Genomic DNA, 114,477 nt, shown 5'->3' on the forward strand with positions numbered 1-114,477 from the left:
CCGACCACACCACCAACCAAACACTCCGTCGCCGCCTCCCGCGAAAGTCTTCAATCACACCCTCTCTTCCCCCCCCCCCCCCCTGGGGCAGCGGCCCCACGAAAGAGCAATTTTGCTCTTTCGTCGGGGTGGGGGTCTTGGCTCCTACCTCTGTTATTCGCGGGAGCGCTGGACCGACGTTAGTTGGCGCTGCACCCCCACCCCGGACCTGCGGTCCGACCCTCCCCACAAGGGGGATGGTAAGCGGAGCTACTCCGCCGGCTCGACATTGGCGTACGCCGCTTCCTCAAGCTCCCGCTTCAGCCTCGCTTCCTCATGCGTCTTCGGCGTGACGAAGCGGCCGAGCAGGAGGTAGGCGACCGGGGTCAGGAACAGCGTCGAGACGGTGGCGAGACCCAGCCCGCCGACAATGACCCAGCCGAGCGCGATGCGCGCTTCGGCACCGGCGCCGGCGGCCAGCACCAGCGGGACCCCGCCGAGAATGGTGCAGATCATCGTCATCATCACCGGCCGCAGGCGGATGATCGAGGCCTGCTCGATCGCCTCGCGCACGCCGAGGCCGCGGTCGCGCAGCTGGTTGGCGAATTCGACGATGAGGATGCCGTTCTTGGCCATGACGCCGACCAGAAGCACGAGGCCAATCTGGCTGTAGGCATTGAGGCTGGTGCCTGACAAAAGCAGCGCAAAGATTGCGCAGGCAAGGCCGAGGGGGACCGTCGCCATGATGATGACGGCGCTGACGAAGCTTTCGAACTGGGCGGCGAGCACCAGGAGGATGATGACCAGCGCGAAGCCGAAAATGGTGATCATGGCGCTGTTGGTCTCGCCGAGCGTCGCGGCTTCGGCCAGCGGCAGGACGCGGCTGCCCGGCGGCAGCAGCGGGGCGGCGATCTGCTCGGCAACGCCGAGCGCGTCACCCAGTGCGAAATTGCCGTTCAGGTTCGAGGTGATCGCCACCGAAGGCTGCTGCTGTTCGCGGGTCAGCGACGGCGGCACGGCGCGCTCGGTCAGCGTGGCGATGGTCGACATTGGCACGAAGCGGCCGTCGGCGGTCTTCAGGAAGATGTTTTCCAGATCGGTCGGATCATTGATCGGGTTGGTGGTCGAGACCAGCTTCACGCCATAGCTGCGGTCGGCGATGTAGACATCGACGACATCGTTGCCGTCGAGCATCGCCTGCAAGGTGTTGGCGAGACCCGATATGTCGATGCCGAGATCGGAGGCGCGCTCGCGGTCGATCGCCACCGCCAGCTGCGGCTGCGTCGGGTCGATGGAAAGCCGCGGCGTCTGGAAGCGCGGATCGGCCTGCATCCGGGCGATGATCTTCACCGCCGCGTCGCCGAGCGCCTTGCGGTCGTTGCCGACCAGCGCGAATTGCAGGCCGTTGCCGGCGCCGCGAATGCCGAGGCTATTGGCCTGCACCGGGAAGGTGCGCACGGATGGCACCTGCCGGGTCAGCTGGCTTATCTGCGCCATGATCTCCTGCTGGCTGCGCGTGCGCTCGTCCCACGGCGCCAGCGTCATCACCATGAAGCCGGAATTGTAGGCGCCGTTCTGGCCGGCGTTTTCGAAGGTCGAGACGATCTCGCCGGAATCGCGCAGCGGCTGGATCAGCCGCTCGATCTTCTGCATCTGCTGCGTGGTGTAATCGAGGCTGACGCCTTGCGGCGCGTTGATGCGCAACAGCACGACGGCGCGGTCCTCGCTCGGCGTCAGTTCCTGGCGGATGGTGCCGAACAGGCTGAAGGCGACGCCCGCAAACAGCACCGCAACCAGCAGCACGATCCACGGCGCGCCGAGGCAGGCATGCAGGGCGCGCTTGTAGGCCGCGTTCAGCGCGCCACCGACGCGCGCGCCAATGCCGTGACCGCCTTCATGGTGGAGCGATGCGCCGGTCAACATGCGCGAGGCCAGCATCGGGCACAGCGTCAGCGCCACCACGCAGGAGAGCAGCACCGACATGGCGAGGACGAAGCCGAATTCCCGAAACAGGCCGCCGGTCTGTCCCGGCAGGAAGGAGATTGGCACGAAAACGGCAACGAGCGTCAGCGTCGTGGCGATGACGGCGAAGAACACTTCGTGGGCGCCGAGCACGGCGGCGGCACGAGGCCCCATGCCTTCGTTGCGCCGTCGCACGATGTTTTCCAGAACGACGATGGCGTCGTCGACGACAAGGCCGGTCGCCAGCACCAGCGCCAGAAGCGTCAGGATGTTGATGGAGAAGCCGGCGAGATAGATGGCGGCGATGGTGCCAATCATGGCGACCGGCATTGACAGACCAGGGATCAGCGTCGCGCGCCAGTCGAGCAGGAAGATGTAGATGACGATCAGCACCATGGAGATCGACAGGCCGAGCGCGATCTCGACCTCGTGCACGGCGCCGTTGACGAAGACTGCGTCGTCGCTGGTGATCTTGATCGACATGCCCTTGGGCAGGTTTTCCTGCAGCTTGGCGACGGCTGCCTTCACTCCGGTGGAAATATCCAGCGTGTTCGATTCCGCCTGGCGGATGATGCCAAGGCCAATGCCGGTCTTGCCGTCGGAGCGCAACGAGGTCTGGCCGATGTCGGGACCGAGCGTGACGGTGGCGACGTCGCGGATGCGCGTCGTGCCGCCGATGATGATGTTTTCGAATTCTTCCGGCGTCGTCACATCGGCCGTGGTGCGGACGATGAGATCCTGGTTGGTGGTGGTGATCGAACCGGCTGGTGAATCGAAAGCGACCGAGGCAAGCGCTGCCCTCAGATCGGCGACAGTGAAGCCGAGGCTGGCGAGCTTGTTCTGGTCGACATCGATGCGGAAGATCTTGTCGCGGTCGCCATAGACCTGAACGTCGGCGACGCCGGGCACGGCAGCCAGTTCGTCCTCGATCTGGTCCTGGACAATCACCGTCATGTCCTGCACCGACATGGTGTCGGAGGTGACGGCCAGTCGCATCACGGCATCGGAATTGGCATCGGCCTTGACGATGCGCGGCGGATCGGCGGTGTCCGGTATCATGTTGGCGACACGGCCGACCGCGTCGCGCACGTCGGAAGCGGCGACGTTCAAATCGACGCCGTCGTTGAACTCGATGGTGACGCGGCTCTGGCCGAAGGACGAGGTCGACGAGATCGACTTGACGCCGGATACGCGCGCGACCGCACCCTCGATGGTGTCGGTCAGTTCACGGTCGACGGTTTCGGCGGCGGCACCCTCGAAAGCCGTCGACACGGTGACCACGGCGCGGTCGACATCGGGGAGTTCGCGGATTTCGACGCCGTAGAAAGCGGCAAGGCCGGCCACTGCGATCAGCGTGTTCAGCACGAAGGCCATGACCGGCCTGCGGATGAAGAGAGCGGTAAAGCCGGTTTCGTTGGCGGTGCTGACAGGCGCGGTCATGAGCCTTCGGCCGCGTCCGCGGCCCGCTGATCCTGGCCGGCGATGCGGACCGCGCCGCCTTCGCTGACGCTCTGGGTGCCCTCGGTCACAACCATGTCGCCATCCTCGATCTCGGCGTCGATCAGCACCGTCTCGGTGTTGCGCTGGATGATGCGCACGGGAACGCGCCTGGCCTTGCCGTCCTCGATCTGCCAGACATAGGCGCCGTCGGAACCCCACAGGATTGCCAGCGGGCTGACGGCCGGATAGGTGTCGCCGGGGAAGCGCATGGTGATGCCGAACGACATGCCGGCGCGCAGCGAATCCGCCGGATTGGCGATTGCAGCCTTGACCAGCAGGGTGCGGCTCTTTTCGTCGATGTGGTTGTCGATGGCCGACACAGTGCCGGTATAGGCCTTGCTCGGATTGGCGATCGGCGTCGCCGACAGTTGCGCGCCGACCTTGACGGCGGCGGCGAAGCGCTCGGGCACCAGGAAATCGACCAGGATGGAGGAGCGGTCGTCAAGCGTGGCGATCGCCGACTGGCTGGTGACGTAATTGCCGGCCGATATCGGCAGGATGCCGACCGTGCCGGCGATAGGGGCGACGATCGAACGACGCTGCAAGGCGAGTTCGGCATCCTGCAGCGCCAGTTTGGCGCCGGCCAGCACCACTTGGGCATCGGCGACGGCGACCGGGGTCGCGGCGTTGGAGGCCCTCAATGATTTCACCCGCTCGAGCTTGTCCTGGGCATCCTGCAAGGCAAGCTTGGCACGATCTTGCGAGATCACCTCGGTCTCGGAATCGAGAACAGCGATGATCTGCCCCTTGTCGACGCGGGTGCCGGATTGGACGAGAAATTCAACGAGGCGCCCAGAGCTGTATGGGTTGACCGTCACCGAGGCGTTGGCGCGGCCGGTGCCGATCGCCTGCAGGCGATCGTTGATGGTGGCGGTGGTCGCCGGCAAGGCGACGACATTTGCCGGGCGGCCGGCAGCGTTGCGGCCGCCTGCCTGTTTTGTCGTGTCGACCGCACCGGTTGTGGCGGGCGCCGAAGGATAGGTCCAGTCGATGCCCCAGCGTGCTAGAACCTCCGGCGCGCCCGGGAAGAATCGCGCCCAGGCGAGGACAGCCGCGACCAGGATCACAAGCGCAAAAACGATCTGTTTCCAGGCGACCATCGACACTCCGGTTGGCAAAACGTCTACCGGTTTCGCCAAGCAAAAAAACGCGCAGCGACGCACCCAGTATGTGCGAAGCCGCCACAATATCATGGCTTTATGGCAATTCTGCCGCTTCCATGCACATTAAATCTGCGTAATTTTGCGCACCTGCGGCGGGGATTGAGCGTGTCAGCGCAGGCTTTCGAGGTCGCGGATGCGCCTGGCGCTGTCGGCCTCGAGCTGCCTGGTGACGGCGCCGATCAGCGTCTCGGCGACAACGAACAGAGCGGCCGAAGAGTCCCACGCCGAAGGCACGGCGGTGCGTCCGGCAATGACATGGCGGGCGAAGCGGGCGATCGGCGATAGCCACTGGTCGGTGAACAGCACGATCTGAACGCCGCGCTGATGCGCGGTCTGGGCAAAGCGGACCAGACTGTCCTGATAGCGCCTGATGTCGAAGATCACCAGCACGTCGCGCTTGCCCATGTCGATCAGCCGGTCGCGCCAGATGCTCTCCTGGCCGGCAAGGTGATAGACATCGGGCTGGATGATGGCGAGATGGGCGGCCATGTAGCGTGCCAACGGATCGGTGAAGCGGCCGCCGATCAGGAATGTCTTGCCGCGCCGTTCGGCGAGCCTTTCGGCGATGTCGGCAAGCTGTCTGTCGGAGAGATGCCTGAAGGTCTCGCGCATATTGTCCAGCGTCGCCTCCAGCATTGGCGATACTGCACCGCTTGGGGAGGCCGGGTTGAGCGTGCGCGATGCCGGCGATTGCAATTGCGCCGCCAGTTCGTCCTGCAGCGCCGACTGGAATTCGGGATAGTTCTGGAACCCCAGCCTGGAGACAAAGCGCAGGATGGTCGGCGACGATACGCCGGCGGCGGTCGAGAACTCGGCGACCGTCTTCAGCCCGATCAGCGGATAGTTCGCAATCAGTGTCTGCGCGGCGCGGCGCTCGCCGGCCGGCATCGTGCCGATGCGGTCCGAAATCAGTTCGGCAATGCTGGAAATCATCGTTTTCCCCACCCCTGAGCCCGTCCAGACCGCTTCCCCGAAATCGCATTTGACAAAGCCGGACAAACTGTATGAAATCATCCACAGGGACGCAATGAGGCAAAATACGTAACATAAGATACAGCGCTCCCCAGGGGACGGCAGACTATGGAGAGAGCACGGCCCGCCAGCCTTGCATCGTCTGATACCGTAGGGGTGACGAACCCCGGCGGGTCCAGCCCTTTCGTGCTGACCTGCGACCACGCTTCCAACTTCCTGCCGTCCGAATTCGGCACGCTTGGCCTGCCGGCCGAGGACCTCTCCCGCCACATCGCCTGGGACCCCGGCGCGCTGCCGGTGGCGCGCCGCATCGCGACCGCCCTCGATGCGACGCTCATCGAAACCCGCATCTCGCGCCTGATAATCGACTGCAACCGTCCGCTCGACGCACCGGACCTGGTGCCGCCGGTCAGCGAGACGACGGCCATTCCGGGCAATGCCGGCCTGTCGGACAGTGAGCGCGCCGAGCGCATCGCTTTGTCGTGGCGGCCGTTCCACGACACGATCGCATCGATCATCGACGACCGGCAGGCGCGTGGGCAGGAGACCCGGCTGGTGTCGGTGCATTCCTTCACCCCGGTCTACAAGGGCAAGAACCGGCCCTGGCATATCGGCATCATCCACGATGACGACCGCCGGCTGGCGTCGCCGCTCATAGCGGCGCTGCAGCGGCTCTCCGGCGTCACTGTCGGCATCAACGAGCCCTATTCGCCGGCCGACCGCGTCTATTTCACTTTGGAGCGCCATGCACGCTCGCGCGGCCTTGCCTGCGCAATGATCGAAATCCGCAACGACGAGATCTCCGGCGAGACCGGGCAGCGGAAATGGGCGGATCTGCTCACAGGCATTTTTTCTGACCTGGAACCCGAGGAGGCCAAGGGTTCCCGGCGACACGCAGTGGGAAAGTCAGTTCAATCGGCCAGCTAGAAAAACAGGGGACGAAAATGGCAGGACCGGACAAATCAGACGCTGAAAGATCGGAGGATGTAAAAACCCTCCATAGCATGGGCTATGCCCAGGAGTTGGCTCGCCGCATGAGCGGCTTCTCGAACTTCGCTATTTCCTTTTCGATCATTTGCATTCTGGCGGGCGGCATCACGTCCTTCCCGCTGGCCATGGCGACCGGCAGCGGCTTCGAGGCGACTGTCGGCTGGGTCATCGGCGGCGTCTTTGCACTTGTCGTTGCCGCGTCCCTTGGCCAGATCGGCTCGGCCTACCCAACGGCCGGCGGTCTCTACCACTGGTCGTCAATTCTCGGCGGGCGCGGCTGGGGCTGGGCCACGGCCTGGATCAACCTGCTCGGCCTGGTCTTCGTCGTCGCCTCGGTCAATGTCGGCGTTTATGCGCTGTTCAAGGACCTTGTCTGGTCCGGCGTGTTCGGTCACGACGTATCCGCGTGGGGCTATCAGGAGCAGGTGATCGGCGTTGTGATCATCACGGTCGCGCAGGCGCTGATCAACCATTTCGGTATCAGGCTCACCACCATGCTGACGGATTTCTCGGGCTACCTCATTCTGGTCGTCGCCGTCGTGTTGACCGCGATGTTCCTGATCTGGGGCGCAAGCTGGGATTTCTCGCGGCTCACCACCTTCGTCAACAACACCGGTGATCCAGGCGCAGGCTACGTTCCGACCGCACGGACGGCACTCGTCGCCTTCCTGATCGGCCTGCTCTACCCACTCTACACCATCACTGGCTTCGACGCTTCGGCCCACACGTCCGAAGAGACCCACAATGCCCGCGTGGCGGTGCCGCGCGGCATGATCCATTCGGTCCTGTGGTCGCTGGTGTTCGGCTTCGTCATGGCCGTTTCGTTCGTACTGGCCAGCCCCGATCTGGCAGCGACGGCCAAGGATGGCGCCAATGCCTGGTTCAATCTCTTCAACAACCTGCCGGCACCATTCCTGCTGAAGAGCATCATTGCCATCGCGATCGTGCTGGCGAACTTCATCTGCGCTCTTGCCGGACTGACGTCGACCTCGCGCATGATCTTTGCCTTCGCGCGTGACGGCGGCCTGCCCGGTTCGTCGGTGTGGAAAACCGTCAGCCCGACATGGCGCACGCCGGTGGCGGCGATCTGGCTCGGAGCGGTGCTCGCGGTCGCAGCGACATTGTACTCGCCGGCTTTTGCCGCACTGGCGGCCGGCTGTGCATTGTTCCTCTACGTGTCCTACGCCATGCCCGTGGCCGCCGGCCTGCTTGCCGAGGGCAAGAGCTGGACCGAATTCGGCCCGTTCCGCCTCGGCATCTGGTCCAAGCCGTTCGCCGTCATCACGGTGCTTGGCGTTCTGGTGCTGATGTATGCCGGCATCCAGCCGCCCTTCGACATCCTGATCAACTATGCCATCGGCCTGATCGTTCTGCTCGTGGTGCTGTGGTTCGGCATCGAATCGCGCCGCTTCAAGGGCCCGCCGATCGGCGCCGACATTGCTCGCCGCGCTTCCGAGATCGCGGCCGCGGAAGCAGCCGTCGGCCAGACGGCAGGCTAACAGCAAAGACTAGATGCTCCGGCCGGTGCAAGCCGACCGGGGCAGGGCCGGCCAGCTAAGAACGCAAAGGGGACTACAATGGCAGCACCGGGTTATTCAGACACAGACAAGGCGGAAGACGTAAAGCACCTCCATTCCATGGGCTACGCCCAGGAACTTGAGCGGCGGCTAAGCCGCTTCTCCAACTTCGCCGTTTCCTTCTCCATCATCTGCATCCTGTCGGGCGGCATCAATTCGCTGGCGCAGGCAACGTCGGGCGCCGGTGGCATCGGCATCGGCATCGGCTGGCTGGTCGGCTGCTTCGTCTCGCTGACCTTCGCGGTCGCCATGTCGCAGATCAGCTCGGCCTATCCGACGGCCGGCGGCCTCTATCACTGGGGTTCGATCCTCGGCAATCGCGGCACTGGCTGGGTGACGGCCTGGCTCAACCTGCTCGGCCTGATCACCGTGCTCGGCGCCATCAATGTCGGCACCTGGACGTTCTTCATCGGCGCCTTCGGGCCGACGCTCGGCATCGAGGGTACGCTGACCAATCAGATGATCTTCCTGGTCATCATCACCGGCGCCCAAGCGCTGATCAACCATCTCGGCATCAAGCTGACTGCGAAGTTGACCGACTTTTCGGGTTACCTGATCTTCTTCGGCTCGATCCTGATTGCTGTCGTCTGCCTGTTCTCCGCCGAGACCTGGGATTTCAGCCGGCTCTTCACCTTCCACAACTACTCGGGTGAGGCCGGCGCCAGCGTCTGGCCGTCCGTCTCGAACGCCTGGGTGTTCGCTCTCGGCCTTCTGCTGCCGATCTACACCATCACCGGCTACGATGCTTCGGCACACACTTCCGAGGAAACCATCAAGGCGGCCTCATCGGTGCCGCGTGCGATGGTGATGTCGGTTATCTGGTCGGCGGTCTTCGGCTATTTGTTCCTGGCCGCCTTCGTACTGATGATCCCCAACATGGACGACGCCGCCAAGCAGGGTTGGAACGTGTTCTTCTGGGCCTTCGACCAGCGCGTCAGTCCCGGCCTCAAGGAGTTCGTCTACCTCGTCGTGTTCATCGCCCAGCTGTTGTGCGGCCTCGCAACCGTCACCTCGGCTTCGCGCATGATCTTTGCCTTCTCGCGTGACGGCGGCCTGCCGGGCTCGTCTGCACTGGCCAAGGTCAGCCCGACCTATCGCACGCCGGTGGCGGCGATCTGGACGGCGTCGGTCCTGTCGGTGCTGTTCGTCTGGGGTTCGACGCTGGTTTCGGTCGCCGGCACCTCGGCCTACACCATCGTCGTGTCCTGCACCGTCATCTTCCTGTTCCTGTCCTTCACCGTGCCGATCGTGCTCGGCATGGTGGCCTGGGGAACGCCGAAGTGGGACAAGATGGGACCGTGGAACCTGGGCCGTGGCATCTTCATGCTGTTCGGCGTTCTCTCGATCGTGTCGATGATCCTGATCTTCATCATCGGCATCCAGCCGCCGAACGACTGGGCGCTGTACATCACCGTCGGCTTCTTCATCCTGACGGCGATTGTCTGGTTCGCCTTCGAGCGCAATCGCTTCCAGGGCCCGCCGCTGGGGGACATCATCGCGGCACGTCAGGCAGCGATCAAGGCCGCCGAACAGGCGGTCGGCGAAACCGGCCACTGACGTCACCATCATGGCCATGGCCGGCGTGCAGCCGGCTATGGTTTCGTCCTCAACGACCAAGCACTGGAGTGCCAAAGGAAATGGCCGGAAATTTCTCGTTCGATCAGTTGAAGAAAGCGGTCTCCAGTGGCGAGATCGACACGGTGCTGGCCTGCATCGTCGACATGCAGGGGCGGCTCGCGGGAAAGCGTTTCCTGGCGCAGTACTTTGTGGATTCTGCTCATGACGAGACGCATGGCTGCAACTATCTGCTCGCCGCCGACATCGATATGGAGCCGGTGCCGGGCTACAAGGCGGCAAGCTGGTCGAAGGGCTATGGCGACTTCGTCATGAAGCCGGACCTTGCGACGCTGCGGCGGATTCCGTGGCTGGAAAAGACCGCGCTGGTGATCTGCGACGTGCTCGACCACCACACCCATGACGACCTTCCGCATTCGCCGCGCGCGATGCTGAAAAAGCAGGTCAAGCGGCTCACCGAACGCGGCTATATCGGCTACTTCGCCTCCGAGCTCGAATTCTACCTGTTCAACGAGACCTACGATTCCGCCCGCAAGAAGCACTGGCAGGGGCTCGACACCGCGTCGCCTTATATCGGCGACTACCAGATCGGCATCACCACCAAGGAAGAAGGCGTCATGCGCCGGCTTCGCAACGAGATGGAAGCGGCGGGCATCCCGATCGAAAACTCCAAGGGCGAATGGGGCCCGGGCCAGGAAGAGATCAATGTGCGCTATGCCGAGGCGCTCGACATGGCGGACCGCCACGTCATCCTGAAGAACGGCGCCAAGGAGATTGCCGAGTCCGAAGGCAAGTCGATTTCCTTCATGTCGAAATACAATTACGGGCTCGCGGGCAACTCCAGCCACATCCACAATTCGCTGTGGAGCGCCGATGGCAAGACGCCATTGTTCTTCGACAAGAAGGCGGACTGGACTTTGTCCACGCTTGGCCAGCAATGGGCGGCTGGGCAGCTCAAATACGCCAGGGAGTTTACCTGGTTCCTGGCGCCCTACATCAACTCCTACAAGCGCTTCCAGGCCGGCACCTTCGCACCGACCAAGATCATGTGGAGCGAGGACAACCGCACCGCCGGCTTCCGCCTGTGCGGTGAGGGCACCAAGGGCATCCGCATGGAATGCCGCATCGGCGGCGCCGACCTAAACCCCTATCTCGCTTTCGCGGCGCTGATCGCCGCCGGCCTTGCCGGCATCGACGAGAAGCTCGAACTGCAGAAGCCGTTCGTCGGCGATGCCTACCAGGCCTCGCGCCTGCCGGAGATCCCGAAAACGCTGCGTGACGCCACCGAGACGCTGGCCAAGTCGAAGATGCTGAAGCAGGCGCTCGGCGACGATGTGCTCGAACATTATGTCCACACCGCAAAGTGGGAGCAGTTCGAATACGACCGCCGCATTACGGATTGGGAACTGCACAGAGGGTTCGAGCGGTACTAAAACTTTATACAGCTTTAATGTTGACAATGTGGTGAAGTTAGTACCATATGGCCTGTAAACTGCAGTGCGCTACATTGAGGAGTTTGCAATGTCCAAATATGCGCCGCTCAAGGACTTTCTCATTGCCCAGAATGTCGATCGCGTTCCGATGTCGTTCGCCGAAATCGAGAGAGTGCTCAATCTGCCGCTGCCCGCATCGAAGCAATACCCTGCATGGTGGAGCAACAATCCGAGCAACAATCCCATGACAAGGGAGTGGCTTGAGGCTGGGTTCGAGACCGAATCCGTCAATATAGGGAGTGGGAAACTGGTATTTCGCCGCGTTCGCAAAGAGCCCATTTCGGCGCCGCCCAGTGGTAGCGTGCCTGCCGCGCCAAAGGAGGCGCGCGCGGATCGCCACCCCGGTTTTGGTTTCATGAAGGGCCTAATAACGATCGAAGCCGGATTTGATATCACCAAACCTTTCGATGACGAGCCATGGGACCGGGGCTATCTGGGCGGTGAGGCTGACGCGCGTGACGGCAAACTTGCGGTGCGTAAATGAGCGAAGGGCCAAACCTGCTTCTGGATACATGTGCGGTGATCTTTGTCGCCAACGATAGTCTGATCGATCCGCACGCAAGCCGGGAGATTTCGGAAGCGGCCTATGACGGCCGTCTGTATCTTTCACCGATGTCGGCATGGGAGATCGGAATCGGCGTAGCCAAGGGTCGGCTCAATCTGCCATTGGCACCACTCGACTTCGTGGAGCGATTCATCGAGCGAATGTCGGCAAAGCTCAGCGCTATCTCACCAGCCATTCTGATTGCGTCATCCAACCTGCCCGGTCCGCCTCATGGTGATCCCATCGATCGGATACTGATGGCAAGTGCGAGAGCGTTGGACATGGTTCTGGTGACGCGTGACGAGCCCATCCTTCGCTATGGCCGCAATGGCCATCTGCGCACCCTAGCCTGCTAACTTGGAGTATCCTTTGGAAACCGTAAAACTCAAATCGCCCATCGATGGTTCGATTTACGCCGAGCGGCCGATCGCGACCGACCAGGCGATCAATGCCGCGGTCGAGCGCGCCAAGGCGGCGCAGGAGAAGTGGGCGCTGACACCGATCGTCGAGCGCGGCAAATTTATGCTGGCGATGCTCGAAGCGCTGGTCGCGATGACCGACGAGATCGTGCCGGAGATCGCCTGGCAAATGGGGCGACCGGTGCGCTATGGCGGCGAGTTCGGCGGCGTCAGGGAACGCACCAATTACATGGTCGAGATCGCTGAAGCCGCGCTGAAATCCGTGCCGGCATCCAACCCGAAGGACGGCTTCCGACGCTATGTGAAGAAGGATCCGCTCGGCGTCGTCATGGTGATCGCGCCGTGGAACTATCCCTATCTGACCGCCGTCAACACCATCGTGCCGGCACTGATGGCCGGCAATACCGTTATCCTCAAACATGCGGCGCAGACGCTGCTGGTCGGCGAACGGTTCCAGCAGGCGTTCGACAAGGTTGGGCTGCCCAAGGGCGTGTTCCAGAATGTCGTGCTGAACCATGCCCAGACCGAGAAGCTGCTCGGCTCGGGCAAGATCGACCATGTCAATTTCACCGGTTCGGTCGGCGGCGGCCGCGCCATCGAGAAGGCGGCGGCCGGCACCTTCATGACGCTCGGGCTCGAACTCGGCGGCAAGGATCCGGCCTATGTGCTGCCCGACGCCAAGCTCGACCATGCGGTGGCCAATCTGGTCGACGGCGCCTTCTACAATTCCGGCCAGTGCTGCTGCGGCATTGAGCGCGTCTATGTGCATGAGAAGGTCTACGACCAGTTCGTCGAAGGTTTCATCGCCGAGACGAAGAATTATGCCGTCGGCAATCCGCTAGAACAGGCGACGACAATGGGGCCGATGGCGCAGGCGCGCTTTGCCGACCTGATCCGCGAGCAGAAGGCCGAGGCGCTGCGCAAGGGTGCAATCGCACACATCAATATGAAGGTGGCTAACGACAAGGCCGGCTCGCCCTATCTGGCGCCGGAAGTGCTGACCGGCGTCGACCACCAGATGAGCGTCATGCGCGAGGAAAGTTTTGGCCCGATCGTCGGCATCATGAAGGTGCGCAACGACGAGGAGGCGATCGCGCTGATGAACGACAGCCCCTACGGGCTGACCGCTTCGATCTGGACCGACGATATCGAGCATGCGGTGGCGATCGGCGACCGCGTCGAGACCGGCACCGTGTTCATGAACCGCTGCGACTACCTCGATCCGGCGCTGGTCTGGACCGGCGTCAAGGACACCGGCAAAGGCGTCGCCCTTTCGGCGCTCGGCTACGACAATCTGACCCGGCCGAAATCCTTCCATCTGCGCGAAGCCATCTGATTTTTTGAAAGACAAGACATGTCCAAGCTGATCTCCAAATGGAACTACCCGACCACCGTCCGCTTCGGTGCCGGGCGCATCAAGGAACTGCCTGAGGTGCTCGCGGCCACCGGCATTAAGCGGCCGCTTTTCGTCACCGATCCGGGGTTGGCGAAACTGCCGGTCGTCGCTTCGACGCTGAAAATCCTCGACGACGCCAAGGTATCCTATGGCGTGTTCTCCGAGGTGAAGCCGAACCCGGTCGATTCCAACCTCACCGCCGGGATCGCCGTGTTCAAGAAGGGCAAGCATGACGGCGTCATCGCCTTCGGCGGCGGTTCAGCGCTCGATCTCGGCAAGCTGATCGCGTTCCAGGCTGGCCAGACGCGGCCGATCTGGGACTTTGAGGATGTCGGCGACTGGTGGACGCGCGCCAATTCGGATGCCATCGCGCCGATCATAGCCGTGCCGACCACTGCCGGCACAGGCTCGGAAGTCGGGCGTGCCGGCGTCATCACCAATGAGGCGACGCACACCAAGAAGGTGATCTTCCATCCGAAGCTTTTGCCGGCAATCGTCATTGCCGATCCGGAACTGTCGGTCGGCATGCCCGGCTTCATCACCGCCGGCACCGGCATGGATGCGCTGGCGCACTGCCTCGAAGCCTATTGCGCGCCGGGCTATCACCCGATGGCCGACGGCATTGCGGTGGAAGGTGTGCGCCTGGTGTTCGAGAACCTGCCCAAGGCCTACGCCAACGGCAAGGACCTTGTCGCGCGCGCCCACATGATGAGTGCGGCCGCCATGGGTGCTGCCGCCTTCCAGAAGGGTCTTGGCGCCATCCACTCGCTGTCGCATCCGATCGGCGCGCTCTACGACACCCATCACGGCATGACGAATGCGGTGTTCATGCCCTATGTCTTGGCCTTCAATCGCGACTCCATCGAGGAGCGGATTGCCCGGCTCGCTGCCTATTGCGGCATCAAGGGTGGCTTCGACGGCTTTGCCAAAGCGATCATCAAGCTGCGCAAGGAATTGAAGGTGCCGCATGCGCTGCCCGATCTGATCAAGGGGCTCTACATGGACAAGAAGCGCAAAGGGCTGATCGCCGACATGGCGGTGGTCGATCCGACCGCCGGCGGCAACCCGGTCAGGCTGACCAAAAAGGCGGCGCTGACGCTGCTCGAGAACACTATCGCCGGCACTGTCTGAGGCGGTTTCTGCGCCGGACGTGATCTAAAAACGAAGGGAAAGGAAGGGCAAGGGGGCAAAAAGCAAGGCTATAAACCATTAGCCGGGAAATTAAGTGCAGGCTAATTGCTACAGCCTGTTAAAAAGAGTTAACTTTTCGTGCCGCCGGGCGCCTGTTTCAAAAAGCTTTCATCTGGCTGTCACACGAAATCGATACCGCATCGCAGGCGTCCAGGACGCCAGTTCAACGGAGAGAACACATGTTCAAGTTTACAGGGAAAGTGCTTTCCCTTTCGGCCGTCGCCCTCATGGCGACTTCTGCTATCTCGTCGGCCCAGTCCATGGACGAACTGGTTGCCGCTGCGAAGAAGGAAGGCCAGCTCACCACCATCGCGCTGCCGCATGACTGGTGCGGCTACGGCGCCGTCATCGACGGCTTCAAGGCGAAGTATCCTGAGATCACCATCAACGAACTCAACCCCGATGCCGGCTCCGGCGACGAGGTAGAGGCGATCAAGGCCAACAAGGACAACAAGGGCCCGCAGGCGCCCGACGTCATCGACGTCGGCCTGTCCTTCGGTCCGACCGCCAAGGCGGATGGGCTGCTGATGCCCTACAAGGTGTCGACGTGGGACTCGATCCCGGACAGCGCCAAGGATGCCGATGGTTACTGGACCGGCGACTACTATGGCGTGCTATCCTTCCTGGTGAACAAGGACCTCGTCAAGGAAGCGCCTGCTGACTGGGCTGACCTGCTGAAGCCGGAATTCGCCAACACCGTGGCGCTTGCCGGCGACCCGCGCGCCTCGAACCAGGCCATCCAGGCCGTCTACGCGGCCGGCATTTCCGGTGGTGCGGCTGCCGGCGAAGCTGCTGGCACTGCTGGTCTCGACTTCTTCAAGAAACTTAACGCCGCCGGCAATTTCGTGCCGGTCATCGGCAAACCGGCGACCCTGGCACAAGGCCAGACGCCGATCCTGGTGACCTGGGATTACAATGCACTTGCCGGTCGCGACACGCTGAAGGGCAATCCGCCCGTCGACGTCGTCGTGCCCAAGACCGGTGTCGTTGCCGGCGTCTATGTGCAGGCGATCAGTGCTTTCGCACCGCATCCGAACGCTGCCAAGCTCTGGCTGGAGTATCTCTACTCCGACGAAGGCCAGATCGGCTGGCTGAAGGGCTATTGCCACCCGATCCGCTTCAACGATCTTGCCAAGAACGGCAAGCTCCCGGCGGACGTGATGGCCAAGCTGCCGCCGGCCGAGGCTTACGCTGCCGCGGTGTTCCCGACGCTGGACGAGCAGGGCAAGGCAAAGGAAGCCGTCACCAAGAACTGGGATGCCGTCGTCGGCGCCAACGTCAAGTAAGGCTTGAAACCAACCGGGCGGCCTCGCGGCCGCCCGGTGTTCCTCGGAGACGGTAGCCGGCGCATGACAGATATCTCGCTTTCCGATCACGCAGTTGCCGGGAAGACCGCGCCCCCCAGCGAGGCGCGTGCAATGCGACTGCCGACGCAATGGCTCGGCGTTGCGCCATTCTTCATCTTCGCCATCATGTTCCTGATCCTACCCACGCTCTATCTGATGCTGGGTGCATTCCAGAACGATGCCGGCGAATTCACGTTCGAAAACATAGCAGCACTGGCGCAGCCATCGATTGTCGCCGCCTACTGGATCTCGCTCAAGGTCAGCCTTTCCTCGTCGCTGATCGGCGCCTTCGCAGGTCTCGGCATCGCCATCGCCATCGTGCGCGGCGGCCTGCCGGAGTGGATACGTTCGGCGACGCTGACATTCTCCGGCGTGGCTTCCAATTTCGCCGGCGTACCGCTGGCCTTCGCCTTCATCGCCACGCTCGGACGCCTCGGTCTCGCCACGGTGCTGCTCAACACCGTGTTCGGCCTCAACATTTATGCGCACGGCTTCAACATCCTATCGTTCTGGGGCCTGACGCTGACCTATGTCTATTTCCAGATTCCCCTAATGGTGGTCATCATCACGCCGGCGATCGACGGCTTGAAGAAGGAGTGGGGCGAGGCTGCGGCGACGCTTGGCGCCACCCAGACGCAATACTGGCGCATGGTGGTCATCCCGGTGATCTGGCCGAGTTTCCTCGGCACGGTCATCCTGCTCTTCGCCAATGCCTTCGGCGCCATCGCCACCGCCTATGCGCTGACCGGCTCTTCACTCAACATCGTGCCGATCCTGCTCTATGCGCAGATACGCGGTGACGTGCTGCACAATGCCCATCTCGGCTATGCGATCGCCTTCGGCATGATCGTCATCACCGGGCTGGCCAATGTCTTCTACATTTGGTTCCGGACGCGCTCGGAGAGGTGGCTGAAATGAAGTCCGGAAAATTCTGGGCCTGGGTCGTCTTCGGGCTGGGCGCGGCCTATTTCTTCATTCCGCTGATCGCGACGGTGGAATTTTCCTTGCGCATGCGGCGCGGCGCTTATTCCTTCGACGCCTATCAGATCGTGCTTGGCGACCCTCGTTTTCAGGCGACCTTTGGCTACTCAGTGCTTGCCGCCATCTTCACCATCATTCTGGGCGTGTTGATCGTGGTGCCCGCCGCCTACTGGATTCGACTGCGCCTGCCGCAACTGCGGCCGATCGTAGAGTTCATCACGCTGCTGCCGCTGGTCATTCCCGCCATCGTCATCGTCTTCGGCTATATCAGGATGTACGGTTCGAATTCGCCGCTGCCGTTCCTGGCCACCGACATGGGCACAAATGCCTTGCTGGTCATCGGCTATGCAATGCTGGCGCTGCCCTACATGTATCGCGCGGTCGATACCGGACTGCGCACCATCGACGTCAGGACGCTGACCGAAGCGGCGCAGATCCTTGGCGCCGGTTGGGGCACGATCATTGGTCGTGTGATCCTGCCCAATGTGCTGATCGCCGTGCTGTCGGGCGCCTTCCTTACCTTCGCCATCGTCATTGGCGAATTCACCATGGCCAGCTTGCTCAACCGGCCCGCCTTCGGCCCCTATCTGCAAAACGTTGGCGCCAACCGCGCCTATGAGCCGGCGGCGCTTGCCATCATCGCCTTCGCCATCACCTGGGGCTGTATGTCGCTGATCCAGATCCTGTCCCGTTTCGCGCCGAGATCGGCGAACCGCCCGAACTGATCGACAAAGTACTGATCGAAAGAAAAAGCCATGGCCGAACCATTCCTCTCCATCCAGCATGTGCGAAAATCCTTCGGCGCCACCACCGTGGTCGAAGATTTCAATCTTGATGTCGAGCCGGGCGAGTTCGTTTCCTTCCTTGGGCCATCGGGTTGCGGCAAGACCACCGTGCTGCGCATGGTCGCCGGTTTCGAAGAGCCGTCGGCGGGCAAGATCGTCGTCGCAGGCAAGGACATCACGAGGCTAAAGCCCAACCAGCGCAATGTCGGCATGGTGTTCCAAGCCTATGCGCTGTTCCCCAACCTGACGGTGGCGCAAAACATCGGCTTTGGCCTGAAGGTCGCCGGCATGCCCAAGGCGGACATCGACAGACGCGTGGCCGAGATGCTCGACATCATCAAGCTGCCGCAGATGGCCGACCGCTATCCCTACCAGCTTTCCGGCGGCCAGCAGCAGCGCATCGCGCTGGCGCGTGCCATCGCGCCGAAGCCGAAGCTGCTTTTGCTCGACGAGCCGCTGTCGGCGCTCGACGCCAAGGTACGTGTGTCGTTGCGCGAGGAAATCCGCTCGATCCAGAAGAAGCTCGGCATCACCACCATCTTCGTCACCCATGACCAGGAAGAGGCGCTGTCGATCTCCGACCGCATCGCGGTGATGTATGGCGGCAAGGCCGAGCAGGTCGGCACGCCGTTCGAGATCTACAACCGGCCGGCGACCAAGTTCGTCGCCAACTTCGTCGGCACGCTGAACGTGCTCGAAGGCAAGGTCACTGACGCCGCGGCCGGCACGGTGCAAGTCAACACGCAGGAAGTCTCGCTCAAGGGCAAGCTCAACGGCTCGAAGTCGGGCGACACGCTGTCGCTGGCGCTGCGTCCCGAGGCGATCTCGCTCGGACGCCAGCCCGGTCGCGATTCAAGCCTGTCGGGCGAAATCTCCGAAGTGCACTTCCTCGGCTCGGTCATTCGCGTTCGCGTCGGCATCGGCGGCAACACGGTGTCGCTCGACACCTTCAACAGCCCGGCCACACCACCGCCGGCTGTTGGCGAGAAGGCGGAGATATCGTTTTCATCGAGCGACATGCTGGTGCTGCACTAGTAAAAGCAGCATCCCAAGGGAACCGAGACGGTCGAATCAGGCCAGCGCGATGAACGGCCGTATCCTGCCAAGGTCGGGCGTTTGCTGGACAATCAACAGCATCTTGCCATCCAGCCACTGCCCATGATGCCGCTTCGCCGCTACGATGGGCCATGGCGCTATTCGAACTTACCCTCATCCTGCTTCTGGCTGCCGTCGCGCTGACGGCGCTGTCGCGGCGGCTGGAAATTCCCTATCCGTCCCTGCTGGCTCTGGCCGGCGTCGCGATTGCCTTCGTACCCGGTGCGCCGACGATCGAGATCGATCCGGAGCTGGCGCTTGCCCTGTTCATCGCGCCGGTGCTTCTCGACGCCGCCTATGACACGTCGCTGCGCGACCTCAAGCGCTACCGGCTGTCGCTCGCGTTGCTCGCGCTAGGCGCCGTGGTCTTCACCACCGTGGTGGTTGCCTTGGTCGGCTGGAAGATGGCCGGCCTGCCGATCGCGGCGGCAATCGCGCTTGGCGCCATCGTCGCGCCACCGGATGCGGTGGCCGCATCCGCCGTGCTCAGCCAGTTCAAGGTACCGCACCGCATCACCGCCATCCTGCAGGGCGAGAGCCTGCTCAACGATGCCACGGCGCTGCTGATCTACCGGCTGGCGGTTTCGGCGGCGCTTGGCACGATCATGCTCAGCAACGCCGTTCCGGTGATCCTGCTGGCAACGATCGGCAGTGTGATCGCGGGCTATCTGTTTGGCCGCGTCTCGCTGCTGGCGCTCGGCCGCATCGAGGATGCGGCGAGCAGCACGGTGGTGCAGTTTGCCGGAACCTTCGCCGTGTGGATCATCGCCGACAGGCTCGGCCTTTCCGCCATCATCACCATCGTCGTCTATGCCATGACCATTGCGCGCAGGGCGCCGCGCCAGTCGTCGGCGAGACGCCGCGTCAGCACCTATTCGGTCTGGGAGTCGGCGGTGTTCGTGCTCAACGTGCTGGCTTTCGTGCTGATGGGCCTGCAGGCACGCACGATCGTTGGCAGGCTGGCCGGCGACGGGCAAGGCGAAGCATTCCTTTTCGCCGCAACGGTGCTGGTCGTCGTTATCGTCGCGCGCCTTGTCTGGGTGGCGAGTTACGTCGCGATCATCCGGTGGCTTGCCCGCTTCGGCAGCCAAGAGGCAAGGCGGGAATTGCCGACGTTCGGCGGCGCCGTCATTGTCGGCTGGTGCGGCATGCGTGGGTTGGTGACGCTGGTGGTGGCCATTGCGCTGCCGGCCGATTTTCCCGGCCGCGACCCGATAGTGCTTGCCGCCTTCGCGGTGGTGCTGGGCACGCTGGTGCTGCAAGGCATGACGCTGAAGCCGCTGCTGCGCTGGATCAACTTCGACCCCGATAGAACCGTCGACAATGAGGTGGCGCAGGCGCGCGTCGCCATCATGCAGGCAGCACTGGACGTGCTGAGCCGCAAGACATCTGCGGCCGCCGCCGTCGTGCGCGAACAGTATGAAGCGCAGCGCCTGATTGCGGAAAACCCGGAGGACGCTCAGGCCGCGACCGAATACGACCGGCTGCGCCTCTATGCCATCAACCGCCAGCGCGACACGCTCGAGGAGTTGCGCAGCAACGGCACGATCGGCGACGAAGCCTACCACCGGCTGGAGGAAGAGATCGACTGGGCCGAACTGGCGGCATCGCCGGCGGGCCGGTTCCAGCCGCTGACCACATCATAGACGCTGGCCCAGTTCCGCCGTCGTGCCGGTACATTGCAACCCGTCTGCCGAACCGCTACTGCCAAAGCGAAATTGAGCCGGATAAGCAATGAAGCTGGTCAGCTACAACATCCAGTACGGGTTCGGCGGCGATGGCCGTTACGATCTTTCGCGCTGCACCAAGCTGGTCGACGGCGCCGATATCATCGCGCTGCAGGAGGTCGAGCGGCATTGGCAGCGCACCAATGAGGACGACCAGCCGGAGGTCCTGTCCAAGCTGCTGCCTAGCTATTACTGGGTCTATGGCCCGGCCTTCGACATGGACGCCAGTGAGCAGCGCGACGGCCGGGTCGTCAACCGCCGCCGCCAGTTCGGCACCATGCTGCTGTCGAAGCTGCCGATCGCCTGGTCGCGGCTGCACGCGCTGCCCATGCGCCGCACGCTGCGGCCGCTCAACACGCGCAACGCCGCGCTCGAATGCATGATCCGCACGCCGGCCGGACCGGTAAGGGTCCTGTCGCTGCATCTCGCCCATATCGCGGCGGAGGAGCGTCTGGAGCAGATCGACTATCTCTTGGCCGAGCATCGCCGCGCGCCGTCCGAGGGCGGCCCGTGGAGCGGCGCGGACGATGAGCCTTCGCGCAACTGGACCAGTGGCGAGGCCGAGCCGGAAAACCCGACAGCTGCGATCTGGATGGGCGATTTCAACATGGAGCCGGGCAGCGCCGAATACAGCCGCATCGTCGGCAGCACGCCCTATCATCGCGGGGCAGCTTATCTCGACGGCTTTGTTGATGCCGCTGCCGTCGCTAGCGAGCCGGCTGCCGATTTCCACACCCATGTGAAAACGATCGACGGGAAAGTGGCAAAACGCCGGCTCGACCATTGCTTCGTCGGCGGTATGTTCGCGGACCGTGTGCGCTCGGTCAGTGCCGATATAGGCGAGATCGCTTCAGACCATTTTCCGGTCCGGATCGATATCGATCTCGAAACGCCTTTGAGCTCAGGAGATCGGTGAGCCCTCAATGACGCTTTTCGTCTTTTTCGCGGTGCTTGCCGCCGCCGCCATGCACGCGATCTGGAACGCGCTGGTCAAGGTGCATCTCGATCGCTTCCTGTCGATCACGCTGATGACGCTGGGCATGGGTTTTGCCGCACTGTTCGTGCTGCCCTTCGTCGAGTTTCCAAAGGCCGCGGTATGGCCCTTTATAATCGCCTCGGTGCTCTTTCACATGGGCTACCGGACCTTCCTCATCGGCGCCTACAAGGCCGGCGATTTCGCCCAGACCTATCCGCTGGCGCGCGGCACGGCGCCGCTTTTGACCGCGCTCGGCGGCGTTGTCGTGGTGCAGGAGATGCCGGCGCCGTTCGCCATCCTCGGCATCCTGCTGCTGTCGGCCGGCACGCTGGTGATGTCGTTTCGCGGCGGCGCGCATCTGGAGCGGATCAATGTGCGGGCGGTCGGCTTTGCGCTCGGCACTTCGATCTTCATATCCAGCTATACGCTCTCCGACGGCAGCGGCGCGCGGCTGGCCGCAACGGCAACGAGCTATGCCGCATGGCTGTTCATCTGCGATGCCACGTGGGCGCTGGTGCTGTGCCTCATCTTTCGCGGGCCCAAGGCGCTGCCCGTGCTGGCGCGTGACTGGAAAGCAGGCCTGTTCACCGGCGTGCTCAGCGGCGCGGCCTACTGGATCGTCATGTGGGCGATGACCAAGGCGCCGATCGCCTCGGTGGCGTCGTTGCGGGAGACGTCGATCCTGTTTGCCATGATGATCTCGGTTTTCGCGCTCGGCGAGAAAATGACAGGCTGGCGCGGCGCCGCCGCGCTCAGCATCGTCGCCGGTGTCGTGGCCCTCAGGCTGGGCTGAGATTCTGATACTTCAGCCGAGCACCGTCATCACCTGTCCGCGCCGTTCCGGACTGAAGCGGATGACGAGGATGATGCAGACGGCGACCACGCCGGCAAACAGCGCCAGCGCGTAGCCACGAGATTGGGCGAGAAGGCAGCCAGCGCGCCGATCACCGAATAGCTGACGATGTTGAGCATCAGAATGGGCTTGCGCCCATATTTGTCGGCCAGCCTGCCGAAGAAGAAGGCGCCGATGAAGCGTGTCGCCAGCGTCAGGAACAACGCTTTGGAGACTGCCGGAACGTCAGTGTTGAATCAGGTTGCGATATCGGTGAGCAGGAACGTCAGAAGGAAGAAATCAAAAGCGTCGAGCGTCCAGCGGAGGAAGGAGGCAAGGACGGTTTTCTTCTGCTGCGCGGTGAGAGCCACGACGTTCCTCCTAAACGCCCCCGGGGAACGATATGTTCCTTGGGGCGCAAAAGAGAACAGGCGTCAGCCGGCTTTCGAAAGAAAAGCGGTCACTTTTTCGTAATGTCGAGATCGAACACCATCAGCCCGTCGGTGCCGCCTTCGAGCGCTGCGACCAATCGGGCGCCGGCGCGCTGATGCGCTTCATGCACGAGATAGGCGTCGCGGGCGGCGGCATCGCGGAAGTCGATGGTGAAGGCATGGCTGAAGCCGCGCGCGAACGGCTCCGGGCTGACATTGGTGCTGAAATGGACCGTGTCCATGCCGTCGACGACGGAGCGCAGTGCTTCGAGATCGGCGTGGATTGCCGTGCGCTCGGTGGCGGGCACATCGCCGCGGAAGCGTACGAAGACGCAGTGTCTGATCATTGGTTCGTTCTCCTAAGTGGCTATGCGGCCCGATTGCCGGAGAACACCGCCGGCGGAAGCGGCTCGCGGCCGAGGATGATGTCGGCGCCTTTTTCGCCGACCATGATGGTCGGCGCATTGGTGTTGGAGGAAGGCACGCGCGGCATCACCGAGGCATCGCAGACGCGCAGGCCCTCGATGCCGCGCAGGCGCAGGTCCGGTGTGACCACCGCCATATCGTCATGGCCCATGCGGCAGGTGCCCACGGGGTGATGGTCGGTCTTGGCGGTGCGGCAGGCATAGTCGATCAGCTCGTCGTCGCTGGCGAGCGATGGTCCGGGCAGCACCTCGCGCAACACGTAAGGTGCAAGCGCCTTCTGCCGCATGATCTCGCGCGCAAGCCTGAGGCCCTTGATCGACATGGCGCGGTCATAAGGGTCCGACCAATAGTTGGGATCGATCAGCGGGTGGTCGGCCGGGTCGGCGCTGCTCAGCCGCACCGTGCCGCGCGAGCGCGGGCGCAGGAAGGCCGAGTTCAAGGTCACGCCGGGGTTCTTCAACCTCTCGACGCCGGCCTCGATGCCGGAGCCCAGTCCCAGATGGAACTGGATGTCGGGCGAGGCGGCGGTCGGATCGGCGTACCAGAAGCCGCCGGTCTCGAACAGGCTGGAGGCGACCGGCCCTTTCTTCAGCAGCAGATACTGCAAGCCGGCCCACGCGGTGCGGTGCAGCTTGGCGTAGTTGTCATAGGTGTGGTCGCCGGTGCATTCGGCGATGACGAACAAATCGAGATGGTCCTGCATGTTGGAGCCGACACCGGGCAGATCATGCACCGGCGTCACGCCGACCGATTTCAGGTGATCAGCCGGGCCGATGCCCGACTGCATCAACAGCTTCGGCGAACCGATGGCGCCGGACGAGACGATCACTTCGCGCTCGGCGCGCATGATGGTCTTCTCGCCGCCGGGTTTGTCGACGATCTCGACGCCAATGGCGCGGCCTTTCTCGACGACGATGCGGGTGACCAGCACATCGGTTCGGACCGTCAGGTTCTTGCGGGCGCGGATGGGCTTCAAATAGGCGACCGAAGCGGATGAGCGCCGGGCGTCCTTCTGGGTCAGCTGGTAGTAGCCGACGCCTTCCTGGCTAGCGCCGTTGAAATCCGGGTTGAAGGGGATGCCCATCTCTTGGCCGGCGCGGAAATAGGCCTCGCAAATCGGCAGCGGCGAAATCGGGTTCGACACGCCGAGCGGCCCCTGGTCGCCGTGAAAATCGTTGGCGAAGCGCTGGTTGTTCTCGGCGCGCTTGAAATAGGGCAGCACGTCGCGATAGCCCCAGCCCGCGAGGCCCTCTTCCTTCTCCCATGCGTCGTAGTCGCGAGCGTTGCCGCGCGTGTATATCTGGGCATTGATGGACGAGCCGCCGCCGACCACCTTCGCCTGCGTATACCAGAAGACGCGGTCCTGCATGTGCCTCTGCGGCACAGTCGACCAGCCCCAGGAAGCGATTCCCTTGGTCATCTTGGCAAAGCCCGCCGGCATGTGGATGTAGGGGTGCCAGTCCTTGCCGCCGGCCTCGAGCAGCAGCACGGAATTCGCTGAATCCTCGCTCAGCCGGTTGGCCAGAACGCAGCCGGCCGGGCCGGCACCTACGATGATGTAGTCGGTCATAACTCTATCCACCTACAGTCGAGGCACGGAGAGCGCGCCGTCGACATTGATAATCGAGCCTGTGGAAAAGCCGAGCTTGCCGGCGGCAAGCGTCGCCACCACGGCGCCGATGTCCGATGCTTCGCCCCAGCGTTTTGCCGGCACCAGGCCGCTGTCGATAAGCGCGTCGTATTTGGCTGATACGCTCGCGGTCATGTCGGTGCGAATGATGCCCGGCCGCAGTTCGAACACGCCGATGTTTTCCGGCGCAAGCCGTAGCGCCAGGTTCTTCACCCACATCGAAAGGCCGGCTTTCGAGATGCAGTAGTCGGCGCGTTCCGGCGAGGCCATATCGGCGCTGACCGAGGTGATGGTGATGATCGAGCGCGGATGATTGCTGGGAGCCGCCAGCATCGCCTTGGCGACGGCCTGGCTAAGGAATACGGTGCCGCGCAGATTGATGCCGAGCGCACGGTCGAAGTTTTCGGGCGTCAGTTCCAGCAGGTCGCCGCGCACCATGGCGCCGACGCCGGCATTGTTGACAAGGCAGTCGATTCGGCCGAACTCATGCGTGGCGGCGTCGATAAGCGATGCGTGATCGGGAAGGCTGGCAATGTCGCATCGGTGGTAAGCGAACTTTGCGCGGCGCGCGATGATGTTTTCAACAAGCCGTTTGGCGGGGTCGTTGGCCAGGTCAGCGACGAGAATGTCGAAGCCTGCATCGGCCAGCGCCTCGGCGCAGGCCAGTCCAATGCCGCGCGCGCCGCCGGTGACGATGGCTGCGGGGCGGGTCATGCCGCGAGGTCCGTTCGGCGAATATGCTCGGCCACGCGCAACGCCTGGGCGGCAATCGACAGCGCCGGATTCACGGCTGCGGAGTTCGGCAGAAAACTGGCGTCGACGACGAACAGGTTCGGGTGGTCGAAGGCGCGGCAGAAGGGGTCGAGCGGCGACGTCGCCGGGTCATCGCCCATTTTCACCGTGCCGCACTGGTGCGAGGGCGTGCGCTTGTCGAAGGGACGCGACAGCACGATGGGATAACCGCAGGCGCGGAAGTTCTCACGCATCACCTTGGTCAGCCCGTCCAGCGACTGCATGTTGGAGCGCCGCCATTGCATGACGATGTCCTTGCCGTCGACCATGATGCGGCTTTCCGGATCGGGCAGATCCTCGCACATCAGATACCAGTCGACGGCGCGACCGGCCATGTAATCGAGCGCGAATTTCGGCACGCGTTTGACGTTGGCCTTCAACATGTTGCCGTCGATCTTGCCGAGCAGTTGGACGTTGCCGAGCGGCTTGCCGCCTTTGCCGTCGGAGAGATAGTAGTCATTCAGCATCAGCGTCTTCTGGTAGACGCTGTCGTTCCTGCGGCGCGGATCGATCGCCAGCATGGCGCTCGAATTATGGTTCATGAAATTGCGGCCGACCTGGTCGGAGCGGTTGGCGAAGCCTTTGCCATCTGGTGAAGGCGAGCGCAGCAGGATGACGGCGGAATTGACCGCGCCGGCGGACAGGATGACCAGCTTCGGCGCGACTTTCTTCAGCTCGCCATTCTGACGGTAGTGAACGGCAGCGATGCTTTTGCCGTCGGACGACGCTTCGAGATATTCGACATGGCAGCCGGTTTCGAGTCGGATATTGCTGTCCTTAAGTGCAGCCGTCAGCGGTCCGGTCTGCGCATCGACCTTGCCCTGGGCGGTGTTGGGGAATGCGTCCCAGCCGGTCTTGCCCTCCTTCAGCCAGGTGTCGATGTCGACGCCGAGCGGCAGCGAGGCGGGGTGCAGGCCCAGTCCCTTCAGCTCGGCGCGGGCGCGCGCAATCGGCGCTTCGTCGGGCACCGGCTTGAAGGCATAGGGGACCGAGTGGAACGGTTCGGTCGGGTCCTCGCCAAGTGAGCCGCGGACGCGAAACAGCTGCTCGGCTTTCGAATACCAAGGCTCGAATTCATCGTAGGAAAACGGCCATGCCGGCGAGACGCCACCGAAGTGCTCCACGGCGGCGAAATCCTCTTTGCGGTAGCGGATCAGCACCGCGCCGTAGAATTTCGAATTGCCGCCGACATAGTAGTAATTGCCGGGGTTGAAGGCGGCGCCGCCGGGCTCGCGCCACATCTCCTTCGGACGGTAGTGGCCGTCGACGAAGATGGAGCGCGTGTCGCGGGCATGCGGCGTTGCCGTCAAGGGCTCGCCGCGCTCCAGCATCAGGATCGAGGCGCCGCTGCCCGCCAGACCGGAGGCGATCGTAGCGCCGCCGATGCCGGAGCCGATGATGACGATATCGGGGCTGACCATCTCGATCAGCGGATGCGGTGTTCGGTCGCCGGATCGAAGAACACGGCCTTGGTCAGGTTGAAGGCGAGCGGCGTGCTGGTGCCCGGCTGGATGTTGGCGTCGGCCCGCAACCGCGCCACCACGCCCTTGCCGCCGAGATTGGTCACCGCGAAAGTATCGGACCCTGCCGGCTCGACCACTTCGATGTGCAGGTCGGCAGTGGCAATGTTGGAGGCGTTGCGTTCCGCACCTTCCGGATCGGTCAGCGCTTCCGGGCGCACGCCGAAGATGATCGGCTTGCCCTGGAATGCCGAAAGACCCGCCGGCGCGTTGGCCATCGGCAGCGTGATCGGCTCGCGCGCCTCGCGCTCCAACACGACGGACAGCGCATTTCCCGACGTGGCAATGGTCGCCGGGATCAGGTTCATCGCTGGCGAACCCATGAAGTCGGCGACGAACAAATTGGTCGGGTTGTTGTAGATCTCGGCCGGGGTGCCGAACTGCTGCACCTCGCCGTCGCGCATGACGGCGATCTTGGTAGCCAGCGTCATCGCCTCGATCTGGTCGTGGGTGACGTAGACGATGGTTGTGCCGGTGGTGGCATGCAGGCGCTTGATCTCGATGCGCATGTCAACGCGCAATTTGGCGTCGAGGTTGGACAAAGGCTCGTCGAACAGGAACAGCTTGGGGTCGCGCACCAGCGCCCGGCCCATGGCGACGCGCTGGCGCTGGCCGCCGGAAAGCTGGCTCGGCTTGCGCTGCAGGAGGTGGCCGATCTGCAGGACCTTGGCCACCTTGTCGATCGCCTTTTGGCGTTCGTCGGCCGGCACGCCGCGCATCTCCATGCCGAAGGAGATGTTTCCGGCCACCGTCATGTTCGGATAGAGCGCATAGCTCTGGAACACCATGGCGATGTCGCGCTTGGATGGGTGCAGATCGTTGATGGCGCGGCCGTCGACGCGGATTTCGCCCTCGGTGATCTGCTCCAGGCCGGCAATCGTGTTGAGCAAGGTGGACTTGCCGCAGCCGGACGGGCCGACCAGCACCAGGAAGCCGCCCTTTTCGAGCTCGACATCGATGCCCTTCAGGATCTCGACATTCCCGAAGCGCTTCTTCAGCCCATCAATTTCCAGAAAAGCCATGGTCGTTCCTTCCGAATTGATCAGCCCTTGACCGCGCCAGCCATCAGCCCGCGCACGAAATAGCGGCCGGCGACGACGTAGACGATCAGGGTGGGCAGAGCCGCGATCATCGCGGCCGCCATGTTGACGTTGTATTCGACGACGCCGGTCGAGGTGTTGACGACGTTGTTGAGCGCCACCGTCATCGGCATGGAGTCGCCTGTGCCGGCGTAAGCCGAAGCGAACAGGAAGTCGTTCCAGATGTTGGTGAACTGGTAGATGACGGTGACGACGAAGATCGGCATCGAGTTCGGCAGCATGATGCGGCGGAAGATCTGGAAGAAGGAGGCGCCGTCGACCTGCGCCGCCTTGATCAGTTCGTTCGGGAACGCCTCGTAATAGTTGCGGAAAAACAGCGTGGTGAAGCCGATGCCGTAGACGACATGGACGAAAACCAGGTTGACCGTCGGATTGCCGAGACCGAAGGTCGTACCCGTCGCATTCTGCAGCTTCACGCCGAAACGTCCCAGGCTGCCGAGGATGGTCGCCATCGGCAGCAGCACCGACTGGAACGGAATGAAGCAGGCAAACAGCATCAGCCCGAACACCAGCGTGGCGCCGCGAAAACGCCATTTGGTCAAGACGTAGCCGTTGAGCGCGCCGAGCATGGTCGAGATCAGTACGGCTGGAACCACCATCTTGATCGAGTTCCAGAAATAGCCCTTGATGCCGGCGCAGGTTAGGCCGACGCAGGTCTCGCCCCAGGCCTTCAGCCACGGGTCGAAGGTCGGCGCCTTGGGCAACGCCAGCATGTTGCCGTTCTGGATCTCGTCCATGGTCTTGAACGAGGTCACCAGCATGACGAACAGCGGCATCAGATAGAACAGCGCAAACAGCGCCAGAAGCCCGTAGATGACGATGCGGTTGAGGGTCTTGGTGCTGATGCCGCCGGAGGCCTGTCGGGAAGCAGCGGGACGGGCAGGGGTGGCGACAGCGCTCATCGCGGCTTCTCCCGCAGTTCCGAATAGAGATAAGGCACGATGATGGCGACGATGGTCATCAGCATGATCACGGCACTGGCCGAGCCGACGGCCATTTCGTTGCGCTTGAAGGTGTACTCATACATGAAGTTGGACGGCAGCCAGGCCGAGCCACCGGGGCCGCCGCTGGTCAGCGCCACCACCAGATCGTACGACTTGATGGCGAGGTGGGCGAGCACGATGAAGGCCGACAGGAAGATTGGCCGCAGCAGCGGAATGACGATGCGGCGATAGAGCTGGAAGGTGGTGGCACCGTCGATCTGCGCCGCCTTCATGATCTCGCCGTCGATGCCGCGCAGGCCGGCCAGGAACATCGCCATGATGAAGCCGGAGGCCTGCCAGACGCCGGCAATGACCACCGTGTAGATGACGAAATCCTTGTTCTTGATCCAGTCGAAATGGAAGCTTGTCCAGCCCCATTGATGCAATGTCTGTTCGAGGCCGAGGCCCGGGTCGAGGAACCATTTCCAGGCAACGCCGGTGACGATGAAGGACAGCGCCATCGGGTAGAGATAGATCGGCCGCAGCACGCCTTCGCCGCGGATCTTCTGGTCGAGCAGGATGGCCAGGAACAGGCCGAGCGCCAGGCAGATGGCGATGTAGAGAAAGCCGAAAATGCCCATATTGACGATCGACGTGTACCAGCTCGATGGCGGGTCGGAGTCGAACGTCCAGCCCCATAGCCGTAGGTAGGCGCGCGGTCCGGTGATGACATAGGACGGAAAAGTCTTGGAATTGGTGAAGGACAGATAGACCGTCCACAGGATGAAGCCATAGACGAAGACGATGGTGATGGCGAAGCTCGGCGCCAGCACGATCTTCGGCAGCGCGTCCTGCAGTCGCGCGCGCACGGAGGGGCGAGACCGCTCGGGCGTCAGCTTGATCTGGGTTGTCGCTACACTGCTCATAGGGCTCCTCCCGTTCGGGTCGTCCGTGCCTGCCGTCAGGCGGCAAGGCGGCCCCGTGCATACGGTCTCTGGTCGGCATGGTGTTCAAGAGGGTTTCACCGTTTCACGGAAACGGCGAACCTCTCTACTCTTTCTTTTACGCAATTCCGGCCGGAAAACCGCTCACACTTTTCCTGGAATTGCGCCAGCCGGCCAATCCTGAGGCGAACCTTCCCCGCCGAAGCGGGGAAGGTGTCTTGCTGGCCAGGGCTTACTTGGCGTCGTCGATTGCCTTGACCAGTTCGGTCACGGCTTCGTCCGAGGTCTTGATCTGACCGTGGACGAACTTCGAAACGACGTCCTTGTAGGCATTGGCGACCGCCGGAGGCGCGCCATAGCCCTGGGCAAGCGAGCCGAACAGTGTGCCGCCTTCGTTGGCAGCCTTCAGGTCGGCGATGCCCTTCTTGCCGCACGCGTCGAAGTCGGTGTCGGGAACGTCGGTACGGGCGGGAACCGAACCCTTGACGACGTTGAAGGCCGACTGGAAGCTCTTCGACAGGGTGGCGGTGGCCAACGCGACCTGGGCGGCCTTGCGGTCGTCCGGAACGTTGAACATGCCGAACATGTCGGAGTTGTAGACCACCGAGCCTTCCGTGCCCGGGAAGCGATAGCACAGGAAGTCGGTGCCCGGCGTTTTCTTGGCGGCGTTGAACTCGCCCTTGGCCCAGTCACCCATCACCTGCACCAGGGCATCGCCCTTGATGACCATGGCGGTGGCAAGGTTCCAGTCGCGGCCCGAGAAGTTCGGGTCGACATAGGTGACGAGCTTGGCGAGGTTATCGAACGACTTCTTCATCGTGTCCGACTTGAGGGACTCGTCGTCGAGGTCGTTGAAGGCCTTCTTGTAGAACTCAGGTCCGCCGGTCGACAGCACAACCGAGTCGAACATGGTGGCTTCCTGCCAGTTCTGGCCGCCAAGGGCGAGCGGGATGACGCCAGCCGCCTTGGCTTTGTCGAGCAGGGCGACGAAGTCGTCGAAGGTCTTTGGCTCGGTGCCGCCGATCTTGTCCATCACCGCCTTGTTGATCCACAGCCAGTTGACGGAGTGGACGTTGACTGGAGCAGCGACCCACTTGCCGTCATAGACGGAGAACTTCTGCAGGGCTGCCGGAACCGACTTGTCCCAGCCTTCCTTCTTCGCCGTCTCGGTCAGGTCGCCCATCACGCCGGCCGCCGCATAGTCGAGCACGGTGTAGCCGAGCATCTGCGACGCGGTCGGGTAATTGCCGGCCGCGACCATCGCCTTCAGCGCAGTCATGGCGGCGTCGCCGCCACCACCGGCCACCGGCACGTCCTTCCAGGCATAGCCTTCCTTGGCAAGGTCGCCCTTGAGGACATTGAGAGCAGCCGCTTCGCCGCCCGACGTCCACCAATGCAGCATCTGCACTTCCTTGACGTCCTCGGCATGGGCCGAGAAAGCAAAGGCCGTCGCCAGAGCCGTTCCGATAAGCAGTTTGCGCAACATGTTCTACCTCCCTTGTTGCATTACACGACCGGTGGAAGCCCACCGGGTTCTTCCAAACTCAGCCGACCCACCAACCGGTGCGCTGGCCGCGATGAAACTGGATTGTCTTTTCCTCGGTATAATCCTCGACAGCGCGTTTGCCGAGTTCGCGTCCGATGCCGGACTGCTTGTAGCCCCCGAATGGCAACTCGGGAAAGCCTTCCATGAATGTGTTCACCCAAACGGTCCCCGAACGCACACCACGCGCCACCGACATACAAGTGTCGATGCTGGCGCTCCACACCCCTGCAGACAGACCATAGGGCGTGTTGTTGGCGATGTGCAACGCCTTTTCAATCGATCCAAAAGTCAGCACGGAGAGCACCGGGCCGAACACTTCCTCGCGCGCAATAGCCATGTCTTCGGTAACGCCGCGGATGATGGTCGGATCGAGGTACTGGCCGGCATTGGACGCCAATTGGCCGCCACCGCTATAGACATTGCTGCCGTCTTTTGCTGCTGCCGCAACGTAATCTGCGACCTTGGTCAGATGGTCGGCGGAAATCATCGCGCCAACCTTGGTTCGGTCGTCGAGTGGGTCGCCGACCGTTACCTTGGCGGTCAGGGCCTTGACAGTGGCGAGGAAATCGTCGGCGATGGCTTCATGCACGATCAGCCGACTGCCGGCATTGCAGCATTCGCCGGCGTTGAAGAAGCCGCCGAACACTGCTGCGTCAGCGGCCGCCTCGAGATCGGCATCGGGGAAGACGATCTGGCCGTTCTTGCCGCCGAGCTCCATCGAGACTTTCTTCAGCGACTGCGCGGCGGAAGCCATGGTCATCTTGCCGACGCGGGTAGAGCCGGTGAACGACACCATCTCGACCAGCGGATGGCTGACCATCGGCCCCCCGACATCGGCGCCGAGGCCGGCCAGGATGTTGACGACGCCCGCGGGCAGGCCGGCCTGCATCAGGATGTCGCCGAGCACGAAGGTCGAGGCCGAGGTCATTTCGCTCGGCTTGACCACCGCGGTGCAGCCGGCGGCGAGCGCGAAGGGCAGTTTCTGGCTGACGATCAGGAACGGGAAATTCCACGGGGTGATGATCGAGACGACGCCGATCGGCTCGCGCAGGACGACGCCCAGCATGGCGTCGCCGAGATTGGCGTAGCTCTCGCCGTGCAGCGTGCGGGCGAGCGAGGCGGCATAACGCCAGATGTCGACGGCGCCGCCGATCTCGCCACGCGCCTGGGCGATCGGCTTGCCGGACTCCAGCGCATCGAGGCGGGCGATGTCTTCGAGCTGGGCCTCGATCAGGTCGGCCGTCTTGAGCAGGATGGCTGCGCGCTCGGCCGCCTTCGTGCGCGGCCACGGGCCGGTCTCGAATGCCTTGTGCGCGGCCTGCATGGCCGCCTCCACCTCGGCCTCGCCGGCCTGCGCATAGCGCGAAACGGTGAAGCCATGGCCGGGGCTGTTGCGCGCAATCGTGCGGCCGTCACGGGCATCGACATGCTTGCCGTCGATCAGGAGCTTGTAAGCCTTCGGCGCCTTGGACGCCTCGGCCGGCATGGAAATGTTGAGCGGTGCGTTCATCATGCTTTCTCTAGGATCTGGAAAAGGCCGGCCTCTGCTTGGCCTTGAAGGCGCTCACGCCGGCTTTGAGGTCGCCGGTCAGCGCAACGAAGCCGCTGGCGAGCGCCTCGGTGGCGGCCGCACTTTCCTCGCCTTCGGCGACTGCGATCATCAGCTTGGCGGCTTCGGTTGCGAGCGGCCCGCGCCCGGCGATTTTTTCGGCCCAAGTCCTGGCCTCTGCCAGCGCCTGGCCGGTCTCGACCACGCGGTCAACGACGCCGAGGGCAAGCGCGTCGGAGGCGGCAAAGAGCTCGCCGCCGAGTGCCATGCGGCGCACGATCTGGGCCCCAAAGCGGCGCACGGCGCGCTGCGTGCCGGACCAACCGGGGACGACGCCGATCGATGTCTCGGGGAAGCCGAGCTTCACCTGCGTTTCGGCGACACGGAAGTCGCAGGCGACCGCCAGCTCCAGCCCGCCACCCAGCGCATGGCCGGAAAGCACCGCGATGGTCGGCTGCCGCAGCCGCGCCAGTCGGTCGAAGACACGGTGGCCGTAGCGCACCCATTGCACCTGAAAGTCGGCAGCGCTCATTTGTGCCCAGGCCTCGACGTCGCCGCCGGCGCAAAAGCCTTTGCCTTCGCCGCGGATCAGCACGACGCGCACGCCTTCAGCCATTTCGGCTTCGTCGAGCGCTGTCTCGAGCGCGCGCAGCATTGGAATGTCCAGCGCGTTGAACTTCTCCGGCCGGCGCAGCGTGACGATACCGATGGCGCCGTCCTGCTCGAAGGTGACGAGGCGCTCAGCCATGCGCGCCTCCGAGAGAAGCGCCACCATTCAGCGACAGGCCGATCGGCCGGTCCTGATAGAGAGCCGCCGGCGTGAACTTGAGATCGTTGGCGATGCCGAGCGGAATCTCTGACTGCGCCAGCACATCGCGTTCGAGGTCGATGCCGGGCGCCAATTCCGTCACCATCAGACCGTCCGGCGTCAGCTTCATCACGCAGCGCTCGGTGACGTAGGTGATGTCCTGCCCTTGCGCGACGGCGCGCTTGCCGGAGAAGGAGATGTGTTCGACCTCGTTGACCACCTTCTTGACCTTGCCTTCTGCATCGATGCGGATGCCGCCATCGGCGAGCGACAGTTTTGCGCCGGCATTGAAGAAGCCGGAGAAGACGATCTTTTTCGCCCGTGCCGTGATGTCGACAAAGCCGCCGGCCCCGGCGGTGACATGTGGCCGGGCCGAGAGTTTCGACACGTTGACGGAGCCATGGCGGTCGATCTGCAAGAAGGAGAGCAGCGAGGCATCGAAGCCGCCGGCCTGGAAATAGATGAACTGGTGCGGCGAGGGCATGATCGCTTCGGCATTGGAAGCGCAGCCGAACTTGAAGTCGAGCAGCGGCACGCCGCCGACGGCGCCCTGCTCGATCACCCAGGTGACCTTGCCGTGCTGGCCTTCCTCGAGAAGGATACGCGGCACGTTTGCCGAGATGCCGAAGCCAATGTTGACCGCCATGCCGTCGCGCAATTCCATGGCGACGCGGCGCGCGATTACTTTCTGGACGTTCATCTCAGCGTTGCGGAAGCTGGACAACGGCCGGAAGATCTCGCCCGAAATCGCCGGGTCGTAAGGCGTCAACGTCGTCTGCAACTGGTCCGGCGCCACCACGATGTGGTCGACCAGGACGCCGGGCACGCGCACGTCATGCGGCTTCAGCGTGCCGTTCTCGACGACCCGCTTGACCTGCGCAATGACGATGCCGCCATTGTTGCGCGCGGCGAGTGCCTGTTCGAGGCCGCCGAGATAGGCGCCTTCATGTTCATAGGTCAGGTTGCCGCGCTCGTCGGCGGTGGTGGCGCGGATGATCGAAACGTTGGGCACGATCGAGCGGAAATAGAGCCATTCCTCGCCGTCGAACTGCTGCACCGAGACGATCGGCTCGCTTGCAGCCGCATTCATGGCGCAGCCCTGGTGGCGCGGGTCGGCGAAAGTGTCGAGGCCGACCTTGGTCAGCACACCGGGCCGCTTGGCGGCGGCCTCGCGGTGCATGTCGAACAGGATGCCGGAGGGCACATTGTAGGCAGCGACCGAATTGTCGCCGATCATCTTCCATATCTGCGGCGGCTCGGTCGAGGAGGGGCCCGAGGGATAGGAGCCGCAGAGCGTGCGCTTCAACAAGCCGGGCTTGGCCAGATGGTCGATGCCCTTGATGCCATACATGTCGCCGGCGGCGATCGGATGCAGCGTGGTGATGTCTTTCGGATGGCCTTCGGCGTCGAAGCGCTCGCCGATGGCAGCCAGGACGGCGTCAGGGCAGCCAAGGCCGCTCGACGACGAGACGGAGACGGTCATGCCGTCCTTGATGAGGCTTGCTGCTTCAGCGGCGGAGACGAGCTTGCTCACACGACACCTTTCGGATCGATAGTGACGGCCTTGCCGGACTTTGCCGACTGCAACGCTGCTTCGGCTGAGGCCAGCGACCAGACGCCGTCCTCGCCGGTGGCGGAGGGCTGGCCTTCTCCACGCATGGCGGCATGGAACTGGCGCAGCGACCTGGCGTAGAGGTCTTCTCGGTCGAAGCTCAGTTCTTCCTCGCCCTTGGCGGTGCGTAGCAGCACCGAGCCGACTGGCTTCTGCGTCATCACATTTTTTGCGATCAGCGAACCTTCGGAACCATGCACCTCAAAGCCGGTATCGGCGAACTTGGTTGTGAAGCCTTCATGCGACTGGGCGATGATGCCCGACCCGAAGCGCCAGATGCACATGGCGCCGTCTTCCAGCCCGCTGCTGGCCATGCCGGCCAACTGGGTGAAGGCGGAGACCTCGACCGGGTCGTCGCCGAGCACGAAGCGCAGCGTGTCGGCATCATGCACGGTGATGTCGAGCACCACGCCGCCGCCGGCCTCAGGCTTGGTAATGCGCCAGCCCTGCAGGTTTTCCGGCAAATAGACGGAATGGAAGACGCGCGCGGCAATCGGCTTGCCGATGCGGCCGGCTGATATGGCGTCGCGCATGGCGCGGTGGGCGCCGGCATTGCGCAGATGATGGTTGGTGCCAAGCACCACGCCGGCTTCCTTGGCGGCGGCGACGATCGTGCGCGCATCAGTGCTGTTCAGCGCCAGCGGCTTTTCGCACAGAACATGCTTTCCCGCCTTGATCGCGGCCAGCGCCTGTTCGAGATGCAGTTCATTGGTGGTCGAGATGTAGACGACGTCGATGTCGGCGCCGAGCAAATCGTCAAGCGTCGAGACGGCGAGAGGAATGTTGTTTTCTGCGGCATAGGTCTTGGCGCGCTCCGGGTTGGAGCTCATCACCGCTGATATCTCGCCATCCTTTTGTGCGCGGATGGCGTTGATCATGAACTGTTTGGCGATCGTGCTGGCGCCGATCAGTCCCCATCTGACGCTCATGCCGCGTCTCCCATTCCTGCTGATGTGTCCTGGGCGCGGCGACCGGGACCGCAGCTGTCCCTGACGACCAGATTGACGGCGCCGATATGGTCCTCGGCATGCGTGGTGCGCGACTGGATCATCTTCAGCATGACGTGGGCGGCGCGTTCACCGAGGCCGGGTGTGTCGACCGAGACGCTGGTCAGCGCCGGCATATAATGCTCGGCCTCGACCACGTCGTCGAAGCCGACGACGGCAAAGTCCGCGCCGGGCTCCAGCCCGCGCTTGCGCAGCGCCAGCATGACGCCGAAGGCGACGGCATCGTTGAAGCACAGTGCCGCCGTCGGCGGCTCGGCCATGGCAAGGGCGGTTTCCAGGCACGCGATGCCGCCCCTGCGGCTGGTCTCGCCTTCGACGACAAGCACGTCGCGCCTGGCAATGCCCAATGTTTCGCAAGCTTCACGAAAACCGCCCAGGCGCTCCTGATAGACGACCAGGTCGGAGGTGCCGCCGAAGAAGGCCAGCCGGCGATGGCCCTTGCCGATCAGATGGGCGGCGGCGAGATACGCGCCGCGATGGTTGTCAGGAGCGATCACCGGGATGCGGCTGTCCGGCAGGCGGCGCATGGCGAAGACGACCGGCACGCCCGCCATCTCGAGGCGACGGAAGGCGCCCGGCGTGGTGCCGCGTGCCGGTGACACGATCAGGCCTGCGACGCCCTGTTCCATCAGCGACTTCAGCACTTCTTCCTGGCGCACCGGGTTCTCCGCCGTGTTGGCGATGAAGGGCACGATGCCGGCCGACTGGAAGACGCGCTCCATGCCGACCGCCAGCTCGGCGAAAAAGGGGTTGGTGAGATCGTTGATGACCATGCCGATGACGTTGGAATGGGCTTTGCGCAGATTGGCGGCGCCGCGGTTGTAGACATAGCCGACATCCTCGATCGCCTTGCGAACCTTGACCGCGGTTTCAGGCCGGATCAGCCCTGAGCCTTGCAGCACAAGCGACACCGTCGATTTGGACACACCAGCCTCGCGGGCGATGTCCAGGATCGTTGCCTTGGCCCGGCTGGCCATGTCGGTGGTTTCCTCCGCCTAAATGAGAAAATCTATTGGAACGTTCTAATCACTCTGCCAAACGAGAGTCAATCGGGATTCTTGCGGAGATCGAAAAGGTGATGAATGTGGTTCCTAGCAAGGACTCTTAGCCTTCTTCAACGTTTGGGCCGGTTCAATCGCCGGAATCATAAAGTTTCTTGATTTATTGGAACGTTCCATTTATAGGATGCCGAAACGGAGGTTGCCATGGATATCACCCTGCCTACGCAGAATGGCGGCCGCGTCAGCTACAAGCTCGCGGGCAGTCCGGTCGAGCCCGTAATCGGTGCGGTTTTCCCGCGCATCGCCTATGCCGCGGCCCATGTCGTCGCCGACCCTTTCGCGATGACCGACCCCTGGTCGAAGCCTGCGGTCGACTGGGACAAGACGATGGCGTTTCGGCATCATTTGTGGCGGCTTGGCTTCCGCATCGCCGAGGCGATGGACACCTCGCAGCGCGGCATGGGTTTCGACTGGGCGAATGCGCAGGAATTGATCCGGCGCTCGATCGCCGAGGCGCGCAGCGTCGAATGCGCAGACCTCGCCTCGGGCGCCGGCACCGATCATCTGGCGCCGGCCAATTCGAGATCACTCGAAGATGTGATCGCCGCCTATGAGGAGCAGTTCGCTTTCATTGAAGGCGAGGGCGGCAAGGCGATCATGATGGCCAGCCGGGCGCTGGCAGCGGTCGCAAAGGGTCCGGACGACTATATCAGGGTCTACGATCGCATCCTCAGCCAGGCATCCGGCAAGGTCATCCTGCACTGGCTGGGCGACATGTTCGATCCTGCACTGAAAGGTTATTGGGGCAGCGGCAATTTCGAGGCCGCGCTCGACACCGTCGTCGCCATCATCGAGCGTCATGCCGGCAAGGTCGAGGGGATAAAGATTTCCCTGCTCGATGCCGGCAAGGAAGTTGCCTTGCGCAACCGGTTGCCGGAAGGCGTCGTCATGTTCACCGGCGACGATTTCAACTATCCCGAACTGATTGCCGGCGACGGGAAGCGGCACTCGCACGCCTTGCTCGGCATATTCGACGCCATCGCGCCGGTCGCCAGTGCGGCGCTCGCGAAACTGGCTGACGGCGACCGCGCCGGCTTTGACGCGCTGATGGCGCCGACAGTGCCGTTGTCGCGCAAGATCTTCGAGGCGCCGACGGAGTATTACAAGGCCGGCATCGTCTTCATTGCCTGGCTCAACGGCCATCAGGACCATTTCGCCATGGTCGGCGGCATGCAGTCGGCGCGCGGCATCCTGCACTATGCCGACATCTTCCGCCTTGCCGACCAGGCAGGGTTGCTCGCCGATCCCGAGCTTGCGCTGGCCAGGATGAAGCATTTCTGCGCGGTTGCAGGTGCCTGAGAACGACACAATCGCTGGCTGAAACCTGTCCCCCGTATGGGGGATTTGCGTTCTCGCGCCAAATCTGTATTCGGTTGCCGGGATTGGATGCGGACGGAGCGGCAATGACGGAAAAAGTGGCGCTCATCACCGGGGTTACCGGGCAGGACGGGGCCTATCTCGCAGAATTGCTTCTGCAGAAGGGCTATATTGTCCATGGCGTCAAACGCCGCTCGTCCTCGTTCAACACCGAGCGCGTTGACGACATCTATGTCGATCCGCACGAGCGCGGTGCGCGTTTCTTCCTGCATTATGGCGACCTGACCGACGCGACCAACCTTATTCGCCTGGTGCAGGAGACACAGCCCGGCGAGATCTACAATCTCGGCGCCCAGAGTCATGTCCAGGTGAGTTTCGAGACGCCGGAATACACCGGCAATGCCGATGCGCTGGGAACACTCAGGCTGCTCGAGGCGATCCGCATCCTGCGCCTGGAGAAGTCGGTGCGCTTCTATCAGGCATCGACGTCGGAGCTTTACGGCAAGGCGCGCGAGGTCCCGCAAAGCGAGGCGACGCCCTTCCATCCGCGCTCGCCCTATGCCGCGGCCAAGCTTTACGCCTACTGGATCACGGTCAACTACCGCGAGGCTTACGGCATGTTCGCCGCCAACGGAATCCTGTTCAACCACGAAAGCCCGACACGCGGCGAAACCTTCGTCACCCGCAAGATCACGCGGGCCGTCGCCTCGATCCATCACGGCCTTCAGGCCACGCTCTATCTCGGCAATCTCGACGCCAAGCGTGACTGGGGCCATGCGCGCGACTATGTGGAGGGCATGTGGCGCATTCTGCAGCACAGTGAAGCCGACGATTTCGTGCTGGCGACTGGTGAGGCGCATTCGGTGCGCGAATTCGTCGAACTGGCTTTTGCCGAGACCGGACGCACCATCCGCTGGCAAGGCGAGGGTGTCGATGAAGTTGGTGTCGATGCCGGTTCGGGCACTGTCCTGGTGCGCATCGATCCGCGCTATTTCCGGCCGACCGAGGTCGATCTGCTGCTCGGTGACCCCGCCAAGGCCAAGGCAAGACTTGGCTGGTCGCACACGACCGGCTTCAGGGATCTGGTGACGGAAATGGTGCAGGCCGATCTGGCGCGCGCGGCCGGCGGCACGCGGCAGAACAGCCGTTCTGCGTGAGGCAGGCCGATGGACGCGACATTTGAGCTGAAGGGCAAGCGTGTCTTCGTCGCCGGGCATCGCGGCATGGTCGGTTCGGCCGTCGTGCGCCGGCTGGCGAGCGAGGACTGCGAGATACTCACCATCTCGCGCGACAGGCTCGACCTGCTCGACCAGGCAGGGGTGCAGCGCTGGATGGCCGAGCACAGGCCGGATGCGGTGGTGATGGCGGCCGCCAAGGTCGGCGGTATCCTGGCCAATGACCGGTTCCCGGTCGATTTCCTGCAGGACAATTTGGTCATGCAGGGCAATGTCATCGACGGCGCCTTTCGCAGCGAGGTCGGCAAGCTTTTGTTTCTCGGCTCGTCCTGCATCTATCCAAAGCTCGCGCCGCAGCCGATCAGGGAAGACGCCCTGCTGACCGGGCCGCTCGAGCCGACCAACGAATGGTACGCGATCGCGAAGATCGCCGGGCTGAAACTGTGCCAGGCCTATCGGCGCCAGCATGGGGTCGACTATATCTCGGCGATGCCGGCCAGCCTCTACGGACCGGGTGACAATTTCGACCTGCAGAGCAGCCATGTCGTGCCGGCCCTGATGCGAAAGGCGCATGCGCTGGCGCTGAGCGGCGGCAACAGCCTCAATGTCTGGGGCTCGGGCACGCCACGGCGTGAATTCCTGCATGTCGACGACGCCGCCGATGCCTTGGTCTGGCTGTTGAAGAATTATGCCGGCGACGGCCACGTCAATGTCGGTTCGGGCGAGGATGTCACCATTGCCGAGCTTGCCCAGACCGTCGCATCGGTCGCCGGCGTCGAGGCTGATATCGCCTTCGATACGACCAAGCCAGATGGCACGCCGCGCAAGTTGATGGATGTTTCGCGGCTGTTTGCGACGGGATGGCGCCCGCGCTACGCGCTTCGCGATGGATTGGAACAGACATATGCGTGGTTTCTCAACCATATTGAGAAGGGTGATGTCCGCCTCGGCGCGGCCTGATTCCAATTTTCCTTGAACCATTTCGCTGCCGCCCGCGACCAAGCGGTGTGTAGCAAACACGGTCCATCAAGGAGAACGTCAATGTTTATCACTTCAAGAAACGCATTTCTCGCCGCCATCGCGGTTTCGGTGCTGGCAGGGTGTCAGACGGCACCGCCGAGGGAATGCGAGAAGACCATGCCCGGTGTCACCTACAACGGCAAATGCTGCGGCATCGGCACACCGTGCCGTGAAGGCAACAACACCCCTCATGACAAGCCCGACAGGCCCGATCCGCGGCCACAGTGATCCGCGAGCCAGAAACGTCCCGGCACGTGCCGGGACGTTTCGCCCCCGACAGGGTGGATTTACGGATCGCAAGGCCGCTACCCGGTTCCTTACTGGCCGGCATTTGAATACGAAACGGGACGGCGGGGCAGTAGACGATGCGGTCGCGCAGATCGCGCGAACACTTCCCGCCGGATCTGTACTTCAAGGGGCTGTTCGACTGTTCGAAGGGAAGGTCCCGTAGAAACTCAGATTTCGCTTTCCGTCGATGCGAAGGATCTACTAAAAAAAATTCGAGATGCTCTTGAACTCATTTGGGGCGCCTCCTAATTCGATTTCCGCCAAGGCCATAAGGCTCGGCAAAAAATGGCGGCGCCGCACAGGGCGGCGTCCTTGTACCCATGTTGCTTCAAGGAGGATGTGGCTATGAGAACCTTTGATACCCTCTATCGGACCACCGTCGGTTTCGACCGGCTTTTCGACATGCTCGACAGCGGCACGCGTCCAGACTGGCCGCCCTATAACATCGAGAAGGTCGACGAGAACGATTACCGTATCTCGATGGCCATCGCAGGCTTCAGCCAGGATGAGGTCGAGCTTACCCAGCATGGACCCGAACTGGTCGTGGTAGGCCAGAAAGCTGATGATCAGAGCGGACGCCAGCTGCTGCACCAGGGCATCGCCTACCGCAGTTTCAGGCAGACGTTCAAGCTTGCCGACCACATGAAGATCAAGGCAGCCAAACTGGAGAATGGCCTCCTCTCGATCGACATTGTCCGCGAGATTCCCGAAGAGCTGAAGCCGCGCCGCATCAGCATCGGCGTGGGCGACACGCCGACGGCCGCCACTCAGATCACGCAAGACACGGACCGCGCGCGTAAAGCCGCGTAATCCTGTCGATCTGTCACACTTTGAACTGCGGGTCCGCCTCCCGGTTTTCGGCCGGGAGGCTGTGATTGCGGAGAAACGAAGATGATCACTGCAGGACGTACTGGCGCGCCTCTGTCGCGCGCCCGCAGTTGGCCTGGACCGCGCAAACCATGAAACTCAATGGTTCGTTCGATTTGGAGGATCATATGAACGATCGGATGTTCGACAGCGCCGTTTTCGTGAAAAGCGGCGACAACCTTGTTCAGGAAATCACGTGTCTCGAGGACGCTCTGGAGTTCCTCTATGAATGGCCGAAGGACAGGCGCGGCCCCATTCACCAAACCGCATTGCGGGCCTGCCAGCGAGCTTTCGATAGCGATTATCCGCTTTCCGCAGCCAGAGACGCGTTCAGCGGTTTTGCGAAAGCAGCCAGAATCCTTGAGGAAGTATCCACGACAATGCCGTGGATGATGGGCAGAGGTGGCGAAGGCGGAGGAGTGACTGCCTAAAGCGCGTCGCGAAACGGATTCATGCGACACGCTTTAAGTCTTTGTTTTGATGCATGTCGTTGTCCCAGAACCGCGGCATACTTCTGGGTGACATGCATTAGGAAAGGAGGTCATGATGCTATCGAAACCTTTTGAAAAGCCAGTCCGGGTGTGGGTGGGATTGGGCTTTCCCCGCCAACTCAACACGGTCGCGGATGCTTATCAATTCGCAGCCGAATGGTGTGGCAACAGCCCGGAGCAGAGAGCTGCTATTCGCGCTTGCAAAGCCGCTCTGATTGGTGATGTGGAACCCGAGACAGCACGAGGCGTCTTCGTCGCGTTCGCTCGCAAGAAGGATATTCTTATGGAGGACGGCATCGAGCCTGCGCCTTCAAGGACGCTAAGTCCGCGCCACGTCTAAAGCGCGTCGCGTTTGAACGGACTCAGACGACGCGCTTTAGGTCTTTGTTTTTATGCATGTCGTAGTCTCAAAACCGGGGCCACTTTTGAGCGCCATGCATTAGAATGTCCACAAACACGAGGCGGCTGCCATAAGCGGTGGCCGCCTTACCGGCTAAGTCGTCGAAGGGGTGCGCCAAAAACGGGCTTGGCTAAGTTATCGAAAGGATGGTGGGCGTGACAGGGATTGAACCTGTGACCCCTGCAATGTCAATGCAGTGCTCTCCCGCTGAGCTACACGCCCATCCGAAGCCGCGCATACACCATTTTTGGTCCAGCGCGTCAATAGCCGGAAAAGGGAAAGAAAGGCTCGTTTTGCCGCGCCGCCGACGAAGCGGCGAGATCACACTGTGCGCGCTTCAGGCGGCCTGAAGCATTTTTTCGACCTCATTGACGAGATCGCGCAGGTGGAAGGGCTTGGACAGCACCTTGGCGTCTTTCGGCGCCTTGGAATCGGGGTTGAGCGCGACGGCCGCGAAACCGGTGATGAACATCACCTTGAGGTCGGGATCGATCTCGGTGGCGCGGCGGGCGAGTTCGATGCCGTCCATCTCCGGCATGACGATATCGGTCAGCAGCAGGGAGAAAGGTTCTTCGCGCAGCCGCTCGTAGGCGCTGGCGCCATTGTCGAAATCGCTGACGTGATAGCCGGCCCGCTCCAGTGCCTTGACCAGGAACCGGCGCATGTCGTCGTCGTCTTCCGCCAGCAGAATGCGTGCCATCTTGTCCCGTCCGAATCACCCCAGCCGAGCCTGCCGTCCGGCAAGCCCGTTAACCATCCTGTATATGAGGAGCTGACGGTAAACATCAAGTGAACGTTGGCTGCATTAATCCTGATTTGACGGGGTTCCTGACATGCCGAAATGCTGGACATGCGGCCGATGAGGTGGCAGTTTCCCATCATGATGCATTGCTGTTTCCGGGTTCGTTCAAATTGACGACGGCAGCCGAAGATTTTTCGGTCGTTCCACCCTTCGAAATCCGATCGGGCGCCGAGCAGCGCGTTCCCTTCGTCTTCAACTCACCGCATAGCGGCCGCTATTATCCAGACCGCTTCCTGGCCATGGCGCGGCTCGACCGGAACGCCATCCGCCGCTCCGAGGACTGCTATGTCGACGAGCTGTTCGGCGGCGCGGTGGCGCTGGGCGCGCCGATACTGGCGGCGAATTTTCCGCGCGCCTACCTCGACGTCAACCGCGAGCCCTGGGAACTCGACCCGCGCATGTTCGCCGAGCCGGTGCCGTCCTTCTGCAACATCCGCTCGGCGCGCGTTGCCGGCGGGCTCGGCACCGTGCCCAAGCTGGTGGGTGAGGGGCTCGACATCTATTCCGGCCGTCTGCCGCTGGCGGAGGCCGTCCAGCGCATAGAGGCGGTCTACAAACCCTATCACGAGACGCTGAAGCGGCTTTTGACCAGAACCCATGCCAGGTTCGGCTATGCCGTGCTGATCGACTGCCATTCGATGCCGGCGAGCATCAGGGTGGGCGACAGCGGCCTGCGGCCGGATTTCATCGTCGGCGACCGTTTCGGCATCTCGGCCACGGCGGCCCTGACCGAAACGGCGATCGGCCTGCTCATCGGCATGGGCTACACCGTCGCCCACAACAAACCCTATGCAGGCGGTTTCATCACCGAGCATTACGGCCGGCCGGCGCGCCACCTGCATGCGCTGCAGATCGAGGTCAATCGCGGCCTCTACATGAATGAGCGGACGTTCCAGAAATCGGCCGGCTTCGATGCGCTGGCCGACGATATGGCGCGCTTTTCGGCCGACCTGATGGCGATGCCCGACCACCACTTCGTCGACCTGCCACTGGCCGCCGAATGACGCCGGAGCGGCGGCTGTTCATGCAATCCCGCGCTGGCCATCCCGCAGCGTAAAAAAAGACCGCATCGTTTGCACGACACGGTCGAAGTCTAGGGAGGAAACGCCCAAGGAGGGCATGGACAGGAAAACCTGTCCGAGAACAAATTTATTGTGCGATGCACAAATGTCAATCGATCCCACGCTTTTTTAATTCACTCTGATGTGAAAATGCGTTTCGATGGTCCCGATGTGTGACATTTCGGCAACGCTGATGTCTCTGATAAATCGATAAACCGGCTTGTTTTGGCGGGAAAGTGCCGGCAGACCGGGTTGGCACTCTGTAATGCGGGAGAATCGCGTGGACATCAGCATCGATTTCATGCGCCGGATCGCGCAAGCGGCGGCGGCTGAAACCTTGCCGCGTTTCCGCGCACAGGGCGCCGTGGCCAACAAGGAAAAAGGCAGTTTCGACCCGGTCACCGAGGCCGACCGCGAGGCCGAGCGCGCCATCCGGGCGCTGATCTCGGCTGAGTATCCCGATCACGGTATCCTTGGCGAAGAACATGGCAGCGAAAACATCTCCTCAAGGCATGTCTGGGTGATCGATCCGATCGATGGTACCCGCGCCTTCATCTCAGGCCTGCCGGTGTGGGGAACGCTGGTCGGATTGACGGTCGACGGTGACGCCGTCGCCGGCATGATGGCGCAGCCCTTCACCGGCGAGCTGTTCTACGCCAACGCTTCCGGCTCCCACTACGAAGGCCCCGGCGGGCCGCGGAAGCTGTCGACCCGCAAGAGGACGAAGCTTGACGAGGCGACCTTGTTCACCACCACGCCGGCGCTTTTCAAGGGCGAGGCGCGCACCCGCTACGACGCGTTCGAGAAACAGATCCAGCTCGCCCGCTACGGAGCCGATTGCTACGCCTTTGCCATGATCGCGTCCGGCAGCGTCGACATCGTCGCCGATCCCGGATTGAAACCCTACGACATCGTGGCGCTGATCCCGATCATTGAAAAGGCCGGCGGCGTCGTCACCACATTCGAGGGCGGTCCGGCGGAAAAGGGCGGCGACATCCTGGCCGCCGCAACGCCGGAGCTTCACGCGGCTGCAATGGCAGCCTTGCGCGGCTGATAGTCGACCCGATCAGCGCGGCTTGATCGAGCGCTGGAATTCCGCCGGCGTTCGCCCGTAGACCTGCCTGAACGCTGAGCTGAAATGACTGTGGCTGGAGAAGCCGAGGTCCAGGCCGAGCGTGGTCAGATTGTCGTAGCGGCCAAGCAGGTCGAGCGCGCGCGCCAGCCGCAGGCGCAGATGGTAGCGATAGAGCGGCATCGCCTCGACCTGCTGGAAAACCTGCGTGAGATAAACCGGTGATACCCCGACTTCAGCGGCGATCTCGGCCAGCGTCCAGCGCCGCGAAAGATCCGAGGACAGGACGAGCTTGGCGCGGTCGACCAGCTTCTGCCGGCCAGCGCTTGCGCCGGCGGCATGCGAGGTGCGCTCGCCGAGGGAGCGCCGCACCAGCGTCAGCGCCAGGGTTTCGGCCTCCAGCGTTTCGGCAATGTTGCGGCTCAGGCTGTGGCGCAGCACCGCCACCAGCGCCTGAGCCCGCGGGTCGATGCGGCGGCGCTGACGACGAAACGCCACGGCGCTGCCCAAGCGCAACTGCTCCTTCGGCGTCAGCTCCTGCATTTGCGCCTCCTCGACAACGAGATCGAGGCAGGAATCGCCACCCTCGACGGGATGGCTGATCCGGTAGCCTTCGGCGTTGTTGAAGAACAACAACTGGTTGGCTTCGGCGACCGCATCGTTGCGGCCGACATGGCGCACGAAGACGCCGCGATAGGGAAACACAAGATGCGTGGCAGCGGTGCACTCTTCTTCGCTCTTGTGCCGGCATTCGCCGCTGCAGAGGACATCCCTCACCCTGACGGTGCCGGTGTCCAGAAGCGTCTGTACCGTGAACTGCGACATGGTGAGCTGAGACATGGCCGTTGCATTCTACCCTTGCACCGAAAGCTGCTCCGGCACATTTAGGCGATTGGCTTGTCCAAACCTGTCAGGCGACTTCACCTGTCGGGCCCTTCGTAACGGCCATGGCTCAGTCCCACAAACGGCGCATGTATTCGCAGTGAGCGTCGCTGCGCGACAGACCGATGTCCTTGAGCTGTTCGTCGGTCATTTCGAGCAAGGCAAGGCGGCTTCGGCGCCTTTCCAGTTGACGGCCGATCCAGTTGGCCGCCGCGATGCCTTGTGTCCGCAAGGACCGCCGGAACGTCGCGGTTTGAGTTGTCGGCTGATGTGCGAGGCATTGCGCCGCCGCTGCATGATCGGGGCGCATCGCTCAGGCTTCCCCGTTGCCGGCCACTGATGCGCCGGCCACTGAGGCGCCGGCTTCGTTCAGCGCAATCGCGCATTCCTCGCAGCAGACCTCGACGGTCTTGCCGCCGACCTTGACGCGGATCGGGTTGGCGTCCAGCTGGCAATCGCAGGCAGCGCAGGTTTTCTCGGTCATGACGTCATCTCCTTGGCGTTCAGTACGCGGAGAGATGAACATTCCGGGGCGGCACCGGCTGTCAGAATCTTTAGCTCTTTGTGTGCTGCCGGCGCTGCTCCTGACAGAAGGCTGTCAGCAGGCGCAAGCTCAAGGCGCCGCAACATGCAGCGCCGGCGGCATCAGGCTGTCGGGTCGTCGTTGCCGGGTATGAAGGCGTCGAAGGCGGCGAGCAACTGCTCGCGATAGACATCGGCCTCCTGCAGGATCTCGTGTTTCGAGCCATCGATCATCAGCAGCGAGCCGAGGCGCAGACGCCTGGCATAGGCTTCCACGGCCTTGGTCGAGACGACCTGATCGGCGCCGGCGGCGATCATCAGCAGCGGCACCTGGATCCTGGCCATGAAGTCGGGCTCACTGATGGCTTCGCCTGCCTTGATTGCCGCCTGCAGCCAGCGGATCGTCGGCCCGCCGAGCGCCAGTTGCGGATAGTGCTCGTAGATTTTCGTGTTGCGCTGATAGCGCCCGGGGTCCGATGTCACCTTGTTGAGGGCGAAGGGCAGGGTTTCCCTGGGACGCGGACCCCAGGCGGCGTAGAGCCGGCCGAGGCCGAGAAAGCACAATATCGAGCAGACGCGGCGCGCGGTTTTTGCCGACACGGGCGAGTCGGGCACCGTCAGGAAAGGCGCAATCAGCACCATGCGACGCACCCGGTTGACCATCGACGGCGCCGCGAGCAGCGCGATCACGGCGCCCATCGAATGGGCGAGGATGTAATACGGGCCGCGGCAGTCGGGCAGCACGATATCCTCGAAGAACTGTTCGAGGTCGCCGGTGTAATCGTAGAAAGAGCGGACATAGCCGCGTTGCGGATCGGCGATCAGCCGGTCGGAATCGCCCTGGCCGCGCCAGTCGAGCGTGGCGACTCCGAGGCCGCTGTCGGTCAGGTTGCGGATGGTTTCGAAATACTTCTCGATGCACTCGTTGCGGCCGGGCAGCAGCACGACGGTGCCTTTCAGCGGCCGGGTGACCGCGGCAAACAGGCCGTAGCGGATCTTCTTGCCGTCGCGCGTGGTGAAAAAGCCGCCGGCGACATTTTGCGGCGGCGGATTGCCTGGCGTGGGATGGAAGAGATCCGTCATTAGGCGCTTGCGTCTTCGTGGTGTCTCACCCGGCAGGGCGTCGGCATGGTGATAGACGCCAATGGATGAAAAGCAAAGGGAGGACGCCAAGGGGGCGGACGAACGACAAGCAAGGCCGGAAGCAGCCTGCGGCGGCGTGCTTCCGGCCTCTGTCGATCCGGGAGGAAGGGACGTTACACCCGGTCGGCCTCGTCGCGGCGCTTTCATCCGGCGCCGCCTGGTTCTTTATCCTGGGGGCACTCTAGCGCCGGCCGGCTGAACGGGCGCCGAAGCAGCGGTTCATCTGCCGTTCATCGACGCCTCGATTGGCGCTCTTCAAAAATCCTTGAAATGCGCTTTTGCGCTCCCCAAATGTCGGATGCAGCCGCCGATGTCGGGGCTGCTGGTCCACCCGAAACGCCTTTCCAGGGTTTCGCACCGGCCACACGCAAACATGTTGCTCAACAGGAGAACACCTCATGCGTCACGTTGATTTTTCCCCGCTCTATCGCTCGACCGTCGGCTTCGACCGCCTGTTCACCATGCTCGACTCGCTGGCCCAGCCTGATGGCGCGCAGACCTATCCGCCCTACAACATCGAGCGCACCGGCGAGGATGCCTATCGCATCTCGATGGCGGTTGCCGGCTTCTCGGACGAAGAGATTTCGATCGAAGCCCACCGCAACGTGCTGACCGTCAAGGGTGAGCGCAAGGAAGAAGGCAATGGCGAAGGCTCCGAGTTGCTCTACCGCGGCATTGCTTCGCGTTCGTTCGAGCGCCGCTTCCAGCTTGCCGACCATGTCGAGGTCGTCGGCGCCACGCTGAAGAACGGCCTGCTTTTCGTCGACCTCAAGCGCAACATCCCCGAGGAGCTGAAGCCGCGCAAGATCGCGATTACCGCCTCTTCGGCCAACGCCAAGCAGATCGAGGCCAAGAACGCCGCGTGATCAAGACGGCGGCGTCACAACGCCCAAGGTTAAAAGCGTCTCCTCCCGAGACGAAAGCGGCGCCGCGAGGCGCCGCTTTTTTTCGCCGCAGCCTCTGTCACCCCAACCGAAGAGTTCTGGCTCTTTTGCGGCGGGCGCCGTCTTCCCATGAAGGGCAATGTCTGATCTCTCGGCTGATTTTTCCCTGGCCCTAACGGCAACCATTGCGGTGACCTTCCTGCTGGCCGGCATCGTCAAGGGCGTTACCGGTATGGGACTGCCGACGTTGGCGATGGGGCTGCTGGGCACAATCATGCCGCCGGTCGCCGCGGCTTCGCTGCTGATCGTGCCGTCCTTCGTCACCAATATCTGGCAGCTGTTTGCCGGCCCGAGCTTCGGATGGATCCTCAGGCGGCTGTGGCTGATGATGGTCGGCATCGTCGCCGGCAACGCTGGCCGGCTCATGGCTGCTGGCCAGCGACAATGTCAAATGGACGACGGCCGGCCTCGGGGCGGCGCTGATCGTCTATGCCGTCTATACGCTGCTGGCGCGGCAGTTGACGGTTCCCGCGTCAGCCGAGCGCTGGTTGTCGCCCATCGTCGGTTTCCTTACCGGCATCGTCACCGGCGGCACCGGCGTGTTCGTCGTGCCCGCTGTACCTTACATTCAGGCGCTGGGCTTGAGCCGTGACGATCTGATCCAGGCGCTCGGCCTGTCCTTCACCGTGTCGACGATCGCGCTCGCTGCCGGCCTTGCCTCGCACGGCGCGTTCCAGGTCGGGCATGTCGCCATGTCGTCGCTGGCGGTTGCGCCGGCCTTGCTCGGCATGTGGCTCGGACAGTTGCTCCGGCAGCGGATCAGCCCGGCGACCTTCCGGCGCTGGTTTCTTGTTTTCCTGATCTTGCTCGGCCTCGAGCTTTTGGCGCGGCCTTTCCTTGCTTAGCGATCGGTGCCGGTTGCGAGAACGGCCTCGACGTTTTGCCGGTGGACGGGCTCGTACAGCGCGAAGTACTCGACCGCGCCCGTGGCGAATATGTCGGCGCCGAAGGTTTTCAGATCCTGCTTCGCAAGATCAGGCTCACGCCGGCAGCGAAGCAGTTTTTGAACGTAGGCTTGCGTCGCGGCGATGAGGCCTTTGTCGTAGCCGCCTCGCTCTATCGCTTCGAGCGAGCCGTGATTGGGCAAGATGCGGTCTATCGACCAGCCGGCCATGCGTTCGAGATCGACCAGATGTTGCGCCAGCCGATCCGCCTCGCTGACATAGGTGATCGGATCCTCAAGCGTGTCGCCCGCCAGGAGCAGGCCGGTTTCGGGCATGAACAGCACCGTGCCGTCATGGCTGTGGATTTCGACCTGACGCAGCTCGATGGCTATCGATCCAACGGTGAGGTCAAGACTGCCTTCGAAGGTCCTGTTCGGCAGCACGAGAGGCTTGATCGGTGGAACACCGCTTTCGATCTCAGCCCGGTTGTTCGCGAGCGCCGAGGCGGTGAGCGTGTTGGCGATAATCTCGCAATCCTGAAACACCTCATTGCCGGCAATATGATCGTCATGCCAGTGGCTGAGCACGACCCGGATCGATGTTGCGCCCATGTCTTCGAGCGTCTGCCTGATGAAGCGCGCGTGAGGCAGCGAAATATGCGTGTCGTAGACAAGCGCCTGCGAACCATCGACGATCTCATAGGTGCAGATGCCGAGGGCATAGGCGCCGTCGTCCAGCCAGTTCGGCTCGTCCGACCAGGCGCGAACGCCGTCAACGCGGCCATCGTAGAAGCCGAGCACGTTTGGCGCCGGGCGAACCAGCCGCATGGTTGAGCCGAGAGGTGGCTTTGTCATTGGCGCGGTCTCGCGGGTTCAGGCGATCATCTGGCCGAAGCGATCGACCTCATCTGAAGTCGTGGCAAAGCTGGTGACGAAGCGATAGAGCAACTCGTCCTCGCCGACATGGCCGTCGAAGCCGTGCGGCCTGTGCCAGTCGTAAAAGGCTGCGCCGACGGATTGCAGCCTTTCGGCTTCCGCCTTTTTCATCACCGCGAACACCTCGTTGGCCTGCGGCAACCAGGCGAGCTTCGCCGTTGCCGAATCCTCGATCGCAGCCGCCAGGCGCGCGGCCATGGCATTGGCATGACGGGCCGTGTCCAGCCACAGGCCGTCTGTGAAGTAGGCGTCGAACTGCGCTGCGATGAAGCGCGACTTGGAGAACAGCTGTGCGGCGCGCTTGCGCAGGAAGGACAACTCCTTGGCGCGGTCTAGATCGAACAGCACCACCGCTTCGGCGCACCAGCAGCCGTTCTTGGTGCCGCCGAACGAGACGATGTCGACGCCGCGCTTCCAGGTCATTTCGGCCGGCGTCGTCTCAAGCGCGACCAATGCGTTGGCAAAACGGGCGCCGTCCATATGCAGCGGCAGGGAAAAGCGTTTGGCGATCTCCGAAATGGTGGAAATGTCGTCGAGCCCGTACACTGTGCCGACTTCGGTCGATTGGGTGATCGAGACGGCCGTCGGGCGTCCCCAATGGACGATTTCGGGTGCGAAACGGGCGACGGCGCGTTCAAGATTGTGCGGATCGATCTTGCCCAGGGCGCCGTCGACAGCATGGAGACGCGAGCCGCCGCTGAAATATTCCGGCGCGCCGCATTCGTCCTCGATGATGTGCGATTCGCGGTGCGCAAAGGAAATGCCGCCGGGCTTGTTGTAAGCGGCCAGGGACAGCGAGTTGGCCGCCGTGCCGGTAGCGACGAAGAACACCGCGACCTCGCGTTCGAAGATCTCGCTGAAACGCTGGTAGACGGCGCGGTCGAGATCGCCATCGCCATAGGCGGTCGAAAAGCCGCCGGCATTGGCTGACAGCCCGGCGGCAATGTTAGAATGGACGCCCGCCCAGTTGTCGGATGCAAAGAACATCAGGAAAGTCCCTGCCTGGTTGAGAAAGTCTGGTTGCGACAAGAGCGCGACCATGGCCGTTTCGGGGTTTGACGCGCAAGGGCCAATGGCTGAAAAAGCGGTAAAGCCAAAGGCGATCACGAAGGAGTGCCGGGACCGAAATTTCGTTTCGACAGCGCCTGACGTAATTTTCTGTCGCCAAACGTCCAAGAATTTGGTGAATCGGTCTTGTGTGCGCCCAGGATTTCTGCCATAAAAATTTAGGACAGTAGTGCTGTCTTATTTTGTCGCACAAGTCAGGCTGGATTGGCGTATCATTTGGGCCACTCCGGCCGTTGCCGCGAGCGACGGGTAGACGGCTCGGCTGTGGCCTGTACGATACCGGATACGAACCGGCGGTGCACCGCACGGTCCGCCAAGGATTTCGAAAAGACGTGCCGCAAGAATGAGAGCGGAAGCCAGTCGCTTCCCAAGGTAGACCAGCGCCCCAAATGCTAGACGTGCAAGGGGCCGGAACGGAGGACAGGACGATGACGGAACTGACGCCATCTGCGATTATCGGCCAGGCCGCGCAGACGAAAGCGGCAGCCGTTAAAAATACCGTTCTGACCAAAGAAGGCCAGACCACCAACGGCCTGACCACCAATGGCATGGCCGCGCAGGGTCTCTATGATCCGCGCAACGAGCATGACGCGTGCGGCGTCGGCTTCATCGTCAACATGAAGAACGTGAAGTCGCACCAGATCGTCAAGGACGGGCTCTTCGTGCTCGAAAACCTGACGCATCGCGGCGCTGTCGGCGCCGATCCGCTGATGGGCGACGGCGCCGGCGTGCTGGTGCAGGTTCCCGATCATTTCTTCCGCGAAGAGATGGCGGCCCAGGGCGTCGAACTGCCGGCGGCAGGCCAATACGGCGTCGGCCACTGGTTCATGCCGCAGGATGCGGCACTGCGCGCCCATATCGAAGAGATCATCGCCGAATCGGCGCAGTCAGAAGGGCTGCCGCTGCTCGGCTTTCGCGACGTGCCGGTCGACAATTCATCGCTGTCGAAGGCGCCCGATATTGCGGCCTCCGAACCGTTCCATCGCCAAGTCTTCATCGGCCGCACATCGGACATTCCAGATGACGAGGAATACGAGGCCAGGCTGTACCTGCTGCGCAAGGTGATTTCCGGCCGCATCTACGCCGAGAACAACAACAAGGATATCGGCGCCTACTGTGTGTCGCTATCGGCGCGTACCATCGTCTACAAGGGCATGTTCCTGGCCTACCAGGTCGGCGCCTATTACAAGGATTTGTCGGATCCGCGTTTCGAGACCGCGCTGATCCTCGTCCACCAGCGCTTCTCGACCAACACCTTCCCGTCATGGAAGCTCGCGCACCCCTACCGCATGGTCGCGCATAATGGCGAGATCAACACGGTGCGCGGCAACAACAACTGGATGGCGGCGCGCCAAGCCTCGGTCGATTCCGAACTGTTCGGCAACAACATCTCCAAGCTGTGGCCGATCTCCTATGACGGCCAGTCCGACACGGCGTGCTTCGACAATGCGCTCGAATTCCTGTTCCAGGGCGGCTACAGCCTCAGCCACGCCATGATGATGCTGATCCCGGAAGCCTGGGCCGGCAACAAGCTGATGGATGCCGATCGCAAGGCTTTCTACGAATACCATGCAGCGCTTATGGAGCCGTGGGACGGGCCGGCCGCGGTCGCCTTCACCGACGGCCGCCAGATCGGCGCCACGCTCGACCGCAACGGGCTGCGCCCGGCGCGCTACATCGTCACCGACGACGACCGCGTCATCATGGCGTCAGAGGCCGGCGTGCTGCCGGTGCCGGAGGAGAGGATCGTCAAGAAGTGGCGGCTGCAGCCCGGCCGCATGCTTCTGATCGACCTCGCCAAGGGCCGCATCATTTCCGACGAGGAGATCAAGTCGGAGATCGCCACCAGGCATCCCTACAAGACCTGGCTCAACAACACGCAGCTGATCCTCGAGGATCTGAAGCCGGTCGAGCCGCGCGCGCTGCGCAAGGATGTCAGCCTGCTCGATCGCCAGCAGGCTTTCGGCTACACGCAGGAAGACACCAAGCTGTTGATGTCGCCGATGGCGACCACCGGCCAGGAAGCCGTGGGTTCGATGGGCACCGACACGCCGATCTCGGCGATGTCGGACAAGTCGAAGCTGCTCTACACCTATTTCAAACAGAATTTCGCCCAGGTCACCAACCCGCCGATCGACCCGATCCGCGAGGAGCTGGTGATGAGCCTTGTCTCGTTCATCGGGCCGCGGCCCAACATCTTCGACCTGGTCGGCAATTCGCGCCGCAAGCGGCTCGAAGTGCGCCAGCCGATCCTGACCAATGGCGATCTGGAAAAGATCCGCTCGATCGGCCACACCGAGGACCGTTTCGACACCAAGACCATCGACATCACCTACGGGTCGAGCGAGGGCGCGGCCGGCATGCAGGGCGCCGTCGAGCGTCTGTGCGAGCGGGCGGAAGCCGCTGTCGCCGGCGGCTACAACATCATCATCCTGTCCGACCGCCAGGTCGGTCCCGACCGTATCGCCATTCCGGCACTGCTGGCGACGGCTGCCGTGCACCACCATCTGATCCGCAAGGGTCTGCGCACCGCGGTCGGCCTGGTCGTGGAATCCGGCGAGCCACGCGAAGTGCATCATTTCTGCTGTCTCGCCGGCTACGGCGCCGAGGCGATCAACCCCTACCTTGCCTTCGATACGCTGCTCGACATGCACAAGCGTGGCGAACTGCCGGCTGAGGTTGACGCCTACGAGGTGGTCTCGCGCTACATCAAGTCGATCGGCAAGGGCATCCTCAAGGTGATGTCGAAGATGGGCATCTCCACCTATCAGTCCTATTGCGGCGCGCAGATATTCGACGCCATCGGGCTGAAGTCGGATTTCGTCGAGAAGTACTTCACCGGCACAGCGACGCTGATCGAAGGTGTCGGCCTGGACGAGGTCGCGGCCGAGACGCTCAGCCGCCACACCGACGGTTTCGGCAACGATCCGGTGCTGCGCAACAGCCTCGAGGTCGGCGGCGAGTACATGTACCGCATGCGCGGCGAAGCCCATATGTGGTCGCCCGACGCCGTCGCCACCTTGCAGCACGCCGTGCGTCAGGGCTCGTGGGAGACGTTCAAGGAGTATTCCGCGCAGATCGACAGCGAGACGGCCCGTGCTCAGACCATACGCGGCCTGTTCAGGATCAAGCTTGCGGAAGAGACCGGCCGCAAGAAGGTGGCGATAGAGGACGTGATGTCGGCGGCCGATATCGTCAAGCGCTTCTCGACCGGGGCGATGTCGTTCGGCTCGATCTCGCGCGAGGCACACACGACGCTGGCGCGCGCCATGAACCAGATCGGCGGCAAGTCGAACACCGGCGAGGGCGGCGAAGAGGCCGACCGCTATCTGCCGCTGCCCGGCGGCAGCAAGAATCCCGAACGTTCGGCGATCAAGCAGGTCGCCTCGGGGCGGTTTGGCGTCACCGCCGAGTATCTCGTCAATTCCGATGTCATGCAGATCAAGGTCGCGCAGGGCGCCAAGCCCGGTGAGGGCGGCCAGCTGCCCGGCCACAAGGTCGACGCCACCATCGCCAAGGTCCGGCACTCGACGCCTGGCGTCGGCCTGATCTCGCCGCCGCCGCATCACGACATCTATTCGATCGAGGATCTGGCGCAGCTGATCTATGATCTGAAGAACGTCAACCCGGCGGCCGACGTATCGGTCAAGCTGGTGTCGGAAGTCGGTGTCGGTACGGTTGCGGCCGGCGTCGCCAAGGCACGCGCCGACCACATCACCATATCGGGCTATGATGGCGGCACCGGCGCGTCGCCGCTGACCTCGCTCAAGCATGCCGGCAGCCCGTGGGAAATGGGCCTAGCCGAGACGCACCAGACGCTGGTGCTGAACGGGCTGCGCTCGCGCGTTGCGCTGCAGGTCGATGGTGGCTTGCGCACGGGGCGCGACGTCATCATCGGTGCGCTGCTCGGTGCCGACGAGTTCGGCTTCTCGACCGCGCCGCTGATCGCGGCCGGCTGCATCATGATGCGCAAGTGCCACTTGAACACCTGCCCGGTCGGCGTCGCGACGCAGGACCCGGTTCTGCGCAAGCGTTTCAAGGGCACGCCCGAGCATGTCATCAACTTCTTCTTCTATGTTGCGGAAGAGGTGAGGGGGCTGCTGGCCGAGATGGGCTACACCCATATCGACCAGATCATCGGCGACAGCGACCTGCTGGAAAAGCGCGAGATGATCCAGCATTGGAAGGCGCGTGGGCTCGATTTCGGCAAGATGTTCTTCAAGCCGGACGCGCCGCATGAGGCGGTGCACTGGACCGAACGGCAGAAACACCCGATCGACGATGTACTCGATCGCAAGCTGATCGAACTGGCGAAGCCCGCGCTCGAAAGCAAGCAGCCGGTCAAGATCGAGGTCGACATCCGCAATGTCGATCGCTCCACGGGCGCCATGCTGTCGGGCGAAGTCGCCAAGCGCTTCAGGCACAAGGGCCTGCGCGAGGACACGATCCAGGTGAAGCTGACCGGCACAGCCGGCCAGTCGTTCGGCGCCTTCCTGGCGCGCGGCATCTCGTTCGAACTCGTGGGTGCGGCCAACGACTATGTCGGCAAGGGCCTGTCGGGCGGACGCATCGTCATCCGGCCGCCGGAGGAGTCCAGGATCGTCGCGGCGGAATCGATCATCGTCGGCAACACCGTCCTCTATGGCGCGACCGAGGGCGAGGCCTATTTCGCCGGTGTCGCCGGCGAGCGCTTCGCGGTGCGCAATTCGGGCGTCGCCGCCGTCGTGGAAGGCGTCGGCGATCATGGCTGCGAATACATGACCGGCGGCATCGTCGTCGTCATCGGCCAGACCGGTCGCAACTTCGCTGCCGGCATGTCGGGCGGCGTGGCCTATGTTCTGGATGAGGCCGGCGATTTCGCCGCGCGCTGCAACATGGCGATGGTCGAGCTGGAGCCGGTTCCGGAAGAAGACGATCTGATGGAAAGGCTGCTGCATCATGGCGGTGACCTCGACCACAAGGGTCGCGTCGACGTCTCGGGCGACATGACCACCCATGACGAGGAACGGCTTTACCAGCTTATCTCGAACCACGTCCATTTCACCGGTTCGGTACGCGGCCGCGAGATACTCGACGACTGGACGATCTTCAGGCCGAAATTCCGCAAGATCATGCCGGTCGAATACCGCCGCGCGCTGATCGAGATGGAACGCATGCGCATGGGCGTGGCGGCGGAATAGGTTTTTCGACTTGCCGGGAGGCGCAGGCTTCCCGGCGGAACTTTCAGCGACAGTTTGACCTCGGATGCAAGGTTGCCATGGCTGCCTCAAGGGGTTAACGGGTGCGAAAACCGCACCATCTGGACAGCAGGAACTGGACTATGGGCAAGGTAACAGGCTTTCTCGAAATCGACCGGCAGGTGCACAAGTACCAGCCGGCCTCCGACCGCATCCGGCATTTCCGCGAATTCACGCTGCCGATGTCGGACAAGGAGGTCGAGAAACAGGCCGCGCGCTGCATGGATTGCGGCATCCCGTTCTGCCACGGGCCGACCGGGTGCCCGATCCACAACCAGATCCCGGACTGGAACGACCTCGTCTACAATGGCGACTGGGACAATGCGATCCGCAACCTGCATTCGACCAACAATTTCCCCGAGTTCACCGGCCGCATCTGCCCCGCGCCCTGCGAGGAAGCCTGCACGCTGAACCTCGAGGACATTCCGGTTGCCATCAAGACCGTTGAACAGGCAATCGCCGACAAGGCTTATGAAACCGGCCATATCCGGCCTTATCCGCCGGAGAAGAAGACGGGCAAGCGGGTCGCTGTCATCGGCTCCGGCCCGGCAGGGATGGCGGCGGCGCAGCAGCTTGGCCGCGCCGGCCACGAGGTCAGCGTCTATGAGCGTGAGAGCCGTCCCGGCGGGCTGATGCGCTACGGCATTCCCGACTTCAAGATCGAGAAGCACTATATCGACCGCCGCATCGAGCAGATGCAGGGCGAGGGCGTGACCTTCCATTGCGGCGTCAATGTCGGCGTCGACAAGCCGGTGGCAGAGTTGCTCGCCGGATACGATGCGGTGCTCTATTGCGGCGGTTCGGAATCGCCGCGTCCGGCCAACATTCCGGGCGACGATCTCGGCGGCGTCTATGACGCCATGCCCTATCTGGTGCAGCAGAACCGTCGCGTCGGCGGCGAGCCGATCCAGTCGGTGGCCTGGCCGTCGCATCCGATCATCGCCGGCGGCCAGCATGTCGTCGTCGTCGGCGGCGGCGATACCGCGTCCGACTGCGTCGGCACCGCCTTCCGCCAGGGCGCGGTGCGCGTCACCCAGCTCGACATCCGCCCGCAGCCGCCGGAGAAGGAAGACAAGCTTTCAGTCTGGCCCTACTGGGCGACCAAGATGCGCACCTCGTCCTCACAGGCCGAAGGTGCGGAGCGCGAATTCCAGGTGGCGACGCTCGAATTCATCGGCGAGGACGGCCAGCTGACCGGCGTCAAATGCTGCGAAGTCGACGAGAAGCGCAAGCCGATCGCCGGCACCGAATTCGTCATCCGTGCAGACCTCGCCTTCATCGCCATCGGCTTTGCCGGACCGGCTGCCGCCGGCGTGGCGAAAGAGTTGGACGGTGAGATGAAAATCACCACCGACAGCCGCCGTTCCCGCAATGTCGAAGCCAACGATCGCGACTACAAGACCAGCGTCGACAAGCTCTACGCCGCAGGTGATGTGCGCCGCGGCCAGTCGCTGGTTGTGTGGGCGATCCGCGAAGGCCGCCAGGCCGCGCGCTCGATCGATGAAGCGCTGATGGGGTCGACGGTACTCCCCCGTTAACGGTTGATCGCCGTCGTCGTATCCGTCGCGGCAGCGGCCTTGGGCGGCCAGGAGAAGTCGTCGGCGCGACCGGGCGAGGCCTCGGGCGCCTTGCCTTCGAGGATTAGTTTTTCGCCGGGCAGATCCGGATTGGCTTTCGGCGCCGCCGCCGCACCGAGAAGCTCGGTCCCGCCGTCGAGCGCCGGATCGTTGAGCAGCATCGGAACGGTGCGGTCGACCACGATCGGGGCGGCGGGCAGCGACGGCGCCTCGACCGGGGCGCCGGCCGGTGCGGCAGCCGTCACCACGCTTCCTGGCGCTGCCAGGCCGAGGATCTTGGCCAGCGGCTTTTCGGTGTAGAAGGCGAGCTTTCGCTTGCCGGCTTTCGAGACGTTGATGCCGTCGTCGGAGCGCAGCCGCACGGCCTGGCCGTTAATGTCGGGGCCGGTCGAGACAAAGGCGCCGTTCTCGTCGACGAACCCATCCCAGACATCGACGAATTCGCCGCCGTTCTTCTCGGCAGCAGAGTGGTAGATGTCGTTGAAGGCGAGCATGTCGGAGGTCATCTTCGGCGTCTTGAAGGCTGGCATGCCGACCCACAGATAAGGCACCTTGGTCGCCGCCAGTGCCTTTCCCAAGGCTTCGGTCCGGCGTTCGTATTCCTTGGTCCAGTTCTCGGAGCGCGGCTGCTCGCGCACATCGTTGACGCGCATCTGCTGGCGGTCGTTGGAGCCGAGCATGACGACGACCACGGAGGGTTTTTCGGTCTCGACCAGCGATTTGACCTGTTCGGGCCAATTGTAGACATCATCGCGCACGAAACCCGAAGAACCGTTGGCGCGCTCGACGATCCTGACGTTGGCATTGTCGGCAAAGGCTGTTTCGAGGCCTTCGGCCAGGCCGTTGGCCATGAAATCGCCGATCACCAGAACGACGCGGGCATCCGGTGTCTTCTCGACAATCGGAGCGGAAGGTTCAAGGGGTGCACGGGGCTTCTTCTTGACCTTCGGCTTTGCCTTGCGGACGTCGAGCGGCGGCTCGATGCGTTCGCTGCGGCGCGGGAACAGAAGGTCGCGCAGCGACCAGCCGCGGTTCTGCGGTTGTTCCTGCGCCAAAGCCGGTGTGTGGAAACTGCCGGCGACCCCCGTCGCCAGGACAACGATGGCCAGAACGAGGATCGGCAAGCGGAAAACGATCACACGGATACGCGCTGCCGAAACCAAGCACCCTCTCCATCCCTTGGTGCATGGCCCTCGCAGAGGATCGTGCACACATCAATGCTACGGCATCCTTGTGCGCCGCAATGCGCGGCGCTGCCGATGGCTCTATTTCTTTCTGAGCCATTTGAGCACTTCCATGCTCGGATACCCGTCCTGGGTCAAGCCGACCGTTGCCTGATAGGTCATGATGGCGGTTTTCGTGCCGTCACCGATCTTGCCGTCGAACTTGCCGTCGTAAAGTCCGTGCTGCGAAAGCCGCTTCTGCAACTCCTGCCTTTCCTCGAAGGACAGTTTGGTGAAAGGCCGCTTCCAGTCCTGCACCAGACCATTAGAGCCGGCGATTTCGTCGGCAAGAAGGCCGACGGCCAGGGCATATTTGTCGGCGTTGTTGTAGGCCTTGATGACGGAGAAGTTCTTGATCATCAGGAAGGCCGGTCCGCCGCGGCCGTCCGGCACTTTCAGCGTCGCCTTGTCGGTTGCGTTCTTGAACGGCTTGCCATTGGCCCTGGCGACGCCGAGCGCCTGCCACTGCGCCAATGTCTTCGAGCCGGCCGGCAGTTTGCCCGCCGGAATGGTGACCTCGTAGCCCCAGGTCTTGCCGCCCTGCCAGCCATTCTTCTTCAGCAGATTGGCTGATGTCGCCAACGCATCGGGGATCGAATTCCAGATGTCGCGCTTGCCGTTGCCGTCCATGTCGACGGCATAATGCTGGTAGCTGGTCGGGATGAACTGGGTCTGGCCCATGGCGCCGGCCCAGGAGCCCATCAGGTGGCTTTCGTCGATGTCGCCGGTCTGCAGGATTTTCAGCGCGGCGACCAATTGGGTGCGGGCGAATTTCGAACGCTTCGGGTCGCCATAGGCGAGGGTTGCCAGCGAGCGGATGACATTGCGCATGATGTCGTCGCGCTTGAGGATCTCGCCATAATTCGATTCCATCGACCAGATGGCGAGCAGGATGTAGCGGTCGACGCCGAACCTCGCCTCGATCCGTTCCAGCCACGGCTTCCATTTCCTGGCCATCTGCTGGCCGACGGCAACGGACTGGTCGTGGACGCGGTTGTCGAAATAGTCCCAGGCAGGTGCGGTGAATTCGGGCTGGGTGCGTGCCTTTTCCAGCACCACCGGGTCGGGTTCATTGATGCCCCGGAACGCCCGGTCGTAGACCGCGCCGGAAACGCCGCCCGCCACGGCGGTGGCGCGGAAGCCGGCGACCCATTGCCGAAACCCGGCATCGGCGAAGGCCGGTCCGGCCGGCATCAGCAAGGCGAGCGAGAGGCTGGCCGCCGTCAGCACGCTGGTAAAGAGTTTTGCGGCACTGCGAACGGACATATTTTCCCCTTTCTTTATCTCAGGAAAGACCATTCATCGCCGAACCGGGTTAGCAATTGGTTTACCATAGGCGGCGCCTGGAACGAAAAGACACCTGGATGCTTTACCGGTTGATGTTTCCCTCAATGGCCCGATAATCCACAATTCCGGCGCGAAAATGTCGCGAGGCGGGATTGCCGGGCACGCCCTCAAACGGATAATTGACGCATGAAGCGAGTTCGCAAGGCAGTTTTCCCGGTCGCCGGTCTCGGCACACGGTTTCTCCCGGCCACAAAGGCCATCCCCAAGGAGATGCTGACCGTCGTCGACCGGCCCGTCATCCAGTATGTCGTTGATGAGGCGCGCGAGGCCGGCATCGAACATTTCATCTTTGTCACCGGCCGCAACAAGGCGGTCATAGAAGACCATTTCGATATCCAGTTCGAGCTCTATGATACGCTGGCACAGCGCGGCAAGGACGAGCAGTTGGCCCGCCTGCAGCGGCTGCAGCCGGCGCCTGGGCAGACCTCCTTCACCCGCCAGCAGGTGCCGATGGGGCTTGGCCATGCCGTCTGGTGCGCCCGTGAACTGGTCGGCGACGAACCCTTCGCGCTGTTGCTGCCCGACATGATCATGCAGTCGGAGAAGAGCTGCACGAAGGCCATGGTCGAGCTCTACGAGGAGACGGGCAACAACATCATCGCCGTGCAGGAATGCGATCCGGCCGAGACCCACAAATATGGCATTGTCGGCCGGGGCGAGGACACGCATCACGGCTTCCGCATCACCGAGATGGTCGAAAAGCCGAAGACCGGCACCGCACCGTCCAATCTCTACATCAACGGCCGCTACATCCTGCAGCCCGAGATTTTCAAGATCCTGGAAAGCCAGGAAAAGGGCGCCGGCAACGAGATCCAGCTCACCGACGCGATGCTGAAGCTGGAAAAGCAGCAGCCCTTCTTTGGCTACCACTTTCAGGGCCGCACCTTCGATTGCGGCTCGCCGGAAGGGTTCGTCGAGGCCAATGTCGCCTTCGCGCTGTGGCGCAGCGACATGAACGAGAACATGGCCGGCGTCATCCGCACGCTGCTCGATGAGATGAAGCCGTCCGAGCGTCGCGGCGCTGCTTTTTAGCTACCGCTGCAGCTTCAGCCCCAAATAGATGCTGTTGGCGGTGTAGTTGCGCCCGGGCAGATTGCTGGTCAGCTTTTCGGTGCGGGCGCGGCTGGTGAGACCGACGTAACGGTTCAGCCACCAGGTCAGCCCGGCCTCTGCACTCAGTGTCATGTCATGGCCGTCGGAGCCGGTGTAATTGCGCCAGTCGAGCCCAAGGGCTGCGTTGCCGGTCAGGTCGGCGCGGATCTGCCGCTCGCCGGTGAGGCGGCCGGAATAGAGGATGTCGCCGCTCTCACCGGCATTCGTTGTGCCTTCGACCGTGGTTCGCCCGGTGAGGCCGATGATGGTGCCGCGCTCGGGCGACCATTTGAGGTCGGCATTGATGGTGGCTCCCGAAATCGCCTCCAGGTTCTTGTCGTCGATCGCTTCCCGCAGCCAGCCGGCCGAGAACTCACCTTTGAGCTTCTCGCCCATGTCGACTTCGATACCGGCGCGTGCGCCAAGCCGGGTCGAAGAGCGCTCGAAGCCCTTGTTGTCGATCCGTTGGTCATATACCCGGCGGCCGAGCTCAATCTCGGCAAAGGGCGTCAGAGCCGGGGAAATTTCATAGCCGGTCCGCAACGTTGCGGTATAGAGCGTGTTGTCCTGGTCCTTCTGCGACAGCGAGGTGCCATCGGTAAGTTCGGCATCGCCATAGATGTCGTGGGTGACTGCGCCGGTCAGCGCAAAGCGCATCTTGCCAACGTCCTTCTCGACGCCGAGGCTGCCGTCGACCGTCTGGCGGATCGGCTGCGATTTGACGCCGGCAATGGCGTCGGGCGCGGAGGCCGATTCCGGCGCAATCTCGTAGCCGAGCTTGGCGATGGCGCGCAGTTCATTGTCGAGGTCGACATTGTACGTGCCTTGGATACGGCCGCGTGCCTCATTGATCTTCTGGCCCGAAATGGTGTTGCGGAAATTGCCGTAGCCGTCGATGACCGCCGAATTCTCGCGCCAATCGGAGGCGGCGGAGAAACGCAGCGCCGTTTCGGACAGCACCGCCGACTTGCCGCCAGCGCTGGAATCGGCGTTCGACGTGACGGCAACGCCCTGCTCGAGCGTCGGCCGCAGCAGGAACGAGCCGACCTTGATGCCGGTTGCCGCGTACGGGTCGTCCTCGAGCTTCTTCTTCTGGCCCTCGATGGCGTTGGTGCGCTCGGCGCCGGGGTCGAGCTTTCGTCGGTCGACGCCGTCGACGGTGAGGACACGGCGGTTAGCTGTGTCCTGATCGGCGTCGCCTGCCGCAGTGCCGTCCGGGGTCGTTCCGGTGGTGGTCTGGTCCGTGGCTTTGCCAGGCTTCTTCTTGTCGGCAGCCTTGGTTTTGTCCTTGGCCTTGTCTGCATCCGCGGCGGCGCGTTGCTTTGCCGTCGACGGACGGCGTGGCTGGACGGTTGGCGGCTTGTCGGCGAACGAATCGTCGATGGTCGCCGGCGGGTCGAAAATGCTGTTTGCGCCGGCCTGTGACGGGTCGGTGTCGTCAGGCAAGGCGCCATCGCTGGCCGGCACATAGGCGGTTGGCGTGTTTCCCGTGGGGGCGGTGTCGGCAGGGGCGGGCTTGACCTGCGTGTTGGCCTTGCTCAATTGCCTGGCCCGGCGCTGCTGGTCGGACAGGATCGCCGATTCCGAAACTTCACCCCGCAGCTCCGTCTCCTGGGCATGAAGCGCAGTTGGCCGCAGCAAAGCGAGCACGCTCGTCGCCAGAAGCAGAGCGCAAAAGGCTCTGCCCGTTCGACCTTTTTTCTCTTGAGGCTGGGCCCGCGACATCGTCACCACTGCTTGCGCGGCGCAAGCGCGCCATACTTACCGAACCGTAAACGGGGATGGTTAACGGAGGGTTGAAGGGCGGCCTGTCGGACATGGCTGGACGGCAATTCTGTTGGACAGGCGAACGGCAAAGCGCTAATCGCATCAGCCATGCATGCGGGATCCCAAGAAAAGAAGCCTTTGGAGGCTTCGATCGCCTCGGCGCTGAGAACGGTAGCCACGGAACAGGCCGGCGTGGCGGCATTGGCCGCCGCGCTGGAGAACGAACTGGCCGAACCTTTCGCCCGCGCCGTCGACATGGTGTCGCGCATCAATGGCCGCGTCATAGTCACCGGCGTCGGCAAAAGCGGCCATATCGGCACTAAGATCGCGGCTAGTCTGGCTTCGACCGGCACGCCTGCCTTCTTCGTCCATCCGGCGGAGGCCAATCATGGCGACCTTGGCATGATCGCCAGAGACGATGCCATCATCGCCATGTCATGGTCCGGCGAGAGCAAAGAATTGATGGGCATCGTCGCCTATTCCAGGCGCTTCTCGATCCCGCTGATTGCGATTACCGCGGGCGCGGCCTCGGCGCTGGCGCGCGCGGCCGACGTGGTGGTGCTCCTGCCGTCCGCGCCGGAAGCCTGCCCGCACGGTCTGGCGCCGACGACATCGACCCTGCTGCAACTGGTGGTCGGCGATGCGCTGGCCATAGCGCTGCTCGAAGCGCGCGGCTTCACGCCCGACCATTTCCGCACGTTCCACCCCGGCGGCCAGCTCGGCGCCAATCTCACGCAGATCCACGAGATCATGCATGTCGGCGAAAGGCTGCCGCTGGTGGCTTCCGGCACGGGCATGCGCGAGGCGATCCTCGAATTGTCGAACAAGGGCTTCGGCTGCGTGGCGATCGCGACGGCGGATGGCGCGTTGGTGGGCATCATCACCGATGGCGACATCAGGCGTCACATCGGCAGCAATCTCATGGAAATGAGCGTCGATCAGGTGATGACGAAAAAGCCGAAGACGGCCACACCGGACACGCTGGTGGCGACGGCGCTGCAGATTATCAACAATTCGGCCATTACGAGCCTGATGGTGGTCGAAGGCAGGCGGCTCGTGGGACTGGTTCATCTGCACGACCTGCTGCGCATCGGCGCCGCCTGAAAAAATCAAAGGACGCGTCGCGTTCGGGAAGCCCTAGACGACGCGGCCTGATTTTCCGGATCGAAAGCGCCATGCGCTTTCGAAATGTCAAACAGCCTCGACGGTCAGTTCCAGATCCGTGTCGGCCGAACTGACGACGCGCACCTGCGTGCCGGCCGGCAGGTCGGGACCGGAGACGCGCCACAGTGTGTCGCCGAGTTTGATGCGGCCGCGACCGTCCTTGATCGGCTCGGCCAGCGTTGCCATCCTGCCGACCAACTGCGCGCCGCGCCGGTTGAGCAGCGGCTGGTCGCTAGGGGTATTACGCCCACCAACCAGCTTCTTTCCGGCAAAGGCCGAGACCAGCGACAGGGCCAGGAAGGCGAGGACCTGGACTTCCCAGGCCCAGAAGCTTGCGTCCCAGACGAGCAGGGAAATCACACCGATCACCAATGCGGCGATGCCGATCCACAGCATGAATATTCCTGGCGCGATGACCTCCATCACCAGGAGGACGAAGCCCAGAACCATCCAATTCCACGGACCAAGTTCGGAAATGATGCGGTCGAACATGGGAGTGCGCTCCTATGATCTCAGTTCTCAGCTAGCCTCAATTCTCGCTTGGGCGAACCACCGGAGGGCGGGCGGCCTGCCTGGCGGCGCCGGCAGTGCCTTCGCTGCGGAACACCTCCCTGGCGATCTCGCTTATGCCACCGAGCGTGCCGATCAGCGCCGAGGCTTCCATCGGCATCAGCACGACCTTGCTGTTGTTGGCGGTGCCGATCTTGCCCATCGCTTCAGTGTATTTCAGCGCCACGAAGTAGTTGAGTGCCTGCACGTCGCCCTTGGAGATGGCTTCCGATACAACCTGGGTGGCTCGCGCTTCGGCTTCGGCCGAGCGTTCGCGCGCCTCGGCGTCGCGGAAGGCGGCTTCCTTGCGGCCCTCGGCCTCGAGGATCTGCGACTGCTTGAGGCCTTCGGCGGCGAGGATCTGCGCACGCTTGTTGCGTTCGGCGGTCATCTGACGGCCCATCGATTCGATGAGGTTGGCCGGCGGATTGATGTCCTTGATCTCGACGCGGGTGATCTTGATGCCCCACGGATGCGCCGCTTCGTCGACGACGCGCAGCAGCCGTTCGTTAATGGCGTCGCGGTTCGACAGCAGTTCGTCGAGGTCCATCGAACCCATGACGGTACGGATGTTGGTCATCGTCAAATTGAGGATGGCGTTCTCCAGGCCGGCGACCTGGTAGGCGGCCTGGGCCGCATTGAGGATCTGGTAGAAGGCGATGCCGTCGACGCCCACAATGGCGTTGTCGCGCGTGATGATTTCCTGGCTCGGAACGTCGAGCACCTGCTCCATCATGTTCATCTTGGCGCCGATTCGGTCGACGAACGGCACGATGAGGTTGAGGCCGGGGCTTAGTGTTTTGGTGTAACGACCAAAGCGCTCCACCGTATAATTATAGCCTTGCGGGATTGTCCGGATGCCTTTGATAAGAAGCACCAACACCAGAAAGGCAAGCGCACCAATCGCAATACCGAAACCACTGAAGTCCATTTGTATCTCCCTCAGATGCCGGCCATGGCGTTGATTCCATGCAACCGACTTCACCAAACACTTAGGTGTGTTTCAATAATGTTACAATCAGGTGATCGTTGATTATTAGTGCATGGAATAGCGCAACTGCGCGATCGATCGCCGCAACGTGGCGGCCTCAGACCCAGCCCGACAGTTCGCGCCGCACCATCGCCTCGATCACCGCCATGCCTTCTGCACTGTCGTTGAGGCACGGGATGTGGGCGAATTTCTCGCCGCCGGCGTGATGGAAGGTCTCGGCCGCCTCGCGGCCGATTTCGTCCAGCGTCTCGATGCAGTCGACGGAAAAGCCTGGGTTGACGATGGCGATCGATTGCACGCCGTCCTTCGCCAGTTTCTCGACCGTCTTGTCGGTGTAGGGCTGCAGCCATTCCTGGGCGCCGAAGCGCGACTGGAAGGTGATGATCACCTTCTTTTCATCCCACCCCAGTCGTTCACGCAACAGCCGTGTCGTCTTCTGGCAGTGGCAGTGATAGGGATCGCCCTTCTCGAAATAGGGCTTCGGGATGCCGTGATAGGAGGTGATGACCACCTCGGGCTCGAAGTCTAGCGTTGCCAGATGCCGTTCGATCGAACGGGCGAGCGCCTCGATGTAGACCGGCTCGTCATAGTAGGGCGGAACACTGCGCACGGCAGGCGCGCGGCGCATCTTCATCAAGGCGCGAAACAGCTGGTCGTTGGCGGTCGCGGTGGTGGTCGCGGAGTATTGCGGGTAGAGTGGGAACGACAGGATGCGGTCGCAGCCTTGTTCGACCAGCCTTTGAGCGACGCTCGCGGTCGAGGGGTTGCCGTAGCGCATCGCCCAGTCGACCACGACATCGGGTAGGTCGATGAGCGCTGCGGCCAGCTTTTCGCCCTGCGCGCGGGTGTAGGTGCGCAGCGGCGACTCGTTCCTCTCGCGGTTCCATATCCTGGCGTAATTGGCGCCGGACTTCTTCGGTCTGGTGGTCAGCACCAAGCCGTAGAGGATCGGATACCAGATCGCCTTGTTGAGTTCGATGACGCGCGGATCGGACAGGAATTCGCGGAGATAGCGCCACATCGGCTTGAAATCGGTACCGTCGGGCGTGCCGAGATTGACCAGCATGACGCCGATCTTGCCTGCCTTTACCGGCGGATGTCGGGCCGGTAGCGGGTCGAGCGCTTTCGCAGCTTTGGGGTCGACAGGCGTGGAAAGCGTCATGAAGGTCTCCCGACACCGCGAAACCGACGATGTCGGGCGAACCTAGCGATGTGGCGCGAGTTTTCAATGCTGCGTCTGGCCGCACCTTACCTTGAAGCCAAAAACCCGTCCGGTTACCCGGACGGGTTTTGCTGGTCGTGAGTGCGAAGCGAGGTTACTTCGCCGGAATGGTCAAGGTCGCGCCGACCGGAAGCCGGCGTGGCTCGTAGCCTTTGTTGGCCTCGGAGATCACCTTCCACTTGGCGCCGTCGCCATAGGCCTTCTTGGCGAGATCCCAATAGGTATCGCCGGCGACGATGACATGGCTGGCTTCGGCCCGGGCGGCGTCAGCCGGCTTTGCCGGAGCAGGTGCGGCTTCGGCCGGTTTTGCCGGTTCGGCCGGTGCCGGCGTTGCCGGGGCGGTTTCCGCCGGGACAGTCGGCGGCGTGGTGGTGATGTCGCCGGAGCCTGCCGGCAATGCGGGCATCGCCGGCTCCGCCGGTGCAGCCTCGGCCGGTTTTGCCGGTTCGGCTGGAGCAGGTGCCGGTTCGGCTGGTTTTGCCGGCTCGGCGGCCGGGGCAGCCGCTACGGTTGCGGCAACCTCGGTGATGCGGCCGTCGAGCTTGGGCGTGTAGGGCCGGTGCGCGGCGAGATAGTCGGCGACCACCTGTTCGAGGCCCGGGCCGTAATCATAGGCGTTCTTGGCCTTCTCGGCGAAGACCTTGTAGCCGTCGCCGCCCTGGCGGACGTAATTGTTGGTGGCGACCAGATAGTCCTTGTCCGGATTGATCGGCGCCCAGGCACCGTTCTGCATCACCTCGACCGACTTGACTCGGCCGGCATTGGGCGCGACCGACTTGTCGAAGGAGTATTTGAGACCTGCCACCTGCGGGAAGCGGCCGCCGCCGTCCTCGACCTGGCTGACGCCGTTTTCCAGCCCGGCAACCAGATCCTTGCCGGAAATCTGGAAGGTCGCCAGCGTGTTCTGGAACGGCAGCACGGTCAGCACCTCGCCCATGGTCACGGTGCCCTTGTCGATCGAAGCACGCAAGCCGCCGCCATTCGAGACGACGATCTCGACGCCCTGTCCCTTGACGCGGTCGAGGATGGCGTCGGAGACGAGGTTGCCCATCGCGCATTCCTTGGTGCGGCAGCTTTCGCGGCTGCCGTCAATGGCCTCGGTGGTCTCGGCCACTTCCTTGTTCTTCAGCGCCTCGATCGGCGCACCGAGTTCCTTGATGCGGGCAAGAACGGCCGGATCGGGAGTGATCGACTTGTCGAGGAAGATCGGGTCGCCGCTGGCTTCCTTGACGTTGCCATTGTCGTCGAACACGACCTTGAATTCGCCGAGATATTTCGAATAGGACGCGGCCTGCACGACAGGCACCTTGGAGCCGTCGGGGTTGTCGACCATCGTCGGATAGGGGCCTTCCGCCTTCGGGTCGGTGTTGGACAGAAGCGAATGGCTGTGGCCGCCGACCACCACATCGATGCCCGGGATCTTGGCGATGACATCGCGCTCGCGCCTGTAGCCGATATGGGTGACGGCAATGATCTTGTTGACGCCTTGCGCCTTCAGCTTCTCGACCTCGGCGGTGATCGACTTGACGTCGTCCTCGATGGTAATGTTGGGGCCGGGAGAGGCGAGTTCCGGCGTGTCGTTGGTCACGGCGCCGACAATGCCGATCTTCTGGCCGCCGACCTCAAGCACAATCGACGGCTTGATCTTGCCTGCGGCGCCGGACTTGTCGTTGGGCACGACATTGGCGCTGACGATCGGGAACTTCGCCTTGTCGAGATAAGGCACCAGCGCGCTCTCGCCATCGTCGAATTCGTGGTTGCCGAGCGTCACCGCGTCGGGCTTGATCTGATTGAGGAATTCCTCCTCCGCCGTGCCCTTGTAGGTGATGTAGAACAGCGATCCCTGAAAGCTGTCGCCGGCATTGAGCAGCAGCACGTTCTGGCCTTCGAGCTTCTTGCGCTCCTGTGCGATCGCGGTGACCAGCCGGCCGGCGCCGCCGATGCACTCACCCTTGGTCTCTTCCTCGGCCGAGCAGGTTGACTCGTATTTGTTGTTGCCTTCGATGCGGCTGTGCCAATCGTTGAAATGCAGGATGTTCAACGTGTAATCGGCAAAGGATGGTGCGGCCGACAGGCCGAGTGTCGAGGCAGAGAGGGCGGCAATGGCGGCGAGCTTCTTCATCTTCGTCTCCCGGATATGATCAAAGGCGTTTAACGCTCTTGCCCGACTGCAGGATAACAGCCAGCATTTCGGGTATGTTCACATCGCGGTTGTGGCGATGCAAGAAGAATCAGGGCGGATAACCGGCATCGGTTTGCCGGCATAAAAAAGGCGGCGGCATCGCGCCGCCGCCATCCGCAAAGCCGCATGGGAAAGGTTCAGCCGCGCCTGGTCAGCACGAAGTTCTGCCCGGCGGAGCTGGTGCAATTCAGCTGGTTTATGGACACCAGCAGGCAGTTGAAAGCGATTGGCTGCTGTCGGATCAGCGAGGTTCCGTTGATCTCGACCGAGGTGGCGCCGGTCTTGGTGTAGCTGCCGTCAGCGAATTTCTCACCGGTCTCCGCCGAAACGGTGGTGAAGACGCCGCCGTTCAATGTCGAGACCGCCTTGCCTTCGGCGTTCAGCCATGAGCCTTCGACGCCTCGCGCCTGCGATGAGATCGGTGGCCCGTCGGAGCCGCCGGTGGTGCAGGCGGCAAGCATCGTCGCAAGAACGCCCGCCGCGCCCGCAGAAAGAATTTTGCGCGCAATCGTCATATCAAATCCTCTCCTGACGCATCGGCCCAATCGTCAAACGACGTTTTGGGGAACACGATGTGCGTGGCCTCAAGTTTCCAGAGCCGTCCCTCGTGCGTCCAAATGGATGCACACTGCGCTCGTCCGCATCCCTTCAATCGCCCGATTTCCGGGCGATTGCAAGGCAGTGATGCAGGGGTATGGAACCGCTATCGAACGAGGATGTTGCGGAATTGCCACGGGTCGCTTTTGTCGAGGTCTTCGGGAAACAGGCCCGGACGGTTATCGAGCGGCGTCCAGTCGGTGTAGTAGCCCTTGACCGGTCCGAGATACTGGGACTGCACTTCTAGGCAGCGCTTGTAGTCCATCTCGTCGGCCTCGACGATGCCGGCTTCCGGGTTTTCCAGCGCCCAGACCATGCCGGCGAGCACGGCCGAGGTGACCTGCATGCCGGTAGCGTTCTGGTAGGGCGCCAGCTTGCGGGCTTCGGCCAGCGACAGCTGCGAACCGTACCAGTAGGCGTTCTTGGCATGGCCGTAGAGCAGCACGCCAAGCTCGTCGACGCCGTCGACCAGCTCGTTTTCGTCGAGCACATGGTGGACCGGCTGCGGCTTGCCGGCAGCGCCGAACATTTCGTGGAGTGACAACACGGCGTCGTTGCAGGGGTGATAGGCATAGTGGCAGGTCGGGCGGTATTGGACCTTGCCCTTCTTACCGCGCACGGTGAAGAAGTCGGCGATCGAGATCGCCTCATTGTGCGTCACCAGGAAACCGTATTGCGCGCCCGGCGTCGGGCACCAGGAGCGCACGCGGGTGTTGGCGCCGGGCTGTTCGAGATAAATCGCAGCCTTGGAGCCATGCTTGTGCTCCTTGCCGTTCTTCGGCATCCATCTCTCATGCGTGCCCCAGCCGAGCTCGGCCGGCTGCAGCCCTTCCGAGATGAAACCCTCGACCGACCAGGTGTTCCAAAACACGTTCATCGGCTTCGGCTTCTTGGTGCGCTGGGTGTCGCGCTCGGCGATGTGGATGCCCTTGACGCCGGCCTTCTTCATCAGCTTCGCCCAGCCGTCACGGTCGTCCTGCGCCGGTTCGGAAAATTCGAGGCCGAGGTCGCCGGCAAGGTTCAGCAGCGCCTGCTTGACGAACCACGAGACCATGCCCGGATTGGCGCCACAGGTCGAAACCGCGGTAGCGCCGCCGGGCTTGTCGTGCTTCTCCTTGATCAAGGCTTCGCGCAGCGCGTAGTTGGTGCGGCTGGCATTGTCGGCCTTGGCGTCGAAATAGAAGCCGAGCCACGGCTCGACGACGGTGTCGATGTAGAGCACGCCGAGCTTGCGGCAGAGCCGCATCAGGTCGACCGAGCCGGTATCGACCGACAGATTGATGCAAAAGCCCTGGCCGCCACCATTGGTCAAAAGCGGCGTCAGCAGTTTCCTGTAGTTCTTCTCGGTCACGTGCTCCTGGACGAAGGCGATGCCGCGCTCGTCGAGCAGCTTGCGGTCGGTGTCGAGCGGGTCGATGACCGTCATGCGCGACTTGTCGAATTTGAAATGGCGCTCGATCAGAGGCAGCGTTCCCCGTCCGATCGAACCAAAGCCGATCATCACGACAGGGCCGGTGATTTCACCGTAAACGGGCCAGTTTTCATTCGCCATTTTATCGAGCACTCCTTCAAGCAACGCGCCAAAACGGCCGTTCGACCGCCGCGCGACAAACCATAGATCATTGTCACAATAAAGCGAAAAGCAGGGATAAGCTTAGTTCCCGGCCGCGCAGATACGCCTACGGTTCGAGCAGTTTCGCGAATTCCGGTGTGAACAGCGCTTGTGCTTCGGAGACCGGCATTTCAACGAGATCGCCGCCGCAAGCCTGGATGACGTTGGGCAAACCTTGCAGGCCGAAGACCAGAACCTGCCTGTCGCCATCGCGCTTCAGGCTGGCGCCTAGATAGTCGCCGATCAAATCGTCGATGCCGCATTCGGCCTCGTAATCCACCTCGGTCTGGTCGCTGGGCTTCTTGCGCTTCTCTTTGACGAAGGTGGCCAGCGAGGGGCCTGGCTTGCCGTCGACCGTATCGGAAAACATGTCCTGAAGGGTAAGCAAGGCGCCACGGCGCACGTCCATGACATAGGCGTCGGAATAGTTGTTCGGATGCGCACCGCCGCAATAGAGGCTGCCGGATTCGGACCAACTCATCAGCTTCGGCGTCAATGACGTAACTTTGAACGTCGAGTCTTCATAGCCGCCAAGCGAATCGTCATCCATGCCCTCCATCGGTGGTCCATCGTGGAAGCCGGCGTATTGCAGCGCCGCGCACGTCAAGGCGCTGAGGCTGTCATGCCAATGGCGGTTCTGCAGCAAGGCATTGGCGGCTTCGATCGGCGCGCCGCCGGCGAGATCGACGATGCGCGGCCTGGCGAATTTGGTGCGCGGATCGGTGACATAGCTGTAGGCTGCATCCGGCCAACCTTCCTTGGCGTCTGCCTCGGGCGCGAAATCCAGCTTGAGATAGTCGTAGGGCGATGCCGCCATGGTGATCGGCGCATCGTCACCCGAGAATGTCATGTCGGTGAAATCATAGAGATCGCGTGGCGTCGTCGCCGGCGTCTCTGTCTGGGCACGGCTGGCGATCCTTGTCAGCTTCAGCGGCAGGGTCTTTTTGGCCGTCCAGGTGCCTTCCAGCGTCTTGCCCTTGTCGGCGGGACTCAACCGCCAGACGGCGCCGATGGGTGGAGCCTGGCCGTCGCCGCACTTCTTGGCATCGCAGGCTTCTTCCTCGGCCAATTGAAAGGTGGCGCCCTTGCTCGACTTCGCCTGCAGAGGAATATCGATGCCCTTGGAGCGGTAGAAATAGCGCGCCGCCAGTGCCTCTCCAGCCGTCGCCGGATCGCCGGTAAACTCGACGACGATGTCGATGTTGCCGAGCTTGCCGGCATAGGTGACGGGGTCGGCGAGCGCCGTTGCCGGCAACGCCAGCAATGCACCGAGCAATACGGCTTGCTCCAGGATTTTTCGGATCATCGTCACTCCAGCGTCATGGCTTGCAGGCGTTGCACCAGCCTGTCACGGTCTGACGTCATCCCCTTATAGTCGAGTTGAGCCTCATCCAGCGCCTGCAATTGCGCCGCGAAAGAGGCGGCAAGCGTTGCCCGGTCGGGATGCCGCGCCAGCACTTTCAGCGGGTCGAGGTGGATGCGGATGGTGAACAGGATGTCGCGCGACAGAGGCAGTTTGCGCAGCGTCTGGCGCTCGACGCGGATGAAGGCGTGGGTGTTGACGTCGCCGTCGGGAAATCGCGAGGGGCGCCTGGTGGCGCGGTCGATGCGCTCGACATTGGAGAGCGGATGATAGAGCGCGTCGTCGGCCTGGATCGACCAGTTGAAGCGTTCGACAGCCTGACCCTGCAGGCCGTCGAACATGCGGTTGATGAGCTCGGCCGGCCTGGTGCCCGGACCGAAGCCCGGCACCGGTGCGTGGATCTGCTGCAGCGGCCGGCCGAATTTTTCGACCAGCGACCAGGATGACGGGAAGCACAGCGAGCCGGCGGCGAGTCGCCAGCCGGTGTCGTCACGGCGCATCAGGATCAGGTCTTCCTGGACGAGCAGCGACGCTGCGACCAGCGGGGCATCGGGGAAGGTGGCGTCAGAGTCGGCTTTGGCGCCAATGACCTCAACCCCGGCATTGGTGCGCCGGTACATCCCGGGAAATGTCGACAGCAGATGTGCTTCGATGAGGCCGCGCACTTCGCGCTGGGCGTCGCGCGTGCCGTCTTCCTCGACAAACACCTTGTCGGGGATTTCGGCATACAGCCGGCGCTTTTCGGCGAGATGGTCGAAGAGATACCGGTCGACCTCGATCCACTTGTCGAGTTCGAGCGGCTTCAGCCCGATGGTGAAGAGCTTTGAGGAGCCATCATAGGGCGTGTGCGTGGGCTGACGAGAATTCATGCTTCGCTAGAAAGTGTCCAATGCCGGCGGTTATTCTCGCAGCCGCTTCGTATCAGGCCAATGTTGCCGGGATCAAGCCGCGCAGAGAATTGCCGACGAACAGTGTTTTGGCGGATTTCAACTCGTCATAGCTGTAGATCGCCTCCTGGGCGCGGCCTTCGTCCAGCAGCTCGGCGCGCAATACGCCAGGCAGCAGGCCGCAGTCGAGCCTGGGTGTCATCAGCATGCCATCACCGAAATCGGCGAAGACGTTGGTGATGGTGCCTTCGCAGATTTCACTGCGCTCATTTGCGAGCAACACTTCGTCGGCCTGGGTGATCAGATATTCGGAGCGGGCGTGAGTGTAGACTTGCCGCCGGCCGGTCTTGTGGCGCAGCAGCGTGTCGGTGGAGGAGAGCCGCACCCGTGCCAGCTGCAGCCGCCAGACCTTGTCGGCGGCGAACGGCTCATAGGGCTGGACCGAGGCGGTCACTTCGCCATCGCGCTGCAGGACGAGCCGGGTGCGCAGCGCCTTTTGCTGCGGCCCGATAGTATTCGCCAGCACCTCGCCGATCCGCTGCGGATCGCAGGCAAAGCCGAGTTCTTCCGCCGAGCCATAAAGGCGCGCGAGATGGCGTTCGAAGCGCAGAAAGCCCTGGCCGGGCTCCCAGCGCATCGTCTCGATCAGCTCGAAATCGGCGGTGTCCCCGTCGCGAAGCGCGCCTTCAGCAGACACTCCTGATACTCCTCTTGCGCCGTCGAATCGAAGACGATGCCGCCGCCGACATTGTAAACGGCCTCGCCACTGGAAAAGAGCGATATGGTGCGGATCGCCACCGAAAAGCGCATCATGCCGGCAGGCGCGATCCAGCCGATGGCGCCGCAATAGACGTCGCGCGGTGTCTCTTCCAGCTCGTGCAGGATTTCCATGGCGCGGATTTTCGGTGCGCCGGTAATCGAGCCACAGGGAAACAGCGCGCCAAAGATTTGGCGGATGCCGAGATCAGGCAGAAGCTTCGCCCGCACACGGCTCACCATCTGATGGACGGTCGGGTAGCTCTCGATGCGGAACAGTTCCGGCACTTCCAGCGTGCCGATCTCGCTGATCAGGGAGATGTCGTTGCGCAGGAGATCGACGATCATCCGGTTCTCGGCCTGGTTCTTTTCATCGCTGCGCAAGAAGGACTTCAACCGCGCGTCCTCGGCCTTGGTCGCGCCGCGCGGTGCAGTGCCCTTCATCGGATGGGTTTCGATCATGCCTAAGGCATCGATCTCGAAGAACAGCTCGGGCGAACGCGACAAGATGATGGGATCGCCGAGCGAAATCAGCGCGCCATACTTGACCGGCTGGCGTCCTGTCAGTGCGTCGAAGGCAGCAACCGGATCGCCCGACCATTGGGCACGGACCGGAAAGGTCAGGTTGCCTTGGTAGCAGTCGCCCTTGCGGATGTGGTCGTGAAGGCGCGCGAAGCGTTTGGCGTAGTCCTGAGCGGACCAACTGGCCCTGGCGTCGAAGATGGGGCCATTGGTGGCCGGCGCATCGTTGCGCGGCACGGCCTCTTCGACCGGAGCATCGAACACACCCAGACAAACCAGTGGCGCGCGCCGGCCTTCAGGCAGCAGCGGCACCAGTTTCGGTTCGAGCAGATAGCCCGCTTCGTAGGAGAAATAGCCGGCCAGCCATTTGCCGGCATCGCTCGCCGCCTGCGCGGCCACCAGCGCCGGCAGAAAATCCTTGGCATCATAGGCAATGATGATGTCGGCCTGGTGGTCGAAGACCAACTGACGGCCGCTTTCATCGTTGCGGAAAATGGCAGAGGGCAGGGGCATGGGGCTCGGGTACTGCGGTCGATGACGCCAGAACCGCTCTATATGGGGGCCGGGCGGCGTGCAATCGAGGGAGCGGCGTCGCAGGGCGCAAAGACAGTGGCGAATGCAAAAACAAAGACGGCGCCCGAGAGCGCCGCCTTCTGGTTATGTTGCCGATGACAGATCAGCTGTTGTTGGCGGTCCCGGCGCTCGGGAATTGGCGTGCGAACTCCTTTTCGTCGCCGGCGGCAAGCAGCTTGGCCTGCTCGACCCACTTTTCGCGGGCGATGCGGCCGTCGAAATTCAGCGTGTCCTCGATGCGCTTGACATCGGCCGCGGTCCAGCCGGCGATCTGCGCGTAGGTCGTGACGCCAAGGCCCTTGAGCAGTTTGTCGTTGACCGGGCCGATACCGATCAGGCGGCGCAGATTGTCGGCCTTCCCAGCTGCCGGGGCGGCCTTCTTCGGGACGGCGGCGGGCTTTGAAGCCGCGGCTTTGGGCGCGGCCTTGGCGGCGGCAGGTTTGCTGGCCGCTGGTTTTGCGTCCGCGGATTTGGCCGCAGCTGGTTTGGCCGCGGCGGGTTTGGCGGGGGCCGGTTTCGCGGCCGGGGCGGACTTGGCCGTTGCCGCTGTCGACACCAGCGCGGCCGGCGCCGAACTGGAAGGCTTGGCGGATGGAGCCGATGTTTCACGCAGCCGGCGTTCGAGATCGGCGCGGGTCTTGCCGCAGGCGTCGAGTTCGCCGGTCAGGCGGTCGGCGTCGGCGCGCAGTCTGTCCCGCTCGCTGCGGGTGCGGTCGAGATCGCCGCGCAGGCTGTCAAGTTCGCCGCGCAGCCGGCCCCAGATAAACCAGCCAACCAACACACCTACAAGGAACGCCAGGACAATGTAAAAGAAGGTCATCGTCTCTCTCCAGTCGGATCCGTCCGCCGCCGTCCCAAGTCATGACCTTGGCAGATCGGATCATCCAATGTGGTTCGGCGGCTCAGGGAACAGCCGGTCTGTCGTCGAGTGTCGGCGTTCGGCTTTGCCGCCCATTGCCAACCGTCGCTGTCGCATTCGTCAGACCGCTGCCATGGGCCGGGATGCTGTCCGGCCTTAAGCCGCGCGCCCGGCTGAGCTTCGGTCGGAAAGCTATCATACGGCTTCGGGAAAGCTAACGGAAAATTTCGCCGGAGAGTTATTCAAGAACAGGTATTTAGAACAAGAACAGCGCTGCCGTCACATGCATCCCGGCTAAACTGTTCTGCGATTCTGCAAAGTCGAGGCCGCTGCTGAACCTGCCACTCTGCGCCATCGGTCCAATGGGTGCGCGCATTAACTGTCGAGCGCTTCCAACTCGTCGATCAGGCCGCCGATCACGCCAAGCCCGATCTGCCAGAAGGCGGGGTCGGTGGCGTCGAGGCCGAAGGGCGCGAGAAGCTCCGAGTGATGCTTGGTGCCGCCGGCGCGCAACATCTCGAAATACTTATCCTGGAAGCCATGCTCGGCGTTCTGGTAGACCGCGTAGAGCGAGTTCACCAGGCAGTCGCCAAAGGCATAGGCGTAGACGTAGAAGGGGGAGTGGACGAAGTGCGGGATGTAGGTCCAGAAGACCTCATAGCCCTCGCGCAGCTTGATCGCCGGCCCCAGGCTTTCGGCCTGCACCTCGAGCCAGAACTGGCCGAGCTTGTCGGAGGTCAGTTCGCCGTTCTTGCGCTCTGCATGCACCTTGCGTTCGAACTCGTAGAAGGCGATCTGGCGCACGACCGTGTTGATCATGTCCTCGACCTTCTGGGCGAGCATCGCCTTGCGCTCGCGCTTGTCGGTGGTCTGGTCGAGCAGCGAACGGAAGGTCAGCATCTCGCCGAACACCGAGGCCGTCTCGGCCAAAGTCAGCGGCGTCGAAGCCATCAGCGCGCCCTGGCCGCCGGCCAGCACCTGATGCACGCCGTGGCCGAGTTCATGCGCCAGTGTCATCACATCGCGCGGCTTGCCCATGTAGTTGAGCAGCACATAAGGGTGCGCCGAAGGCACGGTCGGATGGGCGAAGGCGCCGGGCGATTTGCCGGGCCTGACCGGCGCGTCGATCCAGTTGCGGTCGAAGAAGGTGCGGGCGATCTGCGCCATGTCGGGGGAAAAGCGCTGATAGGCCGATAGCACAGTGTTCCTGGCATCATCCCAAGGAATCACCGCTTGCGGCGTTTCGGGCAAGGGCGCGTTGCGGTCCCAGTGGTTCATCACCTCCATGCCCAGCCAGCGCGCCTTCATCGCGTAGTAGCGATGAGACAGGCGCGGATAGGCCTCGCGCACGGCCGATGCCAGCGCGTCGACCACGCTGCGCTCGACACGGTTGGCGAGATGGCGTGAGTCGGCGATGTCCTCGAAGCCGCGCCAGCGGTCGGAAATCTCCTTGTCCTTGGCCAGCGTGTTGGTGATCAGCGTGAAGGTGCGCAGGCTCTTGCGGAAGGTTGTGGCCAGCGCTTCGGAGGCGCGGCGGCGGACCTCCCCATCGGCGTCCTGCAGGCGGTTCAGCGCCGGCTCCAGCGTCAGTTCCTCGCCGTCTATGTCGAAGCGCAGATCGGTCATCGTCTCGTCGAACAGCCGGTTCCAGGCACCGCGTCCGGTGATCGATTTCTCATGGAACAGCTGCTCGACCCGGTCCTCGAGCTGGTAGGGCTTGTCCATTCTGAGGTCGAGCACCCAGGGGCGGTAATGGGCAAAGCCGGCGTCGGCGGCGAGGGCTGCTTCGAGCGCCTTGTCGTCGATCAGGTTCAGCTCCAGCGCGAAGAACAAAAGATGCGCGCTGGCGTCGGTCATCTTCTCCTGGATGTCGCCATAGAGCTTTGCGCGCTGCGGATCGGCGGTGTTGCCGGCATAGATCAGGCCGGCATAGGAGACGATGCGGCCGATCAGTTCCTCCAGCGCCTCATAGGCTGTCAGCGCCTCGCCAAGCCTGCCGGCGCTGCCGCGCCCGGCCTCCGCAGCCAGCGTGCCCTTCCAGCGGTTCTCGAAGGCGACGGCATCGGCCGCCGCCTTGGCAAGGTCGCGCTTCAGTTCGGGTGCTTCCATGCCGGAATAGAGGTCGGCGAGATTCCATTCCGGCAGGTCGCCGAGTTCCGCCGCGCCCTGACCGGACGCTACCGCCGCAAGCTGCCGACCGAGAATCCTGCGCATCAACAATTACCTTCTGGAATCAAGGGGAAAGGACAAGCCGGTCAAATCCTAAGGAATTCATTCACCGGGTTTTTTGAAACCTTGTTTAGAACCCTGTGCCAAGATGATCCATGGGAATTTCCCAGGCGGGCAACTCAAATCAGTCATGACAGGTTCCATTCTTATAGTCGATGACGATCCCGTGCAGCGCCGGCTGCTCGAGGCGGCGGTAACGAAATTCGGCCACAGCGCCATCGTTGCCGATGGTGGCGAGGCCGGTCTGAGCGCACTTGACGGACCCAATGCGAGGGATATTTCGGCAGTCATCCTCGACCTTGTCATGCCGGGCCTCGACGGCATCGGCGTGCTGAAGGCGATGCGCGAGCGCGGCATCACTGTTCCCGTCATCGTGCAGACTGCGCAGGGCGGCATCGAAACGGTGGTTTCGGCGATGCGCCACGGCGCTTTCGATTTTGTCGTCAAGCCGGCGTCTCCCGACCGGCTGCAGACCGCGGTCGGCAACGCGCTCAAGGTCGAGGCGGTCGAGGACGAGGTCAAGCGCACGTCGCGGCGTCGCGGCGGCCACCTGACCTTCAAGGACATGATCACGCACAGCCCGGCGATGGACCGGGTGATCCGCCTCGGCCAGAAGGCTGCGGCCTCCAACATCCCGATCCTGATCGAGGGCGAATCGGGCGTCGGCAAGGAATTGGTGGCGCGCGCCATCCAGGGCAGCGGCGAACGCCGCACAAAGCCGTTCGTCACCGTCAATTGCGGCGCCATCCCCGACAATCTGGTCGAATCGATCCTGTTCGGTCACGAAAAAGGTTCGTTCACCGGCGCCACCGAAAAGCACACCGGCAAGTTCGTCGAGGCGCATTCGGGCACCCTGTTCCTGGATGAGATCGGCGACCTGCCGCTCGACGTGCAGGTCAAGCTGTTGCGCGCCGTGCAGGATGGCGAGGTCGATCCGGTCGGCGGCCGTTCCACCGTCAGGGTCGACATCAGGCTGATCTCGGCCACGCACCGCAACCTTCTGCAGCAGGTCAAGGACGGCAAGTTTCGCGAGGACCTGTTCTACCGGCTCAACGTTTACCCGATCGTCGTGCCGCCGCTGCGCGACCGCCGCGACGACATCCCCTATCTGGTCAAGCATTTCATGGACAAGGTGGCGCCGGCGGGCAATCGCCTGCACGGCATCTCGGATGCCGCACTGGCCATGCTGCAGGCCTATGATTGGCCGGGAAACATCAGGCAGCTGGAAAACGCCGTGTTCAGGGCCTCGGTGCTTGCCGAAGGCGATGTGCTCACGACTGACGAATTTCCGCAGATCCGGGCGCAGGTCGACGGCACCGTCAATCTCCACGCCGATGCGTCCTTGTCGGACCCCGGCATGGCCTTGAGCACCGGATCGCAAGGCGGTGGCGCGCAGACTGACGACGCCGGTACTGCAGCTGCCGAGCTCGCCCCTCCGGCCAGGTTGCTTCAGCGTTTCGGCACATTGAGGGCGCTGGACGAGCGTGGCAATGTGCGTGCGCTGGCCGATGTCGAACTCGAAATGATCAAGCTCGCCATCGACCATTACAACGGCCAGATGAGCGAGGTCGCACGGCGTCTCGGCATCGGCCGCTCGACGCTCTACCGCAAGCTCAAGGAATACGGCATCGACCCGGAAACCGGCCGCCTCGACCGCCTTGCCTCCTGAACGCCGAATTCCACAGCTTGCCAACGCAAGGCCGGGACCAGCTTGCCATGCCACATCCGGCGCTGCATAAGGGTTGGGGCGGGAATATGGCTGATGCGGACAGCGTTGTTCACGCATTAAGGCCAGCGGTAACAGATCGTGTAGCGGGAAAAGGCTGAATCTTGATCTAAACCAGCAGTTTACCAAGAAATCCTGTGTATTATTTTTGACGGGATATCGCCACGGTGTTACCGCATTTCGGCTTCAATAAGCGATGATTAACCATTAGGATCGATATTCGGATGTGAGAACCACGCATCCGTTTGGACAAATCCGGGGACAAACGGCAGCCTGCAAGGCCTTTTGATTTGAACAAAGTCGAACGACACAGAAACGGGCGGCGCGATCACATGGGCGTCTGGCCGAGATGGCTGGCAGCGTTGATCGTTGCGTTCGCTTTCCTCGCCGCAACTGCTGCCGGCGCCAGCGCTGAAACGCGCTCGCTCAAGCTCTATCACCTCCACACGCACGAAAAGGCCGAGATCGTCTACAAGCGCAATGGCCGCTACGATCCGGCAGGCCTCAGGAAGATCAACATCATCCTGCGCGACTGGCGTCGCAACGAACCGACCAAGATGGATCCGCGCCTGCTCGATCTGGTCTGGGAAGCTTACCGGCAGGCCGGCGCCACCGACTACATCCAGGTCGTTTGCGGCTATCGCTCGCCGTCGACCAATTCGATGCTGCGCAGCCGCAGCCGCGGTGTCGCCAAGGAAAGCCAGCATATGCTGGGCAAGGCGATGGACTTCTACATTCCGGGTGTGCCGCTGAAAAAGCTGCGCAACATCGGCCTGAAGATGCAGGGCGGCGGCGTCGGCTACTATCCGTCGTCGGGTTCGCCCTTCGTCCACATGGACGTCGGCAATGTGCGGCATTGGCCAGGCATCAGCCGCCAGGAACTGGTCAGCCTGTTCCCCAATGGCAAGACGCTGCATGTGCCGAGCGACGGCAGGCCGTTGCCGGGTTATGACCAAGCGCTCGCCTCCTACAAGGCGCGCAAGGGCGCCGGTTCTCCTGCCATCATGATGGCCAGCGCAGGCGGCAGCACCAAGAAATCCGGTGGCTTCCTGTCCGCGTTCTTTGGCGGTGGCGGTGAAGACGAAGCCGACGACAGCGCCGATGTCGCTACCGCCGCGCCGCCGCCGAGAAGCGTGAAGCCGGTGCTGGCTGCCACGAGCAACAACAACAGCAATCTGCCTGGCATCGCGATCGTGTCGCCGCAGAACGCCAAGCGCGCCAACATTCCGCAGCTTGCCGACGACAGCGCTGACGATTCGGAGCCGCAGGACACGCCGGAGACGATCATCGCCGCGCTGCCCGCCAAGGAAGTGCCGCTGCCCGCTTTCGCACCGCGGCCGAAGGCCGATGTCGGCGCGCAACAACCTGAGACCGTGCCGTTCGGCGTGGCCGATGCCACCACCGAACAGACGGTGGCGACGGCGCAGGCGCCGGCCAATGTGCCGTTCGGCACGGCCGATGCGAGCAATGCCGACCAGGGGGCCGATCAAGCTGCCGCTCCGGCGCAGGTCGCGGTCAACGTCCCGTTGCCGACCTGGCGTCCCGACCGCTCTTCGCCGCCGGCTGAGCTTGCGCCGCAGGACAAGGGCGTTCTGCTGGCGCTGGCCGATACGGCTGCCCACAAGCAGACCGCAACCGACGCGTTCTCGGTGCTGCCGTCGCAGCGTCCGGACGAGGTCAAGGCGGTTCTCGAACAGGCCAGCGCCGCCGATACAGCCGGTGCTACCGACGACTATCAGGTTGCGTCGCTCGAGCCTCGCTCGGCGTTCAACGATCCGTCAGGTGTCGATGCCGCATCGCCGCGCGGTGCTATTGCTGCCCGTCCCGCCGGTACCGATCCAGCCTCGGTGATCGGCGCCGGCGTCAAGACGACACGCAAGGAAGCCAGGGCTTCGGCTCGCGACCTGAAGCCAGGACCGAAGGCAGTGGTGGTGGCGGCCGAACCGCAGGCGACGCGCTGGGCGCTGAGCAGCGGCGACAACATCGCCACCGTTTCCAGCCCGACGACTGCGCCGCGCTATGCCTACAACATCGTGCATACGCCGCCGAGCGAGGTCTACACCGCAGGCTTCCAGGCGGACAACCAGATGGCCGATGCCAACCGCTTCACCGGCAATGCCGTAAAATTCCTTTCGGTCGCCCGCTTCCAGACGAAGTAAGGGCGTGACCGGGGCGTTATCGACTCGAAGCCGCGCTGGGCAACCCGTGCGGCTTTTGTTTTTAGCGAGATCTCGAGCACTGGCTTCCATCGCCACAGAATGCTAACCACCAAGCTGCATTCCCGCTTCGTCTAATGGTAGGACAGCGCCCTTTGAAGGCGTGAATCGAGGTTCGAGCCCTTGAGCGGGAACCAAAATCTCAACGCGTAGCAAACCCGGTCGGCGCAGCTGGCGGGTTTTTGTGCCGAGTGCAATTCCGGGAACACTGTGATTTTCCCGGGAAAGCGCGGAGCGCTTCCCTTGGGATTGCGCAAAGATAAAGTAGCGGAGGTTATTTTCCGAGCTTGCTCGCGCTCTGTGCGAGCGCCTCGATCTCATCCCACTTGCCGGCCTTGACCAACTCGTCCGGCGCCACCCACGAGCCGCCGACGCAGATAACGTTGGACAGGCTGAGATAGTCGGCGGCGTTCTTGGCCGAGATGCCGCCGGTCGGGCAGAATTTCACGTCGGCCAGCGGCGAGGCAAAGGCCTTCAGCGAGGCGATGCCGCCGGATTGTTCGGCCGGGAAGAATTTCAGGAACCGCAGGCCGGCCTCGCGGGCAGCCATGATCTCGCCGGGCGTGATGGCGCCGGGCAGCAAGGGAACGTCGCTGTCCTTGGCCGCCGCCAGCAACTCGCGCGTGATGCCGGGGCTGACGATGAACTTCGAGCCAGCCGCCGCTGCCTGGTCGAACTGCTTGGCATCGAGAATTGTGCCGGCGCCGACAATGGCGCCCTCGACCTCACCGGCCACGCGGCGGATCGCTTCCAGCGCATCGGCGGTTCTCAACGTGATCTCGATCGCCGGCAGGCCGCCGGCGGCCAGCGCCCGGGCGAGCGGGACGGCGTCCGCGACATTGGCGATCTTCAGCACCGGAATGACCGGCTGGCCATTGAGCAGCGACAGGAGCTTTTCGGTCTTGCTGGGCATTGGCTTTTCTCTCCCTGGGTGATTTCAACCGATTAGCAGAAGGCCGATTCCGAGTCCACGAAACCCGGCCTGCCGCGATGTCACATGTCGGCCAACGAGCCTGCGGGCGAATACCGACGAAGTGTCTTTAGCTCTGCCTTGAATCCGCTTTGACCACGGTCTAGTGGCTTGGCGATGACCAACCATGAACCCGTGCGCGTCGCCGCGCTCTACAAATTTGCGAGGCTGGGCGACTTCGACGCGCTGCGGGTCTTGCGCACGCCGCTTGCCGCCTTCTGCTGCGGGCGCGGCATCAAGGGCACGCTGCTTCTGGCGCAGGAGGGCATTAACGGCACGGTCGCCGGCAGCGAAGCCGACATAGCCGACCTGATCGCTTATCTCGAGGCCATCGAGGGTCTTGCCGATCTCGAGGTCAAATACAGCACTGCCGCCGAAATGCCGTTCCATCGCATGAAGGTGCGGCTGAAGCGCGAGATCGTCACCATGGGCGTCGAAGACCTCGACCCGGCGACGGGTGCGGGGACCTATGTCGCGCCGGCCGACTGGAACGCGCTGATCTCGGACCCCGGCACCATCGTCATCGACACACGCAACGCGTACGAAGTGTCGATCGGGACGTTCGAGGGCGCGGTGGACCCGCGCACGTCGAGCTTTCGCGAATTCCCGGCCTGGGTGGAAAAACACCGCGACCAACTCGACGGCCGCAAGGTTGCGATGTTCTGCACCGGCGGCATCCGCTGCGAAAAGGCGACGGCCTATGTGAAGTCGCTCGGCTTCGAGGATGTGTTCCATCTCAAGGGCGGCATCCTCAGATATCTTGAAGAGGTGCCGGCCGAAGACAGCCTGTGGCAGGGCGAGTGTTTCGTCTTCGACGAGCGGGTCTCGGTGTCGCATGGGTTGACCAAAGGCGAGGCCGAACTCTGCCGCGCCTGCCGGCATCCGCTGACGCCGGAGAACCGGCTGTCGCCGCATTTTTCCACCGGCGTGTCATGCCCGCATTGCTACGAGGCACGCTCGGATGAGGATCGCACCCGCTATGCCGAGCGCCAGCGCCAGGTCGAACTTGCGCAGGCGCAGGGCAGGGGACATATCGGCAGTTAAGTGCCGCCGACGCCCTGACTGGATCACCACACGACAGAATAGCGGTCGATCACCCACAGCCATGTGCCGTCGGCCTGCCGGCGCGCGACCTCTGAGGTTATCGAGCCGTCGGCAAGCCTGGTCGACGTCAACGCGAGGTCGCCGTTAATGGCCGCCGGGCGCTGCTCGCCGCGCTGGAATTTTCGCCAGCTCGCGGCAAAGGCTTCGAACAAAGCGCGGATCGCCTCATGGCCACGCGTCAATTCGGCTGCTCCGGTGTCGATGACGGCATCGGGTTCGAACAGCGCTACCATGCCCTCAATGTCTCCCGCCCATTGCCGATCAATTAGCAGGCGCTCCAGATCCTGGGGATCTCGTGCTTGGTCGCGGTCTGGCTGATCGGTCACGGCAAAACTCCTCCCTCGCCGACGTTGCGGCGACACTAACCGAAGCCGAGGCGGGTTTCGACACATCGAATTTGATTTGCGGCATTGCCGGCGCCGATAGCAAAGCGCCGGTCCGTCATTGTAATGTCAACAATCGGGACCTACGTCTGCAACGTCCAAAACCTGCCCGTCCACGTTCGCGCGGGCCCTTTTCTGGAGGCACCATGTTCGACCCCAAGAAGCTTCTCGACGATCTGCTCGGCTCGCAAGTTCCCGGCACAACCGGCACCGTTCGCGACAAGGCCGGGCAGGCTGTGCAGATGGCCAAGGACAATCCGCTGGCCGCCGGTGCGCTGGCCGCGGTGCTGCTTGGAACCGGCACGGGACGGCAGGTCACCGGCACGGCCGTGAAGCTCGGCGGACTGGCTGCGATCGGCGGTCTCGCCTACAAGGCCTACCAGAATTACAAGGCCGGCAATGCACCCGAGCAGGCGCCGGCGGCCGGCCAGCCGGAATTGCTGCCGCCGCCCGCCGACACCGGCTTTCATCCTTCACAGGCGCCACAGGGGGAGGACGAGTTCACGCTGACCCTGGTGCGGGCGATGATCTCGGCGGCCAAGGCCGATGGCCATGTCGATGACGCGGAACGCCAAAAGATCGCCGGCAAGCTCAGTCTGGCCGGCATCGGCACGGAAGCGGAAAAGTTTCTGATGGCCGAGCTGGACAGCCCGCTCGACCTCGATACGCTGGTCGCAGGCGCCAAGACCGATGAGCAGAGGCTCGAGCTCTACACGGCGTCCCGACTGACGATCGACCCCGATACGCGCGCCGAACGCGGCTATCTCGACCTGCTCGCCGGCCGGCTCGGCCTGCCGGATGCGCTCGTCGATCATGTCGAGGCGACGGTGTCGGCGGCCAAGGTGCCGGTTCCGTCAGGCACGGCGCCGAACCCGCGCTGGTAGACAACGCAGCCGCGGCGGGAAAAGCGTTAACTTCTCGTTTACCGAGGAAGCGCATGATTTTAGTTAGTCGGATCGGCTTTTCCTCCTCCCAAGCCCGGTTCAGATCAGGGGGCGGTCGCCAATGACCGCCCTTTTTGTCGGACCGATCACATAAAGCGCGTGGCGCTTCATGTTTTTGTCCGGATGCATGTCGTTCTCTCAGAACCGGGGCCACTTTTGAGCGACATGCATTAGTGTCCGGCTTGCCATGATCGCCCTCATTTGCGATGGGTCGGTGCATTCGGATGCACCCCGATCTGTGCCGGGGATGCGCGGCGCGCAGGAGCAAAATCCATGACAGCCCTCACAGAGAAAACCGCCATCGTCACCGGCGCCGGCACCGGCATCGGCAAGAGCGTCGCCACGGCGCTGCTCAAGGCGGGCTGGAACACGGTGTTTTGCGGCCGCCGCAAAGCGGTGCTCGACGCCGCCATTACCGAAGCCGGGAAAGCGGACGCCAAGGCGCTGGCAGTTGCCTGCGACATCAGCAAGGCCGGCGAAGTCGATGACCTGTTCGAGACGGTGGCCGCAGCCTTCGGCCGCGTCGACCTGCTCTTCAACAATGCCGGCATGAGCTACAAGTCGACGCCGATCGACGAGATCCCGGTCGAGGTCTGGAACGATATTGTCGGCGTCAATCTCACCGGATCGTTCCTATGCGCCCGCGCCGCCTTCGGCGTCATGCGCAAGCAAAAGCCAATGGGCGGCCGCATCATCAACAATGGCTCTGTGTCGGCCTATGCGCCACGGCCGGGCTCGGTGCCCTACACCGCGACCAAGCACGCCATATCGGGGCTGACCAAGACGCTGGCGCTCGACGGCCGGCCCTATGACATCGCCTGCGGCCAGATCGACATAGGCAACGCGCTGACCGATATGGCGCACGCAATGACGGTCGGCGTGCCGCAGGCCAATGGCACCATCGCCGCCGAAGCGGTGATGGACGTCCAGCGCGTCGCCGACGCCGTCGTCCACATGGCCAGCCTGCCGCTCGATGCCAATGTGCTGTTCATGACGGTGATGGCGACCAAGATGCCGTTCGTGGGGCGTGGGTGAAGAGCCGAAGGCCTACCTCTTCAAAAACGACTCGATCCGCTCCAGCGCGCGCAAGATGTTCTCTTCGGAATTGGCGTAGGAGAGCCTGATGTAGCCTTCGCCGAGAATGCCGAAATCGGGGCCGCCGATCAGCGCCACGCCGGCCTCCTCGAGCAGTGCCGAGGCGAGCTTCTTGGCCTTCCAGCCGGTCTTCGAAACATTCGGGAAGGCATAGAATGCGCCCTTGGGCGTGATGCAGGAGACGCCGGGCAGCGCGTTCAGCCCCTCGACCACGATCTTCCTGCGGTTGTCGAAGGCGCGCATCATCTTGTCGACATCGTCCTGCGGGCCGTCGATGGCGGCGATGCCGGCGAACTGGCTCGGCGCGTTGACGCAGGACCAGCAATTGACCGCCAGCTTGCGCACCTTGTCGTAGAGATGCGCGCCCTTGTCGCCATTCGGCCAGATCGACCAGCCCATGCGCCAGCCGGTCATCGCCCATGTCTTCGACCAGCCGTTGAGCACGATCAGCCGGTCGCGAATTTCCGGAAAATTGAGCAGCGAAAAATGCGTCTCGCCGTCATAGGTCATGACGTCGTAGATTTCGTCGGAGAGGATAGCGACCTGCGGATGCGCTTGCAGCCCCTCCACCAGCTTCTCGATCTCGGCGCGCGGCGTGACGCCGCCGGTCGGGTTGGCCGGTGAGTTGAGGATTAGCAGCCTCGTCTTCGAGGTGATCAGCCCCAGCGTCTCCTCGGCCGAGAAGGCAAAGCCGTTCTCTTCGCGGATCGGCACCGGAATGGGCGCGGCGCCGGTGAACTCGATCATCGAGCGATAGATGGGAAAGCCAGGGTCGGGATAGAGGATCTCGGCGCCGGGTTCGCCGAACATCAGGATCGCCGCGAACATGGTCGGCTTGCCGCCGGGCAGGATCATCACATTTTCCGGCGAGACCTCGACGCCGGTGGTGGCCAGCGTGCGCCGCACCACCGCTTCGCGCGTCGCCAGCAGGCCGTTGGCCGGGGTGTAGCCATGGTGACCGTCGCGCAGCGCCTTGATCGCTGCGTCGACAATGTGCTGCGGCGTTTTGAAGTCGGGCTGGCCGATGCCGAGATTGACGATATCGCGGCCCTGTTGAGCCAGTGCGGTCGCCCGCGCCAGCACGGCAAAGGCGTTTTCCTCGCCGAGGCGGTCGAAGGCCGAAATCGTGTGGAGCATTTTTCCCGTCCGTGTGGTTCTTGCTGTTAGGTCGCGTTTTTGTGAGCGTCTGCTCACAAAAGTCAAACGGATTGGAGTTTTGCGTGTCGGAAAATCTCAAAGATTGGCAAGCGCGTCCGCGGCCCGAGCGCAAGCCCATTGACGGGCGCTATGTCCGGCTCGAACCGCTGAGCGCCGAAAAGCATGGCGACGGCCTTTACGAGGCGTCGTCGGTGCCTGACATTGACGGCCGCTTTGCTTGGCTGCCCGACTACCCGCCGCAAACCCGCGCCGATTTCCAGCCATGGCTGGACAAGGTCGAGGCGAGCGAGGATCCGCTGTTCTTCACCGTCATCGACAAGGCCAGCGGCAAGGCCGCCGGGCGACAGACGCTGATGCGCATCGATCCCACCTATGGCGTCATCGAGATCGGCAACATCTATTGGGGGCCGCTGATCTCGCGCAAGCCGGCAGCGACCGAGGCGCAGTTCCTGTTCATGAAGTATATTTTCGACGGGCTCGGCTATCGCCGCTACGAGTGGAAATGCAACAACCGCAACGAGCCGTCAAAGCGCGCGGCGGAACGGTTCGGCTTCAAGTTCGAGGGCATTTTCCGCCAGCATCTTGTGGTCAAGGGTGAAAACCGCGATACGGCATGGTACTCGATCATCGACAAGGAATGGCCGGCGCTGCGCAAAGCCTATGAGGCATGGCTCGATCCTGCCAATTTCGATGGCGAAGGCCGGCAGAAGCGGCGGCTCGAGGATTTCCGCGCCGAGTTCGGCGCGTAACAGGAGTTTCTTCCGATGGCGCACAGCCATGATCATGGTTTGCATGCTGGGCATGGCGCCGGCCACGTGCATGGCTCGACCGACAAGAAGCGTGTGCTGATCGCAGCCTGCCTGACCGCCGGCTTCATGGTGGCCGAAGGGCTTGGCGGCCTTTTGACGGGATCGCTGGCGCTGCTGGCCGACGCCGGCCACATGCTCGCCGACTCGATTGCGCTTGGCCTTGCCTGGTACGCCTTCCATCTTGGCGGGCGGCCGGCGACGGTGCGCCTCACCTACGGCTTCGGCCGAGTCAAGACGCTGGTTGCCTACACCAACGGCATTGCCATCTTCGCCATTGCGCTGTGGATCGTCTACGAAGCCTGGGGCCGGCTGATGACGCCGGCGCCGGTGCTGGGCGGGCCGATGCTGGTGGTGGCGATCGCCGGCCTTCTGGTAAACTTCGCCTCGTTCTTCGTGCTGCATGGCGGCGACCACGACAGCCTCAACATGCGCGGCGCCATCCTGCATGTGCTGGGCGACCTGCTCGGCTCGGCGGCGGCGATCGTGGCGGCGCTGGTCATACTGGCCACCGGCTGGACGCCGATCGATCCGATCCTGTCGGTGCTGGTCTCCCTGCTGATCCTGTCCACCGCGTGGTCGCTGATGCGCGAAGCCGCCCACGTCCTTCTCGAAGGCGTACCGGCAAGCCTCGACCGCGACTTCATCGCCAAGGACATTGCCGGCACCGTCAAGGGCGTGCGCGAAGTGCATCACATGCATGTCTGGTCGCTCGACGGGTCCAGCAACATGGCGACGCTGCATGCCTGCCTCAACGATGGCGTCGATCCGCACCAGGCGGTCAGCGCCATCAAGAAGCGGCTCGCCGCCGAACACGGCATCAGCCACGCCACGGTTGAACCGGAATTCGGCCAGTGCGCCGACAGCCATGACGAGCACGATCATGACCACGACCATGGTGCGCCACCGCATCACGGCCATTATCACTGACAGGGAATTTCATGGCATTGACATCCGAGTTGACGAGTTCCCGCTGTGGCGGGACGGCATGATGGACCGCGACACGCGAAACGCGCTGATTGCCGCAGCCTGGATCATGCTGCTGTTCGGCATCGCGGCGTTCTATCTGCCGACCGTGATGCTGGCCATCGGCAATGTCTCGACCGTACTTGCCGGCATCGTCGGCATCGCCTTCGTGCTGGCATTCTTTCTGGTGTTCTGGTTGCGGGGTCGCAGCCAGAACAAGGGCAAATAAGAGGCTTTGAAATGCGCATCCTGATTACTGGCGCCGCCGGCATGGTCGGCCGCAAACTTGTCGACCGGCTGGCCAGGGACGGCACGCTCAACGGCCGCAAGATCACCGGGCTCGACCTGCACGATATCGTGCCGCCGCAGGCGCCGGCGATGGACGGCGTCAGCATCGCCACGCATACCGGCGACCTTGCCGACGCCGGTGCTGCCGAGAGCCTGGTCGCCTCACGCCCCGACGTCATGTTCCATCTCGCCGGCATCGTGTCGGGTGAGGCGGAAGCCAATTTCGATCTCGGCTACCGCGTCAATCTCGACGGCACACGGGCGCTGTTCGACGCCGTGCGGCTGGCGGGCTTTTCGCCGCGCCTCGTCTTTACCTCGTCGATCGCGGTGTTCGGCGCGCCGTTCCCGGATGTGATCCCGGACGATTTCCACCCGACGCCGCTGACCTCCTACGGCACGCAGAAGCAGATGAGCGAAGCGCTGCTGGCCGACTATTCCAGGCGCGGCTTCTTCGACGGCATCGGCATAAGGCTGCCGACCATCTGCGTGCGGCCCGGCAAGCCGAACAAGGCGGCGTCAGGTTTCTTCTCCGGCATCATCCGCGAGCCGCTGAGCGGCCACGAGGCGATCCTGCCGGTGCCGCGCTCGGTGCTGCACACCCATGCCAGCCCGCGCTCTGCGGTCGGATTCCTGATCCATGCCGCCGGGCTCGACGGTGCCGCTGTCGGGCCGCGCCGCAACCTCACCATGCCCGGCGTTGCCGTCACCGTCGGCGAGCAGATCGAGGCGCTGGAGCGCACTGCAGGCGCCGAGGTGGCGAGCCTGATCCGTGAGGAGCCCGACGAAACGATCTGGGCGATCGTCAAGGGTTGGCCGACGCGCTTCGAGGCGCGCCGTGCAAGGGACCTCGGCTTCAGCGCCGAAAACAGTTTCGATGAAATCATCCGCGCTCATATCGAGGATGAGCTGGGCGGAGATATCGCGGGTCAGGCCTGACCCGCCGAGGTCACACAGCTCCGGACAGGCTCGCCGACAACAGCAACAGCCCGAACAGGAAGACGAAGGCGGCGCCGCCGATTTCGACGACTGTGTGGATGCGGTTGCCCATGCGGCCGTCGCCGGCGAAATAGACCGCCCAGTTCTTGGCTGTCACCGCGATCGTCGCCAGCGCCGAGACTGTGATGGCGGTGCCGATCGACATCGCCAGCACCGAGAGCAGGCCGCCGAGCCACAGGCCGTTGAGCAGCGCGAAGCTGAGCACAATCAGCGCGCCGGAGCAGGGACGGATGCCGACGGCGGCTACTGCCGACCAGGCCGTGCGCCAGTCGAAGCGATCGCCCGACAGCAGCGCCGGATCGGGCGCATGCGAATGGCCGCATGTGTCGCAGACCTCGCCGGCTGGGTGATCGTGATGAGCGTGGTCGTGATGGGAATGATCGTGCGTGTCGTGGTCGTGCGCGGCGTGATCGTGATGATCATGCGAATGGTCGTGATGCACATGCAAGGCGTGCGAATGCGCATGCGCCGCGTGGCTGTGACCGGCATGCGAATGGCCGCTATGGGAATGACCGGCGTGGGCTGCCGACAAGCTGTAGGCGGGCGCCCTGCCGAACCAGCGCTGGACCGTGAGCCCAAGCTTGCGCCACAGCAGCCAGGCGCCGAACAAAGTGACGAAGACATAGCTCATGATCTCCATGAACCAGGCTGCGTCGGTCATCGAGATCGCGGTGCCGCGCAGGACGAAATAGGCAAGCAGCATCACCAGGATCGCGGTCAGGCCCTGCAGCAGCGCCGAGACGAAGGAGAGCAGGATACCGCGCCTGAGCGCCACTTCATTGGCCACCATGTAGGACGAGATCACCGCCTTGCCGTGGCCGGGGCCGGCGGCGTGGAAAATGCCGTAGGCGAAGGACAGGCCGATCAGCAGCCACATCTTGCTGCCGTCCTCGCGCATTGCTTTCATCGCCGTGGCCAGTGCGCGGTAGAATTCCTGCTGGCGCAGATTGATCCACATCAGGATGTGGGCGAACGGGCCGGTCGTGGGCGCCATGCCGTCATTGACACCGATGCCGAGTGAGCTCTGGGCATGGGCCTGCCCGAGAAAGTGCGTCATCAGCAGGGCAGCGGCCACGAGGCCGAATGCCAAACGCAGGGACGGTTTCATCACCGGATCTATCCTTCTGGCGGGCAATTCAGTTCGAGCTTGGTGGCGAAGATCTTGCTCATGTCGGTGCCTGTCGGGTCGTTGAAGAACGCGTCCGTCAGGGTCTTCTGGTTTTCCTTGATCGCCTCGTCTGGATCAGGCCGGATGACGCTCTTGGTGCAGTTCGAGGGCAGGCCTTCCACCGTGATGTTGCTATCCTCGGTGAAGTCGATCGCTGTGTAGAAGGTTGGATCGTAGACGCCGAAATCGATCTTGCCGGCGAGCTTGATCGGCACCTTGGGTTCGGATTCGAACAGGATGATCAACTGGTCGTTGTCGAAATTGGCCATCAGATGCGGTGGCGGCGTCATAGGCACGTCCTTGCCGTCGACGGTGACGAGCTGGAAATAGTTGAATTCGGCCAGCGAGGCATGAACTGTGTCGGCGACATCCTTCAGCTCCTTGTCGTCAAGCTTCAGGTCGGAGTTCTTGTCGAACTCCATCATCACCGTACTCGAAAACAGATCATCGAAACGCCAGAGGTGACGCAGCGCTTTCACACTTTGGTGATCCGGCGAGAGGATCACGTCGAGGCGGGCCTCGGCGAAGACATGAGGATGCGCGCCAGCCGCTCCGACGGAGGCAAAAGTCGTCGCCAGGGCCGAAGCCAGCATGATTGCGTGCCGTTTCAGATGCATTCTCGGTCGCTGTTCCATCGGCCTCGGAGAGATTTCGAGAGGTTACCAGAAACGGGGCGAAATTGGGACCGCGGCACGGCAGGACCGGCTCAAGCGCTCTCGCGGTTCTTGAACCATTGCACCAGGAAATCGACGAAGACACGGACCTTGGCCGGCAGATAGCGACGGTGCGGGTAGACGGCGAAAATGCCGCTGCCCGACTGGATGCGGTCGTCGAGCAACGACACCAGCAGCCCGGATGCGAGGTCGGGCGCGGCGATGAAATCCGGCAGGATGGTGAAGCCCAGACCGGACACGGCGGCGGCTCGCGCGGCCATCGGGCTGTTGACCTCGATCGGACCCGATACGTTGACACTGACTGACTCCTCGCCATCGCCCCGGAAGCGCCAGTTGGCGAGCGAGCGGCCATTGGTGTCGACGATGCAGGGCAAGTTGGCGAGATCCTGCGGGCGCGTCGGCTTGCCGTGCTTGGCGATCAGCTCCGGCGAGGCGCAAAGCTTGATCGAAAACGGCCCCAGGCGGCGGGCGATCAGCGATGAGTTCTCCAGGCGCGAGATGCGCACGGCAAGATCGAAACCTTCCTCGACCAGATCGACAAAACGGTCGTCGAGATGGATGTCGAGCACGATGTCGGGATGCTGTCTGGCGAAGTCGATGAGCGACTGGCCTATCGGCGCGTCGGCGAAGGTGCGCGCCGCGGAGAGCTTGATCCTGCCGCGCACGTCGCCGGAGGATTCGCGCACGGCGTCGGCTAGGCTGTCGACCTCGCGCACGATTTCCGAAGCGCGGCTGTAATAGGTATGGCCGGCCTCAGTCAACGAGAACTGCCGCGTGGTGCGGTTGAGCAGCAGCGCGCCGAGTTCGTCTTCGAGTTCGCGCACATATTTCGACAGCAGCGCCTTGGAGCGACCGATCTTGCGCGCGGCCGCCGAAAAGCCTTCGGCCTCGACGACGTCGATGAAGGCGCGCATGCGGGTCAGTGTATCCATCATCAAGCCTTTCGTACCGCATCGAGAATTCGCCGGCCGAGCCGTATCAGGGCAATGTCGCTGCCGGGAGGACCGAGCAGCGAGAGGCCGAAAGGGGCGCCGTCAACCGAGCCCAGCGGCAGGGTGATTTGCGGAAAGCCTGAAAGACCCGAAAGGCACAAAAGATGCAAGGCCCTTTCGCGGTAGGCCTGGAGCTGCTGCGGCTCGCTTTTGACCAGAGGTGCGGGGCCTGGAACGGTAGGCAGGACAAGAAACCCGTCCTGGCCGAGCAGCGCGGCTAGCTCGGAGCGGAACGTCAAGCGGCGCACCGCCTCGGCCCGCGCGGTCTTTTCGTAGATTGTCCGGCCGAAACCAAAGCGCTCCTCGACGCCCGGCCCGAGATCGCGCTCGCCCGAAATGATCCAGGCGCCATGCTGCTGCCAGGCCTCGGCGGCCTGGAGGCGGCGAAAGCACCAGTAGAGCTCGTCGGGGAAGGAGGCGAAGCTGTACTCTACCGGCGCCGGCTCACCGACAAGACCGGCGGCCAGCGCTCTCATCCTGGCATATTCGGCTGCCTCGGCGGGGCCGGCCACGAAAGCGTCCAGCCAGCGGATCGAAAGCGGCCGGGTGAGCGGATACGGATGCGGGTCGCGGCCGAGCAGCAATTTGCCGATCGTCTCATAGGTTTCGATGTCGTCGGCGAACCATCCGAACGTATCGAAGCTCGGCGCCAGCTTCATCGTGCCTTCGAGCGAGATGCGGCCATGCGTGGTGCGCAGCCCGATCAACCCGCAAAAGCTCGCCGGGGCGCGGATCGAGCCGCCGGTGTCGGAGCCGGTGGCGATATCGGCAAGCTTGCCGGCCACCGCCGCCGCCGAGCCGGAGGACGAGCCGCCGGTGACGCGATCGGGAGCGGCCGGGTTCACCGGAAACGGAAAATGCGCGTTCTGGCCCATCAGCGAGAAAGCGAACTCGTCGGTCTGCGTCTTGCCAATGAAACGCGCGCCTGCGTCGAGAATCATCTGCACGGCCGGTGCCGTGCTGGACGCGGCATGCGCCTCGTCGAACTTCACCGGATTGCCGCAACCGGTGCGGTAGCCGGCGACGTCGTAAATGTCCTTCACAGCCAGGCGCAGCCCGGCCAGTGGCCCCAGTTCCGCATTGGCCACCGGCATTCGACGCAGGTCGAGAAGGGCGTTGAGCGGGCCGTGCGTGCCTGGCATCGTTCGATATCCGTATACAGTAGGCCCAGCATTGTTCGATGCCGGAAATTTTACAACCTTGAGTACGATTTTTATTGATTGTGAAATCTTTCGATCTTATATCGCGCCTGCCCAAAGTCGCACGTGCCTGTGGGTGTCCGCCGATCCTCGAATGGTGAGGGAAATCGGTAAGGTAACTGGAGCTAACCCCTCCAGTCGGTCTAGCGGCCAACCGCCAGCCCGAGGACACCTTGAAGCAACGACGGTGCGGGCCTTTCTGGTGTTCTGCCGGTCGTCCAAAGACCGGGGTTACTGAAGAGGCACACCTTCATTGCCGGCAGTGCGGACGGGTCTCCCATCCAAGCCAAGGCAGACAAAGCGAACCGAGGCCGGGCAAGGCCAAGGTTCACCGCCGCGAGACGGCGTTTCATGGTTCCGGGGTCTCCACCGGCTGGTTCCATGGATTTCCGTCCCGCCTTTGTTTGACCGCGTGTTCGCGAGGCCGAAAGCCCGCGTCCCGCAGCCTTATTGCGCGCCGCAAGGCGTTAATGGAGAGACCCCGATGGCCACCCAGCGCATCCTCGACTTCCTCGCCACCCGACGTCCGTCCGGCCCCTGCCTCGTCGTCGACCTCGATGTCGTGCGCGACAATTTCCGTGCCTTCGAGAAGGCGCTGCCCGATTCCAGAATCTACTATGCGGTGAAAGCAAACCCTGCGCCGGAGATCCTGCGCCTGCTTGCTGCGATGGGCTCGTCCTTCGACACCGCTTCCGTTGCCGAGGTCGAGATGGCGATGGACGCCGGTGCGCCGGCGGACCGCATCTCCTTCGGCAACACCATCAAGAAGGAGCGTGACATTGCACGCGCCTACCAGCTCGGCATTCGGCTGTTTGCCGTCGACTGCGTCGAGGAGGTCGACAAGATCGCCCGCGTCGCTCCCGGCGCGCGCGTGTTCTGCCGCGTTTTGACCGACGGCGAAGGCGCCGAGTGGCCGCTGTCGCGCAAGTTCGGCTGCGTGCCGGCGATGGCCGTCGATGTGCTGCGCCACGCCAGGACGCTCGGCCTCGACGCCTATGGCGTGTCGTTCCATGTCGGCTCGCAGCAGACCGACCTGACGGCTTGGGACCGTGCGCTGGCCGACGCCAAGAAGGTGTTCGCCACGCTCGCCGACGAAGGCATCGTCCTGAAGATGGTCAATATGGGCGGCGGTTTCCCGACGCGCTATCTGCGTGATGTGCCGGCGGCCCAGGCCTATGGCCAGGCCATCTTCTCGGCGCTGCGCAAGCATTTCGGCAATGCGATCCCTGAGACCATCATCGAGCCGGGCCGCGGCATGGTCGGCAATGCCGGCGTCATCAAGTCGGAAGTCGTGCTGATCTCGAAGAAGGCCGAAAACGACAATGTGCGCTGGGTGTTCCTCGACATCGGCAAGTTCGGCGGTCTGGCCGAGACGATGGACGAGGCGATCCGCTATCCGATCGTCACCCGCCATGACGGTTCGGAGACCGCACCTTGCGTGCTCGCCGGCCCGACCTGCGATTCGGCCGACGTGATGTACGAGAAGACGCCGTATCCGCTGCCTCTGTCGCTGACCATCGGCGACGATGTGCTGATCGAAGGCACCGGCGCCTACACGACCACCTACTCGGCGGTCGCCTTCAACGGCTTCGAGCCTCTCCGATCCTACGTGATCTGACGGCTTCGGCCTTCAGATCACCCCAGGCGGACGTTTGCGTCCGCCCGGGTTCGCCTGTGGAACAAGCTCCGCTCGTGAAGGATCGCGGAAATGGACATTGTAAATTACATTGACGGTGCCGTGGGAATCTCCCCCCTTGAGGGGGAGATGGCAGGCAGGCCAGAGGGGGTCGTCTCGCGTGAAGCGCCGGCATCCCTCGTCCACGACGCGGTGTCGCGTCAGGTCGTGCCGACCCCCTCTGTCGCCTTCGGCGACATCTCCCCCTCGAGGGGGGAGATTGCCCGCGCCATTGTTGTCGTCGCCGAAACTGCGGCAGACATCGCATCGCGTGAAGCGTTGCTCGATCGCGCCATGGGCCCGATGCGGCGCAAGAAATCGTCGGAGAAGCTGCGGCGTGGCCGCCGGCCTTCCGAAGGCCTCGCCTTCGTGGCGCGTGATGCGGCGGGCGCGGTGATCGGCACTGTGCGGCTGTGGGATGTAAGGCTGGGCGAGGGTGGCCCGGCGGCGCTCCTGCTCGGACCGCTCGCCGTCGATCCGGCGCTGAAGAACGCCGGCATCGGCTCGGCGCTGATGCGCCATGCTTTGGCCGAGGCCGCGCGTCTCGGCCATGCCGCGGTGCTGCTGGTCGGCGATGCGCCTTACTATGGCCGCTTCGGCTTCTCGGCGGAGAAGACCGGCGCGCTCGCCATGCCTGGTCCGTACGAGCGGCACCGCCTGCTGGCGCTGGAACTGATCGATGGTGCGCTCGACGGCGCGCGTGGCACGCTGAGGGCTGCAGGTCGCAAGCTCAAGGCACAGAGGCTGTCGCTGGCCGCCTGATTGTCCAAAAACAAACGCCGCCGGTCCTTTGCATTTCAGCGAGGGCGGCGTTTGTTTTTGCGAAGGGCTCAGCCGATCAGTTGGCTGAGCGCCATGGCGGCCGACATATCGCCTTCGACCTTTATCTTGCCGGACATGAACGCCATGGTCGGGTTGAGGTCGCCGGCGATCAGCGAATCCAGATCGTCGAGCGACAGCTTTATGGTGCAGTCGGTCGTCGCGTCGGTGGTCGAGACGGTTGCGCCGTCGATGACGATGACGCCGTCACTGCCGGTATCGAACTTCACGGAATGTTCGAACCCGGCGCTCGCCACGCGCGACCTCATCTTCTCGGCAATGTCCTGAACGCTCATGACTGTTCTCCTGGTCTCGTTGCGTTTTGCCGCGCTTCAGTGACCGGCCTCCGCCGAAGTCGCTGTCTCGCGCGTGCCGCGATCCTGGTCGCTTGGCGCATATAGCTTCGAGTTGACGTAAACGTCAACGCGCGATGCGTCATCTCGTTTCAGTCGGAAGGAATGCGGCAGAGAACATTCACCCTGCGATGAAGGTTAGTGTTCAGCAGCGGGCTTCGCCGCCTCGGCCTGGGCCGATTCCGCCGGGGCCGGTTCGGTCCGCGTGGCCGGATCCTTGCGGCGGCGCATGGCGTTGTCGCGGATTTCATCCTTGGTCAGGAAGTTGACTTGGTCTATCAGCACTTCATGCACCAGGTCGGCGCCGACGCGGGCGTTGACGGTGTCGCGTATGGCCTTGCGGAAGGCATCGAGATCGATGGTTTCCTTCTTGGTGAAGTCGATCTGAGGATTGGAGTAGAGATAGGAATAGACCTGATCGGTCATCAGCGCTTCGGCCGGGATCGACATCTTCTTTATCTCGGCCGGCTCGACCGTGTAGACGAGCTTGGTGAGGAAATAGCCGTCGATCTTGGAATCGCGGATCAGCGGCACCGAGATGATGTCGGTCTTGACGTAGTCGAGGCCACCCAGCATCGGTTTCGGCGTCTCGCCGACGCCGCGCTCACCGGCCGCCTGGAACGAATAGAACACCGCGCCAAGCGTGGCGGCGCAGATCCAGATCGCGGCGGCGATGAATTTGATCACCGGTTGTTCCCGCCTGTTGCCGAGATCATCAGCTCGCCCAACCGAATTCGCCGGCCGAGTATGTGCCGTCGGCTTCGGCGCGCTGAATGGCGTTCTTCAACAGCGTGGCGACTTCGTTGACCGCGTTGAGGTGGGCGAGGATTGCAGCCTCGTTTTTCGCGAGCTTCTGGCGCAGCCGCGCCAGACTGTCGCGATGCTGTTCCAGGAATTCGATCTCGTTGGCGCCCTTCATGGCGCGGGTCAGCTCATAGAGGTAGCGGCTCTTGCGGGCGTTGGAGGCCTTGAGGTCATAGCTGGTGTCGTTCTTCAAACCGGCCGTCTCTTCCTCGACCGCTTCCTCGATGCGGCCGATGATGGCGGCAAGGTTGCCCGGCCGTGCAAACGGGATCGGCGCTTCGGACGTACGCGCCGGCAGGTTGGAAGAGTATTTTGAAAAATCGGCCATTGAAAATCCTGGTCTAGATCTTGATTTCGGTTTTGATGGTCGTCTCGTCGCCGGTCATCGACCGTGCGGCCTTGCGCTGCAATTCCTCGACCAGCGAGGTGGACAGCCGGGTCTGCTGGTCGATCTCGGTCTTGTGCGGCCCGGTTGACACCGGGCCGATCGGCACGGTGCGCTTGCCGTCCTTGTAGTGGTCGGCGAGCAGCGATTTGGCGATGCCGATCCCGCCGCGCTCGGCCATGACGTCGGCGACACGCTCGGCAAGCTGCGATTTCCACATGTCGCCGGCCAGCCCCTTGCCGTAGACGCCCTCGGTGTCCTTGGGCAGCATGTTTTGGATGAAGGTCTGCAAGACCATCGCCTCGAACTTCTTGAACTTGCTGGCGGGATCGGCATTTGCGGCGGCCGTGTCGGCGGTAGCGCGCGACAGGATCGAGCCGGCATCGACCGAAGCAGCCATGTCGACAGAAAAATTACCGCCAACGCCGTTGGCCCGCTTGGCCAGCGCGGCACGGGCAGCCTCGATATCCGCCGGGTCGACGGCTCGGGCAACATCGAGAACGATGTCACTGGGTGGAGAAATCGCCAAGAAAGTCCGCCTCTTTGCCGGGTTTCCTGAGCGACCATGCCGCAACAAGCTTGTGGCAGGCTTGCCGGTTTGAAATCCTTCGCCGGATGCTGGGCCATTGCTATCAGCAGCGGCAAGTCCGGCTGGGTCGATGCGATCTGGTCGTTTGCGGTGGGCGCTGCCGGCGTCGCCATGGTCAGATCGTAGGTGGCGTAGGCGCAGAGGCCGAACACGGCGCCGTACACCCAATACAGCCCGCCGCACGGAACGAAACCGAACGCCGTCCGCAAGTGACGCGGCTTTAACTTTCGATTATTCCTGCCCGCGCTTCTGCGCGATCAGATCGAGCCGGTCGCGGTCGGAGCGTTCGCGTTCGTCCTGTCGGCGCACGTCCTTGTAGGCGCGCTCGACCATGTTGGTGCGCGCCGTCGCAGTGGCGATGAGCGTGACCTCCTGCCTGGCGCTTTCCAAGCTCGCTTCCTGCCGGACCAGCGCATTGGCGATGCGGCGATGGTAGAGGTCAGGGAACAGCACCGCCAGCGACTGATCGGCGTCGAAATGCTGGACAAGTTCCCTGGCTTCGGTCTCGGCGGTTGCGGCCGCCGCCAGGAAGGCCGCATGGCGCGTCTCGTGCAGGGCCTTCAGCTGCTCCTGCACCTTGACCAGTTTCTTCAGCCGTTCCTTGCGCGTGCTCATCTCACCTCGCCAGCGTCAGATCGACAAAGCCGTCGACGAACAGCGACAGCATGGTGCCGATGGCGAAGTAGAAGATGATCATGCCGCCGGCGATGACGAAAGGCAGCGAGATGAAGTAGACCGGAATCTGCGGCGTCAGCTTGTTGACGAAGCCGATGGTCAAATTGACGAGGATGGCATAGGCGATGAACGGGCTGCCGAGCCGGATGACCAGGAAAAAGGCGTCCGACACCGTGTCGGTGAGATCGACCAGTGCGGCCTGCGGGTTGAAGAAGACGTTGACCGGCGCCACCGTGTAGGAGGCGACCAGAGCGCGGATGATCTCGTGGTCGAAATCGAAGACGAAGAGCAGCAGCAACGCTGAAAACGAGATGATGGCGGCGAGGGCCGCCTGCGGCTCCGGCTCCTCGATGGCGGGGCCGCCGGTGCCACCATAGCCGATCAGCATGGCGATGGCCGAACCCATGAAGCGCAGCGCCTCCATGTAAAGCCTGGTCATCGCGCCGATCAGCCCGCCGACCAAAAGTTCGGAGATGATCATCGGCGCCAGCACCTGCGGACGCGCATCGACGAAGGGAAAGATCTTGTCCCACAGGAAGGCGAGCAGGCCACCGGTTGCGGCGATCGACGCGAACAGCCGAACCTGGATCGGCACGCGGGCGCTGGACAGGCCCGGCATCAGCATGAAGCAGGCGCCGATGCGACAGAAGGCGAGGAAGGCGGCGATGACGACGCCTTGCGACAGTATGTTCACGAGATCGTCCCGAGCACCTTGATCTCGACGCCCTTGGCGATTTCGACATGGGAGAGAACGGGAAGCGTCGTGAACAGGCGCTCGATGATCATGCGCACATAAGGCCGCGCATCGGGCGCGGTGACGAGGACAAAACGCTCGCCGGCCTCGAGATGCTTGCGGATCGCCTTGGTCGCGTCCTGGCCGAATTCCTCCAGCTGGCGCGGGTCGATGTCGAATTCGCGCACCTCGCCCTTGGCGTCGCGCTTGAGGCTCTGGTGGAAGGCGAGGTCCCAGCGGTTGCCGAGGCGCAGCACCTTGAGCATGCCGCCCTCGGAGAGATCGCCGCAGATCTGTTGGGCCATGCGGATGCGGACATGCTCGACGATCTGCTCGGTGCGGCGCACATGCGGCGCGATCTCGGCGATGGCCTCGATGATCAAATGCAGGTTGCGGATCGATACGCGTTCGGCCAGCAGCAATTTCAGCACCGCCTGCAGGCCGGGATAGGAGATGTGCGAGGTGCAGATCTCGTCGGCGAGCTTGCGGTATTCCGGATCCTGGCGCTCGAGCAGCGCCTTCATGTCCTTGTAGGACAGAAGCTGCGGCAGGTTGTTGCGGATCACCTCGGACAAATGGGTGAGCAGCACCGACATGTTGTCGGCAAAGGTGTAGTTCTCGCGCTTCAGATCCTCGTCGAAGGTTTCGAGCACCGAGAAGGCGCGCATGCCGAAGGCCGGCTCGCGGATTTCCTCGCCGGGAACGTCGGGCAAATCCCGGTTGCCGAGCAGCACCATGATCTCGCCGACGCGCATCTGGTATTCGGCGACGACGGTGCCGTGGACCTTGATCTGGTAGCTTTTCGGCGGGATGCCGAAACCGTCGGCGACGCGCACTTCCGGCACGACGAAGCCATATTGCGTGGCAAATTTCTTGCGCATCTTGGCCATGCGGAACACCAGTTCCTGATGCGACACCAGCAGCCGCGTCGACAGCTGTTTGCCGATCAGAAGCTCGATCTCGGCGGTGGTCAGCGAAGCCTTGACCGAGTTCTTCTCTTCCTCGACCTTGTTCGCCTTCTCCAGATCCTTGATCGCTTCGGCGGCGGCAGCCTCGCGGTTGGCGCGCATCGGGATGACGTAGCCAAGGCCGGCCATGCCGGCGGCTAGCGTGAAGAACGGGAAGAACGGCAGGCCGGGCATCAGGCCGAGCAGGACGAGCAGCGAGGCCGCGACATAGAGCGCGCGCGGATGCGCACCGAGCTGGCCGAACACCGCCTGGTTGGTCGAGCCGCGCGTGCCGCCCTTGGACACAAGCAGGCCGGCGGCGAGCGAAACGATAAGCGCCGGGATCTGGGTGACGAGGCCGTCGCCGACCGACAGTTTGATGAAGACATCGGCGGCTTCGCCCATGCCCATGCCGTGCCTGATGTAACCGATGGCGATGCCGCCGACGATGTTGATGGCGGTGATGATGAGGCCGGCAATGGCGTCGCCGCGGACGAATTTCGAGGCGCCGTCCATCGAGCCGAAGAAGGAGGATTCCTCTTCCAGCTCGCGGCGGCGCAGTTGCGCTGTCTTGTCGTCGATCATGCCGGCGGACAGGTCGGCGTCGATCGACATCTGCTTGCCGGGGATGGCGTCGAGGGTGAAGCGGGCGCCGACTTCGGCAATACGGGTGGCGCCTTTGGTGATGACGATGAAGTTGACCACAATCAGGATCATGAAGACGATCAGGCCGATGACGAAATCGCTGGCCATCACAAGTTTGGAGAAGCCGGCGATGACATAGCCGGCGGCGTGCGTGCCCTCATTGCCGTGCGACAGGATCATGCGCGTGGTGGCGATGTTGAGCGATAGCCGTAGCATGGTGGCGATCAGCAGCACGGTCGGGAAGGACGAGAAATCGAGCGGCCGCTGGATCCACAGCGCCACCATCAGGATCAGCACCGACAGTGCGATCGAGAAGGCGAGGCCGATGTCGATGAGGAAGGCCGGGATCGGGAGGAACAGCACGGCCAGGATGATGACGATGCCGATGGCGAAGAAGACATCGCGGCCGTTCTTGGCCACTGTTCCTGTCGCTAAGCTTTCGCTGACGGCCATATCGTCCCCAATCACAAGCCTGCCGAGCACGCGACAGCCCTTCGAGCCTAACCGGTCAAGCTTGCGCGAGGGTGGGAGGACTGGTTACTTGCCAGGACGACAGAGGCCTTGAGGAGAGAGATCATGCTGGTGATCATCGGCACCATTCGCCTGCCTGCGCAACGGCTCGACGAGGCAAGGCCGGCCATGCGGCGCATGATACTGGGCAGCCGTGCGGAGCCCGGCTGCATCGAATACTCCTACGCGCAGGACGTGCTCGACGTCGGGCTCATCCATGTAACCGAGGTGTGGAGCGACAGGGCCGCGCTCGACGCGCATTTCCGCTCGCCTCACATCGCCGATTGGCGGGCGAGCTGGGCATCGCTCGGCATAGGCGAGCGCAACCTCATGCTCTACGAGGCCGGCGAGCCGAAGCCGATCTGAGGACCGGGCACAGTCAAGAAGGCGTAGGCCCAAGAAAGTCTAGCAGGCGTTGACCTGTCTGCAGGACCATCCGCCGCCATCGGTATCGTGGCAGTCTTCATAGCTGCCGTAGCAGGTGTTCGTCGAATTGCGATACCAAGGGTAGCCGCCAGGACAGCAAACATCTTGTTGTGCAGTCTGGATAAATTCCTTTGCCGGCCGGCTTTGGTTTTCCGGATTGCCTCCCGCCAAAAAAAGAGACATCGGGTGTGACACAACAGACCTAACCGGCATATCCATGCTTGAATTGCTCACCGCAGACGAGCTCAAAAAAATCATGCCAACAGCTAATGAAAAAAATCCCCGCGCACTCATCTTCTCCTCCTTGAGGGAAATAGAGACGGCCAAAAATAACACAGCTGCGTCGATTGCGTAAGCGATCGCTCATATACCTCGACACGCTCGCGGGGAATTGAAGCGGGGCGGCAAGCCTGACTGCGCCTCAGCGCCAGAATGGCGCCGCAAGCAGCCGGCATTATGTCGCCGTGCTGATCGTCGCCGAACTGCACAGCGATCCGTCCGATGGTGAGACGCCGGTGCTGGCGCCGGCCAAATTCCGGCATGCGGTGCTGGTGCCGACCATGAACGTCCAGTCCACCGCCGAAACTTCCAGCGCGCCGTCGCGGAGGAACTGGCGGTGGTCGAGAATTTCGACAACCGGGCCGTTGTCGGGCTTTTGACCGAGGGCCATCTGATACGGCGCTACGCCGAGGAACTCGACAAGGCGCGGCGCGACCTGTCGGGCGAAGACTAGGCCTCGGCCGGCATCTTAAATGTCCCTACTCGGCGCTTGCCACGTGTACAGTGTCACTGTACAAATTGTTCAGTGGGAGAAAAAGACGGGATGAGCACCGACCAGGCTCCGGTCAAGAATGGCGTCGCCTCGACGGCGACGCATGCCCATCAGATGCTGGGCCAGCGGCTGAAGAGCCTGCGTCTCGGCCGGCGGCTTTCGCTGCGCGAACTCGCCGAGCTGACCGGGACCAGCGCCAGCTTCATCAGCCAGCTCGAGCGCGGCCTGACCGGCGCCAGCACCGCCTCGCTCAACCAGATGGCCTCGGCGCTTGGGGTGAGCGTGGCGATGCTGTTCGAGGATAGTGCCGCCGGGCAGCGCGGGGTCTTGCTGCGCAGCGAGCGGCCGAGCCTGCCGCCCAGCGACGGCTGCCGCAAGATGCTGCTCTCGCGTCCCCCTTTAAGCGACATGGAAGTCTATGTCGGCGAGTTCGAAATCGGCGGCTCGACCGGCCCAGCGCTCTACACCCATGGCGACGCGCACGAGATGCTCGTCGTGCTGCGCGGCATCGTCGAGGTTTCGCTCGGCGATGTCAGGCATGTGCTGGAAGAGGGCGACAGCATCGAATACGCGACATCGACAGCACATCGCTCAGAGAACATCGGCAGTGGTCGAGCCGAGGTGATGTGGATCATTGCGCCACCGACTTCGGTGCGCGCCGAACTCGATCAATACAGGGCCTGGAAACCGCTCGCAGCCAGGTAGGTTCAATCCATGCGGGTCAAATGGGAGAACAATAATCATGCTGAAAACAAGACATCTTGGCCTTGGCGCCGTGCTGGCGCTCGGCGTTCTGGCAACCGCAGCGTTCGCGCAGGAAAAGCCTGTCGCGGGTGAGGTCAAGGAAGGCTCGCTCAAGGGAAAGACGCTGACGCTCGTCTCCTATGGCGGCATCTACCAGGACGGCCAGGCCGCCGCGCTCAAGGAGTTCGTCGAAAAGTCCGGCGCCACGCTGCTCAATGACGGGCCGACAGAGATCGCCAAGCTGCAGGCGCAGGTCGAATCCGGCAACGTCACCTGGGACGTCGTCGACACCGCCGACCTGCCGCCTTACGTCTATTGCGGCAAGCTGTTCCAGAAGCTTGATTTCAGCAAGCTTGACGTCTCCAAGGTGCCCGAGGGCCAGGTCGGCGAATGCTCGGTGCCGGCGATGAACTACGGCGTCGTGCTGATGTACAACAAGGAGAAGTATGGGGATAACCCGCCCAAGAGCTGGGCCGATTTCTTCGACACGGCAAAATTCCCGGGCGTGCGCGCGCTGGATGGTTCCGGCGATCCGACCGGTGGCCTGCTGGAGCAGGCGTTGAAGGCGTCGGGCGGCGATCCGAAGGCGATGACGGTGGCCGACATCGACAAATCCATCGACGTGATCCGCAAGCTCGGCCCCGACACGATCTACTGGAAGACCGGCGCTGAATCGCAGCAACTCGCCGAGTCCGGCGAGGCCGACATGCTGATGATGTGGACGGGCCGTGCCATGACGGCGGTGAAGAACGGCGCCAAATATGCGCCGGCCTGGCAGGACTGGCTGGTGGTGATGGACCAGATGACCATTCCGGTCGGCGTCAAGGATACGGATGCGGCTTATGCGCTGCTCAATGCCTATCTCGGCAAGGGGCCGCAGGAGATCCTGGCGCAGCAGACCTCCTATACGCCGATCAACAATGACGCGCAGCCAAAGGTCGATGCGTCGGTCGCCGCCTTCCTGACCAACACGCCAGAGCGCCAGAAGCAGGGTTACAAGCAGAACATCAAGTTCTGGGTCGAGAACTTCCCGGTGGCGCAGGAGAAGTGGTCGGCGCTGATGGCAGGCAACTGAACAGCCGAGTGAGAGCCAGGCCGTGAGCGCGTCCGAACCCATCGCCCAACCCGCCGCCGATGTGCGGCCCGGTCGGGCATGGCGGCCGTTCGCGCTCACGGCGCCGGCGCTCATCCTGCTTGTCGCGGTGATCGGCTACCCGCTGCTCACCATCGTGCTGCGCAGCCTGTCGGAACCTGAGTGGGGGCTGCAGAACTATGCCTGGTTCTTCGGTGCGCCGGTGAACCTGACGGTGCTGCAGCGGACCTTTGTCATCTCGGCCTGGGTGACGCTGGTGTGCGTCATCGCGGCCTATCCCTATGCCTATCTGATGACCGCGGTCGGGCCGCGCGTCCGGCTGGTGCTTGTGCTTTGCGTGCTGATCCCGTTCTGGGTGAGTGGTGTGGTGCGAACGCTGTCATGGGTGATCCTGCTGCAGGATTCGGGCGTCATCAATTCGTTGCTGCGCTCGGTCGGGTTCGGCGGCGTCAAGCTGATCCGCACCCAGACCGGCGTGGTCATCGGCATGGCGCAGGTGCTGTTGCCGTTCATGATCCTGCCGCTCTATTCCGTGATGCAAGGCATCGACCTCAGGCTGATGCGTGCGGCGCAAAGCCTCGGTGCGCGGCCGTCGCGCGCGTTCTTCACCGTCTATCTGCCGCTGTCGCTGCCCGGCGTCTATGCCGGCGCGATCATCGTCTTCATCCTGTCGCTCGGCTTCTACATCACGCCTGCTTTGCTCGGCGGCCCGCGCTCGACCATGCTGTCGACGCTGGTGCAGACGCAGGTGCTGAGCCTGCTGCAATGGGGCAGGGGCGGCGCCATGGGCGTCGTTCTGCTGGTCACCACCTTCGTGCTGCTGGCGCTGGCAGCACCCGTGATGCGGTCCAGTCATCGGGAAGCGGGGCGGCGCTGATGGAGATGAAGCCGCTCACCCGCGTTCTTCTCGGGCTCGTCTGCCTGCTGGTGGCGATATGGCTGGTGGCGCCGACGCTGGTCGTGGTGCCGATGTCGTTCAACGAAAACAAATCGCTGGCCTTTCCGCCGCAAGGCTTTTCCTGGCAGTGGTACCAGAATTTCGCCACCAATCCGGACTGGTCGAACAGCTTCCTGAACTCGCTGAAAGTCGCCTCCATCGTTGCCGTCGTGGCAACGGTGCTCGGCACGCTTGCCGCCTTCGGCCTCGACCGCATGAAGGCGCGGCCGGCGAACCTTTTACGCATGCTGATGCTGACGCCGATGGTGGTGCCGGGCGTGGTGCTGGCGATCGGCATCTATGCCGTCTATCTCGACACGCAGCTCGTCGGGACGCTGCTCGGCTTCGTGCTGGCCCACACCATCCTTGCGCTGCCCTTCGTGCTGATCGCGGTCTCGGCCAGTCTCGAAGTGTTCGACCGCCGGCTGGAGACAGCCGCAGCCAGCCTGGGCGCCGGCGCACTGACCACGTTTCGCACGGTGACGCTGCCGCTGATCGCGCCGGGCGTGCTCTCCGGCCTGCTGTTCGCTTTCGCCACCTCGTTCGACGAGATTGTCGTGTCGCTGTTCATCACCAACCCCTATCTCAAGACATTGCCGGTGCAGATTTTTGCCTCGATCACGCGCGACGCAGATCCGACGGTGGCGGCTGTCGGCACGATCCTGCTTTTCGCGACCACGATCCTGATCGGCGGCGGCATGCTCCTTCTTGGCCGCGAGCGGAAAGGACGCCAATGAATCCGAAGCCGACAAGCAAGGGCGCGGCGATCGATCTCGAAGCGATCAGCAAGGCCTATGGCGGCTTCAAGGCGCTGGACGGCGTGTCGCTGCGCATCGAGCCCGGCGAGTTCATGACGCTGCTCGGCCCCAGCGGCTCGGGCAAGACGACGACGCTCAACGTGATTGCCGGTTTCACCGATGTCACCAGCGGCAAGCTTCTGGTCGGGGAAAAAAGCGTCGTCGGCGTGCCGGCGCACAAGCGCAACATCGGCGTCGTCTTCCAGCATTACGCGCTGTTCCCGCATATGAGCGTCGGCCGCAACGTCGCCTATCCGCTGACGCTGCGCGGCGTCGACCAGGCGACGCGGCAGACACGCGTGGCAAGGGCGCTCGACATGGTCAAGATGGGCGATTTCGCGCATCGCTATCCCAGCGAATTGTCGGGCGGCCAGCAGCAGCGCGTGGCGCTGGCGCGCGCCATCGTCTTCGACCCGCCGCTGCTCCTGATGGACGAGCCGCTCGGCGCGCTCGACAAGAAGCTGCGCGAATGGCTGCAGCTCGAGATCAAGCGCATCCACCGCGAGCTCGGCACCACCTTCGTCTATGTCACGCACGACCAGGAAGAGGCGCTGGTGCTGTCCGACCGCGTCGCCGTGTTTAACCGCGGGCACATCGAGCAGGTCGGCACCGGCCGCCAGCTCTATGACGAGCCGGCAACGCTGTTCGTCGGCCGCTTCATCGGCGATTCCACCGTGCTGCGCGGCGAGGCGCGCAGCGATGGCAACAGCACCGCGCTGAGCATCGCCGGCGAGACGGTGACGGTACCGCGTAAGCTGTCGGGAGAAGCCAGCCCGGTGATGCTGCTGCGTCCCGAAAAGCTCGCGATCCGAAGAGCCGGCCAAAGTGCTGCCAATGGCGCCAACCGCCTGTCGGGGACGATCGCGGAAGCCATCTATCTCGGCTCGGAATCGAAATACGAAGTTAAGCTCGCCGACGGCTCGGCCGCGATCGTGCGCTCACCGCTGACCGGCGAGAGTTTTGGCCTCGGCGACAAGGTCGAGCTCTGCTTCGACGGCAGCGACGCCAAGCTGCTGGCGGACGACGCAAGCGCCGACACCACACTCACCTGATTCCATCTGGCCTGATCCCATCTGGCCTGATCTCATCTGAAAGTCATTCCATGCAAGCCAAGCGCAACGGCGACATATCGTTCTGGTATGCGGATCTGGGGGCGGTTCCCGTTCCGCGCCCGTCCTTGCCTGGAAACATCGAGGCCGATGTCGCCATTGTCGGCGCCGGCTATACCGGCCTGTGGACCGCCTACTATCTGAAAAAGGCGAAGCCATCGCTGCGCGTCGTGATCGTCGAGCGCGAATTTGCCGGCTTCGGCGCTTCGGGGCGCAATGGCGGCTGGCTGTCGGGCGGCTTCAGCTGGTCGCGCGAAAAATATCTCAAGACATCGAGCCGCCAAGGCGTGATGGCGATGCAGGCGGCGATGGCAGGCTGCGTTGATGAAGTGATCCGGGTCGCGACCGAGGAAGGCATCGACGCCGACATTCGCCGCGTCGACAATCTGACGGTGGCCACCAACGCAGCGCAGTTGGAGCGCGTGCGCGAAGAATGCGAGACGATCCGTTCCTGGGATGTCGACCCGAACCGCGTCGAGATGCTGGACGCCGCCTCAACGCGCACGCGCATCAACATCCGTAACGTCATGGGCGGCTTCGTCGTCCATGGCCAGGCGCGGGTGCAGCCGGCCAAGCTGGTGCGCGGGCTTGCCGATGCCGTCGAGCGGCTGGGCGTGCCGATCTATGAGAAGACGACGGTGACAAGCATCGCCAAGGGCAGCGTGACGACAGACCGCGGTACGGTGCAGGCGGAGACGATCATCCGCGCGACCGAGGGTTTTACATCAGGCATCCCCGGCGAGGAGCGGACCTGGCTGGCGCTCAACAGCGCGCAGATCGTGACTGAGCCGCTGCCTGCCGACCTGTGGCGCGACATCGGTTGGGAAGGGCACGAACTGCTCGGCAATGCGGCGCATGCCTATTGCTATGCCCAGCGCACGCGTGAGGGACGCATCACGATGGGCGGACGCGGCGTGCCTTATCGCTACGGCTCGCGCACCGACGTCAACGGCCAGACGCAGCAGGCCACGATCGACCAGCTGCACACGATCCTGACGACGCTCTTGCCGCAGACCAAGGGATGCCGCATCGATCACGCCTGGTGCGGCGTGCTCGGCGTGCCGCGCGACTGGTGCACCACGGTCGGCCTCGATCCCGCGACCCGCATCGGCTGGGCCGGCGGCTATGTCGGCCTCGGCGTGTCCAGCTCCAACCTTTCGGGGCGCACGCTGGCTGACCTTGTTCTCGGGGCAAACACCGAGCTGACGAAGCTGCCCTGGGTCAACCGCAAGGTCAGGCCATGGGAACCGGAGCCCTTCCGCTGGCTGGGCGTGCATTCGATGTACCAGCTTTATCGCATTGCCGATGGCCGCGAGGCGGCAGGGCTTGCGCGCACCTCGAAGCTGGCCGCGTTGGCCGACAGCATCACCGGCCACTAAAGCCATTTGTTCTCACGCAATTCCGGGGCAGACCCCTTTCCTGGAATTGCTCTTATCCATGGAGCTAGACTTGATCGATCTTTCGACCTTCCACGATCTCGCCAAGGCCGAGATCGGCGCGTTCTCTCCTAAGCCAAGCTCGATTGAAGGCGATCAGGTCGAGGCCGTGCGCTCGTTCTTTCAATCGCCTGACGGGACTGTCGATGTCGGCATCTGGGAATGCACGCCCGGCCGCTTCACCGCCGATCGTTCGGACTCGTCGGAGATCTGCCACATCATTTCGGGGCGCGTGGAACTGAGCCGCATCGATGGCGAGGTGCGGGAACTCGGTCCGGGCGATCTCCTCGTCCTGCCGCAGGGCTGGAAGGGCGAGTGGCTGATACGCGAGACCACGCGCAAGCTCTACATGATCCAGAGCGCCGGCTGACCGGCGCTACGGCTATGGCGAGCTCAGTGATCGATCGGCCCCTTCGGCGAGACCAGCGCGGTGCCGGCGGTCGTCGGGCGCTCGATCAGGCGGCGCACGCGCGGCGGTTCGTCGCCGCTGTGCAGCGCCCGCACCCGCTCGCCGACGACGGCGTCGGCATGGGTGGCGCGCCGGTTGTGGCGGATGTATTCCAGCCAGGTCGGCGTGTGGTAGTGTTCGATCCAGACTGCGGGATTTTCTAGGTCCCGAGCCAGCGTCCAGTTGCGGGCGCCGTCGCGGCGGCGGATGCGCCCGCGCTCGGCCATGGTGGCGAGGAATTCGGGTACATCTTCGTCGCGGATAATGTACTCTATCATGATGGCGATGGGGCCGCTGCGCGGCTTCAGGTCGAGGCCGAGATGCGGCTCCTTGAAGCGGTTGAGCGGGTCGAGGTTGAGAGTCGTCTGCTGCGGCAGCGGCAGGAACAGGCCGATGGCGCCGCCAACAAGCATCGCGATGGCCGCCGCAATCAGCGCGGTTTCGGCGCCATGCGCATCGGCAACGACGCCCCAGATCCAGCTGCCCAGCGCAATGCCGCCGAAGGTCGCCGTCTGGTAGACCGACAGCACCCGGCCGACGACCCAGCGCGGCGTCGACATCTGCACCGTGACGTTGAAATGCGACAGCGCGATCACCCAGCAGGCGCCGCCGATGAGCAAACCCGCCGCAGTCTGCCAGGCATTGAGGCTGATGGCGGCATTGAAGGCGCAGACGGCAAAGCCGGCGAAGGCCATCCGCACCATCGTCTCGCTGGACAGCAATTGTCTGAGACGCACGCTTATCAGCGCGCCGCCGACGGCGCCGATGCCGAAGGCGCCGAGCATGATGCCGTAGGTCAAGGCATCGCCCTTGACGACGTCGCGCGCCACCAGCGGCAGCAGCGCCAAAACCGCGCCGGCGCTGAAGCCGAAGGCGGAGCCCCTGACCAGCACCTTGCCGATGTTGGGCGACATGGCGACATAGCGCAGGCCGGCGCCCATGGCGGCGCCCAGCGTCTCGCGCGGCAGCGTCGAGACCGGCAGCTCCGGCTTCCAGCGGAAGAGCACGATGATGAGACCTATATAGCTCAGCGCATTGGCGGCGAACGCAGCAGCCGCACCAGCGGCGGCAACGATGATGCCGCCGATCGCCGGGCCGACGCTGCGTGTCAGGTTGAAGCCCAGTGAATTGAGTGCAACCGCGGCCGGCAGCTTGTTGCGCGGCACCATGTCGCCGACCGATGCCTGCCAGGACGGGTTGTTGAGCGCCGTGCCGCTGTCGATTAGGAAGGTGAAGGCAAGCAGCGTCCACGGCGTCATCCAGCCGTTCCAGGTGAACAGCGTTAGAAGTGCAGAGACGACCAGCATGAAGATTTGGGCGATCAGCATCACCTTGCGCCGGTTGAAGCTGTCGGCGATGGCGCCGGCGACGAGTGCAAACAGCATGATCGGCAGAGTGGCCGAGGCCTGGACCAGCGCCACCT

At 63.2% G+C, this 114,477-nt stretch carries 103 protein-coding genes, 2 tRNA genes and 1 pseudogene (1 of these 106 only partly in view); 50 read left to right on the plus strand and 56 right to left on the minus strand.

What is annotated here, in order from left to right:
* Positions 1-249: 249 nt before the first annotated feature.
* From NKJ58_RS09440 to NKJ58_RS09450, 3 genes are all read right to left on the minus strand, one after another.
* Entirely contained in the window at positions 250-3,381 is a 3,132-nt protein-coding gene (locus NKJ58_RS09440; protein ID WP_352853034.1) for an efflux RND transporter permease subunit, read from the minus strand.
* Entirely contained in the window at positions 3,378-4,541 is a 1,164-nt protein-coding gene (locus NKJ58_RS09445) for an efflux RND transporter periplasmic adaptor subunit (RefSeq protein ID WP_352518396.1), read from the minus strand. Before NKJ58_RS09445 ends, NKJ58_RS09440 begins: the two co-directional genes overlap by 4 nt.
* A 171-nt stretch (positions 4,542-4,712) precedes the next feature.
* Complete coding sequence (locus NKJ58_RS09450) at positions 4,713-5,537, minus strand: MurR/RpiR family transcriptional regulator (RefSeq protein WP_023817249.1); 825 nt, start codon at positions 5,535-5,537, stop codon at positions 4,713-4,715.
* Positions 5,538-5,684: 147 nt separating this feature from the next.
* On the opposite strand from NKJ58_RS09450, the gene NKJ58_RS09455 reads away from it, so the two are divergent.
* The 15 genes from NKJ58_RS09455 (at position 5,685) to NKJ58_RS09525 (ending at position 22,464) form a co-directional block, all read left to right on the plus strand.
* Positions 5,685-6,503: an N-formylglutamate amidohydrolase gene (locus NKJ58_RS09455; protein ID WP_023817250.1), complete on the plus strand. Its 819-nt coding sequence runs from the start codon at positions 5,685-5,687 to the stop codon at positions 6,501-6,503.
* Between the two features lie 17 nt (positions 6,504-6,520).
* Complete coding sequence (locus NKJ58_RS09460; protein ID WP_023686444.1) at positions 6,521-8,065, plus strand: amino acid permease; 1,545 nt, start codon at positions 6,521-6,523, stop codon at positions 8,063-8,065.
* A 78-nt stretch (positions 8,066-8,143) separates the two neighbouring features.
* The gene (locus NKJ58_RS09465) at positions 8,144-9,700 is read left to right on the plus strand and encodes an amino acid permease (protein ID WP_023691841.1); all 1,557 of its coding nucleotides are present in this window, start codon (positions 8,144-8,146) and stop codon (positions 9,698-9,700) included.
* A gap of 80 nt (positions 9,701-9,780) precedes the next feature.
* On the plus strand, positions 9,781-11,151 hold the full coding sequence (locus NKJ58_RS09470; RefSeq protein ID WP_023701008.1) for a glutamine synthetase family protein: 1,371 nt from the start codon (positions 9,781-9,783) through the stop codon (positions 11,149-11,151).
* Between the two features lie 88 nt (positions 11,152-11,239).
* Complete coding sequence (locus NKJ58_RS09475; protein WP_023671165.1) at positions 11,240-11,695, plus strand: DUF7662 domain-containing protein; 456 nt, start codon at positions 11,240-11,242, stop codon at positions 11,693-11,695.
* A complete protein-coding gene (locus NKJ58_RS09480; RefSeq protein WP_027049802.1) occupies positions 11,692-12,111 on the plus strand; it encodes a type II toxin-antitoxin system VapC family toxin in 420 nt (139 codons plus the stop codon). The genes NKJ58_RS09475 and NKJ58_RS09480 overlap by 4 nt, the downstream gene beginning before the upstream one ends.
* Positions 12,112-12,124: 13 nt before the next feature.
* Positions 12,125-13,510 carry an aldehyde dehydrogenase family protein gene (locus NKJ58_RS09485; RefSeq protein WP_023691838.1) on the plus strand — a complete coding sequence of 462 codons (1,386 nt, stop codon included), beginning with the start codon at positions 12,125-12,127 and terminating at the stop codon, positions 13,508-13,510.
* A gap of 18 nt (positions 13,511-13,528) precedes the next feature.
* Positions 13,529-14,701: an iron-containing alcohol dehydrogenase gene (locus NKJ58_RS09490; protein ID WP_352518395.1), complete on the plus strand. Its 1,173-nt coding sequence runs from the start codon at positions 13,529-13,531 to the stop codon at positions 14,699-14,701.
* A 239-nt stretch (positions 14,702-14,940) separates the two neighbouring features.
* The gene (locus tag NKJ58_RS09495; protein ID WP_023814634.1) at positions 14,941-16,047 is read left to right on the plus strand and encodes an ABC transporter substrate-binding protein; all 1,107 of its coding nucleotides are present in this window, start codon (positions 14,941-14,943) and stop codon (positions 16,045-16,047) included.
* Positions 16,048-16,110: 63 nt separating this feature from the next.
* Positions 16,111-17,025 (plus strand): ABC transporter permease, encoded by a 915-nt coding sequence (locus NKJ58_RS09500; protein ID WP_023671170.1) that lies wholly within the window; start codon positions 16,111-16,113, stop codon positions 17,023-17,025.
* Positions 17,022-17,813 carry an ABC transporter permease gene (locus NKJ58_RS09505; protein ID WP_023671171.1) on the plus strand — a complete coding sequence of 264 codons (792 nt, stop codon included), beginning with the start codon at positions 17,022-17,024 and terminating at the stop codon, positions 17,811-17,813. Before NKJ58_RS09500 ends, NKJ58_RS09505 begins: the two co-directional genes overlap by 4 nt.
* A 30-nt stretch (positions 17,814-17,843) precedes the next feature.
* On the plus strand, positions 17,844-18,908 hold the full coding sequence (locus NKJ58_RS09510) for an ABC transporter ATP-binding protein (RefSeq protein WP_023683214.1): 1,065 nt from the start codon (positions 17,844-17,846) through the stop codon (positions 18,906-18,908).
* Between the two features lie 152 nt (positions 18,909-19,060).
* Entirely contained in the window at positions 19,061-20,614 is a 1,554-nt protein-coding gene (locus NKJ58_RS09515; protein ID WP_023704038.1) for a cation:proton antiporter, read from the plus strand.
* Between the two features lie 88 nt (positions 20,615-20,702).
* The gene (locus NKJ58_RS09520) at positions 20,703-21,611 is read left to right on the plus strand and encodes an endonuclease/exonuclease/phosphatase family protein (RefSeq protein WP_023671173.1); all 909 of its coding nucleotides are present in this window, start codon (positions 20,703-20,705) and stop codon (positions 21,609-21,611) included.
* A gap of 7 nt (positions 21,612-21,618) precedes the next feature.
* The gene (locus tag NKJ58_RS09525; RefSeq protein ID WP_023683217.1) at positions 21,619-22,464 is read left to right on the plus strand and encodes an EamA family transporter; all 846 of its coding nucleotides are present in this window, start codon (positions 21,619-21,621) and stop codon (positions 22,462-22,464) included.
* A gap of 29 nt (positions 22,465-22,493) precedes the next feature.
* On the opposite strand, the gene NKJ58_RS09530 is transcribed toward NKJ58_RS09525, so the two are convergent.
* From NKJ58_RS09530 to NKJ58_RS09595, 14 genes are all read right to left on the minus strand, one after another.
* On the minus strand, positions 22,494-22,727 hold the full coding sequence (locus NKJ58_RS09530) for an MFS transporter (protein WP_023686435.1): 234 nt from the start codon (positions 22,725-22,727) through the stop codon (positions 22,494-22,496).
* A 236-nt stretch (positions 22,728-22,963) separates the two neighbouring features.
* Positions 22,964-23,281: a Dabb family protein gene (locus NKJ58_RS09535; protein ID WP_023814631.1), complete on the minus strand. Its 318-nt coding sequence runs from the start codon at positions 23,279-23,281 to the stop codon at positions 22,964-22,966.
* Positions 23,282-23,301: 20 nt separating this feature from the next.
* Complete coding sequence (locus NKJ58_RS09540) at positions 23,302-24,930, minus strand: GMC family oxidoreductase (RefSeq protein WP_023814630.1); 1,629 nt, start codon at positions 24,928-24,930, stop codon at positions 23,302-23,304.
* A gap of 12 nt (positions 24,931-24,942) precedes the next feature.
* Positions 24,943-25,704 (minus strand): 3-ketoacyl-ACP reductase, encoded by a 762-nt coding sequence (locus NKJ58_RS09545; RefSeq protein WP_023814629.1) that lies wholly within the window; start codon positions 25,702-25,704, stop codon positions 24,943-24,945.
* Positions 25,701-27,203 (minus strand): GMC oxidoreductase, encoded by a 1,503-nt coding sequence (locus NKJ58_RS09550; RefSeq protein WP_023814628.1) that lies wholly within the window; start codon positions 27,201-27,203, stop codon positions 25,701-25,703. Before NKJ58_RS09550 ends, NKJ58_RS09545 begins: the two co-directional genes overlap by 4 nt.
* A gap of 5 nt (positions 27,204-27,208) precedes the next feature.
* The gene (locus tag NKJ58_RS09555; RefSeq protein WP_023671180.1) at positions 27,209-28,324 is read right to left on the minus strand and encodes an ABC transporter ATP-binding protein; all 1,116 of its coding nucleotides are present in this window, start codon (positions 28,322-28,324) and stop codon (positions 27,209-27,211) included.
* A gap of 20 nt (positions 28,325-28,344) precedes the next feature.
* The gene (locus tag NKJ58_RS09560; protein ID WP_023814627.1) at positions 28,345-29,304 is read right to left on the minus strand and encodes a carbohydrate ABC transporter permease; all 960 of its coding nucleotides are present in this window, start codon (positions 29,302-29,304) and stop codon (positions 28,345-28,347) included.
* Positions 29,301-30,251, minus strand: a complete 951-nt coding sequence (locus NKJ58_RS09565) for a carbohydrate ABC transporter permease (protein WP_023671182.1) — start codon at positions 30,249-30,251, stop codon at positions 29,301-29,303. Before NKJ58_RS09565 ends, NKJ58_RS09560 begins: the two co-directional genes overlap by 4 nt.
* 250 nt (positions 30,252-30,501) lie before the next feature.
* Positions 30,502-31,755, minus strand: coding sequence for an ABC transporter substrate-binding protein (locus NKJ58_RS09570; protein WP_027049809.1), 1,254 nt, complete (start codon positions 31,753-31,755; stop codon positions 30,502-30,504).
* 58 nt (positions 31,756-31,813) lie between these two features.
* Entirely contained in the window at positions 31,814-33,325 is a 1,512-nt protein-coding gene (locus NKJ58_RS09575) for an aldehyde dehydrogenase family protein (protein ID WP_023671184.1), read from the minus strand.
* Positions 33,326-33,335: 10 nt separating this feature from the next.
* Positions 33,336-34,112, minus strand: coding sequence for an enoyl-CoA hydratase/isomerase family protein (locus NKJ58_RS09580; protein WP_023683222.1), 777 nt, complete (start codon positions 34,110-34,112; stop codon positions 33,336-33,338).
* On the minus strand, positions 34,105-35,706 hold the full coding sequence (locus NKJ58_RS09585; RefSeq protein ID WP_023804699.1) for an acyl CoA:acetate/3-ketoacid CoA transferase: 1,602 nt from the start codon (positions 35,704-35,706) through the stop codon (positions 34,105-34,107). Before NKJ58_RS09585 ends, NKJ58_RS09580 begins: the two co-directional genes overlap by 8 nt.
* Positions 35,703-36,713 carry a Gfo/Idh/MocA family protein gene (locus NKJ58_RS09590; protein ID WP_023804700.1) on the minus strand — a complete coding sequence of 337 codons (1,011 nt, stop codon included), beginning with the start codon at positions 36,711-36,713 and terminating at the stop codon, positions 35,703-35,705. Before NKJ58_RS09590 ends, NKJ58_RS09585 begins: the two co-directional genes overlap by 4 nt.
* Positions 36,710-37,768, minus strand: coding sequence for a LacI family DNA-binding transcriptional regulator (locus NKJ58_RS09595; protein WP_023804701.1), 1,059 nt, complete (start codon positions 37,766-37,768; stop codon positions 36,710-36,712). Before NKJ58_RS09595 ends, NKJ58_RS09590 begins: the two co-directional genes overlap by 4 nt.
* A gap of 228 nt (positions 37,769-37,996) precedes the next feature.
* On the opposite strand from NKJ58_RS09595, the gene NKJ58_RS09600 reads away from it, so the two are divergent.
* The 7 genes from NKJ58_RS09600 (at position 37,997) to NKJ58_RS09630 (ending at position 43,350) form a co-directional block, all read left to right on the plus strand.
* On the plus strand, positions 37,997-39,151 hold the full coding sequence (locus tag NKJ58_RS09600; RefSeq protein WP_023804702.1) for a dihydrodipicolinate synthase family protein: 1,155 nt from the start codon (positions 37,997-37,999) through the stop codon (positions 39,149-39,151).
* 104 nt (positions 39,152-39,255) lie between these two features.
* Positions 39,256-40,326, plus strand: a complete 1,071-nt coding sequence (gmd, locus tag NKJ58_RS09605) for a GDP-mannose 4,6-dehydratase (protein ID WP_023804703.1) — start codon at positions 39,256-39,258, stop codon at positions 40,324-40,326.
* A gap of 9 nt (positions 40,327-40,335) precedes the next feature.
* Complete coding sequence (gene fcl / locus NKJ58_RS09610; protein WP_352518394.1) at positions 40,336-41,304, plus strand: GDP-L-fucose synthase; 969 nt, start codon at positions 40,336-40,338, stop codon at positions 41,302-41,304.
* A gap of 81 nt (positions 41,305-41,385) precedes the next feature.
* Complete coding sequence (locus NKJ58_RS09615; protein ID WP_352518393.1) at positions 41,386-41,592, plus strand: hypothetical protein; 207 nt, start codon at positions 41,386-41,388, stop codon at positions 41,590-41,592.
* Between the two features lie 405 nt (positions 41,593-41,997).
* Positions 41,998-42,462, plus strand: a complete 465-nt coding sequence (locus NKJ58_RS09620; RefSeq protein ID WP_023671192.1) for an Hsp20 family protein — start codon at positions 41,998-42,000, stop codon at positions 42,460-42,462.
* A gap of 185 nt (positions 42,463-42,647) precedes the next feature.
* Positions 42,648-42,950: a DUF982 domain-containing protein gene (locus tag NKJ58_RS09625; protein ID WP_023671193.1), complete on the plus strand. Its 303-nt coding sequence runs from the start codon at positions 42,648-42,650 to the stop codon at positions 42,948-42,950.
* Positions 42,951-43,062: 112 nt separating this feature from the next.
* Entirely contained in the window at positions 43,063-43,350 is a 288-nt protein-coding gene (locus NKJ58_RS09630; RefSeq protein ID WP_245263703.1) for a DUF982 domain-containing protein, read from the plus strand.
* Positions 43,351-43,557: 207 nt separating this feature from the next.
* Here NKJ58_RS09630 and NKJ58_RS09635 read toward each other — a convergent pair.
* Both NKJ58_RS09635 and cpdR read right to left on the minus strand, forming a co-directional pair.
* Positions 43,558-43,632 (minus strand) — tRNA-Val (locus NKJ58_RS09635).
* A 115-nt stretch (positions 43,633-43,747) separates the two neighbouring features.
* Entirely contained in the window at positions 43,748-44,110 is a 363-nt protein-coding gene (gene cpdR, locus NKJ58_RS09640) for a cell cycle two-component system response regulator CpdR (protein WP_023671195.1), read from the minus strand.
* Positions 44,111-44,274: 164 nt separating this feature from the next.
* Here cpdR and NKJ58_RS09645 point away from each other — a divergent pair, with 164 nt between their 5' ends.
* Together NKJ58_RS09645 and hisN are read left to right on the plus strand one after the other, a co-directional pair.
* Positions 44,275-45,216 (plus strand): N-formylglutamate amidohydrolase, encoded by a 942-nt coding sequence (locus NKJ58_RS09645; RefSeq protein WP_023710935.1) that lies wholly within the window; start codon positions 44,275-44,277, stop codon positions 45,214-45,216.
* A gap of 337 nt (positions 45,217-45,553) precedes the next feature.
* On the plus strand, positions 45,554-46,327 hold the full coding sequence (hisN, locus tag NKJ58_RS09650; protein WP_023671197.1) for a histidinol-phosphatase: 774 nt from the start codon (positions 45,554-45,556) through the stop codon (positions 46,325-46,327).
* Between the two features lie 12 nt (positions 46,328-46,339).
* Here hisN and NKJ58_RS09655 read toward each other — a convergent pair whose 3' ends face one another.
* The 4 genes from NKJ58_RS09655 to NKJ58_RS09670 form a co-directional block, all read right to left on the minus strand.
* Complete coding sequence (locus NKJ58_RS09655; protein WP_023728420.1) at positions 46,340-47,170, minus strand: helix-turn-helix domain-containing protein; 831 nt, start codon at positions 47,168-47,170, stop codon at positions 46,340-46,342.
* Positions 47,171-47,297: 127 nt separating this feature from the next.
* Positions 47,298-47,537 (minus strand): DUF1127 domain-containing protein, encoded by a 240-nt coding sequence (locus tag NKJ58_RS09660; protein WP_023686421.1) that lies wholly within the window; start codon positions 47,535-47,537, stop codon positions 47,298-47,300.
* 3 nt (positions 47,538-47,540) lie between these two features.
* The gene (locus NKJ58_RS09665; protein ID WP_023683236.1) at positions 47,541-47,711 is read right to left on the minus strand and encodes a hypothetical protein; all 171 of its coding nucleotides are present in this window, start codon (positions 47,709-47,711) and stop codon (positions 47,541-47,543) included.
* Positions 47,712-47,872: 161 nt separating this feature from the next.
* Positions 47,873-48,832, minus strand: coding sequence for an alpha/beta fold hydrolase (locus NKJ58_RS09670; protein ID WP_352518392.1), 960 nt, complete (start codon positions 48,830-48,832; stop codon positions 47,873-47,875).
* A 458-nt stretch (positions 48,833-49,290) separates the two neighbouring features.
* Here NKJ58_RS09670 and NKJ58_RS09675 point away from each other — a divergent pair, with 458 nt between their 5' ends.
* The gene (locus tag NKJ58_RS09675) at positions 49,291-49,758 is read left to right on the plus strand and encodes an Hsp20 family protein (protein ID WP_023671202.1); all 468 of its coding nucleotides are present in this window, start codon (positions 49,291-49,293) and stop codon (positions 49,756-49,758) included.
* 157 nt (positions 49,759-49,915) lie between these two features.
* Positions 49,916-50,681, plus strand: a pseudogene (locus NKJ58_RS09680) (sulfite exporter TauE/SafE family protein).
* On the opposite strand, the gene NKJ58_RS09685 reads toward NKJ58_RS09680, so the two are convergent.
* Positions 50,678-51,574: an MBL fold metallo-hydrolase gene (locus NKJ58_RS09685; protein ID WP_352853040.1), complete on the minus strand. Its 897-nt coding sequence runs from the start codon at positions 51,572-51,574 to the stop codon at positions 50,678-50,680. The pseudogene NKJ58_RS09680 and the gene NKJ58_RS09685 overlap by 4 nt on opposite strands.
* Positions 51,575-51,592: 18 nt before the next feature.
* Positions 51,593-52,642: a threonine aldolase family protein gene (locus NKJ58_RS09690; RefSeq protein ID WP_023686416.1), complete on the minus strand. Its 1,050-nt coding sequence runs from the start codon at positions 52,640-52,642 to the stop codon at positions 51,593-51,595.
* 509 nt (positions 52,643-53,151) lie between these two features.
* On the opposite strand from NKJ58_RS09690, the gene gltB reads away from it, so the two are divergent.
* Both gltB and NKJ58_RS09700 read left to right on the plus strand, forming a co-directional pair.
* Positions 53,152-57,903 carry a glutamate synthase large subunit gene (gltB, locus tag NKJ58_RS09695; RefSeq protein ID WP_352518390.1) on the plus strand — a complete coding sequence of 1,584 codons (4,752 nt, stop codon included), beginning with the start codon at positions 53,152-53,154 and terminating at the stop codon, positions 57,901-57,903.
* Positions 57,904-58,043: 140 nt separating this feature from the next.
* Positions 58,044-59,498 carry a glutamate synthase subunit beta gene (locus tag NKJ58_RS09700; RefSeq protein WP_023671207.1) on the plus strand — a complete coding sequence of 485 codons (1,455 nt, stop codon included), beginning with the start codon at positions 58,044-58,046 and terminating at the stop codon, positions 59,496-59,498.
* On the opposite strand, the gene NKJ58_RS09705 is transcribed toward NKJ58_RS09700, so the two are convergent.
* Entirely contained in the window at positions 59,495-60,700 is a 1,206-nt protein-coding gene (locus NKJ58_RS09705; protein ID WP_023714037.1) for an SGNH/GDSL hydrolase family protein, read from the minus strand. The genes NKJ58_RS09700 and NKJ58_RS09705 overlap by 4 nt on opposite strands.
* A gap of 102 nt (positions 60,701-60,802) precedes the next feature.
* The gene (locus NKJ58_RS09710) at positions 60,803-62,026 is read right to left on the minus strand and encodes a lytic murein transglycosylase (RefSeq protein WP_023714036.1); all 1,224 of its coding nucleotides are present in this window, start codon (positions 62,024-62,026) and stop codon (positions 60,803-60,805) included.
* A 207-nt stretch (positions 62,027-62,233) separates the two neighbouring features.
* On the opposite strand from NKJ58_RS09710, the gene galU reads away from it, so the two are divergent.
* Positions 62,234-63,139, plus strand: a complete 906-nt coding sequence (gene galU, locus NKJ58_RS09715) for a UTP--glucose-1-phosphate uridylyltransferase GalU (protein ID WP_023714035.1) — start codon at positions 62,234-62,236, stop codon at positions 63,137-63,139.
* Here galU and NKJ58_RS09720 read toward each other — a convergent pair whose 3' ends face one another.
* On the minus strand, positions 63,140-64,924 hold the full coding sequence (locus tag NKJ58_RS09720) for an outer membrane beta-barrel protein (protein WP_031197609.1): 1,785 nt from the start codon (positions 64,922-64,924) through the stop codon (positions 63,140-63,142).
* A 150-nt stretch (positions 64,925-65,074) separates the two neighbouring features.
* Here NKJ58_RS09720 and NKJ58_RS09725 point away from each other — a divergent pair, with 150 nt between their 5' ends.
* On the plus strand, positions 65,075-66,070 hold the full coding sequence (locus NKJ58_RS09725; protein WP_023683246.1) for a KpsF/GutQ family sugar-phosphate isomerase: 996 nt from the start codon (positions 65,075-65,077) through the stop codon (positions 66,068-66,070).
* Positions 66,071-66,157: 87 nt separating this feature from the next.
* Here NKJ58_RS09725 and NKJ58_RS09730 read toward each other — a convergent pair whose 3' ends face one another.
* The 12 genes from NKJ58_RS09730 to NKJ58_RS09785 all read right to left on the minus strand — a co-directional run bounded on the left by NKJ58_RS09730 (position 66,158) and on the right by NKJ58_RS09785 (position 80,457).
* Entirely contained in the window at positions 66,158-66,622 is a 465-nt protein-coding gene (locus NKJ58_RS09730) for an NfeD family protein (protein ID WP_023671953.1), read from the minus strand.
* A gap of 37 nt (positions 66,623-66,659) precedes the next feature.
* Positions 66,660-67,610, minus strand: coding sequence for an SPFH domain-containing protein (locus tag NKJ58_RS09735; RefSeq protein ID WP_023671952.1), 951 nt, complete (start codon positions 67,608-67,610; stop codon positions 66,660-66,662).
* 157 nt (positions 67,611-67,767) lie between these two features.
* The gene (gene hemH / locus NKJ58_RS09740; RefSeq protein WP_023714032.1) at positions 67,768-68,832 is read right to left on the minus strand and encodes a ferrochelatase; all 1,065 of its coding nucleotides are present in this window, start codon (positions 68,830-68,832) and stop codon (positions 67,768-67,770) included.
* A 154-nt stretch (positions 68,833-68,986) separates the two neighbouring features.
* Positions 68,987-71,014, minus strand: a complete 2,028-nt coding sequence (locus tag NKJ58_RS09745; RefSeq protein ID WP_023683249.1) for a bifunctional metallophosphatase/5'-nucleotidase — start codon at positions 71,012-71,014, stop codon at positions 68,987-68,989.
* A gap of 197 nt (positions 71,015-71,211) precedes the next feature.
* Positions 71,212-71,589 (minus strand): Omp10 family outer membrane lipoprotein, encoded by a 378-nt coding sequence (locus tag NKJ58_RS09750; RefSeq protein WP_023671949.1) that lies wholly within the window; start codon positions 71,587-71,589, stop codon positions 71,212-71,214.
* Positions 71,590-71,777: 188 nt separating this feature from the next.
* Positions 71,778-73,223, minus strand: coding sequence for a homospermidine synthase (locus NKJ58_RS09755; RefSeq protein ID WP_352853043.1), 1,446 nt, complete (start codon positions 73,221-73,223; stop codon positions 71,778-71,780).
* A gap of 127 nt (positions 73,224-73,350) precedes the next feature.
* The gene (locus NKJ58_RS09760) at positions 73,351-74,589 is read right to left on the minus strand and encodes a hypothetical protein (protein WP_023701039.1); all 1,239 of its coding nucleotides are present in this window, start codon (positions 74,587-74,589) and stop codon (positions 73,351-73,353) included.
* Positions 74,590-74,591: 2 nt separating this feature from the next.
* Positions 74,592-75,515: a heme-dependent oxidative N-demethylase family protein gene (locus tag NKJ58_RS09765; RefSeq protein ID WP_023701040.1), complete on the minus strand. Its 924-nt coding sequence runs from the start codon at positions 75,513-75,515 to the stop codon at positions 74,592-74,594.
* Positions 75,516-75,567: 52 nt separating this feature from the next.
* Entirely contained in the window at positions 75,568-76,230 is a 663-nt protein-coding gene (locus NKJ58_RS09770; protein WP_031209375.1) for an aminotransferase class IV family protein, read from the minus strand.
* Entirely contained in the window at positions 76,179-77,324 is a 1,146-nt protein-coding gene (locus NKJ58_RS09775; protein ID WP_023735033.1) for an aminodeoxychorismate synthase component I, read from the minus strand. Before NKJ58_RS09775 ends, NKJ58_RS09770 begins: the two co-directional genes overlap by 52 nt.
* Before the next feature lie 163 nt (positions 77,325-77,487).
* Positions 77,488-78,204: a helix-hairpin-helix domain-containing protein gene (locus NKJ58_RS09780; RefSeq protein WP_023735032.1), complete on the minus strand. Its 717-nt coding sequence runs from the start codon at positions 78,202-78,204 to the stop codon at positions 77,488-77,490.
* 414 nt (positions 78,205-78,618) lie between these two features.
* Entirely contained in the window at positions 78,619-80,457 is a 1,839-nt protein-coding gene (locus NKJ58_RS09785; protein WP_023814610.1) for a M3 family oligoendopeptidase, read from the minus strand.
* A gap of 145 nt (positions 80,458-80,602) precedes the next feature.
* On the opposite strand from NKJ58_RS09785, the gene NKJ58_RS09790 reads away from it, so the two are divergent.
* The 3 genes from NKJ58_RS09790 (at position 80,603) to NKJ58_RS09800 (ending at position 84,551) form a co-directional block, all read left to right on the plus strand.
* Positions 80,603-82,141: a sigma-54-dependent transcriptional regulator gene (locus NKJ58_RS09790; RefSeq protein ID WP_352853044.1), complete on the plus strand. Its 1,539-nt coding sequence runs from the start codon at positions 80,603-80,605 to the stop codon at positions 82,139-82,141.
* A gap of 389 nt (positions 82,142-82,530) precedes the next feature.
* The gene (gene mepK / locus NKJ58_RS09795) at positions 82,531-84,357 is read left to right on the plus strand and encodes a peptidoglycan L,D-endopeptidase MepK (protein WP_023671939.1); all 1,827 of its coding nucleotides are present in this window, start codon (positions 82,531-82,533) and stop codon (positions 84,355-84,357) included.
* 120 nt (positions 84,358-84,477) lie between these two features.
* A tRNA-Gln gene (locus tag NKJ58_RS09800) sits at positions 84,478-84,551 on the plus strand.
* Between the two features lie 137 nt (positions 84,552-84,688).
* Here the strand turns inward: NKJ58_RS09800 and NKJ58_RS09805 are convergent.
* A complete protein-coding gene (locus NKJ58_RS09805) occupies positions 84,689-85,327 on the minus strand; it encodes a 2-dehydro-3-deoxy-phosphogluconate aldolase (RefSeq protein ID WP_023671938.1) in 639 nt (212 codons plus the stop codon).
* Positions 85,328-85,501: 174 nt separating this feature from the next.
* On the opposite strand from NKJ58_RS09805, the gene trhO reads away from it, so the two are divergent.
* Positions 85,502-86,428, plus strand: a complete 927-nt coding sequence (gene trhO, locus NKJ58_RS09810) for an oxygen-dependent tRNA uridine(34) hydroxylase TrhO (protein WP_023671937.1) — start codon at positions 85,502-85,504, stop codon at positions 86,426-86,428.
* A 23-nt stretch (positions 86,429-86,451) separates the two neighbouring features.
* Here trhO and NKJ58_RS09815 read toward each other — a convergent pair whose 3' ends face one another.
* Positions 86,452-86,814, minus strand: a complete 363-nt coding sequence (locus tag NKJ58_RS09815) for a YybH family protein (protein ID WP_023671936.1) — start codon at positions 86,812-86,814, stop codon at positions 86,452-86,454.
* A 203-nt stretch (positions 86,815-87,017) separates the two neighbouring features.
* Here NKJ58_RS09815 and NKJ58_RS09820 point away from each other — a divergent pair, with 203 nt between their 5' ends.
* On the plus strand, positions 87,018-87,755 hold the full coding sequence (locus NKJ58_RS09820) for a tellurite resistance TerB family protein (RefSeq protein WP_023671935.1): 738 nt from the start codon (positions 87,018-87,020) through the stop codon (positions 87,753-87,755).
* A gap of 333 nt (positions 87,756-88,088) precedes the next feature.
* Positions 88,089-88,850, plus strand: a complete 762-nt coding sequence (locus tag NKJ58_RS09825) for an SDR family oxidoreductase (RefSeq protein ID WP_023671933.1) — start codon at positions 88,089-88,091, stop codon at positions 88,848-88,850.
* A gap of 12 nt (positions 88,851-88,862) precedes the next feature.
* Here the strand turns inward: NKJ58_RS09825 and NKJ58_RS09830 are convergent, their stop codons facing one another.
* Complete coding sequence (locus NKJ58_RS09830) at positions 88,863-90,047, minus strand: pyridoxal phosphate-dependent aminotransferase (protein WP_023671932.1); 1,185 nt, start codon at positions 90,045-90,047, stop codon at positions 88,863-88,865.
* A gap of 83 nt (positions 90,048-90,130) precedes the next feature.
* Here NKJ58_RS09830 and NKJ58_RS09835 point away from each other — a divergent pair, with 83 nt between their 5' ends.
* The 4 genes from NKJ58_RS09835 to denD are packed head-to-tail and all read left to right on the plus strand — an operon-like array spanning position 90,131 to position 93,064.
* Positions 90,131-90,817: a GNAT family N-acetyltransferase gene (locus NKJ58_RS09835; RefSeq protein ID WP_023671931.1), complete on the plus strand. Its 687-nt coding sequence runs from the start codon at positions 90,131-90,133 to the stop codon at positions 90,815-90,817.
* Positions 90,818-90,832: 15 nt separating this feature from the next.
* Complete coding sequence (locus tag NKJ58_RS09840) at positions 90,833-91,804, plus strand: cation diffusion facilitator family transporter (RefSeq protein WP_352853046.1); 972 nt, start codon at positions 90,833-90,835, stop codon at positions 91,802-91,804.
* A 58-nt stretch (positions 91,805-91,862) separates the two neighbouring features.
* The gene (locus NKJ58_RS09845; RefSeq protein ID WP_352499163.1) at positions 91,863-92,069 is read left to right on the plus strand and encodes a hypothetical protein; all 207 of its coding nucleotides are present in this window, start codon (positions 91,863-91,865) and stop codon (positions 92,067-92,069) included.
* Between the two features lie 11 nt (positions 92,070-92,080).
* Entirely contained in the window at positions 92,081-93,064 is a 984-nt protein-coding gene (denD, locus tag NKJ58_RS09850; protein ID WP_352499076.1) for a D-erythronate dehydrogenase, read from the plus strand.
* Positions 93,065-93,074: 10 nt separating this feature from the next.
* On the opposite strand, the gene NKJ58_RS09855 is transcribed toward denD, so the two are convergent.
* From NKJ58_RS09855 to NKJ58_RS09870, 4 genes are all read right to left on the minus strand, one after another.
* Positions 93,075-94,232, minus strand: a complete 1,158-nt coding sequence (locus tag NKJ58_RS09855) for a nickel/cobalt transporter (RefSeq protein ID WP_502902290.1) — start codon at positions 94,230-94,232, stop codon at positions 93,075-93,077.
* Between the two features lie 8 nt (positions 94,233-94,240).
* Entirely contained in the window at positions 94,241-94,909 is a 669-nt protein-coding gene (locus NKJ58_RS09860) for a DUF1007 family protein (RefSeq protein WP_023671926.1), read from the minus strand.
* Between the two features lie 89 nt (positions 94,910-94,998).
* Entirely contained in the window at positions 94,999-95,898 is a 900-nt protein-coding gene (locus NKJ58_RS09865) for a LysR family transcriptional regulator (RefSeq protein WP_023703999.1), read from the minus strand.
* 2 nt (positions 95,899-95,900) lie between these two features.
* Positions 95,901-97,100: an amidase gene (locus NKJ58_RS09870; protein ID WP_352853047.1), complete on the minus strand. Its 1,200-nt coding sequence runs from the start codon at positions 97,098-97,100 to the stop codon at positions 95,901-95,903.
* 541 nt (positions 97,101-97,641) lie between these two features.
* Between NKJ58_RS09870 and odc2 the strand changes: the two genes are divergently transcribed.
* Together odc2 and NKJ58_RS09880 are read left to right on the plus strand one after the other, a co-directional pair.
* Positions 97,642-98,775, plus strand: a complete 1,134-nt coding sequence (odc2, locus tag NKJ58_RS09875; protein WP_023671923.1) for an ornithine/lysine decarboxylase — start codon at positions 97,642-97,644, stop codon at positions 98,773-98,775.
* 147 nt (positions 98,776-98,922) lie between these two features.
* Entirely contained in the window at positions 98,923-99,594 is a 672-nt protein-coding gene (locus NKJ58_RS09880; RefSeq protein ID WP_023751320.1) for a GNAT family N-acetyltransferase, read from the plus strand.
* 68 nt (positions 99,595-99,662) lie between these two features.
* Here the strand turns inward: NKJ58_RS09880 and NKJ58_RS09885 are convergent, their stop codons facing one another.
* The 7 genes from NKJ58_RS09885 to flhA all read right to left on the minus strand — a co-directional run bounded on the left by NKJ58_RS09885 (position 99,663) and on the right by flhA (position 105,235).
* Positions 99,663-99,947 (minus strand): SCP2 sterol-binding domain-containing protein, encoded by a 285-nt coding sequence (locus NKJ58_RS09885; protein WP_023751319.1) that lies wholly within the window; start codon positions 99,945-99,947, stop codon positions 99,663-99,665.
* 195 nt (positions 99,948-100,142) lie between these two features.
* Positions 100,143-100,691 carry a hypothetical protein gene (locus NKJ58_RS09890; RefSeq protein WP_023671920.1) on the minus strand — a complete coding sequence of 183 codons (549 nt, stop codon included), beginning with the start codon at positions 100,689-100,691 and terminating at the stop codon, positions 100,143-100,145.
* 28 nt (positions 100,692-100,719) lie between these two features.
* A complete protein-coding gene (locus NKJ58_RS09895) occupies positions 100,720-101,136 on the minus strand; it encodes a hypothetical protein (protein WP_023671919.1) in 417 nt (138 codons plus the stop codon).
* 13 nt (positions 101,137-101,149) lie between these two features.
* The gene (locus tag NKJ58_RS09900; RefSeq protein ID WP_023703994.1) at positions 101,150-101,722 is read right to left on the minus strand and encodes a rod-binding protein; all 573 of its coding nucleotides are present in this window, start codon (positions 101,720-101,722) and stop codon (positions 101,150-101,152) included.
* A gap of 291 nt (positions 101,723-102,013) precedes the next feature.
* The gene (locus NKJ58_RS09905) at positions 102,014-102,397 is read right to left on the minus strand and encodes a hypothetical protein (RefSeq protein WP_023740974.1); all 384 of its coding nucleotides are present in this window, start codon (positions 102,395-102,397) and stop codon (positions 102,014-102,016) included.
* A 1-nt stretch (position 102,398) separates the two neighbouring features.
* Positions 102,399-103,151 (minus strand): flagellar biosynthetic protein FliR, encoded by a 753-nt coding sequence (fliR, locus tag NKJ58_RS09910; RefSeq protein ID WP_023686374.1) that lies wholly within the window; start codon positions 103,149-103,151, stop codon positions 102,399-102,401.
* Positions 103,148-105,235 (minus strand): flagellar biosynthesis protein FlhA, encoded by a 2,088-nt coding sequence (gene flhA, locus NKJ58_RS09915; RefSeq protein WP_352853048.1) that lies wholly within the window; start codon positions 105,233-105,235, stop codon positions 103,148-103,150. Before flhA ends, fliR begins: the two co-directional genes overlap by 4 nt.
* 123 nt (positions 105,236-105,358) lie before the next feature.
* Between flhA and NKJ58_RS09920 the strand changes: the two genes are divergently transcribed.
* Positions 105,359-105,658, plus strand: a complete 300-nt coding sequence (locus NKJ58_RS09920; RefSeq protein ID WP_023683279.1) for a putative quinol monooxygenase — start codon at positions 105,359-105,361, stop codon at positions 105,656-105,658.
* Between the two features lie 39 nt (positions 105,659-105,697).
* Here NKJ58_RS09920 and NKJ58_RS09925 read toward each other — a convergent pair whose 3' ends face one another.
* On the minus strand, positions 105,698-106,012 hold the full coding sequence (locus tag NKJ58_RS09925; RefSeq protein WP_155921527.1) for a hypothetical protein: 315 nt from the start codon (positions 106,010-106,012) through the stop codon (positions 105,698-105,700).
* A 529-nt stretch (positions 106,013-106,541) separates the two neighbouring features.
* Between NKJ58_RS09925 and NKJ58_RS09930 the strand changes: the two genes are divergently transcribed.
* The 7 genes from NKJ58_RS09930 to NKJ58_RS09960 are packed head-to-tail and all read left to right on the plus strand — an operon-like array spanning position 106,542 to position 112,976.
* Positions 106,542-107,195 (plus strand): helix-turn-helix domain-containing protein, encoded by a 654-nt coding sequence (locus NKJ58_RS09930; RefSeq protein ID WP_027049833.1) that lies wholly within the window; start codon positions 106,542-106,544, stop codon positions 107,193-107,195.
* Between the two features lie 37 nt (positions 107,196-107,232).
* On the plus strand, positions 107,233-108,309 hold the full coding sequence (locus NKJ58_RS09935) for an extracellular solute-binding protein (RefSeq protein WP_023683282.1): 1,077 nt from the start codon (positions 107,233-107,235) through the stop codon (positions 108,307-108,309).
* A gap of 22 nt (positions 108,310-108,331) precedes the next feature.
* The gene (locus NKJ58_RS09940) at positions 108,332-109,204 is read left to right on the plus strand and encodes an ABC transporter permease (RefSeq protein ID WP_023683283.1); all 873 of its coding nucleotides are present in this window, start codon (positions 108,332-108,334) and stop codon (positions 109,202-109,204) included.
* Positions 109,204-110,001 carry an ABC transporter permease gene (locus tag NKJ58_RS09945; RefSeq protein ID WP_023683284.1) on the plus strand — a complete coding sequence of 266 codons (798 nt, stop codon included), beginning with the start codon at positions 109,204-109,206 and terminating at the stop codon, positions 109,999-110,001. Before NKJ58_RS09940 ends, NKJ58_RS09945 begins: the two co-directional genes overlap by 1 nt.
* On the plus strand, positions 109,998-111,113 hold the full coding sequence (locus tag NKJ58_RS09950; RefSeq protein WP_023683285.1) for an ABC transporter ATP-binding protein: 1,116 nt from the start codon (positions 109,998-110,000) through the stop codon (positions 111,111-111,113). Before NKJ58_RS09945 ends, NKJ58_RS09950 begins: the two co-directional genes overlap by 4 nt.
* A 50-nt stretch (positions 111,114-111,163) precedes the next feature.
* The gene (locus tag NKJ58_RS09955) at positions 111,164-112,549 is read left to right on the plus strand and encodes an NAD(P)/FAD-dependent oxidoreductase (RefSeq protein ID WP_023695740.1); all 1,386 of its coding nucleotides are present in this window, start codon (positions 111,164-111,166) and stop codon (positions 112,547-112,549) included.
* A gap of 58 nt (positions 112,550-112,607) precedes the next feature.
* Positions 112,608-112,976: a cupin domain-containing protein gene (locus NKJ58_RS09960; protein WP_081725355.1), complete on the plus strand. Its 369-nt coding sequence runs from the start codon at positions 112,608-112,610 to the stop codon at positions 112,974-112,976.
* A gap of 23 nt (positions 112,977-112,999) precedes the next feature.
* Here NKJ58_RS09960 and NKJ58_RS09965 read toward each other — a convergent pair whose 3' ends face one another.
* Positions 113,000-114,477, minus strand: partial view of an MFS transporter gene (locus NKJ58_RS09965; protein ID WP_023671898.1) — the 3' portion only. Its footprint extends 166 nt past the window's final position; 1,478 of the gene's 1,644 nt are visible here — the last part of the coding sequence; its start codon lies beyond the right edge, outside the window; it ends in the stop codon at positions 113,000-113,002.

It is taken from the genome of Mesorhizobium sp. M0139, from assembly GCF_040322455.1.
Lineage (GTDB): Bacteria > Pseudomonadota > Alphaproteobacteria > Rhizobiales > Rhizobiaceae > Mesorhizobium.

Excerpts from the sequence above, each read along its gene's own strand:
- NKJ58_RS09865 (WP_023703999.1), bottom strand. The coding sequence starts at position 95,898 with ATGGATACACTGACCCGCATGCGCGCCTTCATCGACGTCGTCGAGGCC.
- denD (WP_352499076.1), top strand. The coding sequence starts at position 92,081 with ATGCGCATCCTGATTACTGGCGCCGCCGGCATGGTCGGCCGCAAACTT.
- NKJ58_RS09750 (WP_023671949.1), bottom strand. The coding sequence starts at position 71,589 with ATGACGATTGCGCGCAAAATTCTTTCTGCGGGCGCGGCGGGCGTTCTT.
- NKJ58_RS09775 (WP_023735033.1), bottom strand. The coding sequence starts at position 77,324 with ATGCCCCTGCCCTCTGCCATTTTCCGCAACGATGAAAGCGGCCGTCAG.
- NKJ58_RS09505 (WP_023671171.1), top strand. The coding sequence starts at position 17,022 with ATGAAGTCCGGAAAATTCTGGGCCTGGGTCGTCTTCGGGCTGGGCGCG.
- NKJ58_RS09885 (WP_023751319.1), bottom strand. The coding sequence starts at position 99,947 with ATGAGCGTTCAGGACATTGCCGAGAAGATGAGGTCGCGCGTGGCGAGC.
- NKJ58_RS09755 (WP_352853043.1), bottom strand. The coding sequence starts at position 73,223 with ATGGCGAATGAAAACTGGCCCGTTTACGGTGAAATCACCGGCCCTGTC.
- galU (WP_023714035.1), top strand. The coding sequence starts at position 62,234 with ATGAAGCGAGTTCGCAAGGCAGTTTTCCCGGTCGCCGGTCTCGGCACA.
- fcl (WP_352518394.1), top strand. The coding sequence starts at position 40,336 with ATGGACGCGACATTTGAGCTGAAGGGCAAGCGTGTCTTCGTCGCCGGG.
- NKJ58_RS09895 (WP_023671919.1), bottom strand. The coding sequence starts at position 101,136 with ATGGCCGATTTTTCAAAATACTCTTCCAACCTGCCGGCGCGTACGTCC.
- NKJ58_RS09685 (WP_352853040.1), bottom strand. The coding sequence starts at position 51,574 with ATGACAAAGCCACCTCTCGGCTCAACCATGCGGCTGGTTCGCCCGGCG.
- NKJ58_RS09460 (WP_023686444.1), top strand. The coding sequence starts at position 6,521 with ATGGCAGGACCGGACAAATCAGACGCTGAAAGATCGGAGGATGTAAAA.
- NKJ58_RS09475 (WP_023671165.1), top strand. The coding sequence starts at position 11,240 with ATGTCCAAATATGCGCCGCTCAAGGACTTTCTCATTGCCCAGAATGTC.
- NKJ58_RS09855 (WP_502902290.1), bottom strand. The coding sequence starts at position 94,232 with ATGAAACCGTCCCTGCGTTTGGCATTCGGCCTCGTGGCCGCTGCCCTG.
- NKJ58_RS09860 (WP_023671926.1), bottom strand. The coding sequence starts at position 94,909 with ATGCATCTGAAACGGCACGCAATCATGCTGGCTTCGGCCCTGGCGACG.
- NKJ58_RS09490 (WP_352518395.1), top strand. The coding sequence starts at position 13,529 with ATGTCCAAGCTGATCTCCAAATGGAACTACCCGACCACCGTCCGCTTC.
- NKJ58_RS09560 (WP_023814627.1), bottom strand. The coding sequence starts at position 29,304 with ATGAGCGCTGTCGCCACCCCTGCCCGTCCCGCTGCTTCCCGACAGGCC.
- NKJ58_RS09630 (WP_245263703.1), top strand. The coding sequence starts at position 43,063 with ATGATGCTATCGAAACCTTTTGAAAAGCCAGTCCGGGTGTGGGTGGGA.
- gmd (WP_023804703.1), top strand. The coding sequence starts at position 39,256 with ATGACGGAAAAAGTGGCGCTCATCACCGGGGTTACCGGGCAGGACGGG.
- odc2 (WP_023671923.1), top strand. The coding sequence starts at position 97,642 with ATGGCCACCCAGCGCATCCTCGACTTCCTCGCCACCCGACGTCCGTCC.
- NKJ58_RS09555 (WP_023671180.1), bottom strand. The coding sequence starts at position 28,324 with ATGGCTTTTCTGGAAATTGATGGGCTGAAGAAGCGCTTCGGGAATGTC.
- NKJ58_RS09615 (WP_352518393.1), top strand. The coding sequence starts at position 41,386 with ATGTTTATCACTTCAAGAAACGCATTTCTCGCCGCCATCGCGGTTTCG.
- flhA (WP_352853048.1), bottom strand. The coding sequence starts at position 105,235 with ATGGCCGTCAGCGAAAGCTTAGCGACAGGAACAGTGGCCAAGAACGGC.
- NKJ58_RS09580 (WP_023683222.1), bottom strand. The coding sequence starts at position 34,112 with ATGGCTGAGCGCCTCGTCACCTTCGAGCAGGACGGCGCCATCGGTATC.
- NKJ58_RS09440 (WP_352853034.1), bottom strand. The coding sequence starts at position 3,381 with ATGACCGCGCCTGTCAGCACCGCCAACGAAACCGGCTTTACCGCTCTC.
- mepK (WP_023671939.1), top strand. The coding sequence starts at position 82,531 with ATGGGCGTCTGGCCGAGATGGCTGGCAGCGTTGATCGTTGCGTTCGCT.
- NKJ58_RS09545 (WP_023814629.1), bottom strand. The coding sequence starts at position 25,704 with ATGACCCGCCCCGCAGCCATCGTCACCGGCGGCGCGCGCGGCATTGGA.
- NKJ58_RS09935 (WP_023683282.1), top strand. The coding sequence starts at position 107,233 with ATGCTGAAAACAAGACATCTTGGCCTTGGCGCCGTGCTGGCGCTCGGC.
- NKJ58_RS09735 (WP_023671952.1), bottom strand. The coding sequence starts at position 67,610 with ATGGACTTCAGTGGTTTCGGTATTGCGATTGGTGCGCTTGCCTTTCTG.
- NKJ58_RS09670 (WP_352518392.1), bottom strand. The coding sequence starts at position 48,832 with ATGACGGATCTCTTCCATCCCACGCCAGGCAATCCGCCGCCGCAAAAT.
- NKJ58_RS09510 (WP_023683214.1), top strand. The coding sequence starts at position 17,844 with ATGGCCGAACCATTCCTCTCCATCCAGCATGTGCGAAAATCCTTCGGC.
- NKJ58_RS09540 (WP_023814630.1), bottom strand. The coding sequence starts at position 24,930 with ATGACCGACTACATCATCGTAGGTGCCGGCCCGGCCGGCTGCGTTCTG.
- NKJ58_RS09805 (WP_023671938.1), bottom strand. The coding sequence starts at position 85,327 with ATGCCCAGCAAGACCGAAAAGCTCCTGTCGCTGCTCAATGGCCAGCCG.
- NKJ58_RS09960 (WP_081725355.1), top strand. The coding sequence starts at position 112,608 with ATGGAGCTAGACTTGATCGATCTTTCGACCTTCCACGATCTCGCCAAG.
- NKJ58_RS09730 (WP_023671953.1), bottom strand. The coding sequence starts at position 66,622 with ATGTTCGACCGCATCATTTCCGAACTTGGTCCGTGGAATTGGATGGTT.
- NKJ58_RS09535 (WP_023814631.1), bottom strand. The coding sequence starts at position 23,281 with ATGATCAGACACTGCGTCTTCGTACGCTTCCGCGGCGATGTGCCCGCC.
- NKJ58_RS09830 (WP_023671932.1), bottom strand. The coding sequence starts at position 90,047 with ATGCTCCACACGATTTCGGCCTTCGACCGCCTCGGCGAGGAAAACGCC.
- NKJ58_RS09570 (WP_027049809.1), bottom strand. The coding sequence starts at position 31,755 with ATGTTGCGCAAACTGCTTATCGGAACGGCTCTGGCGACGGCCTTTGCT.
- NKJ58_RS09575 (WP_023671184.1), bottom strand. The coding sequence starts at position 33,325 with ATGAACGCACCGCTCAACATTTCCATGCCGGCCGAGGCGTCCAAGGCG.
- NKJ58_RS09845 (WP_352499163.1), top strand. The coding sequence starts at position 91,863 with ATGATGGACCGCGACACGCGAAACGCGCTGATTGCCGCAGCCTGGATC.
- NKJ58_RS09710 (WP_023714036.1), bottom strand. The coding sequence starts at position 62,026 with ATGTCCGTTCGCAGTGCCGCAAAACTCTTTACCAGCGTGCTGACGGCG.
- NKJ58_RS09450 (WP_023817249.1), bottom strand. The coding sequence starts at position 5,537 with ATGATTTCCAGCATTGCCGAACTGATTTCGGACCGCATCGGCACGATG.
- NKJ58_RS09870 (WP_352853047.1), bottom strand. The coding sequence starts at position 97,100 with ATGCCAGGCACGCACGGCCCGCTCAACGCCCTTCTCGACCTGCGTCGA.
- NKJ58_RS09920 (WP_023683279.1), top strand. The coding sequence starts at position 105,359 with ATGCTGGTGATCATCGGCACCATTCGCCTGCCTGCGCAACGGCTCGAC.
- NKJ58_RS09785 (WP_023814610.1), bottom strand. The coding sequence starts at position 80,457 with ATGCGCAGGATTCTCGGTCGGCAGCTTGCGGCGGTAGCGTCCGGTCAG.
- NKJ58_RS09790 (WP_352853044.1), top strand. The coding sequence starts at position 80,603 with ATGACAGGTTCCATTCTTATAGTCGATGACGATCCCGTGCAGCGCCGG.
- NKJ58_RS09675 (WP_023671202.1), top strand. The coding sequence starts at position 49,291 with ATGCGTCACGTTGATTTTTCCCCGCTCTATCGCTCGACCGTCGGCTTC.
- NKJ58_RS09925 (WP_155921527.1), bottom strand. The coding sequence starts at position 106,012 with ATGAGTGCGCGGGGATTTTTTTCATTAGCTGTTGGCATGATTTTTTTG.
- NKJ58_RS09445 (WP_352518396.1), bottom strand. The coding sequence starts at position 4,541 with ATGGTCGCCTGGAAACAGATCGTTTTTGCGCTTGTGATCCTGGTCGCG.
- NKJ58_RS09455 (WP_023817250.1), top strand. The coding sequence starts at position 5,685 with ATGGAGAGAGCACGGCCCGCCAGCCTTGCATCGTCTGATACCGTAGGG.
- NKJ58_RS09595 (WP_023804701.1), bottom strand. The coding sequence starts at position 37,768 with ATGGCCAGCCGGGCCAAGGCAACGATCCTGGACATCGCCCGCGAGGCT.
- cpdR (WP_023671195.1), bottom strand. The coding sequence starts at position 44,110 with ATGGCACGCATTCTGCTGGCGGAAGACGACGACGACATGCGCCGGTTC.
- NKJ58_RS09825 (WP_023671933.1), top strand. The coding sequence starts at position 88,089 with ATGACAGCCCTCACAGAGAAAACCGCCATCGTCACCGGCGCCGGCACC.
- NKJ58_RS09465 (WP_023691841.1), top strand. The coding sequence starts at position 8,144 with ATGGCAGCACCGGGTTATTCAGACACAGACAAGGCGGAAGACGTAAAG.
- NKJ58_RS09520 (WP_023671173.1), top strand. The coding sequence starts at position 20,703 with ATGAAGCTGGTCAGCTACAACATCCAGTACGGGTTCGGCGGCGATGGC.
- NKJ58_RS09820 (WP_023671935.1), top strand. The coding sequence starts at position 87,018 with ATGTTCGACCCCAAGAAGCTTCTCGACGATCTGCTCGGCTCGCAAGTT.
- NKJ58_RS09550 (WP_023814628.1), bottom strand. The coding sequence starts at position 27,203 with ATGGTCAGCCCCGATATCGTCATCATCGGCTCCGGCATCGGCGGCGCT.
- NKJ58_RS09620 (WP_023671192.1), top strand. The coding sequence starts at position 41,998 with ATGAGAACCTTTGATACCCTCTATCGGACCACCGTCGGTTTCGACCGG.
- gltB (WP_352518390.1), top strand. The coding sequence starts at position 53,152 with ATGACGGAACTGACGCCATCTGCGATTATCGGCCAGGCCGCGCAGACG.
- NKJ58_RS09600 (WP_023804702.1), top strand. The coding sequence starts at position 37,997 with ATGGATATCACCCTGCCTACGCAGAATGGCGGCCGCGTCAGCTACAAG.
- NKJ58_RS09945 (WP_023683284.1), top strand. The coding sequence starts at position 109,204 with ATGGAGATGAAGCCGCTCACCCGCGTTCTTCTCGGGCTCGTCTGCCTG.
- NKJ58_RS09515 (WP_023704038.1), top strand. The coding sequence starts at position 19,061 with ATGGCGCTATTCGAACTTACCCTCATCCTGCTTCTGGCTGCCGTCGCG.
- NKJ58_RS09880 (WP_023751320.1), top strand. The coding sequence starts at position 98,923 with ATGGCAGGCAGGCCAGAGGGGGTCGTCTCGCGTGAAGCGCCGGCATCC.
- NKJ58_RS09765 (WP_023701040.1), bottom strand. The coding sequence starts at position 75,515 with ATGAATTCTCGTCAGCCCACGCACACGCCCTATGATGGCTCCTCAAAG.
- NKJ58_RS09470 (WP_023701008.1), top strand. The coding sequence starts at position 9,781 with ATGGCCGGAAATTTCTCGTTCGATCAGTTGAAGAAAGCGGTCTCCAGT.
- NKJ58_RS09720 (WP_031197609.1), bottom strand. The coding sequence starts at position 64,924 with ATGTCGCGGGCCCAGCCTCAAGAGAAAAAAGGTCGAACGGGCAGAGCC.
- trhO (WP_023671937.1), top strand. The coding sequence starts at position 85,502 with ATGACCAACCATGAACCCGTGCGCGTCGCCGCGCTCTACAAATTTGCG.
- NKJ58_RS09840 (WP_352853046.1), top strand. The coding sequence starts at position 90,833 with ATGGCGCACAGCCATGATCATGGTTTGCATGCTGGGCATGGCGCCGGC.
- NKJ58_RS09495 (WP_023814634.1), top strand. The coding sequence starts at position 14,941 with ATGTTCAAGTTTACAGGGAAAGTGCTTTCCCTTTCGGCCGTCGCCCTC.
- hemH (WP_023714032.1), bottom strand. The coding sequence starts at position 68,832 with ATGACGCTTTCCACGCCTGTCGACCCCAAAGCTGCGAAAGCGCTCGAC.
- NKJ58_RS09760 (WP_023701039.1), bottom strand. The coding sequence starts at position 74,589 with ATGATCCGAAAAATCCTGGAGCAAGCCGTATTGCTCGGTGCATTGCTG.
- NKJ58_RS09700 (WP_023671207.1), top strand. The coding sequence starts at position 58,044 with ATGGGCAAGGTAACAGGCTTTCTCGAAATCGACCGGCAGGTGCACAAG.
- NKJ58_RS09780 (WP_023735032.1), bottom strand. The coding sequence starts at position 78,204 with ATGACCTTCTTTTACATTGTCCTGGCGTTCCTTGTAGGTGTGTTGGTT.
- NKJ58_RS09525 (WP_023683217.1), top strand. The coding sequence starts at position 21,619 with ATGACGCTTTTCGTCTTTTTCGCGGTGCTTGCCGCCGCCGCCATGCAC.
- NKJ58_RS09660 (WP_023686421.1), bottom strand. The coding sequence starts at position 47,537 with ATGCGCCCCGATCATGCAGCGGCGGCGCAATGCCTCGCACATCAGCCG.
- NKJ58_RS09905 (WP_023740974.1), bottom strand. The coding sequence starts at position 102,397 with ATGAGCACGCGCAAGGAACGGCTGAAGAAACTGGTCAAGGTGCAGGAG.
- NKJ58_RS09480 (WP_027049802.1), top strand. The coding sequence starts at position 11,692 with ATGAGCGAAGGGCCAAACCTGCTTCTGGATACATGTGCGGTGATCTTT.
- NKJ58_RS09655 (WP_023728420.1), bottom strand. The coding sequence starts at position 47,170 with ATGTCGCAGTTCACGGTACAGACGCTTCTGGACACCGGCACCGTCAGG.
- NKJ58_RS09955 (WP_023695740.1), top strand. The coding sequence starts at position 111,164 with ATGCAAGCCAAGCGCAACGGCGACATATCGTTCTGGTATGCGGATCTG.
- NKJ58_RS09665 (WP_023683236.1), bottom strand. The coding sequence starts at position 47,711 with ATGACCGAGAAAACCTGCGCTGCCTGCGATTGCCAGCTGGACGCCAAC.
- NKJ58_RS09745 (WP_023683249.1), bottom strand. The coding sequence starts at position 71,014 with ATGAAGAAGCTCGCCGCCATTGCCGCCCTCTCTGCCTCGACACTCGGC.
- NKJ58_RS09500 (WP_023671170.1), top strand. The coding sequence starts at position 16,111 with ATGACAGATATCTCGCTTTCCGATCACGCAGTTGCCGGGAAGACCGCG.
- NKJ58_RS09950 (WP_023683285.1), top strand. The coding sequence starts at position 109,998 with ATGAATCCGAAGCCGACAAGCAAGGGCGCGGCGATCGATCTCGAAGCG.
- NKJ58_RS09590 (WP_023804700.1), bottom strand. The coding sequence starts at position 36,713 with ATGAGCGTCAGATGGGGACTGATCGGCGCCAGCACGATCGCCAAACAG.
- NKJ58_RS09725 (WP_023683246.1), top strand. The coding sequence starts at position 65,075 with ATGCATGCGGGATCCCAAGAAAAGAAGCCTTTGGAGGCTTCGATCGCC.
- NKJ58_RS09625 (WP_023671193.1), top strand. The coding sequence starts at position 42,648 with ATGAACGATCGGATGTTCGACAGCGCCGTTTTCGTGAAAAGCGGCGAC.
- NKJ58_RS09565 (WP_023671182.1), bottom strand. The coding sequence starts at position 30,251 with ATGAGCAGTGTAGCGACAACCCAGATCAAGCTGACGCCCGAGCGGTCT.
- NKJ58_RS09930 (WP_027049833.1), top strand. The coding sequence starts at position 106,542 with ATGAGCACCGACCAGGCTCCGGTCAAGAATGGCGTCGCCTCGACGGCG.
- NKJ58_RS09690 (WP_023686416.1), bottom strand. The coding sequence starts at position 52,642 with ATGTTCTTTGCATCCGACAACTGGGCGGGCGTCCATTCTAACATTGCC.